A 115,343-nucleotide genomic window follows, 5' to 3' on the forward strand; every position below is an offset into this window, starting at 1 on the left:
CGTCGCGCAGCAGCACGCGCATCAGCGCGCCGGCCGGCAGCTCGCCTTCATCGGCGGGGATCAGCGCGTCCGCCGACACCGTGGTCAGTCGCGGGAAGCCTTGGGTCAGCAGGCAGAAGTACGGCAGACGGGAATGCCCGCCCAAGGCGCGCAGCACCGCGACCTTGGCGCCGAGTTCGCCCTCGCCCTGCGCCAGTCCGGCAAGACGCGAGAACGACACCAGCGGAAGCCGCCAGCCGCGCCAGCGCAGGCGGCCGAGCACCCAGTTCGGCGCCTCGGGCAAGGCTTCTGGCTCGGCGAACGTGATGATCTCCGCGATGTTGGCATTGGGCAGCAGCAGGCGCCCACCGGTGACCGAGATGGTGACGCCGCGGATGTCTTTGCGTTCGTTGCTCATGGACTGCCCTTGCGGAAACTGCGAGCGCGCCGCGCACGCTCATGGAGAGTATCGGGCCTCAGGCGTAGTGCTGTGCGCAGCGCCGGGCCAGTTCAGCGGGGCTGCCGATGTAGTCGACCACACCGCGGGCACGCGCGCCGTCGACCATCGAGCTGACCACGCAGCTCTCCGGATCTTGCGCCCAGACTGTGCCGCCGCGCTGGTTCAGATACATGGAGCCTTCGACCGCGTCGGCCGCCATGCCGCTGAATATGATGGCGTGGGCATGCGCGCCGAAGGTCTCGGCAACATCCTGCAGCACGTCATCGATGCACGGTCGATAGCGCGTGTCGGTGTTGGGCGCGCCCAGCTCTACGGAACCCTCCGGGGCCAGCCTGAAGCGCGAACCCGAGGCCACCACCAGCACTTCGCCATCGCGCGCCGGCAGGCCCGCCATGGGCACGCGCACCGGCAGCTTGCAGGCCTTCTGCAGCTGCTGCGCCAAGCGCTCGAAGTAGCCGTTCTCAAGGTGCTGAACGACCAGGAACAGCGCGGGAAAGCCCGAGGGAATCGCCGACAGAAAGCTGCGCAAAGCGTCCGGGCCGCCGATCGAGGCGCACAGCACGATCACGCGGCTGATGCTGCCGCCCAGGGGCTCGGCCGCGGCCGGCGGCCTTGCAGCCGCGGGAATCGGAGGCGGTACGACCGCGGCGGGAGTGAAATCGAAGGCGGCGTCCGGATCGTCCTGAGCAGGCACCGGGTCCAGCGAGGATGTCCCGTCGATCTCCGCCGGCGAGTCGGCCACGGCACGACCGTCGGTGTCGGCCACCGTGGGCTGGGGCATCTCGTGGAGGTCGCGGAGCCACGCACCGTCGCGCATGGTGCCGGCCGTTGACTCGAAGGAGACATGCGACGGCGCGGCAGGCGTCTCGGCCTCGATCGGCTCCAGGCTGAGGGTGAGGTGACTGAAGTCGAAGGTGGGGGCCGGCGCTTCCGGCGCCTTGACGCCCGGATCGATAAAGCCATCGTCCAGCGGCTGCAATGACAGCTCACCGAAACCCTTGCGGGCAGTGGTTGGCGCTGGAGGCGCTGCTTCGACACGCGCTGCAGGCGCGGCGGCTCGCGGCGGCGACGGTTCGACCTGCTCCTGGCTCACCGCGCGCGGCAGATCGAACTCCAGCGGCGGCAGGTCCACGGAGGACGGCAGCGTCGGCTGTTCGTCGAGCGCTGCGGCGAGGCGCGCAATCTCCTCGTCGTCGACCTCCGAATCGAGCGTCAGCGTTCCGCCCAGTGAGGCGTCCTCGGCATCGAAGCGGGCGAGCGGCACCGGCTTCGCCTCCTCGGCTGCGTCAACCGGATCGACGACGGCGTCGAATGCGCGAAAGTCGAAGGTGTCGAGCTCCAGCGGCGCGTCGAAGCTGTCGGCAACATCGGCTGCGTCCGCGTCAACCGCGAGTCTCGACGCGGGGCGTGAATCGTCCTCAAGCTCGGCTTCAAACGCGACGGGGTCGAAGCTGAAGTCCAGGCCGGTGCCTGCCGCAGCGACCGACGCCTGTTCCGAGTAGCCCGCGTCCGACCGCTGCGACTCGACGCGCGGAGTGCTGAGCTCCACGTCTTCGAAATCGCCGACCTCCAGCGTGGTCAGATCGGAACGGTCGAACTCGGTCAAGGTTTGGTCTTGCGGGACCGACGCACTCGCAGCCGTCTGCGCCAGCTGCGCTTCCACCGGGCCCGCATGTTCGTCCAGCTCTGGGTCTGCGACTGCAGACGCGTGTGGCGCGATCGACTCAAGAGCATTCGACGGGACCGCAGGCCGGTCGATGACGGGTGCGCTTGCCGCTGTGTCAGCGAGCGGCGCTGCCGGCGCGACTGCCGCAGGCGCAGGCATGGGATCCAGCCCCATCGCCTGCTGCAGCTTGAGCAGCATGTCGTCGGGCGTGACCTGGCTCAGGTCCTGTTCGAACAGCGCCGAGAGATCCATCGACTCCAGCGCATCGCTGTCCTGCGATGCGCGAGGGTCGGGCGCGGAAGCGGCGGCCGCAGGCTCCGCCGCTTGCACGGGGCTGAAATCGAAATCGAGACCGTTCAACTCCAGCACCGGCGCCTGCTGGGCGAGATCCAACCGTGGGCTTGAGGGCACTCCGTCGCTATGTCCCAGCGCTTCCTCGGCGAAGTCGTCGAATCGCAGGTGGTCCTGCTGCTGCGAGGGAGACAGCGGACGGCCCGGCTCCGGCAGCACGCTGAGCTCCGGCAAACGCTCGGCGCCGGTCGGCAGCGGTGGCAGGGTGTTTCGCACGCCAAGCACCTTGGCGGCAAGATGTCGCGCCCAGCGTGCGAGATCCCAGCCGGTCAGCTGGCTGGAAACCTCGCCCTCGTTGAACACCACGGAGGTCTCGGGCGAATCCAGCAGCTCCTGGAGGGCGTCGAGATCGTCCTCGACGCCAGGCTCCAGGTTCACGATCAAGACCTGCGGGGCGCGTCCGACCAGCGCTCTGCCCTGGCGGACCTCACCCTCGAACACCAGATCCGCGCCCAACACCACCAGCGCCTGACGCAGCTGTTCGCGGGCGGCGTCGGCCGGCCCGAGCAAGGCCACCGACACGGCCGTGCGGACTTCAGCGACTGCGTTCACGACGGACCTGCAGGATTTCCTGGACGTTGCGCATCAGGTCAGCCTCCTGGTAGGGCTTGCCGAGATAGCGGTCGACACCGATTTCAAACGCGCGCTGACGGTGCTTATCGCCCGTACGCGAGGTGATCATGATGATCGGCACCGACTTCAGACGTGCATCGTTGCGCATGTGCGTGGCCAGCTCGTAGCCGTCCATGCGCGGCATTTCGATGTCCAGCAGCATCACGTCAGGCACGCGCTCCGCCAGCTTCTCGATGGCATCCACGCCGTCCTTCGCGGTGATGACTTCGAAGTTGTGGCGCTCCAGCACGCGGCCGGTGACCTTGCGCATGGTGATCGAGTCGTCGACCACCATGACCAGCGGCACCGCGCGCTGATCCTCCAGCGCGATCGGCTCGATAGCGTGTTCGATCGCCGCCGCGCGACGCACCAGCGGCGCGACGTCAAGGATCACGACGACGCGGCCGTCACCCATGATGGTGGCGCCGAAGATGCCGGGAATCGAGCTGACCTGCGGCCCGGTCGGCTTGACCACGATCTCGCGGCTGCCCAGCACGTTGTCGACGCAGATGGCCGCGCGCTGGTCGCCCGAACGCGCCAGCAGCACCGGCACCTGGAGGCTGTCGGCCGCCTTCGCCGCAGGTTGGCCCAACAGCAGGCCAAGGTCGTGGATGGCGTAGTCCTCGCCGGCGTAGCTGAAGCTCGGGCTGCCGGAAGCGAGCTGCTTGTCGAGCTCGGCACGGTCGATGCGCGACACGCCCTGTACCGAAGCAATCGGGACGGCGAAGGAGGTCTCTCCCTGCTTGACGAACACCGCTTGGGTGACCGCGAGCGTGAACGGCAGTCGGATGACGAACTCGGTGCCGCGACCGCGCTCCGACTCGATGTGCAGCGATCCGCCGAGCTGGCGGATTTCGCTGTAGACCACGTCCATGCCTACGCCGCGGCCCGAGATCTTGCTGACCGTCTGCGCCGTCGAGAAGCCGCTCTCAAGAATGAACCCGTACAGGTCGCGATCGCCGAGCTGGGCGTCCGCCTTCATCAGGCCACGCTCGATCGCCTTGCGGCGGATGGCATCGCGGTCGAGGCCGCGGCCGTCGTCGCTGACACGGATCAGCACTTCGGAGGCTTCACGCGCCACCGCGATCCGGATCGTGCCCTCGGTCGTCTTGCCTGCCGCACTGCGCTCGTCCGGTGACTCCATCCCGTGCGCCACCGCGTTGCGGAGCATGTGCTCCAGCGGTGCGGTCATGCGGTCGAGGACGTTGCGGTCCATTTCGCCCTGAGCGCCCTCCACCTTGAGCTGGGCCTGCTTGCCAAGCTCGCCGGCGGTCTGACGCAGGATGCGGCGCAGGCGCGGCACCAGCGAGTCGAAGGGGACCATGCGCGTGCGCATGAGGCCTTCCTGCAGGTCCGAGCTGACGCGCGACTGCTGCAGCAGCAGGGTTTCGTACTGGCGGGTCAGATCTTCCAGCGTGTGCTGGAGGTTGACGATATCGGCCGCCGACTCGGACAGCGCGCGCGACAGCTGCTGCAGGGTCGAGAAGCGGTCCAGCTCCAGCGGGTCGAACTCGGCATCGCCTTCGTCCTGTTGGCGCTGGTAGCGCGAGAGGATCTGCGCTTCTGTTTCGATTTCCAGCTTGCGCAGCTGTTCGCGCAGACGCGTGGTGGTCTGGTCGAGTTCGCCCAGGTTGCCGCGGAAGGCGCCCAGCTGCTGCTCGAGTCGGGCGCGGTAGATCGCGACCTCACCGGCGTAGTTGACCAGGCGGTCAAGCAGATCGGCGCGGATGCGGATCTGCTCCTGCGGCGCGCGGCTGACGGTCTCCTCTTCGTCCAGCGCAGTCTCGGTGGGGATGAAGCGAATCGGCGGCGGCGCCTTGGCCGCCGCAGCCGGGGCCTCGGCCGCGCTCGACGCTGCCTCGGCCGCAGCCGGCTCGGCTGCCTCCGCCTCCGTCGACACCGTCGGCAGAGACTCGCCGCGCAGCAGCGTCTCGACGGCTCCCAACAGGTGTACCGGCATCGCGATGGCACGCCGCTCACCAACGCGCGACACCAGGTTGTGCAGCCGATCGAAGCCGCGCTCCAGGACCTCAACGCCCACGCTGCCGAGGTCGCGACCGCCGGCAGCCACGGCCTCCAGCAGCGATTCGGTGGCATGGGCGAGATCGCCGATCGGGTTCAAGCCGGCCATGCGCGCGCCACCCTTGAGGGTATGCAGGTCGCGCTGCAAGCCGACGACCAGCTCCCGCTCCTGCGGTGCTTCACGGAGTCGCGCCATCAGCCCATCGGCGTGGTCGAGAATGTCAACGCCTTCCTCAAGGAAGACGTCGAGCAGATCGGCATCGACATCGGTCAGATCGAGCGGACCGTCGGGGTCCTCATCGACCGGAATCGCCAGCTTGACCCGTGCGGCGGAGCTGGGGGTGCTGTGGGCGGCGGCGGTCGCAGCTTCGGCTTCCAACGCGGTGTCGGCTTCCGGCGTCTCGGCGGCGTCAGCGCCGATGCGCTGCAGATCCTGCAGAACCACAGACTCGATCGGCCCAAACGCGGCACTCTCGGTCTCGGCGTCCGCTTCGGACGCACCTGCCTCGATCGCGTCCTGCGCGAAGGCGATGGCTTCGGCGTCGGCCTCCGGGTAGCCCTCGGTTTCGAAGCCCTGCTCGCCCAGCTGGGCAGCGGCAAAGGTCGCCGATGCGTCCGCGCCCTGCGGGTCCAGTTCGAGCGCTTCCAGGCTGAGCGGCGCTTCCAGCCCGCCGCCCGTCTCGACAGCAGCCGCGGGATCGACGACCGCGAGCACCTCGGACAGCTCGACGTCTGGCGTGCTGACTGCGAGGGCCTCGATCTCTTCGATCAGCGGCGGCTCCGACGCGGCTTCGCTCTGCGGCTCCCAGTCGGCCAGTTCCAGCGCGTCAAGCGTGATCTCTTCGGGCACCAGGGCGGCTTCGGAAATCTCGGCAGACACAGGCTCGGCCGGCGCCTGCGGTTCGACCGGCTCCAGCGCGTCGAGCGTGATTTCTTCCACGTCCAGCTCGGCTTCGGAGATCTCGGCAGGCGCAAGCTCGGCGGGCGCCTGCAGTTCGACCCGCTCCAGCGCGTCGAGCGTGATCTCTTCAGCGGCCAGCGCGGCGTCGGAAGCCTCAACGGGGGCGATACCCGTCGCGGCGTCAAGCTCGATGACTTCCAGCGTATCGAGCTCCGCTTCCGCGGATGGCGTGGGTGCCTCGGCGAGGGTAGCGAACGGGGCCTCCGCAACAAGCTCGCTCTCTTCGAGCGCTGCCGCAGCGGATGCGAGGTCTTCAACAGGCTGGCTGCTCCCGCTCTCGCTGACGACTTCGTCGGGCGACGCGTCCAGGCTGACAGACTCGAACGCTGGCGCTGCGACCTCGCTCTCGGCCAGCAGACCGCTGATCAACAGCGCATCTTCGTGATCCGACAGCGACGTCTCAGCGGCCTCGTCGGCCTGCGAGGCCAGCGGTTCATCGGCCGGCGCTGCGAGCATGGGCGCGCTGGCCTCGCTGGGCAGCGCGGTCTGTGCGGGCTCACCCGCGACCTGACGTTCGAACTCGGCGAGCCAAGCGTCGGCGGATGCCGCTTCTCCCAGTTCATCCAGCGTGAGTCCGGAATCCACGCTCGGCTGCAAAGAGGTGGACTCGGTGTCCGACCAGTAGGGCGAAGGCGCACCGATTTCGGTTTCGATGATTTCGAGGTCGGCCGACTGCGCTTGCGCTTCAGGATCGAAGGGTTCGGACGACTCGAGTTCGAAGGCAAAGGAGAGCTCTCCGCTGCCTTCGAACGCCTCGAGATCGACAGCTTCGGGCACGGCTGCCTCATCCACGGGCGTCGAAGCCAAGACCGCGTCGCCAACGTCCATGGGCTGCGCAGCGGGCTCGGTGGCCGCCGCATCCTCGGCAAGCGCTGCGAGGCTGGGCTCGACGCTTGGCGCCGGGGCGATCGAGGCTGGAATGAGCTGGGTCTCGGCGATCAGCTCATCGTCGATGCCAACGTCGATCACCGGCCGCGTCGGCTCCGGCAGGGCATCGCGCAGGGCCGCGATGCGCTGGGCCAGCCGCGTGTGGCGCTGCGGGCGCGGCATCGGCTGATCCAGCTCGATCATCAGCGCGCGCAAGGCCTGCGCGGACTCTTCGATGCACGCGAATCCGACCAAGGACGGCGCAGCCGCCTGGGCCAGCAAGCGCTTGATGTATCCCTCCAGCGGCCAGGCCAGCTCGGTGCCGACTTCGACCTCGGTCATCGCGAACGCACCGCTGACGGTGTGCACCGCGCGCAGAAGCGACTCCTCGACCGGCTGCGGAGCGCCTGCGCTGCGCTGCAGGTAGGCGTCGACCGTATCGAGATGCCCGGCGACCTCGGCCTTCAGGATTTCCAGAAGGTCGGGATCGATGAGCACCAGATCGCCCGCGACTGCAGGCTCGGCGAAGTCGAAGCCCGCCGACCGCTCGCTCGGCACCGAAGAATCGACGAGCTGCAGATCCTCGGCAGCTTCCGCCAGAGCGCCTTCCATCTCGGCAAGCGCGGCGTCCACGTTCGACTCATGCGAAGCGAGTTCGGGCGCGGCGTCCAGAGCTGTCTCAACCGCAAGCGTGTCGAGCACTCCATCCGCCGCAGTCTCGTCAGCCTCGGCGCCGGGAGAGAGCTCGATCCCATCGACGGTCACAAGTGACTGCTCGGGCGTCGGCTCAGTCTCTGACGCTGCCAACGCGTCGCCAGCCGTCGCCTCGGGCGTCGGCTCGATCTCAATGTCCTGGACGATCGCGAGGGGTTCGATCTCGCTGCGTCCTGCAGATGCTCCGGCAAGCAGCGCTTGAACCGCCGCTGCGTCTTCGGGCGACAGATCGATCACTTCTTCGACGATCGCCGGTTCGTCGTGCGCGGCAGCGACGGATTCGGCGGGCACCGTCGGGACGGCAGCTTCGGCAGGCGCCTCAGCTGCGCGCTCCAGCGGCGTGGCTTGCTCGATCGCCTCGGCTGCGGACACCGACGCGTCGGGCGATGCCAACGCTTCGACCGGCTCGGCCGCCTGCGGCTGAGCGCTGTACTGAACGATCTGCCCTGCCGCCAGTGCATCCGCGGCCTGCTCGATGCCTTCGAGGTCCGCGTAGTGGCCCGCTTCTCCACGCAGGGCGGCCAGCAGATGCGGCAGCACATCGCGCGCTTCGGCAACGAGCGACAGCACCTCGGGGCGCGGCGGAATGGTCTTGTCGAGGACGCGATTCAGCATGCTCTCGATCTTCCACGCGAACTCGCCCAGCACCATGGCGCCAACCAGACGACCGCTGCCCTTCAGCGTATGGAACACGCGCCGAATCGGCTTGAGCGCCTCCACGTCTTCCGGGCTGGCCTGCCACGCCGGCAACAGCTGTCGCAGGTTGTCGATCTCTTCCTGGACTTCCTCGACGAAGACCTCGCGAATCTCCTCGTCGATGTCCTCGGCCCCCAGCTGGAAGCCTGAAAGCTCCTTGCCCACCGCGACTGGCGGACGGGTGCTTTCGGTTTGTGCCGGCTTGAAACCAGCGAGTTCATGCACTTCACGGGCTGGCTGAAGCGCTTCGGCAGCCGCTTCGCCCACCACCAGATCGCCAAGATCCTTGCCGGGCACAACATCCACAGCACTGAGGCTGGCCAGATCGGGGACAGGCGGATGCTCGGGCACGCCTGCGTCCAGCACCAGATCTGCCGCAGCGTGGCTGTCGTGCGCCACGGCTGGCGCAGACGCTGCGGTTTCGGCACGCGTCGCGGAGTCCGGGCGCGCAGCCGCCACCTGCTGGGCGACCGGGATCTCCGTCTCCGGAGCGCACAAAGCGTGGTCGGGCACCGGCCAATAGCCCAGCTGGGTGAGGCGCTCGCGTGCCAGGTCGAGAATCTTGCCGCGCTCGCCGCGCTGATCGCGCACCGACTCAAGGTAGTACTCAAGGCTGGCCAAGGCGTCGGCCAACGTGTCCATCTGCTGCCCATTGGGGACGCGCCGATGCTGGACCAGCTCGACGGCGGTGAAACGGCTCACCGCGTGCAACAGCTCGGCGGCGTCGCCGAGATCCAGCATGCGGCCGGCGCCGCCGACCTCTTCGAGGAGTCGCGGCACGTCGGCCAGCTGCGCATGATCCCAGTTGCTCTCGACGAAGGCCACGAAGCACTGCTTGGCCTGCGCAAAGTTGCTTTGCGCCTCCTTCAGCACAGCCTCGAGCACCTTGCGGGCCTCAGCGCGCGGCAGGGTATCCGCCGCGCCGGTCTGAACCTGCGGGCTGCCGAGCTGTTGCACCTGGTCTTCGAGGGTAGCCTCGACGTACAGCAGAGCGCCGGCGATATCCAGCAGCGTCGACTCATCGGCCGGTCGCTGGCCCTGGGACACCAGCGCGACCACATCGCGCTGCTCCATCACCACGCGTCGTGGCACGCCCAGGCCAAGCATGCCCAAGGTATCGCCCACGCGGTCGAGCACATCGACCTGGCCTGCAAGCTCGGAGGGCTGCGAGTCCGCCTTGCGGAGATACAGGTCCAGCGCGTCCTTGACGCGCAGCAGATCCTCCCGGATGGCGCCCGCGACGGTATCCAGCAGGGCACGGTTGTGGCCGCTGATGCTGCGTCGTGCGTCCTCGAACTCCTCGGCGGTGGGCACGAACATGTCGAGCCGGAAAGCTTGGCGCACCTCCGCCAAGCGGTCGCTGTTCGAGCGTCCGTGGGCAATGAAATAGAGCAGGTTGCGGGTGAGCTCGCGGGGCGGATCCACGCGGAAGCCGATCTCGCCGGCGTCAGCGAGATGCTTGATCTCGCGCTCGACGCGGCCCACGGTCTGCTTGAGCTGGGCGCTGGCCTCGATCTCGCCGCTGCGTACTCCATGGATCACCGAGCCGGCCACCCAGAACAGGCGACGGCCTTCCTCCTGGGTGATGGTGCTGACCAGGCGATCGCAGACTTCGGTCATGCGAGCGAGATTGGCGTCCTCGTCCTGGCCCTTGAACCAACGCAGCAAAGCGATCTGGAACTGGCTGCGCGCGACCGCGCCCAGCTGCCGCAGCTCCAGCTCGGGCAAGGGCACGGAGGGGCCTGCAGCCGACAGCGGCAGCGGCTGGGACAGATCCGGGGCAAACAGCGCGCTTTCCGGCAGGCCCTTCTCGCCGCGCGCAGCGCGCAGCTCGTTCAGCAGCGGCAGCAGGACGATCGGAATGTCCTTGTGACCGCTCTGCAGTCGCTCCAGGTAGTCGGGCAGCTGCACGATGCCGCGCATCAGCACGGCATAGGCCTCGTCCAGCGCGCTCACCTGGCGGTTCTGCAGGGCCGTGGCCAAGTGCTCCATTTCCTCGGTCACCATCGCGGCACCGTACAGCTCGACCATGCGCAAGGTGCCCTGCACCTGATGCAGGTAGGTCGCGCAGAAGCGCATCTGCGAGGCGTCGTCGGGATCTTCGACGAAGGCCTCGAGCGCGAGTCGCGCCTGCTTGAGGGTTTCGTCGAGCTCGCCCTTGACCCAGGTAAGCGTGGTGAAATCGATGTCGTCTTGCAGCCTCATGCCGGGCTCTCGTTACGAATTGCGCAGGAACGCCAGTGTCTGGCGTCCACTGGTGCGGGTGAGCTGCGGATGGTTCCAACCGAGGACTTCGCCGGCGCCAAGCACCAGCAAACCGTTTGGACGCAGCAGGCGTGCAAGGCCGTCCAGAAGCTCGCCGCGGCGTTCCCGGGCGAAGTAGATCAGGACGTTCTGGCAGTAAATGAGATCAAGTTGACGGAGTGGCGCGCGTGTCGCGTGCAGCAGATTGACGCAGGCGAAACCGATCCGGCGGCGCAGCTTTTCGACCATTCGGAACCCACCGGCCTCGGCCGGCTCAATCGCCGGCTGCTGATAGGGTTCCGGAATCTCGTCGAGCCGTCGGTTCGGGTACCACGCGGCACGCGCTACGGCCAAGGCGGCCTGGCTGACGTCTGTGGCGGTGATTCCGAAGCGTCGTGGCGGCGACAGATGGATCAGGGCTTCGTCCAACACCATGGCCAGCGTATAGGCCTCCTCGCCGGTGGAGCACCCCACGCTCAGGGCATGCAGGGACTGGTCGGCAGGAGCTTGCGCCAGCCAGGTCGGCAGCCACTGATCGCGAATCAGCGACAGCGAGGGCGGGTGCCGGAAGAAGCGAGTCTCGTGAACCGTCAAGTGGTCGACCAGCGACACCCATTCCATCTGGCCGCGCGGGCCGGCCATCAGCTCTTCGTAGTAGGCGGCGTAGTCGTTGAATCCGGCCGCCCGCATCCGTCGACGGAGTCCGGTTTCGAGAAACGGCTTGCGCTCAGGCGGCACGGTCACACCGGTACGACTTTCCAGCAGACGCACCCAACGCTGGAACTCGGCATCCTCCATTCGGCCGGGTTCCAGGTCAGGCAGCAGCGAGCTGGTGGCGAAAGCCATGGTGTGGGCGGCCCTGCTCGCCTCAGCCCGGCAGCTTGAAGTCGGCGACCGAGCGGCGCAGGTCGGCGGCGAGCTGCGCGAGGTTGCCGATCGACTCCGCCGTCTGGCTGGCGCCCATCGAGGTCTGCGTCGTGATCTCCTGAATGACGTTCATCGTCGCCGAGATGTTGGTCGCCGCAGCGGACTGCTGGCGGGCCGCCTCGGAGATGTTTTGAATCAAGTCCGCCAGGTCGTTCGAGACCTTCTCGATCTCGCCCAGCGCAAGGCCGGCGTCTTCGGCGAGGCGGGCACCGGCCACCACTTCCGCGGTGGTCTGCTCCATCGAGCTCACCGCTTCGTTGGTGTCGGCCTGAATCGTCTGCACCAGCGTTTCAATTCGCTTAGTCGCGTTGGCAGAGCGTTCCGCGAGGCGCTGCACTTCGTCGGCCACGACCGCGAAGCCGCGGCCGGCCTCACCGGCCGAGGCCGCCTGGATCGCCGCGTTCAGCGCCAGAATGTTGGTCTGCTCGGCGATGTCGTTGATCAGTTCGACGATCGAGCCGATTTCCTGCGAGCTCTCACCCAGGCGCTTAATTCGCTTCGAGGTTTCCTGGATCTGGTCACGGATCGAGTCCATGCCTTGAATCGTCTGGCGCACCACTTCCGCGCCTTTCGCCGCGATCTGCACCGAGCGCTGCGCAACGTCCGCGGATTCGGCGGAGTTCTTCGAGACCTCGTCGATCGAGACCGCGATCTCATTGATCGCAGCCGACGCGGAGGTGATCTGCTGCGCCTGATGCTCGGCGGCCTCGGCGAGATGCATCGCGGTCGCCTGCGTCTCCTGGGCGGCGGCGGCAACCTGCACTGCGGTCTCGTTGATCGTGGTGACCAGGGATCGCAGCGCTTCGACCGCGAAGTTGATCGAGTCCGCGATCGCGCCGGTGATGTCCTCGGTCACGGTCGCGCGGACGGTCAAGTCGCCTTCCGCGAGCGAACCCATCTCGTCCAGCAAGCGCAGAATCGCCTCCTGGTTACGCTGGTTCAGCTCCTGGGTGACCGAGAAGCGCCGGGCCTGGTCGCGGTAGATGGTGAGCAGCAGGCCGATCAGGCCGATCACGGCGAGCGCCGCGGCGATGACGCCGATGATCAGGCTGGGGAAGGTGCGCTCACCGGCCATGGCGCTGATACGCGCGCCGAGGGTACGGGCACGCTGCAGCAGATCTTCGGACTCGCGGAAGATCGTGTCGGACGCTTCCTTGACCTCGAACAGGTCGGTCGCGCCTCCGAGAATGGATTCGACGTCCAGGCGAACACCGGAGAACGCCTCGGCAACGCGCGTCAACGCCACTCTGCCGGCGGGAGCTTCAAGACGACGGATACCCTGCTCCGCACTGCCGGCGTCGAGGCCATTCAGCACGTTGCCGAACATGGCGTAGTCGCGGGAGAAGCGGTCAGCGGCGGAGGTCGCAGCCGCACCGCCCTGCAGAATCTGGGTGACGTAGCGAAGCATGCGGTCGGCCAGCACGATCTGCCGGTTGGCGATCGTGATCTGGGTCGGCGCAGCGCCTCCGTCGGTCATTGCGCGGACGACTTCGTCCATCTGCCCCTGCAGCTGGGGCACGCTGGCCGAGAAGGCCGACGCCGAGTCGGCGAGGTTCACGATCAGCTCGCGACGGTCGAGGATGCGCGCGGCGTTCTCGTCGATCCCACTCCAGGCCGCCTGCAGAGCCGCCAGCTCGGTGGCCGCGCTGACGCCGCCCAGCGACTCGGCGAACGAGGGTAGGCCCGTCTCCGGATCGCCTTCGACCAGCCGGTTGAGATTGCTCTGGATCGATGTGCGGGTGCCTTCGAGTTCACCGAAGGACTCGAGGCCACCGGCCGCCGCTTCCTGCGCGAACTTGGCGATCTGCTGCGACTGCACCTGGATCGTCGCAACGATATCGCGGGCATCCGCCTCCTGCTGCGCGTAGCGCGTGGAGAAGTAGAAGTTGATGCCCAAGAGCAGGATCGCGACCGTGAGGATCAGGATCCAGAAGTTCAGGATGCCGCGTCGTTCCTTGCCGCCGATCGCGCCGATGGTCGTACTCATATGGTCCTCGCCCCAGAAAACCCGGCTCGCGGTGCATCCCGCACCCCGCAGCCACCACCCCCGCTGCAGCACCCGCTGCCCCGGAGATCTGCGAGGCGGGCCCGAGCCCACCTCGCAACGACCGCGCAGTCCTTGCGCGGCCCCTGTTTTACCGCCGCGGCAGGCTCAGGCTCGAACCGCCGCTTCCAAAACTCACCTGCTTCTTGCGCCGACCGCACATGCCGCCTGATCGCGTGCCCAGCACCGCGTCTGCTCTCGCATACCGCTCAGGCGGTAGCGGCCTGGCGGAACTCGGTGGTCCGAACCAACCTTGCCATGTCGAATACTTTCCAGACCGTCTCGCCCAGGGCATACGCTTCAGTGACGAAGGCCGAATAGCGGCCGTCCGCATCCTCTCCCAGGGGGACGCGCTGCGCGTCGGAAAAATTGCGCTGGCCAAACAGCTCGTCGATCAGCACCGCGACGTTGCCGCCGGGTTGCTTGATGACCAGGGCGCGCGTCTTCTCGTGCACCACGGTGCGTTCGCCTTCGAGGAACTGCTTGAGGTCGGCGACCGGCAGCAGCGTGCCGCGGACGTTCGCGACCCCGAGCAGCCAGGACTGCGATCCCGGGACCGGCGTGGGCGTCGGCAACGTCAGCAGTTCGGCAATATCGGAAATCGCGGAGACCAGCATGTGGCTGCCCAGCCGGTAGCCCAGCCCGCGCCAGGCGCCCGCCGCGTCGACCTGCTCAGGCACACCGGCAACGTGCGACAGGCTGCGCGCTTCGAAGTCGGCGAGCACCGCGAACGGGTCACGCAGGCCGGCCGGCGCGCTCATGCGCGTGCCCCCGGGGCGGTGCCGATGAGGGCATGGATACGACCCAACAGGTCGGCTTCCGCTGGCGGCTTGACCACATAGTCCTTGGCGCCCTGGCGCAAACCCCAAACGCGGTCGGTTTCCATGCCTTTGGTGCTGACGATGATGATCGGAATGTGTTGCGTCTTCGGCGAGCGCGACAGCGAGCGAGTCGCCTGGAATCCGCTGATGCCGGGCAGGATCACATCCATGAGGATCAGATCAGGCTGCTCGGCCTCAGCCGCGCTGATGCCCTCTTCGGCACTGCCAACCGCGCGCACGGTGTGGCCGCCGCGCTCAAGCATCTGGCTGAACACGCGCGTGTCGGTGGGTGAGTCTTCGATGATGAGAATTCGTGCCATGTGCAAAGCGCCCCCTGAAGGCCTTGCGGGTGGGTCGTAATCAGCCGCGGCCGACGTGGCGCCGGATCGCCGACAGCAATTCGTCGCGGGTGAACGGCTTGGTCAGGTACTCCTCGGAGCCGACGATGCGTCCCTTCGCCTTGTCGAACAGGCCGTCCTTTGACGACAGCATGATCACCGGGGTGGCGCGGAACACCTGATTGTTCTTGATCAAGGCGCAGGTCTGATAGCCGTCAAGCCGCGGCATCATGATGTCGACAAAGATCACTTGCGGATGATGGTCCGCAATCTTGGCAAGGGCCTCAAATCCGTCCGTGGCGGTGACCACATCGCAGCCTTCCTTCTTCAGCAGGGTCTCTGCCGTCCGGCGGATCGTCTTCGAGTCGTCGATGACCATCACCTTCAGGCCTTCCAGGCCGGCCGAACCTTGGTTCTCTTCCATTCGCATTCCCCACAGGGCGCTGGCCCATCTGCGGCCGCGCGATCCGAAGCTATATCCCAGCCGTCGCCGGAACTGTCAAGCAAAGCCTGTTCCACGACACCGGCGCGCTCCCCTGCAGCGGCCTATGCGTTTGATTCGAGGCCGGCGTGAGCTTCGCTGAAGCCCGCCCCGACTCCGCCCGGCCGCGCAGGACGCGGTCGGGCGGCTGCTAGTATAGCCAGCGTTCATGCGGCCCCGACGGGTTCCGCGATGGTTCGCTGTTCGTGCCAGCAAAGCGTCGAACAGCACACGCTTTCTGGCCCGGCAACCTGACCCTCCGTGTCAGAGATGCCGTCAGAAGCCGCTGACATCGGGCCGCGCCCTGCGCCGTCGACGACCGGTTTGGGCCGGAGCCACCAGTTAAAGGAGATGATTGAGGCGATGGATATCGCGATGGTCATGGACCCCATCGAAGGGATCCGCATCAAGAAGGACTCGAGCTTCGCGATGCTGCTTGAGGCCCAGCGGCGCGGCCACCGGCTGCACTACGCCACCAGCGGCGACCTCGCGATTGAGCGCGGACAGGCCCAAGGCCGCCTCGCGCCTCTGCGGGTGTTCGACCAGCCGGACCGCTGGTTCGAGAAGGGCGAAGCGCACTGGCGGCCCTTGGCGGACATGCAGGCCATCCTGATGCGCCGCGACCCGCCGTTTGACAGCCAGTACCTGTATGACACCCAGGTGCTGAGCTTGGCCCAGGCCGAAGGTACGCTGGTCGTGAATGACCCGCAGGGCCTGCGCGACATGAACGAGAAGCTGTTCGCCCTGCACTTTCCCCACTGCATTCCCGCTTCGCGGGTCTCACGCGACCCGCGCCATCTGCGTGAGTTCATCGAATCCGAGCGCGACTGCGTGCTGAAGCCGCTGGACGGCATGGGCGGCCGCTCGATCTTCCGCGCACGCGCAGGCGACGACAACCTCAAGGTGATCCTTGAAACCCTGACCCAGGGCGGCAGCCAACTGGCCCTGGTCCAGCGCTACCTGCCGGAAATTCGCCAGGGCGACAAGCGCATTCTGCTGGTCGACGGCGAGGCCGTGCCCTATGCGCTGGCGCGGATTCCCGCGGACGACGACTTCCGCGGCAACCTCGCCGCCGGCGGCCGCGGTGAGGGGCGGCCCCTGACCGAGCGCGACCGCTGGATCGCCGCCCAGGTGGGCCCCGAACTCAAGCGCCGCGGAATGCTGTTTGTCGGCCTCGACGTGATCGGCGACTGGCTGACCGAAGTCAACGTCACCAGCCCGACCTGTATCCGCGAACTGGACGCTCAGTTCGGCATCAACATCGCCGGCCTGCTGTTCGACGCCATCGAGGCCCGCTTGCGGTGACACAGGCAGACAAGGACAACGTCGTCGCGGTCGGCGACGGCGATCGCTTGGGTGCAACCCTGGTGTTCTCGCTGATCGCTCATGCCGTGCTCGCGCTCGGTATCGGCTTCACTGTCGACAACCCCGCCCCGCTTCGCCCCACGCTCGATGTGATCCTCACCCAGACCCGCAGCGAGCAGCGACCCGAGGACCCGGACTTCCTGGCGCAGAGCAGCCAGCAGGGGGGCGGAGAGTCGGACAAGGTCGAGCGGCCAAGCGAGCCCGTGTCGTCGCCCGTACCCAAATCACGCCCGGGGCTGGCACCCGTTCCCGCCAGTCCTGCGGCGCCGCCGCCCCAGCCCGAGCGCACCCAGCAGGTGGTCAGCGCAGAGGCGCCGGCGGAGCAGCAGGCGCCTGATGCCGAGCGCGTCCCCACCCCAGACACGCCACTGCCCAGCGCGCGACACCTGCTGGAGCAAAGCATGGAGATGGCTCGCCTGGCCGCCGAGATCGAGCGCGACAGCCAGTCGTATGCCAAGCGTCCACGCCGCAAATTCATCTCCGCAAACACCGCCGAATACGAGTTCGCGGCGTACATGCGGTCCTGGGTGCAGCGGGTCGAGCGCATCGGCAACCTCAACTACCCGGATGAAGCGCGTCGACGCAACCTGTTCGGACAGCTGCTGATGACGGTGGCCGTGCGCCGCGACGGCAGCATCGAGCGCATCGACATCATCCGCTCCAGCGGCTATCCCGTGCTGGACGAGGCGGCATTGCGAATCGTCCGTCTGGGCGAACCCTATCCGCCCCTGCCCGAGACCAAGGAAGACATCGAGATCCTGCACATCACCCGCACCTGGGAGTTCCAGCCGGGCAACGTGCTGCGCAACCGCTGACCCGCTGGCGAATTCTGCGCGGGGCGGCAGAAGCGCCCTGCTAGAATCGCGGCATGTCTTCGCCCCCCAGCTCTCTGAGCAACCAGCTGCTGATCGCCCTGCCCCGGCTGGACGACCCGAACTTCGCGCGCACGGTCACCTTGATCTGTCGTCATGACGAGGAAGGCGCGATGGGCGTCACCCTGAATCGCGCCTCGGATTACCACATGGCCGAGGTGCTCTCCCAGCTGGGCCTGGACGATCGCACCGGACACCTCGGCGCACGTGAGGTGCTGAGCGGCGGCCCGGTGCATCCCGAGCGCGGCTTCGTCCTGCACTCCGAGGATGGCCGCGAGTGGGACTCCAGCTTCCGCGTCTCGGAGCACGTCAGGCTGACGACCTCGCGTGACGTGCTGGCCGCCATGGCCGCGGGCAAGGGCCCGGCCAAGGCCCTGCTCGCGCTGGGCTGCGCCGGCTGGGGGCCCGGGCAGCTGGAGGAAGAGCTGGCCGCCAACGCCTGGCTCACCGCGCCGGCCGACGCTTCCATCCTGTTCGATCTGCCGCTGGAGCAGCGCTGGAACCGCGCCGCTGCCCTGCTCGGCGTCGACCTGCGGCTCTTGACCGACTATTCGGGGCGGGCATGACGGCTGGCGATTCGCCAGCCCCGCTCTGCGTGCTCGGATTCGATGTCGGCGCTCGCCGTACCGGCGTCGCGGTCGGCAACACCCTGTCGATGACTGCGCGGGCGCTGGCGGTACTGGCTGTCCACGAAGGCGAGCCCGATTGGCCGCACTGCGACCGCCTGCTGCGCGAGTGGTCGCCGCAGCGGCTGATTGTGGGCGAACCGCTCACGCTCGACGGTGAGGTTCAACCCGCCACCCAGCGCGCGCGTCGCTTCGCGCGTGCACTCGAGCAGCGCTATCGCCTTCCCGTGGAACTGATCGACGAACGCTCCAGCTCGCGCGAAGCCGACCGTCGCTTCGCGCAGGCTCGCAGCGAAGGTCGCGCCAAACGCTCGCATGCCGAACTGCTGGACGCCCTGGCCGCGCAGATCATCCTCGAACGCTGGCTCGGCCAGCACCCCTGAACCTCCGCCCATCCGCCCGCGCCCATGACCGACCTCCAGCACCACTCCAACGGCCGCTTGCGCCACCTGCTCAGCCTGGAAGGCCTGAACCGGGTCGAGATCGAGGCCCTGCTCGATCGCGCCGAAGCGCTGCGACCGCAGGCTCTGGACGGTCGCGCCGCGCTCTCAGCCCTCGCCGGACAGACGGTCGTCAACCTGTTCTTCGAGCCTTCCACCCGCACCCGCAGCTCGTTCCAGCTCGCAGCGCGCAGATTGGGCGCCGAGGTGCTGAACTTCGACGTCGCGCATTCGTCCTCGCGCAAGGGCGAAACCCTTCTCGACACCTTCCGCAATCTCGAAGCGATGGGCGCAGATGCATTCGTGATCCGTGTCGCTGAGTCCGGCGCGCTGGCCGAGCTTGCCGAGGCGGCCCATCCGCATGTGCATCTGGTCAACGCCGGCGATGGTCGCGCCGCGCACCCTACCCAGGGCTTGCTGGACATGCTGACGATTCGCCAGCACAAGGGCCGTGATTTCAGCGGTCTCACCTTCCTGCTGGTGGGCGACATCCTGCACTCACGGGTCGCGCGCTCCGACCTGCACGCGCTGCGAGCGCTGGGCGCGGGCGAAATCCGCATCTGCGGCCCGCACTCCCTGCTGCCGCAGGACTCCACCCTGGACGGCTGTCAGATTTTTGGCGATCTCGACGCAGCCGTCGAAGGCGTCGATGTGGTGATGATGCTGCGACTCCAGCGCGAGCGCATGGAGGAAGGCCTCATCAGCTCCCTGACCGACTACCACCGCGAGTTCGGCCTCGACGCACGTCGCCTGCGGCGAGCGTCGCCCGCGGCGATCGTGACCCACCCGGGCCCGATGAACCGAGGCCTTGAGATTACCGATGAGGTTGCCGACGGCCCGCAGTCGCGGATTCTGGAGCAGGTCAGCAACGGTGTCGCCGTGCGCATGGCCGTGTTGGCGGCGCTGCTCGCACCGAACTGAGTCGAGGGTTACCGGCGAAGGCGGCGGCTCGCGGTGAGCGAGCCCATCTTCTGCGCAGGGCGCGCCTCTCAAGCGCAGTCGGCAGGGACGGTTACCGTCCGCTGCAGCTGCCAGAGGCGAATCGCTGGAACGCGGGAGGCCCGGCAAGACCGGGCCTCCCGTGCCGCCCTCAGGGCTCGAAGCCGTTGGCGAACACGCCCACCGGAATCGCTTCGAAGTTCACCGTCACCGTGCAGTTCGCGGTGACTGCCGCGGTGCTGAAGACGCTGCCGGTGAGCGTTCCGGCGCAACCTTCCACCGAACGCAGACGGAAGCCCGCGGCCGGCGTCAGGCTGTAGCGGGCAACGCCGCCGCTCAGCACGCCCTGCGAGGCATTCGGGCTTATGCTGCCTTCGCCGGCCACCTGCAGGGTCACCACGTGATCGGCGCAGTCGGTCGGCAGGTTGAAAGCCTCGACCTGATCGGAGCGATTGGTGTTGAGCCCGCTGCTGGCGGACTGACCGAGTCCACGCGCGGCGAACGCGCGCCAGACGGTGCAGCGGTTGGCGCCCTGATTGTTTGCTTCATCGGCGGTCAGGATGCCATTGCGGGCATCCACGAAACTCGGCCGGCAGGGCTGGGCCTTCATGCCGTCCACCACCAGCTGCATGGCGATGTTGTTGCCTCCCGTGCCTCGGACCAGATCGGGATCGAAGCCATGCTCGTCCATCAGGTCGCAGGTCATGTCCCACAGCATGGTGGCCCAGACCGAGCCGATGCCGTGCGGCTGGCTCTGGATCGGGTTGTTGGTATCGGCGAAGGTGAAGGGGTTCACGGCACGATTCGGGGTGTACGGGAATCGACGGATACCCGGCCCGTTCACAGCCTGGAAGCTGGGGTAGGTGCCGATGCTGCGCGGTGCCGCGCAGGCGTTGGGACGCAAGGTCAGCATCAAGCCGACATAGTCAGACCAACCTTCGCCCTTCTGCTCGGCATTGTTCAGACAGGTCGAGGCGCTGGGGCCGCCCGTCAGGCGGTTCGACAAGCCGTGTGCGTACTCGTGCGCGATGATGCCCGCGTCGAAATCGCTGTCGCGGTCGGGCGCGATCGCGACCGGCGGAGCCACGCTGCCCTGCGCGACTGTGTTGGCGAGCTGCAGTGCGAAGGCGTCGCCGCTGTTCTGGGAGATCGCGAACACCGGAATGGTGACCTGCCCTCCGGCGGTGCCGGCGCCCGGTGCGAACAGCGCAGTGCCGCCCTGGTTGTTCCACATCACCACGGCAACCGCGCCGGCGTTCTGGGCGTTCAGCGCCTTGACGCCGAACTCGCAGACGCCACGCTTGACCACCGCGATTCGCCCACTGATCGCTGCCCCGTTGGTCAGCGCCGTGCAGCCCAGCACGCCGCCTTCGGCGCCGCCGTCATTGACCAGGGCGAAGCTGCCGCTCAACACCGAGCTGAGACTGCCGCCGAAGGTGGCCGCTCCGGCCGGGTACTGCGCGGTGAAGGGCGCGGTCACATCCACTGAGGTCAGCACCGGCGCGGTCCAGCGGAACATCTGCATGCGCGGCGCGGCTCCGTCCGGCTGCGTACCGAAGTTCGCATTGTTGGTGTTCGGCGGGCTCGCGTCGGAGCCATCCAGCGCATCCGCATTGACCGCATCGTTGCCCGCACCGCCGCGGCCGTAGTTGTTGACCTGGAAGCTGCCGGCCGGCTCATCGAAGCTGTAGTGCCAGAGCACGTCGTGCAGCACGTTGTTCCAGTAGAACAGGTTGACCAGAGCCGGCGGCACATTGCCCGCGGCGGGCTGGTTCTGGCCGTTGGTTGGCGGCAGAGCGGGGTCGAAGGCGAAATCGAAGACCAGCGAGGTGCCGTTGACCGTGGCCGGGGCGCGGAAGTTGTCGGCGCTGTTGTTGGCGATCAGGTCGGCGCGCGCCACAACGTTGTTGCCGCGCGTCTCCGCGAACTCGAACCCCACCGCCGACAGGTCGCGGGTGTCGTGCCAGCCGCGCGGGGAGGCCTGCGGATCGTGCGGATCGGTGACCACCTGGAAGCTCGCGCCCGGATCCTGGGGCGTCTCGAAGGGCATCGGCAGCACGCGGTAGCTCGCGCTGTAGCCGATGGAAGCAGCGCCCTTGCGCAAGGCCGGTGCACGCGCATGGGCGACGTAGCTGGCCAGGTCGATCACTTCGCCGGTCTCGGCGTCGATGCGCACCTCGGCCCAGACCTTGTCCGACGCGAAGCGGTCCACCGTGAGGTTCCAGGCCAGACGCAGCTGATCGTCCTCGCGCACCTAGATCAGTTCGGCGGGCACTGGCTGGCTGGACAAGGCGTCGCCGGAGAACACCTGGTGTGTGATGAGGGTCGAGCGGCCACGCACAGCCCCGAAGAAGGGCGCTGTGCGCCCGCCCTCCCCCGAGAGCGACGCAGCCGCGCCGAACCCTCGTTTGAAGTCCGGGGCTTGTCCAGTGCCGACAGAGGCTTGACTTCGGCCGCTGTGCGGCAGCCTCGCGAAACCCGGGCGGAGAGCGCACGCCGAACGCCCGTGAACAGGTAACCTTGCGCCCCCGCGGATCCGCTTTCCGCCCTCTGTCTCGACGTTCCACATGAGCAGCCGCTACAACGCCGCCGATATCGAAGTCCTGTCCGGCCTTGACCCCGTCAAGCGCCGACCGGGCATGTACACCGACACCTCGCGCCCCAACCACCTGGCGCAGGAAGTGATCGACAACGCCGTCGACGAAGCCCTGGCGGGCCACGCCAGGAGCATCGAAGTGACCATGTATGCCGACGGCAGCTGCGAGGTCGCCGACGACGGCCGCGGCATGCCCGTCGACATCCATCCGGAGGAAGGCATTCCCGGCGTCGAGCTGATCCTCACGCGCCTGCACGCGGGCGGCAAGTTCAGTGGCAAGAACTACACCTTCTCGGGCGGCCTGCATGGCGTCGGCGTCAGCGTCGTCAACGCGCTGTCGAAGAAGGTCGAGGTCACCATCCGCCGCGATGGCAACGAGTACCGGATGAGCTTCGCCGACGGCGACCGCGCCAGCCCGCTGGAGATCATCGGCACCGTCGGCAAGCGCAACACCGGCACCAAGGTGCGCTTCTGGGCGGATCCCAAGTACTTCGACACGCCGAAGTTCTCGCTGCGCGCCCTGCGCCATCTGCTGCGGGCCAAGGCTGTGCTGTGCCCGGGCCTCAAGGTCACGCTGGTCGATGAGGCCAGCGGCGAAAAAGACGTCTGGCACTACGAGGACGGCCTCCGCGATTACCTCAAGAGTCAGCTGGCCGACCGCGAGTACCTGCCGCCGGAAGTGTTCGTCGGCGCTCTGAAGCGCGAGACCGAAGCGGTGGATTGGGCCTTGTGCTGGGCCGCTGAAGGCGAGCTGGTGCAGGAAAGCTACGTCAACCTCATTCCGACTGCGCAGGGCGGCACCCACGTCAACGGATTGCGTTCGGGCCTGACCGAAGCGCTGCGCGAGTTCTGCGACTTCCGCAATCTGCTGCCGCGCGGCGTCAAGCTCGCCCCCGAGGACGTCTGGGACCGCGTCTGCTGCGTGCTGAGCCTGAAGCTCACCGACCCGCAGTTCTCGGGCCAGACCAAGGAGCGCCTGTCCTCGCGCCAGGCCGCCGCCTTCGTCGAGAACGCCGTCCACGATGCCTTTTCGCTGTTCTTGAACCAGCACGTCGAGATGGGCGAGCGCATCGCCCAGCTGGCGATCGAGCGCGCGTCCGCACGCCTGAAAACCGAAAAGCAGATCGTCCGCAAGAAGATCACCCAGGGCCCTGCCCTGCCCGGCAAGCTGGCCGATTGCTCCAGCCAGGATCTCTCGCGCACCGAGCTGTTCCTGGTCGAGGGCGACTCTGCCGGCGGCAGCGCCAAGCAGGCCCGCGACAAGGACTTCCAGGCGATCCTGCCTCTGCGCGGCAAGATCCTCAACACCTGGGAAGTCGAAAGCGGCGCGGTGCTGGGCTCGCAGGAAGTGCACGACCTCGCGGTCGCCATCGGCTGCGATCCGGGTAGCCACGACATCAGCGGCCTGCGCTACGGCAAGATCATCGTGCTGGCCGACGCCGACTCCGACGGCCTGCACATCGCGACCCTGCTGTCGGCCCTGTTCCTGCAGCACTTCCCTGCGCTGGTCGCCGCCGGCCATGTGTTCGTGGCGATGCCGCCGCTGTTCCGCGTCGACGTCGGCAAGCAGGTGTTCTACGCGCTCGACGAAGAAGAAAAGCGCCTGCTGCTCGACAAGATCGAGCGCGAGAAGATCCGCGGCCAGGTCAACGTCACCCGCTTCAAGGGCCTCGGCGAAATGAACCCCTCGCAGCTGCGCGAATCGGCCGTGCATCCGGATACGCGTCGCCTGGTCCAGCTGACCGTCGAAGCGCCTGAAGAAACCCGCGCGCTGATGGACATGCTGCTGTCGAAGAAGCGCGCGTCCGACCGCAAGGCCTGGCTGGAGACCAAGGGCGATCTCGCGACCATCGAGATCTGACCGCGCTGGTTCACCGGCACGGTTGGCGGAATCCGCCCCGCACGCGTCCGCCATCGCGCTTCCTCGCCCTTCGCGCTTCCACCATGCTGCCGGGCCGCAGACTTGCGGCCCTTCCCACCCCGGCGCCGCTGCGGCGGCGCCCAGACACTGGAGTGCTCCATGATCGGCTACGTCACCCTCGGCACCAACGACCTCGACCGCGCTGCCGCCTACTACGACGCATTGTTCGGCAGCATCGGCGGCAAGCGCGGCATGCAGGGCCCGCGCTTCATCTCATGGACAGCGGGGCGCGGCCCATCGGTCGGCGTCATCAAGCCCTTCGACGGCCAGCCGGCCTCGCCGGGTAACGGCAACATGACCGCGCTGGCGGTGGACAGCCGCGAAACCGTGAACGCCCTCCACGCCAAGGCGCTGGAGCTGGGCGGCACCGATGAGGGCGCCGTTGGCGAGCGCTTCCCGGGCTTCTACGCGGGCTACTTCCGCGACCTCGATGGCAACAAGCTCTGCGTGTTCAAGATGGGCTGAACGCGGCATCACAGATCCGGCTTGACGCGACTCGCCAGCGGCATGCCGTTCTCCCCTTTCCCCTCGTGGGAGAGGGGTCGGGGGAGAGGGGGCAAACTCCGCGAAATCGAGTGCGCCCCACTCCCTTCCACCGTTCCCTCACGGTTGCTGGGCTTGCAAGCGCAGACTTCGAACGCTCAGCCAAGGCGCGGCGCTGATCTGCGCAGCCATTGGACGCAGCCCGCGCTGGGCGTCAACTCGATGCATTTCTCCCCTCTCCCCCCGTGGGAGAGGGGTCGGGGGAGAGGGGGCAAACTCCGCGAAATCGAGTGCGCCCCACTCCCTTCCACCCATTCCCTCACGGGTACTGGGCTTGCAAGCGCAGGCTTCGATCACACAGCCAAGGCGCAGTGCTGATCTGCGCAGCCATTGGACGCAGCCGGCGTCGGGCGAATGGCCCTGCCACGCGGTGTCGCGGAGAGCGAAACCGCGGCCTGAAGCTGCAGGCGGGGCGCCTCACCTCTGCAGCCGGAACACGCCCATCATCAACACCAGCACTGATGCGAGGGCCAAGCTCCACGTCGACATCGCAGGGATCGCGATGGCGGACTCGCCCAGCCTGAACACCACGGAACGCGTCTGCGTCACCGACTGCGCCCCCCGCGACGCCTGGAAGTTGAAGGTCTGAACAAACGGCCCAGCCGCCTGCGTCGACACGCGCAGCCCGGCCACGCAGCGGCGCGTTCCTCCGGGCTCGATGGGAGCGGGTGCGAACTCGATGGTCTTCTCCAAGAATGGGGGAACCGGCGACCACTTGGCCGCGCGTTTGGCTGCGCCCGCTGCCTCGGGAGGCCCAGGCAGCACCCGCAGTCGATAGACGCACGGCGGCGTGGCAGATGTCTGGAACGGCAGCGCGGTGCTCAGCGGGCCTGAGCTGCGGTAGGAAAACCCCACCGTCGCAAGATCGATCGGCTCGTCGCCGGTATTGGTAAGTGTGTAGGTAATCGTCGCCTGCTGGCCGCGCAGCAAGCTGGAAGAATGCGGCTCAACGACCACGCTGCCGCTGATCGACAGAGCTGCGTTCGCCGGAGCGGCCCAAGCAAGGAGAGCCAACACGGCGAGGGCTTGAATCCGGATCACTGCCTGCATCTGCGGCCACGAACGCAGCCCAAGGCCTTGTCTCGATCCTTGTCGGTGATACATCGGGACGACCTCGCAGTCGGGCTCCGGACGATCAAGGTCGAACCAGCGGGTGAGCATCGAAAAGCTCCTCACAGACATCCAAGGTGCCAAAGACAGGTGCTGCAGGCGATCCACTCGACTCCATGCGCGGCATGGCAGCGAGCCCAACGCGTCCGCAGCCTTTCACCGGCAAGGCTCCGATGCAACAGCCACATCACTCCTGCGACTTCGCCGCGCCTTCGTTGAACCAAGGCTGGCAAAAAAGCGTTCGATCAACGGGCGAGCTCGTCGGCATCGCCCTGCAGCGCAGCCAGGCGTTCTTCGGCACGCTGCACGCTGCGATGGCTGCCGTCGTACAGGGCTTGGTAGATGCGCAGCGCGTCGCTCTGCGCGGCGCGTGCCTCCTCGCGGCGCTGCAGCCCGGCCAAGGCCGCCGCTCGCGCTTCCAGCGCCTGGCCGCGTTCGTCCAATCCGCTGCCAAAGCGCTGGGCCAGCGTGCGCTCAACCGTATCGGCTTCCGCGAGTGCCGCCTCGAAGTTACCGAGCCGGGCGGCGAGGTGCGCTCGGTTGGCGCGAAGGGTCAGACACAACTGGTTCTCCAGCGTCGCAGCCGCGCGACAGCTGTCGATGGCGGCATCGAGGACCGCGGCGGCATCATCCAGGGCGTCGCGCCGGATCAGACTCAAGGCCAGCCGGCGGCGCGCGCTCTGCGCCGCCATCGCGTCATCGCCCTGGCGATCGAAAGCCGCAATCGCCTCGCGGATGCGCGCCTCCCCTTCTTCGGCGCGGCCCTCCAGCACCAGCTGCCAGCCGCTGTCGGCGAGCGCGGACGACTTCCACGGATGGTCGCCGGAAAAGTGCTGCCGGGCGATCGCCAGGCGTCGCTCCGTCAGGCGGGTCACACCGGCCGTATCGCCACGCTGTTCGAGCACGCTTTCGAGGGTGGTGAGCGCGATGGCGAGGGGGGCGGCATCCACCCCCTGCTGGCGCTCGAGCGCAGCGATCGCCTGCCGCGCAACGGGTTCGGCCTCGTCGATCAGATTGGCCTCCGCCAGCATGGTGGCCAGGTTGTACAGCGCCACGGGCACCAGCGGCTCCGCGCTCTGCGGGCCGCCGGCGAGCGCCAGGGCGCGCTGCGTGTGCAGGATCGCCGCGGACATGTCGCCCTCGTTGCGCAGCGAAACGGCCAGCGCATTGTGGGCGTTCGCCAGGGCAGCTGTGTCGGGGGGCTGGCCTCCCTGCAGGATGCGGATCGCGCGCTCGGCAAGCGGGCGGTTGGCTTCGTCGCGACCTTCCCCCGAATTGGCGGCGGCGATGTTGAGCAGGGCTTCGGCGACGGCAGGATCGTTCTCGCCGTGCGCGCGCTCGGCGATAGCGAGCGCGCGCTCGAACATGTCGCGGGCGCGCGCGAAATCGCCGCGTCCGCTGACGATTTCGCCGAAGTCATCGAGCAGCTCGCCCTGCATTGCCGGGTCGTCCGCGAACTCGCTGTCGATGCGCTTGAGCGCATCCTCGAATGCTTCCGCCATGGTGAGCGCGCCGCGCGCATCGCGACGCAGCGGATTCTCCTGCAGGAAGACCGAGATCAGGAACTCCTTGACGCGTTCGTTGCGGGTCGCCATCTCGCGTGCGACGGCCGCTTCGCGTTCGGCACGCTGCGCCTGCGACTGCGCGACCGTCGCCTGCCACAGCGCGGTACCGAAACCCGCGATCAGCGCCAGCAGTACCGCGCTCGCGCTTCCAACCGCAAGCCGATGGCGGGCGACGAACTTGCGCATGCGATAGCGCCGCGTATCCAGCTGTGCGGCGACCGGCCGACCCGCCAACCAGCGCCGCAGGTCGTCGGCGAAGGCGGCGGCCGTGGCGTAGCGGCGTTCGGGCTCGCGACGCAGGGCGGCCAGCACGATGGTGTCGAGCTCACCGGCAATCTCGCGCGCAAAGCGCGTCACTGTGCTGGCTGCTGCGCCGAGGGCGAGGCCGCTGCGCGCGGTGTCACGCAAGCGCAGGCTCGGGCGCTCCGCCGTTTCGTGGCGCACGCGCTCGGCGAGGCTGTGCAGCGTGGTGCTTTCGCGTTGATGCGGCAGGCTGCCCGTCAACAGTTCGTGCAGCACCACGCCGAGGGCATACACGTCGGTGGCGGTGCTGATCGGCTCGTCCAGGATCTGCTCGGGTGCCGCGTACGCCGGTGACATCACGCGCATGCCGGTGGCGGTTTCGTCGAGACCGGAATCCACCTGCATCAGCTTGGCGATGCCGAAGTCCAGCAGATGCACACGGCCCTGCGCGTCCACCAGAATGTTCGAGGGCTTGAGGTCACGGTGCACGACCAGCCGGTTCTGCGCGTAGGCCACCGCTTCAGCGACGTCTGCCAGCAGGGCCACCCGCGCGCGCACGTCGAGATTGTTGCGGCGCGCGTACTCGTTCAGCGGCAGGCCTTCCACCCGCTCCATCGCGTACCAGGGCGTGCCGTCGTCGGCGACACCGCCGTCAATGAAGCGGGCGATGGCGGGATGCGACAGCTCCGCGAGGATGCGCCGCTCCTGCACGAACCTTCGCAGGCGGTCTTCCCCATCGATGCCGCGCAGCAGCAGCTTGAGCGCGACCTCCTGCTGGAAGTCGCCTTCGTGCCGCTGTGCCAGCCAGACCTCACCCATGCCGCCACGCCCCAGCAGGCGGTCGAGCTGAAACGGCCCAATGCGCTTGCCCGCCGCACCTGCGATCGCGACTCGCGCATCCGAGACCCGGTCGACCAGGGTTGCCGCGACCTCTCGGAAGCCGCGATCGATCACGCTCTCGGGCGTCGCGTCAGCGCGCAGAAGGCGGGTCAGTTCCTCGGCCAGCGCCGGATCCTCGGCGCGTAGCGCACGCAGCCGCGCCGCCTGCGCCGACGGATCGAGGTCGACCAGCGCATCGAACTGGGCCAGCGCCCGCAGCGCAACATCAGGTATCGATGGCATCCAGCAGCTCTCCCTGTTCGCAACCGGACTCACCCAGGCGAGATTGCAGGAACGCGCGCGCGCGGCGGAAATCGCGCTTCAAGGTGGCTGGCGACAGATCCAGCACTTCGCCCGACTCCTCCAGCGTCAGGCCGGCGAAGAAGCGCAGCTCGACCAGCCGCGCAAGACGCGGGTCCAGAGTCTCCAACGCGTCCATGGCTTGGCTGAGCGCCACCATCTGCTCGTGCCTCAGGGCATCGCCAGAGAGGCCCTCCACCGCGCCCAGCGTGGTCTCCGCGGCGCCGGCACCGCGCTTGATGGCCAGGCGTTCGCGCGCGTGGTCGACAGCGATCTGCCGCATGGCCCGCGCCGCCACCGCGAAGAAATGGGCGCGGTCGTTGATCGCGAGCGCGGCAGGCTTGGCCAAGCGGAAATAGGCTTCGTGAACCAGGGACGTACTGCCAAGCCCACCGCCCTCGCCGCGGCGAACCTGGGCCTTGGCGAGTCCGTGCAGGTCGGCGTACACCGCGCGGAACAGCTGGTCTGCGGCTTCACGATCGCCGTCGCGCGCACGCGCGATCCACTGCGTGACTTCGGTCATGCCCCGCCCCCGTTCGGCCCGAGGCGGACGCTGACATAGCGCGGAGTAGCGCGCAATCACCGGGCGCTGCGGCGTCCGCGCCTGTCGTGACTCAGGCGCCGATGTGCTCTCACCGATACAGCGCGAGGGCGGAGCGAGGCGCCAACGTCTTGCCCGCCTCGGCATCGGGTTCTGACGCGCAGACATCACTCGAAGCCGTTGGCGAACAGTGCAGCCGGCTGTGCGCCGTCGAACTCGGCCAGCGCGAACGGCGAGAGTGAATCGACCACGCCGCAGACCTGCCGCGGCACGCCTGGCTGGTCGATGCGCAGCGTGGTGCGATCCACCCACTGGCCGTTCTCGCCGTGCAGCAGGCGCAGCTGCAGGAAAGTCGCCGCGGGCACGCCGGCCGGCACCGCGATACAAACGGTCAGTGGCGGCTCGATGCGTGCGGTGGTCGTGATCTCGAAGGCCGGACAGGTGCTGCACAGGGAGTAGCCGGCCGGCATCGCGCCGGGATCGGGCTGGATCCGCGTGAACGAGGTACTGCCCTCGCCGCTGACCCCGGCGAACTCGACAGAGACGTCCGGCGCCCGAACGGTCACCGGTGCACCGACCGCGGTCGCAGCATCGAAGGCAGGATCGCAGGCATCGCCGATTCCGTCGGCGTCGGCGTCGGCCTGCGGGGCCAGCGTTGGGCGGTCGTAGTTGGTGCCGCGGGTGATCTGGCGCAGGCCCGTGCCGTCGCGGTTCATCGCGTGCAGCTGGAGGCTGCCGTCGTAGTCGGCCATGAACACGATCTGCGCGCCATCGGGCGAGAAGATGGGCCTGGATTCGCGGAAGGTGGTGCGCGTGATGCGCTGCGGGTCGGTGCCGTCGGCGCGCATGGTGTAGATCTCGCCGTTGGTGGCCGCACCGTCGCGGTAGGAGATGAACACGATCCGGCTGCCGTCCGGGCTGTACGTCGCTTCCATGTCGATCCCGGCCGTGGTGGTAAGACGGACCTCGTCGGTGCCGTCGGTGCGGATCGAATAGATATCGCGATTATTGCCCGTGAGAATGTCGCGCACGGTGTCGAAGGCGATGCGCGTGCCGTCGCGGTTGAACACCGGGTTGTTGGCCTGTCCGTTGAAGCCCTGGCTGGTCGTGAGCCTGAGCGGATTGCTGCCGTCGGCATCCATGACCCAGACATTGCGACGGAACCCGTTCATCGACGGGCGTGTCCCCAGGAACGCGATCCGGATGCCGTCGGGGCTGAACGCGGGCTCTTCGTCGGCGCCGGCGACGCTGGTGAGGCGGACTACGCCGCTGCCGTCGGCGTTCATCCGGTAAATCTCGAAGTCGTTGGCGGCGCGACTCGAGGAGAAGATGATGTGCCGGCCGGTGGCGTCGAAGCGCGGTTGCACGTCGGCCGCGGAGCTGGTGGTGAGGCGGACCTGCTGCGAACCGTCGTAGTTCATCGTCCACACGTCGAGCGGCGCCAGTTCCACCGCGATGCGATAGCCGTTGGGCACCGCGGGGCAGGAATCGGCGCCGTCGATCACGCCGTCGCCGTCGACGTCGGGTCGGCCGAAGGCCCCGAAGGGCACGTTGTCCGTGGCGCTGCCGTAGGTCACTGCGTTGCCGCCGTCGAGATCCACCACCCGCGTGGCATTGGTGCAGTCGCCGCCGCTGGAGAAACACAACTGGAACGCGACGCGACTGCCGTCGGGACTGAACCGCGCATTGTTGACGAACACGCGGTCCGCCGCCGGGTCCTCGTAGAGCGCAACCACGCCGCTGCCGTCGGTGCGTGCGAGGTACAGCGCCGGGGGCACGGTGAGGCCCACCGGATCGGGCCGGTTGATGAACAGCACGCGGCTGCCGTCGGGACTCACCACCAGGCCGGACTTGCCACCGACGATGTTGGTCAGGCGAAGCCCGCCGCCGCCATTGCCATCCATGCGGTACAGGTCGTTGAACCGCGGCCCCTGCGTCGCGGCACGGCCGGAGGCGTAGACGATGCGGCCATCGGGCAGGTACACCGGCTCGTCGTTGAACCGGCTGTCGATATCGGGGTCGGTCAGGGGGACGACCGTGTTGCCATCCAGCGTGGACCGATACACCTGCCGCGACCCGCTCGTGCCGGCCAGCGAGGTGAACACCACGAATTGGCCATCAGGGCTGAACGCCGGCTTTTCCTGCTGGTTGGCGGTGGGATCGTTGCTGACCGGTGGCGCTGTCGTCAGCAGGCGCTGGTTGCCGCCGTCGTTGTCCATCAGCCAGATCTTGTCGTCGAGATCGGTCGGGCCGCAGTTGCGCTGGTAGGCGATTCGCGCGCCGTCGGGCGAGAGCGCGAACTCGTCCGTGAAGCAGCCATCCTCGGTCAGATTGTCCAGTCCCGTGCCATCGACCCGGATCCTGAACACATTGGTGTCGAAGTTGCTCGTCGCCGAGGCGATGAAATAGAGGTGGCGCGAGGTGGCATCAAAGCGCAAGCCCCGGACGAAGTTGCCGCTGGACGGTCCGAAATCCGCCAGCAGGGTGCGCCGCGCACCGTCGAATTCCTGCAGCCACAGCCGGTACGACTGCGCGCCGTCGCGCACGTATTCGCCCCAGGCCACGCGTCCGCATTCGAAGCCTGCGCTGCAGTCGACCTGGGCGTGGGCGAGCTGCGTGCTGATCCCGAGAAGCATCAGCGCGCGCAGTGCCCAGGCCTGCGGCGTGACAGAAGCAGCGTTGGATTCGATGCGCATCGGACGTTCCTGGCTTGAGTCGATCAAGGCGACACTGACTCGCCTTTCGATACCCACGGAGGAAGTCGCTGCGAGGGCTCATCCTGGTGACGCTTCACCCCATCGCCAGCCGGGCCTGCGGGTGCGAGACGCCCGCACGAGCCTCCAGCCCGGATCGGGTTCAGCGACCCGCCGACCCATGACTTCGACGGCCGTTCGCCTTGAGGCCTATTGCGCGCCCTGCCGCGCGTGCCCAGCCTATGCGGCTTCGCCGCGCCCGCGGCCTTCGACTGAATCCACGCCGTGGCCATGACGCCTGCGACCCGCGCCCAGCTGCAGATCCACTTCTGCGTGATGCTCTGGGGCTTCACCGCTATTCTCGGCAAGCTGATCACCCTGACCGCGCTGCCGCTGGTGTGGTGGCGGATGCTGCTGGTGACTGCCGCGCTGGCGCTGGTGCCGGCCGTCTGGCGCAGCCTGCGCAGGATGTGCGCGCGGCAGGTGTGGATCTATGCCGGCATCGGCGCCCTGGTGTCTCTGCACTGGCTGACCTTCTACGGCTCGATCAAGCTCTCCAACGCCTCGGTCGGCGCGACCTGCATGGCGCTGGGGCCGGTGTTCCTGGCCTTCATCGAACCCTGGATCGCGAAGCGTCCCTTTTCGCGCGGTGAGCTGGCGCTGGGCATCGCCGTGCTGCCGGGTGTGGCGCTGGTGGTCGGCGGCGTGCCGGTGGAGATGCGTGCCGGTATCGCGATGGGCGCATTGTCCGCCTTCATCGTGGCACTGTTCTCGGCGCTCAACAAACGCTACGTCGAGGACGGCGAGCCGCTGACGGTGACTGCGATCGAGCTCGGTGCGGGCACGCTCACCCTGACCCTGCTAGCGCCGCTGCTGCTGCTTGTGTTTCCGCTGCCGGCCGAAGGGGGCCTGATTCCCGACAGCAAGGATTTCGCCTTCCTGCTGGCGCTGTCGCTCGGCTGCACCCTGCTGCCCTTCACCCTGAGCCTGGTGGCACTGCGCCACATGAGCGCGTTCTCGGCGCAGATGGCGATCAACCTGGAGCCGGTGTACGCCATCCTGCTGGCGATGCTGCTGTTCAACGAGCAGCGCGAGCTGGATGCGAGCTTCTACGGCGGTGTGGCGATCCTGCTGCTGGCGGTGTTCGCGCAGCCACTTCTGCGCAGGCCACTCGCGCCAACGCATGCGGAGAATGCGGGCGTGGGTGAGGCCAAGGACATCGGCTGAGCGCAGTCCAAGCCCGCGCCACCGCGCGGATCAGACGAGTTTCAGCTCGAACGCCTTCAGCACCGCGCGCGTGCGGTCGCGCACGCCGAGCTTGCTGAGGATGTTGGAGACGTGGTTCTTGACCGTGCCTTCCGCCACGCCCAGCGAATTGGCGATTTCCTTGTTGCTATAGCCGCCCGCCATCAGACGCAGGATCTCGGTTTCGCGGTCGGTCAGCGGGTCCGGACGGTCCAGGCTGGTGAAGTCGTTCTGCATGCGCTCCAGGCCCGACAGCAGGCGCTGGGTCACCACCGGCTGCACCAGCGAACCGCCGGCGGCGACGGTCTGCACCGCGTCGACGAGCTGTTCCAGCGAGACGTCCTTCAGCAGGTAGCCGCGAGCGCCGAGCTTGATGCCCTGCAGAACCAGCTGGTCATCGTCGAAGGTGGTGAGGATGATCGTGGCCGGCACCGAGCCGCGCTCGCTCAGGTGCTGCAGGGTCTCGATGCCCGACATCACCGGCATGCGCATGTCGAGCAGCACCACATCGGGCTTGACCTCGTCGATCTTCTCCAGGCCCTGCTTGCCGTCACTGGCCTCGGCCACCACCCGGATGTTGTCGGACAGCTCAAGCAGCGAGCGGATGCCCTGGCGCACCAGGGTTTGGTCGTCGACCAGGCAGACGCGGATCATGCGGGGGTCTCCACGGGAAGGTGCAGGCGCAGGGCGAAGCCCTGGCCCGGTGCGGTTTCGATCTCAAGTGTGCCGGCGAACTCGGCGACGCGCTCGCGCATGCCGCGCAGGCCGTTACCGGCGCTGACCGCATCGGCGCCGCGGCCATCGTCGCGTGCTTCCAGGCGCACGCCCGTGGCGTCGCTGGCAATCCGCAGGTCGAGGCGCTGCGCGCCGGAATGGCGGGCGGCATTGGTGATGATCTCCTGGGTGGCGCGCAGCAGCACCTGGGCGCGCCCGGGGTCGCTGATCCGGAAGTCGGCCGGCACATCCAGACGCACGTCCAGCGAAGGCACGCCGTCGACCAGACTGAACAGGGCCTCGCGCAGATCGATGGCATCGTCCTGGCGCAGCTGGCTCACCGCTTCGCGCACATCGGACAACAGCAGCTTGGCCAGCGACTGCGCCTGCTTGACGTGCTCGCGCGCCTTGCCCTCGCAGAGATGGGTGGCGACTTCAAGGTTCAGGCTGAGCGCGGTGAGGTGATGGCCGAGCAGATCGTGCAGTTCGCGCGAGATGCGCGAGCGCTCATTCAGCCGCGAGCTCTCGGCCAGCAGCGCGCGGGTGGCGCGCAGCTCGGAGTTCAGGCGGCGCTGCTCCTCGCGGGCGTCCATCTGCCGGCGCGCGACCACGCTGGTGAGAAACACGAAGCTCGAATAGCCGAACAGCAGCACCGCCTGCAGCGGTGCGCTGATCCAGTCGAAGCCGTCGATCTGCAGGAACACCGGAATCAGCGCGCTGTGCTGGCCGACCAGCCAGACCAGGCCCCAGCCCAGCGACAGGAACCAGGGCAGCAGGCCCGCGATGACGATCAGGAAGGCCCCGGACAAGCCCGACTCGGTGAAGTGGCCGATGCCGATCGCCGACACCGTCAGCAAGGCAAGCAGGAGCAGGTGCAGCCAGCGGGCGCGCGGCCGCGCGCCCGGCGAGCGCGTCAGCAGCCAGTAGCAGATGCCGAAGGTGAGGTAGCAGATGCGCCACCACACCAGATCGCTGCCGGTGATGTCCTGTTGGAACAGGTCGATCAGCAGCGGCACGCCCATGCAGCCCCAGGTGAAGAGGCCTGCGAAGCGCAGCAGCTGCATCGGATTCAGGCGGGCGAGCATCCGCGCATCATAGGCGGGGCACCACGCGGGGCACCCTGCCTGTGGTCATGAGCGGGGATTGGGGATTGGGGATTGGGGATTCGTGTGATCGCCATCGCGAGCGTCAGTCGTCGTGGCCACAGTGGACCCAGCCAAGGCGGGCTCTATCCCCGGGGCAGCAAGGCCACGCGGCGTGTCAACCTTCGGTCGAATCCCGAATCCCCAATCCCCAATCCCCAATCCCCAATCCCCAATCCCCAATCCCCAATCCCAGCTTCAGAACGTCCGCGCCCGCGCCGGCTCCGGCAGGTGCATGGGCTGGCCGTCCTTGCAGCTGAACGCGGCCTGGAAGGAGGACAGGTGCGGCAGCGGTCCGTTGACACGGAAGCGTGCGGGCGCGCGGGTGTCGGCGGCCAGCAGCAGACGCAGGGTCTCGTCCTGGTAGTTGCGGCGCATCAGCCGCGCCCAGCCGTGGAAGAAGCGCTGCGCGGGCGTGAGCCCGTCGCGGCTCTCGCCGCGCTCGCCGCCGGCAGCCAGAAACGCCGTGTAGGCGAGCTGCAGCGCACCGAGATCGAGCACGTTCTCGTTCCAGGTGGCGGCGCCATCGACCTTGAGCGTGCCCAGCGCGCTGAACGCCGAGTACTGGCTGACCAGACCGCGTGAGCGCTCGGCGTAGGCCGTGCGATCCGCATCGCTCAGCAGACCGCGACGCGCGCCGGAGGCCGGGTCGAACACGCCCATCAGACCACGTGCGATCAGCGCGCCGGCAACGCCGTGATTCAGGGCGACATCGCCAGCGGGATCGAACAGCGGCGACTGCAGCACCGCGGCGGGCACGTACAGCGTGTGCGTGGACGCCTGATAGCTGACCTGCAGACTCGACGCCGACACCGGCCAGGCGGCGCGTGGCGCCTTGCCCAGCGCAGCCAAGTCGCGCTGATGGCGGGCGCGGCTCACGGCCAGCACGGCCTCAGGCCAGTTATTCGCCTCAAGCTCGAAGCCCTCCCACTCCGTTTCGGCGGGGCCACCCAGCGCAAAGCTCAGGCGGTCGATGTCGGCCAGCAGCGCTTGCCGGCCTTCCGGCTGCATCCAGGTCGAGCCCTCGATAAGCGCGCGCAGCTGGGCCCGCAGGCCTTCAGCGAGGCCCAGTGCGGCCTCACGGCGCGGTGCATCGAAATGCGCGCGGGCGTAGCGCTGCCCCAAGGCCTCGCCCAGGCTCGCCTGCAGGAAGCTCAGCACCCGCGCTTCGCGGCTCGGCGCCGCCCGTCCCGCCAGCGTCTCAACGAACAGGCGGTCGTGGGCTTCGACGAAAGGCTGACCGAGATAGGGCGCAGCCGCGTGCAGCACATGGAAGCGCAGGTAGGCCTGCCAGTCGCTCAGCGGCTGGGAGACGATGCGCGCGTTGACTGCGGAGAAGTAGCTCGCGTGCGCCAGCGAGATCTCGTCCAACTTGCGCTGCCCCTGCGCCTTCAGATAGTCGCGCCAGCGCAGCTCGGGCTGCGCGCGATCAAGCTCGCGAACCCGCATCAGGCGGTAGCTGTTGCGCGGATCACGCAGCTGCTCCAAGGACAGCGAAGCGCGCGCCAGCTCGGTTTCCATCGCCAGCACGCGCTGCGACTCCGCCGCCGCATCGGCGCGCCCGGCCAGGCTCAGCACACGCTCGACATAGGCGCGATAGGCCTCGCGCAGCTCGACCGCCGGGGCGTCCTCGCGCAGGTAGTAGTCGCGATCCGGCAGCCCCAGGCCGCCCTGGTTGGCGTAGGCGATCAGTCGATCGGGCTGGTCAAGATCCGGCGCCACAGAGAGCGCGAACAGAATGGGCGCGCCCCAGCTGTGCAGCTCACCGATCAGCGCAGGCAGCTCGCGCGGCTTTTTCAGCGCATCGATGCGCTGCAGGAAAGGCGCGGCCGGGCCAAGGCCGACGGCATCGATCGCGGCCTGATCCATGCCAAGCGCGTACAGGCGGGCGATGCTGGTCTCCAGCGCGTTGGCCGGTGCACTCGCGAAGCCCTGCAGCAGGGCGCGCTGCTGCTCGGCAAGCGTGGCGCGCAGCTCATCGGTGTAGCCGATGCTGGCCTGACCCGCGGGCACCGGCGTAGCGGCAAGCCAGCCGCCGTTCGCGTGCTGGTAGAAGTCCATGCAGGCCGCGGTGGCGGCGTCGCGATGGCGCGCATCGAGCGCAGTGTCGGCGTAGGCGACCGGCGCGGCGATAAGGACAAGGGCAGCGCAAGACAGCAGGCGAAAGCTCGAGCGGAACATCAAGGGCAACCTAGGGGAACCTCGGGGGGCGCACAGTTTAGCGGCCCGCACGCCGCCGGGCCGGCGCTATGATCAGGCCTCCGCCTCGGCCTGGAATCGACATGCGCATCACCATCCACGGCGCTGCCGGCGAGGTCACCGGCTCCTGTCACCTGCTCGAGTTCGGTCGCTACCGGGTGTTGCTCGACATCGGCATGATCCAGGGCGGACACGAGGAAACCCAGCGCAACCGCGACGAGTTCCCGTTCGATGTCAAGCGGCTCGACGCCGTGGTGGTCAGTCACGCCCACATCGATCACCTGGGTCGCCTGCCGCTGCTGGCGAAGCGCGGCTACTCGGGCCCGGTCTACACGCACCGCGCCACCGCCGATCTCGCCCGGATCATGCTGGAGGACTCGGCCAGCCTCGCCGCCGCCGACGCCGAGCGCGACAACCGCCGCAGGCTGCGCGCCGGCGAGGCGCCTGACGCTGAGCCGCTGTATTCGCTGGGCGATGTCGCTGACGCCCTGCAGCTGCTGCGACCGCTCGACTACGACCAGTCATTCGAGATCCTGCCGGGGCTCAGCCTGACCTTGCGCGACGCCGGCCATATCCTCGGTTCGGCCTCGGTCAGCCTGACCGGCGAGACGCCGCAGGGCCCGCGCACCCTGGTGTTCTCGGGCGACATCGGGCCCTGCGGCACTCCGATCATGCGCGATCCGGTGCCGGTGCCGAAGGCCGACCTGGTGCTGCTGGAGAGCACCTACGGCGACCGTCTGCACCGCTCGCGCGATTCCACCATCGACGAGCTGGGCGAAGTGTTTGACCTCGCCGCGCACGAGCGCGGCAACGTGCTGATTCCGGCCTTCGCCGTCGGCCGCAGCCAGGAGCTGCTCTACTGGATGGCCGAGAACTACGAACGCTGGCACCTCGACCGCTGGCAGGTGTATCTCGACTCACCGATGGCACTCAAGGTCACCGAGGCCTACGCACGCCACAAGGCGCTGCTCGACTCGCCGGCGCGCGCCGCGTGGAACGGCAGCGGCAACCCCTTCGGCCTGCCCAACCTGCGCCTCGTCAGCAGCGTGCAGGACTCGCAGGCGCTGAATCAGCGGGCCAGTGGCTGCGTGATCATCGCCGGCAGCGGCATGTGCAACGGCGGCCGCATCCGCCACCACTTGCGCCACAACCTGTGGCGCGAGAACGCGCACATCGTCTTCGTCGGCTACCAGGCCCGCGGCACGCTTGGCCGCCGTCTGGTCGACGGCGCCGACTACGTCGACATCTTCGGTGAGCGCATCCGCGTCAAGGCACGCCGCCACACCATCGGCGGCCTTTCGGCCCACGCCGACCAGAACGGGCTGGCCGAGTGGTACGGCGCGATTCCCATGCATCCGCGGGTGCTGCTGGTGCACGGTGAAGAGGAAGCCCGCGAGGGTCTGCGGGTTCGTCTGGGAACGCAGTACGGCTGCGACGTGCGGGTGCCAAAAGCGGGCGAGCAGTTCGAGGTTGGGGTTTGAGAGCTGCGCCAGCGAAGAAGTCGATGGGCGCTCTTGCAGTCAGCAGAGCCCGCGACACAGCCAGCGTGACGACGGGATGTGTGGGGAACATTGCTGCGCCGCCCCGCTCACGCCTGCAGGCTTCAGGCAACTGCCATGGGACCGGAGAAGGAGTGCCCCGTTCGCGTGCGTCGCGGAGCAGCGGGCACCTCTGAGAACACGCGTCGGTCGCGCTCAACCCAGCCCGCGACCTAACCGGAAGCCTGCGTCACTCGGCGCTTATCTGGCCCTCGATCTGCGCGAGGATGCTCGGGTCCTTGATCGTGCCGTCGGCGCTGAGCAGAAAGAGCTTCGAAAGCACCTCGCTGGTGCGCTGGTCTTCGTCGACGAAGGGCAAAGCAATCGCCTTTGAGCTGAGCTTTGCGGCGGGCACAATGCACAGATAGCCGGCGGGGATGACGTGGATAACCGCGGTGCCCAGATGCAGGCGATAGCTGGCGCGCGTGCCGTGGATGATGGCGTGATGTCCTTCCACGCTCACATTCTTCAGGCCAAGGCCCGGGATCAAGGCGCTGACCAGAGCCACGCGAGTCTGCTGGACCTCCTGCGAGTGCTCATCGCTGTCGGCCGCGCCCGCGGTGATCACAAGGTCGAGGTCGCGCATAGCCTCCGAGAAGTCGAGGGCCGGAGCCTGCTCCAGCGGGATGCGCTCTGCATGCCGGGTGAAGCTCACCTCGTCGAGTACGGTGGCCTCTTCCTGCGTGAGGTACTGGTAGACATCCGGCAAAGAAACTTCCACGAAAACGTCGGGCGCCACGCGTTTGCGCGCGACGAAATCGAAGTCGCTGCCCTCGACGCGCCAGCCACGCGCAGACAGGATCGCTCCAAGCACCGCGGTCTTGACCCGACGTCCCTGGAAGCGCCGGGAAACGTCGCCGGCTTCCCGCTCCGCCGGGGTCAGTACGTAGCATTCGCGGAAGGCTTGCTTGAACGGCTGTACCAGCCCGGAGCTCACCACGTGCTGCTGACAGGCGATCAGGCGGCCGGTCCGCAAAAGCTCGTACACGTGCGCGATCCGCAAGGGCGCGACCACCGGCTGCGACGTCCCGGCCAGCGCCCCTTCAGCATCCAGCAAACGCCACTGCGTCAGATCCGGTTCGAGCAGGCCCAGCGCACCGTCGCTGTCCTGCACGTAGAGCGCGGTGAGCATGCGCTGCGCCATCGGCAGCCCGGCCAGTTCCTGCAATTGCTGCGGGCGCAGGGCGCGGCCGCTGACCATGAGGCTCTCCATGGCCGCTCGGTAGCGCTTGGCTTGGTCCTTCAGCTGGTCGATCTGCGCGAGCAGCGGCGCGAACTCGGGGGCCTTTTTCAAAGCAGGCGGCAGGCTCTTCAGCGTCTTGCCGGCCTTCTGCACGGTCAGCACGGGCTGGAAGTCTTGAAGCGACAGTTCGACCGCATAGTCGCCCTGTTGCCAGGTCCAATCCTGCGGCGAGTGGGATCCGGCATCCAGTGACCACTCCATTTCGGTGACGTCCGCAAAGCCAGCGTTGTGGGCCAGCTGCACCAGGGCTGCGGCGGCAGCGTCGCGAACGTTCGCGCTACGCTCCGAGCCGAACTGCTTCGACGCGAGCTTGCCCGCCCCCCTAAAGAAATCGAAACGCTGCCGAAGATCAGCTGCGTCCCGCAGCGGGTACAGCGCCCACAGACGGATGTGCTCTTGGGAGAGCTTTTCCAGCTGACCCGCAAGCTTCTTGTCTTCAACACCCCGCACCGCCTCGATACGGCGCACAGTGAGCTTCAGGTGCTTGTATTTCTTGCACCAGGCCAGCAAGGATTCGCCGCTCTGTCCCGCACGCTCCAGCTGTGCCTGCAGCTCCGGCACGTCGAAGAACGTGTTCGGATACGCCTTCTCGCGCTCACGCATGAAGCGATACAAGGGCGCGGCCATGCCCCAGCCCAAGGCGCTCAGAACCTCGTCGGCGTGGTTGCGGCAGTGGCGCAGGAGCTGCTGCAGCACGTCCTGCGAGAACGCGCCCAGCTCTGCGACGAGCGCCTCACTCTCAGCGGCGGTCAGCGGCTGGAGGTTGCAGAGCAACTTCATGACGCGGGCAGCCGGACGTTGCACATCAGCGTCGACAAGGGCAAAGCTGGGTGGCGGCGAGGACGTCTGCGCGAGCAGGCGGGCTGCGGCGACCACAAAGCGGATGCCGCTCAGTAAGCAGCTATCGGCGCGTTCATACTCCACGTCCATCTCATGGGCGAGATTGTCCAGCGCCTTGATGGCCTCGTCGAGTGGCTTTTCACAGTGCGCGTAAATCCAGTCCAGCGCTTCAGGCTTGAAGCTCTTCAAGGTGTCCTCCTTTTGTCGTAGGCAGTCGCCGACCACGCGCGCACCGCGAGGCCATTGGATAGCGAAGAAGCGCAGCACCTGGGCGCTATCGAGTGGGCCAAGACGGGCGAAGGCTTGCGCCAGATCGCTGGCGCGATCCGTCACACCGAAATGCTCTGCCGTGCTCATCCGGCCGCTGCAGTCGCCGTCTTCGACCTCGGGCGGCGGCACGAAAGTGTGGTCGACGAAGGTGTCGCACGAACGCTCCATCAGATCCATCAGCTCTTCTAGCTGCGGACGCGAAGCGGGCCAGCCGCAGAGCGCACGGGCAACGCTGGCTGGATCGGGCTCCAGAAATGGGTTCCCACGGCGCTTCAGCGCAGGATCCAGCTGCCGGACCGGGTGGCCAGCGAACGGCTGCACGATCTGCGCTGGAATGCGTGCGCGCTCTGTATCCGTCCACAACGGGGCGGTGCATTCGCCGGAATCGTCCGGGTGGCTCAGCTGGAATCGCAGGCGCTGCAGCCCAAGGCTGCAGGCGTAGCTGCCTGCCAACTGCTTGAGGGCCTCGGTCAGCAGGTCGTCGAGCTCACGCGCGGGTGCGTAGAAGCCGTCGGCCCGGGCACGCAGGTTGGGCACCTGCCGATGCAGCGCGGGGAAAAGATAGAAGTCCGCCAGGTGCTGTTCGCTTTCATCGCCGAAGGCCGTCTGCAGTGCAACGCAGAAGGGCGCATCACGGCCGGCTTTGCGGATCGCGCGCACTTCGTCATTCAGGCGCTTGTCCGCCCTTGCGGAATCGATGTATCCCGTAAGCCAGTGTTCGAATTGCTCCACACGATGTTGCTGCGTCGCGCTCGCTCGCCAGTATTCGATCATGTCGGCCCTTCATCCGCCCACAAGCGGGCGCAGGCGCAGAAAAACCGCCTGCGAGGTTTCCTGCAGCTGCAGTTCGGCATGCGAGCGGTAGAGCACGCCGTCGACGACCAACTGGAACTCGCCTGCGGCGAAGGCTGCAAGCGCGCGGCGGATCTCGGCCTGCTCAAGGGCGGCGGCCTCGGGTGCACTTGCGGGTATGGGTGGACGCGGCAGGACCACACGCCCGGAGGCCAGCCCGCTGGCGATGAGCTCCGCCGTCATGACCTCGGTCGCCTGCGGGATCGATGTTTCGCTGCGGGTCTGCGCGATGCGCTGCAGGGCGAGGTGCGAGCGGACGCTCAGGGCGATCAGTTCGCGGGTGCTCATCGAGAGGACATCGATCTGGTAGGCCAACTGACCCTGATGCAGAACGTCGCGCTCGCTGTCGGCGAGTGCGCAGTCCAGGAGTAGGCTCGGCATGTGTGTGCTACGCGGTGAGTGGGGAGGTGGCGCGACTTGGCCGCGGGCGAATTCTGGAAAAAGGTCAACTGGAGGCCCGACGCAGCCGGCGAGCCGTCACGAGGCGCGAAGTCGATGGCCTTGATGCACGCCAGGTTCGTCGCAGCGGCGCCGATCCGAACGGCCTCGTCAGCCAGCGTCAACTCCCGCAACGCCGCGAACGTGCAGCGCGGATCCCAGTCGCACAACGCGGCCGAGGTGCAGCACACAGCGCGCTGTCTGGCAGGATGCTGTCTGGCAGGGTCACGCGAACAGCCAAACGGCTCGGAACCCCGGACCTTCGGCGGCGACGAGTCTGCCGAGTAGACGCAGGTCCGGCAAGCACGAACGGAGTTGTGAGATCCCTCCGCCTACCGCGGTCTGCACTGGACGTCCGTGGTGGATTCGCGCCATGGGTAGCACGCGTTGACAGGCTCCCCCACACGCTGTGCGGCGCTCAAAGCGCAGGAAAAGCACAGCTACTGCGTACTGTCGTCGCCCAGGCGCCTGAGCGGCACGGCTAGAATCGCCTCCCTCCCCACCTACAGAGATCGCTCCATGAAGGCCCTGCTTGAGCGCGCGCTGGCCGACCGTCGAACCGAACGCTTCGTGCTGGCGGTGATTCTGATCAACGCGGTGACGCTGGGGCTGGAGACCGACGCGCGGGTGATGGCGCGCTTTGGCGAGTGGCTGCTGTTGCTGGACAAGATCGCGCTGTCGATCTTCTGCATCGAGATTGCCGCCAAGCTCTACGTGCGCGGGCTGCGCTTCTTCCGCGACCCGTGGAACGTGTTCGATTTCGTGGTTGTGGCGATCGCCCTGCTGCCAGCCTCCGGGCCGCTGTCGGTGCTGCGCGCGCTGCGCATCCTGCGCGTGCTGCGACTGATCACCGTCGTGCCGTCGCTGAAGCGCGTGGTCGGCGCTTTGCTGGGCGCCATGCCGGGCATGGCCTCGATCGTGATGCTTCTGCTGCTGATCTTCTACGTCAGCGCGGTGATGTCGACCAAGCTGTTCGGCCAATCGTTTCCTGAGCTGTTCGGCAGCGTGGCCGACTCGCTGCACACGCTGTTCCAGGTGATGACGCTGGACAGCTGGTCGACCGGGGTGATGCGACCGGTGATGGAGGTCTATCCCCACGCCTGGCTGTTCTTCATGCCCTTTGTGCTGGTCACCAGCTTCACCGCGCTGAACCTGTTCATCGGCGTGGTCGTATCGGCCATGCAGGCGGAGATCGACGGCGACCGCGAGCGCGGTGTCGAGCAGGCGGTCAGCCGCGGCGAAGTTCCCCTGGTCGAGGAAGTGCGCGCGCTGCGCGCCGAGATCGCGCGCCTGTCGCAGCGGCTTGAAGCCTCGGACCGCGCAGGATGAGTGAGCGACGCACCGCACGCGTGGCCGTGGTCGGCGGCGGCCCCGCCGGGCTGATCGCCGCCGAGCGCCTGCGCGCCGCCGGTGCCGAGGTCGATCTGTACGAGCGCATGGGCTCGGTCGGCCGCAAGATCCTGATCGCCGGCAAGGGCGGCCTGAACCTCACCCACTCGGAAGATTTCGTGCCCTTTGTCGGGCGCTATCGCGAGGCCGCCGACTGGGTGCAGCCCTGGCTTGAGCGCTTCGATGCGAAGGCCCTGCGCGAGTGGGCGCGCGGTCTGGGCGTCGAGACCTTCGTCGGCAGCTCGGGCCGGGTGTTCCCGAGTGATCTGAAGGCCGCGCCGCTGCTGCGCGGCTGGGTGCGACGGCTGCGCGAGCAGGGCGTGCGCTTCCATGTGCAGCATCGACTGATCGCGATCGACGCCACGCGCCTGCACTTCGACACCGCCGCAGGCGCGGTCGAAGTGATGGCCGACGCCGTGGTGCTGGCGCTGGGCGGCGGCTCCTGGGCCAAGCTCGGCAGCGATGGCGCCTGGGTGGATCTGCTGCGCGCGCGCGGCGTCGAAGTGCGCGACCTCGCGCCCAGCAACTGCGGCTTCGCGTGCGACTGGTCGGCGGACTTCCGAGCCCGCTGCGCGGGTCTGCCGGTGAAGCCCGTGGCGGCCGAATGGATCGACGCCGCGGGCCAGCGCCAGCGCCGCCAGGGCGAGTTCGTGCTCACCGAGCACGGCATCGAGGGCAGCCTGATCTACGCGCTGTCGGCGGACTTGCGCGGCCAGATCGAGCGCGAGGGCCGCGCCGAGCTGTGGCTCGATCTGTTTCCCGAGCGCTCGATCGATCAGCTTCGCGAGGCCTGGCAGCGCGCCCGCAGCGGCGAAAGCACCGGCTCCAGGCTGCGCAAGCGCCTGGGCCTCGATGGTGCGCGGCTGGCGCTGATCTACGAATGCCTGCCCAAGGCTGCGATGGTCGATCCTGAAGTGCTGCTGCCCGCGCTGAAGGCCGTGCCCCTGCAGCTCGCCGCGACGCGCCCGCTGGATGAAGCGATCAGCAGCGCCGGCGGCGTGCGCTGCGAGGCGCTGGACGCGCGCCTGATGCTGCGCGGCCTGCCCGGCGTGTTCTGCGCCGGCGAGATGCTGGACTGGGAAGCGCCGACCGGCGGCTACCTGCTGACCGCCTGCTTCGCCAGCGGCGTGCGCGCCGCGGACGGCGCGCTGGACTGGCTGGCGACGCGTCCCTGACGGCGGGTTGCAACCGGGCCCGCACCGGTCGGCACATCAAGCCGCAGCGTGAGGCATTTGGCCGAGCCGCCGGACTTCTGGAATTCGTCCAGCTGCACCCGCACCACATCGAGACCGAGGTGCGCCAGTCGCGCCTCGGTGGCGTCACCGATGCCATCGCCGAACACGGTGTCGTCGAGGCAGACCACATTGCAGGCGAAGCGCGTGGCCTCGCTCTCGACCACGGCCACCCGACGCTCGGCCGGAAACGCCGCCGCGATGCGCAGACGCGACTCCTCGTCGAAGGCCGGCGGAAACCACAGCAGGCCGCCGCGCGGCAGCGGGCAGAAGCACGTATCGAGGTGATAGAAGCGCGGGTCGATCAGGCGCAGCGACTCGACGTGGACGCCGAGGGTGCCTGCCAGCCACGGCGCGATGCGGTCATCCGAGCGCATCGCGCCCAGCCAGAGCCGCGACGCACCGCACTCGAACACCGCATCGCCCGCGCCCTCGAAGCACAGCCCCGTGGGCGGTGGCTGCAGCTCGAAGCCGGCGCTGCGCAGCCAGCGCTCCAGCAGCGGCTGCTCGGGCTGGCGTTCGGGATGACGAAAGCGCGCCGGCACCGCGCGCCGGCCATGGATCAGGGCCGCGTTGGCCGTGAACACCTGGTCCGCGAGACCCGCTGTCGCCGGCAGCAGGCTCACCTCGGCGTGTCGGCTCAAGGCCCGATGCAGGGCCTGCCACTGCCGCCGCGCCCGCGCCGGATCGACCCGCCCCAGCCCGGCCTGCATCCACGGATTGATGCAGTAGCGCACTTCGAAGTGCTTGGGATCGCACATCAACAGCTGCGGCTGGGAACGCATGGCGGGCTCCACTGCGGGGATGCCGCCTACGCTGATCGCCGGTGATGACAGCCGCGCGTCAGGCGCGTGTCGGAGCGCTTGCAGCGCACGCGGGCTTCAGCCGACTTCGAACACCAGCAGATCCGAGCTGGCCGCGGCGATGCTCTGCCCCAGGCTGATGCAGCCGCTGCGGCGCAGCGGCAGATCGTTGCGGTGCACGCGCAGCTCGTCCTCGTCGCCGATCCGCACGAAGCTGCCGTTGGTGCTGCGGTCGGTCAGCACCCACAGGCCGCGCCGGCATTCGAGGCTGGCATGGTTGCGGCTGACCCACTCGGCTTCGATCGACAGCCCGCAGCCGGGGTCACGGCCCATGCTGAAAGGCGGCGCGTCCTCGCGCAGCTCGATCACCCGGCCGCGGTGGCGCAGGGTCAGGCGCGCGCCCGCCTGGGTGGTGTCGTCGACCTTGATCGCGCGCTGGATGGTGGTGAGGTTCGAGGTGTCGTCCTGCCAGATCAGGTCGACGATCTCGATCGGCAGGAGCTTGCCGGCCACCCGTGCGCGCCCCAGGGCCCGCGAGCGGATGCCACCGACGATGGTGAGGTCCTTGACGGTGCCGGCCGTGGTGACGATCTGCTCGCGCTTGGCCAGCGCCGCCATGCGCGCCGCCACGTTGACCGCATCGCCATAGACATCGCCGTTTTCGAGCAGGGCTTCCCCGTGATGGAAGCCAATGCGGATGCCCAGCTTCTCGGCGGTGAACTCAGGATCGGTGCTGACCCGGCGCTGCATGTCGCAGGCCGCCAGCGCCGCCTGCACCGCGGCCGGGAAGGTGCACATGATCTCGTCGCCGATGGTCTTGACCAGGCGCCCGCCGTGCGCGGCCGCAACCCGCGTCAGCGCTTCCAGCACGCTGGCAATGATCCGCCGGGCCTCGACATCGCCCAGGGTCTCGAACAGCCGGGTGCTGCCGCTGACATCGGCAAACAGGATCGAGAGGGGCTGGGTCGCGCTCATGGCCCCGCATGATAGGCAATGGCGACGACGCCGTCATGGCAGGCCTCGCCGCACCCCGCCGCGGCCTTACGCGGTCGGCTTTTCGTAGGCTCTGACGGCGGCAGGGGCGGCAAACGTGTCGGCGCGCGCGTGCGGCCAGAACAGTTCAAACACGGGATGCCGCGGCGTGCCCTCCAGCAGCTCGCCCGGCTTGACGAAGAAATGCAGCTTGGCGAGCGAGCGGATCTCATTGCCCGAAACGCGGCGGATGATGTGCTCGGGCCCCAGTTGATCCGGGTGCTGCAGGCCGGCCGCCGCCAGCAGATCGCGCAGGGCCTTCAGCGTGTTGCGGTGGAAGTGGTAGACCCGCTCGGCCTTGTCCGGCACCACCAGCGCACGCTGGCGCGACGGGTCCTGAGTGGCGACGCCGATCGGGCACTTGTCGGTGTGGCAGCTCTGGGACTGGATGCAACCCAGCGCGAACATGAAGCCGCGCGCCGAGTTGCACCAGTCGGCGCCGATCGCCAGCGTGCGCGCCATGTCGAAGGCGGTGATGATCTTGCCGGCCGCGCCGATCTTGATGCGCCCGCGCAGATTGAGGCCCACCAGGGTGTTGTGGACGAGGATCAGGGCCTCGGTCAGCGGCGCGCCGACGTGGTCGGTGAACTCCAGCGGCGCAGCGCCGGTACCGCCCTCGCCGCCGTCGACCACGATGAAGTCGGGCGTGATGCCGGTGGCCTGCATGGCGCGGGCGATGGCGAACCATTCCCAAGGGTGGCCAATCGCCAGCTTGAAGCCCGTCGGTTTGCCGCCTGACAGTTCGCGCAGGCGAGCGATGAACTTCAGCAGCCCGATCGGTGAATCGAAAGCGCTGTGGCGCGCCGGGGAGATGCAGTCGGTGCCGACCGGCACGCCGCGCGCTTCAGCAATCTCCGGCGTCACTTTCGCCCCGGGCAGGATGCCGCCCTGCCCCGGCTTCGCGCCCTGGCTCAGCTTCAGCTCGATCATCCGCACCTGCGGGTCGCTGGCGTTCTCGATAAAGCGCTCTTCGCTGAAGCTGCCGTCGTGGTTGCGGCAGCCGAAGTAGCCCGAACCGATCTCCCACACCAGGTCGCCACCGTGCTCGCGGTGGTAGCGCGAGATCGAGCCCTCGCCGGTGTCGTGATAGAAGCCGCCGCGCTTGGCCCCTGAGTTCAGCGCACGGATGGCCGCGGCCGACAGCGAGCCGAAGCTCATCGCGGAGATATTGAAGACGCTCGCCGAGTAGGGCTGGCTGCAGTCCGGCCCGCCGATGCGGATGCGGAAGTCGTGGTCGGGTAGATCGACCGGCTGCAGGCTGTGGTTGATCCACTCGTACTGGGTGCGATAGACGTCGAGCTGGGTGCCGAACGGGCGCTTGTCGAGCGTGTTCTTGGCGCGCTGGTAGACGATCGAGCGCTGCGCCCGCGAGAACGGGGTCTGCTCTTCGTCGCCTTCCAGCAGGTACTGGCGGATCTCCGGCCGGATCGCTTCCACGAGATAGCGCACATGCGCCAGCAGCGGGTAGTTGCGCAGCAGCGCCCGCGGCGCCTGCAGAAAATCACGCAGGCCCAGCAGGCCCAGCGCGCCGGCCGCGGCGCACGGCCACCACCAGCCGCTGCCAAGGCTGAGCGCAAGCGCGGCAAAGAGCGGGACGGCAGCGATGCAGGCCAGCCAGGCCAGATAGCGAAGGGGCATGGGCAGCGGGCTCGAAGAACGCGGGCGGCCATCATGCCCGCTCGGCGCTCAGCGGTGGCGGATCGCCAGCACCTGGCCGGGACGCAGATTGGCTGCCGCATGCTCGAGCTCGGCCAGGCTTTCCTCCTCGAACTCCATCGACGTCAGCCCGTGGAAGTGGGCGTAGACATCGCCCTCGAAGCCATCGCCCGCGCTCAAGGCAAAGCTGCCCTCGGGCACGGCGCCGAGCGAGGCCACGGGTTCGAACTCCAAGCGGACACAGTTCATGGGCACGGACGTTCACCTCGACAACGTGGGGTGGGTGTCGACCCACCTGGACCTGGTTCGAACATAGGATGGGTCTTGACCTTCCGCTACCTCCCTCTCGACGCGGGGCTGCGTATCCGCCCGCCGCCCACGACGCTCGACCCACCTGCGGGGCAACGCGACCGCAATCCTGCAGCAACGCGGGCGGACCGGGGCAAGGGGCGAGCTTCTGTGGGTCTAGACCCACCCTATGGGTCGCTTGCACGAATGGGCGCGAGCGATTGGCTTTTCGCGGCGCAGCCGACCTGTGTCGTGCTGTGTGCCCGGAGCGGGACTCGAACCCGCACACCCTTGCGGATAGCAGATTTTAAGTCTGCTGCGTCTACCGGTTTCGCCATCCGGGCGGCGGCGCGCAGTGTAGCGGTGCCGGGGTCGCTTGTGAGCTTTTGCGACTATGCCTGCCACCAATCGGGCTGCTTGGACGGCGCCTGGCTCGGCTAACCTGCAGACCGGATCTCCCAAACCTGCCCCCATGTCGCTGACCCATCTCGATCGGCTGGAAGCCGAAAGCCTGCACATCTTCCGCGAGGCCGCCGCGGCCGCGCGCAAGCCGGTGCTGCTCTACTCCATTGGCAAGGACAGCAGCGTGCTGCTGCATCTGGCGCGCAAGGCCTTCGCGCCGGGTCGCCTGCCTTTCCCACTGCTGCATATCGACACCGGCTGGAAGTTCCGCGAGATGATCGCCTTCCGCGATGCGCTGGCCGCGCGCCTCGGGCTCGACCTGATCGTCCACACCAACCCCGAGGGCAAGGCGGCCGGCGTCAACCCGATCAGCCACGGCAGCGCCGTGCACACCGACGTCATGAAGACCCAGGCCCTGCGCCAGGCGCTGGACGCCCACGGCTTCGACGTCGCCTTCGGCGGCGCGCGTCGCGACGAGGAAGCCTCGCGCGCCAAGGAGCGCATCGCCAGCCACCGCAGCCCGGGACACCGCTGGGAGCCCAAGCGTCAGCGGCCGGAGCTCTGGCAGCAGTTCAATCTGCGCCACGGGCCGGGCGAGACCTTTCGCGTGTTCCCCATGTCGAACTGGACCGAGGCCGACATCTGGCGCTACATCGAACGCGAGAACATCGAGGTGGTGCCGCTGTACTTCGCCAAGCCGCGTCCGGTGGTGCGGCGTTCGGGCACCTGGATCATGGTCGACGATGAACGCCTGCCGCTCGAAGCCGGCGAGCAACCGCAGCTCTTGAGCGTGCGCTTCCGCACCCTCGGCTGCTATCCGCTGACCGGCGCGATCGAAAGCGAAGCCGCCGATCTGCCGGCCGTGCTGGCCGAGATGGCTGCCTCACGCGCATCGGAACGCCAGGGCCGCCTGATCGACGGCGACGGCGCGGCATCGATGGAGCGCAAGAAGCAGGAGGGCTATTTCTGATGAACGCCCTGCCCCAGAACCAACACCGTCCACTGCACGAGACCGCCGTCATCGCCCTGCCCGCGCCCGAACACCGGCCGCATCTGCGCCTGCTGACCTGCGGCAGCGTCGATGACGGCAAGAGCACCCTGATCGGCCGCCTGCTGTTCGAGACCGACAGCGTGCCCGACGACCAGCTCGCCAACCTTGAGCTGCTCTCGCGCCGCCATGGCACCCGCGGCGAACAGGTCGACTACGCCCTGCTGCTGGATGGCCTCTCGGCCGAGCGCGAACAGGGCATCACCATCGATGTGGCCTGGCGCTACTTCGGCACGGCGCGCACGGCCTTCATCGTCGCCGATTCGCCCGGCCACGCCGAGTACACCCGCAATATGGTGACCGCCGCCAGCCACTGCGAGCTTGCCGTGCTGCTGGTGGATGCGCGCCAGGGCCTGCTGCCGCAAACCCTGCGGCACGCCTGCATCGCCGCCCTGCTGGGCATCCAGCGCGTGGTGCTGGCGGTAAACAAGATGGACCGCATCGGCTTCGACGCCGACGCTTTCGAGCGGATCGTCGAGCGCTTCGCCGACTTTGCCGCGCGCGTGGGCCTGGAGCACGTGCAGCCCATCCCGCTGTGCGCGATCGATGGCGACAATCTGGTGCAGCGCAGTTCGCGCATGCCCTGGTATGCCGGCCCGGCCCTGCTGGAGCACCTGGAGGCGATGGCTGCCGAATTGGCCTCCGCCCCGCCGCGCCCGCGTCATGCGGCGCGCCTGCCGGTGAGCTGGGTGGTGCGGCCGGATGCCGACTTCCGCGGCTTCGCCGGTCAGCTGCAGGGCGGAATGCTGCGGGTCGGCGACAGCCTGCGCAGCGTGCCCTCCGGCCAGACCTCGAAAGTGCGCGGGCTATGGCTCGGGGACCAGGCGCTGGACGTCGCGCATCCCGGCCAGTCGATCGTGCTGGCGCTGGAGGACGAGATCGACTCCAGCCGCGGCGATGTGTTCTCCGCAGCCAGCAGCCCGGTGGAAGCCAGCGACCAGTTCGAGGTCGATATCGTCTGGCTGGGCGAGCAGCCCATGCTGCCGGGGCGGCCGTATCGCCTGCAGCTCGGCACCGCCAGCGCGCTGGCGACGCCGGCCACGCCGAAGTATCGGCTCAACGTCGAAACGCTGGAGCATCTGGCCGCGCGCACCCTCTCGGTGAATGAGATCGGCCGGGTCAATCTGGCGCTGGATCGCGCCCTGCCCTTCGAGGCCTATGCCGACGATCCGGGCTTGGGCGGCGGCATCCTGATCGACACGCTCAGCCACCAGACCGTCGGGGCGGTGATGGTGCGCCACGCCCTGCGCCGGGCCTCGAACCTGCATTGGCAGGCGCTGGACATCAGCCGCGCCAAGCGTGCCGGCCAGAAGGGCCAGAAACCGGCGGTGCTGTGGTTCACGGGTCTCTCGGGCGCGGGCAAATCGACGATCGCCAATCTGGTCGAGAAGCAGCTGCATGCGCTGGGCAAGCACACCTATCTGCTCGATGGCGACAACGTGCGCCACGGCCTCAACAAGGACCTCGGCTTCACCGATGCCGACCGCGTCGAAAACATCCGCCGCGTCGCCGAGGTGGCCAAGCTGATGGCCGATGCGGGCTTGATCTGCCTCGTATCCTTCATCTCGCCCTTCCGCAGCGAGCGCGCCTTCGCCCGCGGACTGCTGCCCGAGGGTGAGTTCTTCGAAGTCTTCGTCGACACGCCGCTGGAGGTCGCCGAGTCGCGTGACGTCAAGGGCCTGTACGCCAAGGCCCGACGCGGCGAGCTGCGCAACTTCACCGGCATCGATTCAGCCTACGAACGACCGGAAGCACCGGAGCTGCATCTGCAGGCCGATCAACTGTCCCCGGAAGCCGCCGCCGACGCGGTGATCGAGAGCTTGCGTCGCGCGGGCGTGCTGGAAGGCGAGCTTTGAGACAGCTCGCCACAGGGAAGGTCTGACCCACTCCGTCCGGGCGTTGTGCGGAGCGGGCGCCCTGCACGCGGCACTGCGCTGAGTTCTTCGGCCTTGGCCCAGGCCTGCGCAGGGCCGCCAGGACATCCGGGATCGCCGCTGCACCGTCTCACGGCCCGGCCCGGCACGGCGCGGCGGCCTCGTCGCCACGCCCTGCGCTGTGGCGGCGGCTCAGCGCTTGCGCAGCGCGCCGGCCAGCAGCAGCACGGTGCCGACGCCGAGCAGCACAAAGCCCAGGGTCTTGCCCTGCTCGCCTCGATCGGCGACACGGATGCCACCGTTGCCGATCTCCAGCGCCTTGTCTCCGACGCGCAAGACTTCGTTCTTGCCTTCGATCTGGACGAGGCCGGAGACCAGCACGCCGCCCGCGATATCGAGCAGCAGGCCAAGGGTCAGCAGCAATGCGCGCATTCTGGACCTCTCGAAGCAAAGACTAGGGTGAGCCCGGACTGTGCCCGCAGCGCCAGACCGACACAAGCCCACCGCAGGCGATCCGGATCGCCTGCTGATCGGCAACCAGGACGATCCCTGCGGATCAAACGACATGGCATTCCGTAGCAAGCGGATGGATCGCAGCGGGCTTCACTTCTCAGCAGATAAGCTTGCGAGCATGCACGCACAGCACCTCCATCCGATCGACGAAATCCCACGCACCGCTGACATCCTCGCGGCCGCGGGCTTCTGCTTCCTGCCCCGCGCTCAGGCACTGAAGGCGCTGGGCGCGGGCATCGAAACCGAGTGGCAGGCCTTTGCCGAGAGTTGGCAGGCATTGGGCGTGGATGCACACATGGCTGACGGCGGGCGCTATCGCCGGCGACGTCATGCCGTGTTCGCCGCAAGCCGCAGCCGCGGCATCGAGCGACTGCCGGATGCCCCGCACTTTCAGGCCCTGCACTACAACCGCTTGAACGGCGGCATCGAGCGCTGGTTCCAGCCGATCCTGCCGGAGGTGGCGCAAAGCGCGCCCTTCCGCGCGCTCGCGGAGTTCGCGCACGGCCTCTTCGCACAGCTCGCACCGGCGGTCGAGCGCTGGCAGATCGAGGCGCACCAGTTCCGCATCGAGGCGCTGCCCGGCCAGCCCGGCCAGCCGACGCCAGAGGGCGTGCATCGCGATGGCGTGGACTTCGTGCTGGTGGCGCTGATCGACCGCCACAACATCCGCGAAGGCACCACCACCATCCATGCAAGTGACAGCGCGCAGCTCGGTGCCTTCACCCTGACCGAACCGCTGGACATCGCCCTGGTCGACGACCAGCGCGTCCTGCATGGCGTCACCGCCGTTGAGCCGCTGGATCCAAGCGCGCCGGCGTGGCGGGATGTGCTGGTGCTGACCTTCAAGCGCACCGAGAGCCTGCTGAGCGCTGCCCCAGCTTCCTAGGGTCTGCCGGGGCCCACCGCGCGCGCCACACGCTCGATCCGGCAGGCGGGCGCAGCAAGCCCCCAAGCTGCGCGGCTTCAGCCCAGGTCGCATGCGCGCACGCGACCGCTTCACCCCACCGGCTTCGGCGCCGTCGCATGGCGTTGGCGCAGCAGCTTCTCAAGCTCGCCCAGCGACAGCCCGCGCGCGCGCAGCAGCACCAGCAGGTGGTAGATCAGGTCCGCGCTTTCGCCGAGCAGGTCGGCGTCTTCCTGCGCCACCGCGGCCAGGGCGGTTTCCACGCCCTCCTCGCCGACCTTTTGCGCGATGCGGCGGATGCCGCCCTCGAACAGCTTGGTGGTGTAGCTGCCCACGGGACGCTCGCGCTCGCGCTGGGCGATCAGCGCATCGAGGTCGCCCAGGAAGCTGCCCGGGGCGTCGGGAAAGCAGCTGGTGCGCTGCAGGTGGCAGGTGGGGCCGTGCGGATGCGCCTGGATCAACAGCGTGTCGGCATCGCAGTCGGTCTCGATGCTGACCAGCTTGAGCACATGGCCGCTGCGCTCGCCCTTGGTCCATAGCCGACCCTTGCTGCGGCTGAAGAAGGTCACGTGGCGGCAGGCCAGGGTCATCTCCAGGGCTTCTCGATTCATGTAGCCCAGCATCAGCACGCGCAGGGTGTCGGCATCCTGCACCACCGCCGGCAGCAGACCGTCCTGCTTGCCCCAGGCCAGTCGATCCAGGGTCTCGGGGCTGACCACCACGTCTTCAGACATCACGCACCTCGATGCCGCGCTGCTTGAGCGTGGACTTGAGTTCTGGAATGGCGATCGCGCCGGAGTGGAAGACGCTGGCGGCGAGCGCCGCATCCACATCGGCCTGCTCGAACACCTCGGCGAAGTGCTCGGGCGCGCCGGCACCTCCGCTGGCCACCAGCGGCACGCGGCAGAGTGCGCGCACGGCGCGCAGCTGTTCGATGTCGTAGCCGGCGCGCACGCCGTCGGTGCCCATGCAGTTCAATACGATCTCGCCTGCGCCGCGCTGCTGCGCCTCGACCACCCAGTCGAGCGTACGGCGGCTCAGCGCGCGGGTCTTGCTGGGGTCGCCGGTGTACTGGCGCACGCGCCACTCGCCGTCTTCGTCGCGCAGGCTGTCGATACCGACCACCACACACTGCACACCAAAGGCTTCGGCCAGTTCGTCGATCAGCTCGGGGCGCTCCAGCGCCGGCGAGTTCACCGACACCTTGTCGGCGCCCGCGAAAAGAATGGCGCGCGCATCCTCGACCGAGCGGATGCCACCGGCCACGCAGAAGGGGATGTCGATCAAGCGCGCTACGCGCTCGACCCAGCCGCGGTCGACGCTGCGGCCTTCGGGGCTTGCGGTGATGTCGTAGAACACCAGCTCGTCGGCGCCGGCGTCGCGATAGCGCTCGGCGAGCTCCTCGATCGCACCCATCACCACGTGATCGCGGAAGCGCACGCCCTTGACCACCTGGCCGTCGCGCACGTCGAGACACGGAATCAATCGGCGGCTCAGCATGCCAGCGCCTCCTCGACGGTGAAGCGGCCATCCAGCAGTGCCTTGCCGAGCACCACACCGGCAGCGCCCGCATCGCGCGCGCCGCGAATATCGTCCAGCGAAGACACCCCGCCCGATGCGATCAGAGCGATTTCGGGCGCTCGCCGGACGACATCGCGGTAGAGCTCGAGATTGGGCCCGCTCAGCATGCCGTCACGGGCGATGTCCGTGCACAGCACGTGGCGCAGACCGGCGGCGCGGTAGCGCTCCAGCAGTACAAACAGCTCCTCGCCCGCGCTCTCGGTCCAGCCGTGCACCGGCAGCCGCCACACGCCCTCAGCGTCGCGGCGCGTGTCGAGCGCCACGCAGAGCTGGCTGGCGCCAAACTGATCCAGCCAGCGCAGCACCACATCCGGCGACTTCACCGCCACCGAGCCGATGACCACGCGATCGACGCCCGCCGCCAGCAGCGCGTTCACGTCCTCGATGCTGCGCACGCCGCCGCCGCTCTGGATGCGCAGGCCGCTCTGCGCGCGCAGCGCTTTCACCAGCGGCGCCAGCGTATAGCCGCCCGCCTTGGCGGCATCCAGATCCACCAGATGCAGCCACTCGGCGCCGGCGCTGGCGTAGTCCAGCGCCAGCTGCAGCGGATCACGTGCGTAGCGGGTTTCCTGGGCGTAGTCGCCCTGTTTGAGCCGCACCACGCGTCCGTCGCGGACGTCGATGGCGGGAATTGCGACAAAGCCGGTCATTGGCCGTCCCACTCCATGAAGTTCTTGAGCAGCTGCGCGCCCACCGCCGCCGAGCGCTCGGGATGGAACTGGGCGCCAGCGACGTTGCCGCGGCGGACGATGGCGCTGAAGCCCTCGCCGTGCGTGCTCGACGCCAGCGTGTAGTCACCCACCGGCGCGGCATAGCTGTGCACGAAGTAGGCTTGCGCGCCTTCGCTGATGTCCTTGAGCAGGGCGGAATCACGCTCACGATGCAGACGGTTCCAACCCATGTGCGGCACGCGCACGCCGGGGAACTCCTTCAGCTTCCGCACCTGCGCAGGAATGAGACCCAGGCCTTCCACATCGCCTTCGGCGCTGCGCTCGAACAGCAGCTGCATGCCGAGACAGATGCCGAACAGCGGGCGCGGAAAAGCGCGAATTGCGTCGATCAGGTGCAGCTCGCGCAGCCGCGCCATCGCGGCACCCGCGGCACCGACGCCGGGCAGCAGGGCGCGTTCGGCCTGAGCAAGTTCGTCGGCGCTGCGCACCAGGCTGGCCTGCACGCCGAGCCGCTCCAGCGCGTAGCAGACCGAGCCGATGTTGGCGACGCCGGAATCGATGACCGCCAGCCGCATCAGAGCGTCCCCTTGGTGCTGGGCAGGTCGAAACCCTCGCGCTTGATCGCCGCGCGCAGGGCGCGCGCCACCGCCTTGAAGCTGGCCTCGACCATGTGATGGGCGTTGTCGCCGCGCACCGACAGGTGCAGGTTCAGGCCGGCGGTCTCGCACAGCGAGCGGAAGAAATGCGGCACCAGTTCGGTGGGCAGCTCGCCCACGCGCTCGCGGGGGAAGCTCCCATCGAACACGAAATAGGGCCGGCCGCTGAGATCCAGCGAGGCGCGGACGAGCGTCTCGTCCATCGGGATCACCAGATCCAGCGCCGCGGGCTTCGCTTCAGCGGCGCCCTGCTCGCCTTCCGCCGCCCAGGCGTAGCGTCCGATGCCGCGCTTGTCGCCGAGCGCCTGCTTCAAGGCCTGACCCAACGCCAGCGCGCTGTCCTCGACCGTGTGGTGCTCGTCGATATGCAGGTCGCCCGCGCACTTCAGCTTGAGCGCAAAGCCGCCGTGCTTGCCGAGCTGCTCCAGCATGTGGTCGAAGTAGCCGAGGCCGGTGAGCGCGACCGGCTCGGCCGGGCGATCCAGATCGACGTGCACCTCGATTTTCGTTTCCTTGGTGACGCGCTCGACGCTGGCCTGACGCGGGGCGTCGGCCAGCAGATGGGCGATCTCGGACCAGGTGTACTCGGGGCCCTTGCCGGGCGTGGCCTTGGCACCAGCGGTCACCTTCAGGCGGAAGCCGCGCACACCGAGGTTGTCGGCGAACTCGATATCGGTGTCGCGGTCGCCGACCATGGCGCTGCCGGCGAGATCGATGCTGCGATCGCGCAGGTAGTGCATCACCAGACCCAGCCGCGGCTTGCGCGTGGGCGCGTTGTCCTGCGGGAAGCTGGTGTCGATCAACACCTCGCGGAAGGTGATCCCCTGCGATTCGAAGATCTGCATCATCAGGTCGTGCGGGGCCTGGAAACTCGCCTGCGGATAGGCCTCGGTGCCCAGGCCGTCCTGGTTCGACACGATCACGAACTCGAAGCCGGCAGCCTTCAGCTTCAGCATGGCCGGGATCACACCTTCGACCAGACGCAGCTTGGCGTAGCTGTCGATCTGATAGTCGGCGGGTTCTTCGATCATCGTGCCGTCGCGGTCGACGAAGAGGATGCGCGTCATGCCGCGGCCTCCTGAGTGGTGTTGGCGAACACGGCCAAGGCCGCGAGGTTTTCCTCGGGCGTTCCGATCGAGACGCGCAGGCAGTCGCCCAGCAGCGGATAGCGGCTGACCTCGCGCAGCACCACGCCCGCAGCCAGGGCGCGGCGATAGGTCGCGGCAGGATCCGCGCAGCGCACCACCAGAAAATTGGCATCGGACGGATACACGCCAAGCACGCCGGGCGTCGCCGCGAGCTGCGCACGCAGTGCCTCGCGGCCGGCGATCAGCTCGGCGACGTGGACCTGCGTCTTCGCCAGCGCCTCAGGCTGAAGCGCCGCCAGCGCCGCACGCGCGCAAGGGGCCGAGATCGGGTACGGCGCCATGATCGCGCGCAGCACGCGGATCAGCTCGGGCGCTGCGATCAGGCTGCCGATGCGCGCACCGGCCAGTGCATGCGCCTTCGACAGCGTGCGCAGCACCGCCAGCTGCGGAAAGCGCTCGCGCAAAGCCGTGGCGGAAGCCTGCTGCATGAACTCGCCGTAGGCCTCGTCGACGATCACCACGGCGCGGCCTTCGAGGGCTGATGCAATGCGCTCGATGGTCTCGACCGGCAGCGCCTGGCCGGTCGGGTTGTTGGGCGAGCACAGGAAGACCAGCTTGACCGGGTGATTGAGCGCCGCGGCGATCACCGCGTCGGCCTCCAGCGCGAACGGCCGAGCGGCATCGCCGGTGGCGGTGAGCGGCACCTCGACCAGCTGCGCGTTCTGCACGCGTGCCGCAACGGCATACATGCCGAAGGTCGGCGGACAGATCAGCACTGCGTCCTCGCCGGCGCGGCAGAGCGCGCGCACCAGGAGATCGATGGGCTCATCGCTGCCGCGGCCAACCAGCAGTTCTTCAGCCTTGACGCCGTAAAGACCTGCGAGCGCGTCGACGAGGGCCTCGGGCTGCGGCTCGGGATAGCGGTTCAAGCCCTCGCCGCCGGCAATCTCCGGCGCCCACGGCGACTCGTTGGCGTTGAGCAAGACGCGGCCGCCGCTGGCCTCCTTGCGTGCGGACGAATAGCCACCGAAGCCGCGCAGGTCCGGGCGAACCAGATCCAGCAGCGCGCTCATGCCCTGCCCTCCGCGATCGCGGCGAGCCGCCGCGTGACCGCGCGCTCGTGCGCGATCAGGCCTTCGGCGCGCGCCATCTCGGCGGCGTCAGGACCGGCGATGTTGAGACCTTCGGCACTGACCTCCTGCACCGTGATCAGCTTGACGAAGCTCGCCACCGACACACCGCTGTAAGCGCGCGCGGCGCCATAGGTCGGCAGCACGTGGTTGGTGCCGCTGCAGTAGTCGCCCAAGGCTTCGGGCGCCAGCGCGCCGAGGAAGATCGAGCCGGCGCTGCGCACGCGCTCCAACCACTGCCGCGGCTGCTCGACCTGCAGGATCAGGTGTTCAGGCGCATAGCGGTTGCTGATCTCGATGGCCTGGGCGATGTCCCGGCTCAGGATCAGGCGGGCGTGGGTCAGCGCCTTGGCGAGGATCTCGCGGCGCGGCAGCTCGGCGGTCTGCTTCTCGAGTTCGACAGCCACGGATTCGAGCAGCGCCTGCGAGTCGGAGATCAGCAACACCTGCGAGTCCGGACCGTGCTCGGCCTGGCTCAAAAGATCGGAGGCGATGAACTCCGGCGAGGCCGTGGCATCGGCGATGACCAGCACCTCGGAAGGGCCGGCCGGCATGTCGATGGCCGCACCGTCCGGATCGTTCGCCACCTGCAGTTTGGCCTCGGTGACGTAGGCATTGCCGGGGCCAAAGATCTTGTCGCACTTCGGCACCGACTCGGTGCCATAGGCCATGGCGGCCACCGCCTGCGCCCCACCCAGCTTGAACACGGTGCTGATGCCGCACAGGCGCGCGGCGACCAGCACGGTCGCATCGACGCTGCCGTCGGGCTTGGGCGGCGTGCACAGCACGACCTCGCTGCAGCCGGCGATGCGCGCAGGCACGCCCAGCATGATGGCGGTCGAGGGCAGCGGCGCACTGCCGGCCGGCACGTAGAGGCCGACGCGCTCGATCGGGCGAATCACGCGCTCGCAGTTCAGACCCGGCGCGGTCTCCAGCGCATAGCCGCGCGGCGCACCGGCCTCGTGGAATTTGACGAGGCGCTCGATGGCATTGGCGATGGCCTGTTTGAGCGTGGGTGACACCTGCGACTCGGCCGCTGCGAACTCGTCCTCGGTGACGCGGAAGCTGCCCAGCTCGCAGCCGTCGAAGCGGCGGGTGAGCGCGCGCAGGGTGCTGTCGCCATCGGCGCGCACCTGGCTGATGATCCGCTCGACGGTGTCGGCCAGCACGGCCCGCCCGCCTTGGGCGGGGCGACGCAGGCTCATGCGGCGCTGGGCGTCGTCGATGCGGTTCCAGTCCAGCACCCGCAGCTCGCGCGCGGCGAAGGGCACGGGACGCTCGCCGGTCGTACGTTCGGCGGCGGTCTTCTCGGTCGTGGTGTTCATGTCAGCATCTGCTCCACCGGCAGCACCAGCAGTCGGCGCGCACCGGCCTTCTTCAAGTCTTCAAGCTGCTGCCAGGACAGGCTGCCCTGGCAGATCGCCTGCACGCTCACGCCCTGAGGCTGCCCGTCCAGACTCATGATGGTGGGGCGCTCCTCGCTGGGCAGCAGGCGCAGCACCTCGTCGAGCATCGAGCGCTCGGTCTCCAGCATCAGCAGGCGCGCATCGCGGACCTGCAGCACGCCATCCAGGCGACGCAGCAGCTGGGTGGCGATGTCGCCACGCTCGTCCATCAGCGGCTCGGCCGGGCCGGCCAGCACCGCCTCGCTCTCGTGGATCACCACCGCCTCGCGCAGCTGGTTGGCGGCGAGCGTGCCGCCGGTCGAGACGAGATCGCAGATCGCCTCGGCCTTGCCAAGACGCGGCGCGATCTCGACCGAGCCGGACAGAATCACGATCTCGGCGCGCACGTTGTGGCGCTTCAGCCAGTCCTCGAGCAGAGCCGGATAGCTGGTGGCGATGCGCAGACCGGCAAGACTCTGCGGGCCGTTCCACGCCATGTCCTGCGGCAGCGCGATCGACAGCCGGCAGCGGCCGAAGCCGAGCGCGCGGACTTCCTTGAAAGCCGGCGGCAGGCCGCGGGCGGCGCGATCCAGCGCCTGCTCGTCGAGCACGTTGCGGCCGACGATGCCGTAGTCGCAGGTGCCTTCGGCGATCAGGCCGGGGATGTCGTCGTCGCGCACCAGCAGCAGATCGACCGGTTGCGATTCGCCGAAACAGAACAGGCGGTCGCGGCTTTCGCGAAAGCTGAGGCCGGAGCGCGCCATCAGCTCGCGGGCGGGGTCGGACAGGCGTCCATTCTTCTGCGCTGCGATACGCAGACGGTCACGGTTCTTCACGGCGGGATGCTCGAAACAGGGAGAGGGGGCGGAGGCGGAACGGGTTCAGCGTTTGGCGGCAGCGATGCCCGAGGGATCGTGCAGCTTCAGATGGCGTGCGGCAGCACGGTAGCCACCGGCGCCGTGGGTGAGGCAGCGCGCCACGCGACCGACCGTGGTGACGCTGACGCCGGTCAGATCGTGGATATCGCGATAGGTCCGCCCCGCCAGCAGCAGCGGCACCACGCGCCAGCGATCGGCCAGGGCCTCCAGCTCGGCAGGCGTGCAGAGATCATCGAGAAAGGCCGCGATCTCGGCCGGGTCGCGCAGCTTGGCCAGCGCCTCGCACAGCGCGAGCACCGGGTTCGCCGCAGGCAGCACCACGGGCGCAGGCTTGCGCTCACGGGCACTGCGAACGGGCTGGAGTTCGGGGCTGGCGATCCGGCGCTTCACGGCAGACTTTTGTAATAGCGTGTTGATACGTTAAACCGATATCGCACTGCCGACAAGCGGCGAGTGGTGAAGACAAGGCGACGAGGCGATCGGCGCATCCCGCTGATCGGGCCTCCGCAGCGCATGCGCACCGAGCCCACTGGTAAGGCGCTGCGCTCGCCGAGGCCCACGCGAGGATTCTTGATTCATCTCTGCGCCGGAGTTCTACCGCTCGCCACCGGAGTTCTCGCCGCAACTCAGGCGCCCTGGCGCGCTGCAGCCGCTACCATCGGGCGCTCGCCACCACCGGACTGCGCACGCCATGCCGCCTCGCTCCAGCCGCTCCCGACTGCTGCGCTACACGCTGCGAACCCTCGCTGCGCTGACGCTAACCCTGGCGCTTGCACTGTTCGCAGCTTGGGGATTGCTGCGCGGCAGCCTGCCCCAGCTGCAGGGCGAAAGCCGCATCGAGGGCCTGTCCGCTCCGGTGCAGGTCGAACGCGACGCGCTCGGCGTGGTGACCCTGCGCGCAGCGAATCGCAACGACGCGCTGCGCGCGCTCGGCTTTGTGCACGCCCAGGAGCGCTACTTCGAGATGGACCTCGCACGCCGCAGTGCGGCCGGTGAGCTTGCTGCACTGCTCGGTCCGATGGCGCTTCCGCGCGACCGGGCGAACCGGGTCCATCGACTGCGCGCCCGCGTCGTCGCCGAGATTGAGCGCGGGCCCGCGGAGCAACGCGAGCAGCTGCAGGCCTACGTCGCTGGCGTCAACGCCGGGCTCGAGGCACTCGACAGCCGTCCCTGGGCCTACTGGCTGCTGCGAACCCGGCCCGAGCCCTGGCGCGAAGAGGACAGCCTGCTCGCCGGCCTCGCGATGTTCTTCGACCTGCAGGACTCGCAGAACCGTCGCGAACTGGGCCTGCTGCAGCTGCGCGCGCATCGGTCAGACAGCCTCGTGAACCTGCTGTCGGCGCCGGGCAGCGAGCACGACGCCCCGCTGTTCGGCGAGGCCCTGCCGCCAATCGCGCCGGCCACTCTCGTCGCAGCGCTTCAGGGCGAGCCGGACTCGCCTCTGCATCGCAGTGAAGCGCAGGACGCAGCGCCCGCCAGCGCTGACGCATCGACGCGCACCGACCCCGAGCCGCCCAGCCCCGGCAGCAACAATTTCGCAGTCGGCGGCCAGCTGACGGATGACGGCCGCGCCCTGGTGGCCGATGACATGCATCTCGGCCTGCGCGCCCCGGGCGTATGGTTCCGCGCGCGCCTTGTCTATCCGGACGCGGAGGCGCCCGGCGGCCAGGTGGATGCCACCGGCGTCAGCCTGCCCGGCGTGCCGGCGCTGATCGTCGGCAGCAGCGGCCACGTCGCCTGGGGCTTCACCAACAGCTACGGCGACTGGCACGACTGGGTGCGGGTGGATTTCATCGACGCCAACCGAACCCGCTACCGCACCCCTGGCGGCGAAGAAGCGGTGAGCCTGCATTCCGAAGTGATCGCTGTGCGCGGCGGCAGCGCCGAGACCCTGGAGGTGCGCGAGACCCGCTGGGGGCCGGTGCTCGCCAAAGCGCCCGGAGGCGGCGATCTGGCGCTGCGCTGGACCGCGCATCGCCCCGGCGCCATCGACCTCGGCATGGCCGAGCTGCTGCGCGCCGCCGATATCGAACAGGCCCTGGCCCTCGCCCAGCGCAGCGGCACGCCGGTGCAGAACTTCGTGGCCGCCGATCGCAGCGGACGCATCGGCTGGACCCTGATGGGCCGCATTCCACAGCGACTTGGCGACTGCGACCCACTGCGGCCTCTGCGGCCGCTCGACGGCTGCGACTGGGCCGAAGACTGGCTGCCAACCGAGACCGTGCCACGGTTGGTGGATCCGCCGCAGCAGCGCCTTTGGACCGCCAACTCACGCGTGGTCGACCTCGACGCGCTGCGCAGGGTGGGCGATGGCGGCTATGACCTCGGCGCACGCCAGTCGCAGATCCGCGACCAGCTGCTGGCCAAGGATCGATTCAGCGAGGCTGACCTGCTGGCCATCCAGCTCGACGACCGCGCCCTGTTCCTGCAGCCCTGGTGGCAGCGGCTGCGGACTGAGCTGGAGCGCGCGGGCGATACCCCGGCGCTGGCCGCGCTGGAGGCGGCGACGCGCGAGCGCCCCGCGCGTGCCAGCGTCGATTCGGTGAGCTACCGGGCCGCGCGCGGCTTTCGCGGGCTGCTCATCGAAGCCTTCAGCGCACAGCTGTTCGCCCCCGCGCGGGAGGCCATGGGTGAGGACTTCATCGCCCCCAGACTGCCGCAACTCGAAGCCGTGCTGCAGACCTATCTCGCCCTTGCGCCCGAGTCCCTACCTGAGGGCTGGCCCTCGCCCGCTGCGCTGCAGCGCGACGCAGCGGCCGCACTTGCCGCGGAATGGGCCTCGCAGGGCGACAGCTTCAGCGACCGCCGCTGGGGCGAAATCAACGCCAGCGCGATCTGCCACCCCTTGGCAGCAGCGCTGGGGCCCGCCCGCGCACTGCTTTGCATGCCCGCCGAGCCCCTGCCGGGCGACACCCATATGCCGCGGGTTCAAGGCCCGGCCTTCGGCGCCAGCCAGCGCATGGTGGTGTCACCCGGACGGGAAGCGGACGGCCTGTTCCAGATGCCCGCCGGTCAGAGCGGCCACCCGCTGTCTCCGTTCTGGAGCGCGGGCCACGGCGACTGGGCGGCGGGCCGCCCAGCGGAGTTTCTGCCTGGACCCGCGCAACATTCATTGACATTGCGACCGTAAGAGATCACGGTCTCGGATCGCGGATCGAGCGCCCAAGGTCGCCCACCAGCCCGATTCGCGCCCCGTCGGTCATTTTGTGACGCAATCTGTCGGACTTCTCCCGACAGGCCGGTCATAATCGCCGCCGGTCCGAGCCTGGATCCGCCGTTCGCCCGTTGGAGTCGCCATGTCGTTTCTGATCCGCCTGCTGTCTACCGTCCGCTTTATGACCTTGCGCCGTCAGCTGCGCGAGATGCGGAAGATCGTGGAGTCACTGTCACCCAGCACGCGGTCGGCGGTTGCCACTCTCACCATGGGCGAGATCCAGAACGCGGCGCGTGCGCCGGTCCCGCATCTCTATGGCGCCCAGGACATCCATCGCTACCAGCCCTGGAGCGATGCGGCCTCTCAAGCCTTCGTCAAAGCCCGCAGCAGCGTGGCGCAGCTCAAGCTGCGCGGCATCGCGCTCTGGCTGGCCGTGGTCTACCACGAAACCCGCGAAATGCCGCACGCAGGGTTGGCCGACATTCACCGCGAGATCCTGGGCCTGCTTGGGCACTTGAAGGGCACCTACGCCGGCGGCGCCGCCGCCCGCGTCAGCCTCGAACGCGCCTGACTCGCAGATCTGCAGACACCAGAACGGGGCCCTCGGGCCCCGTTCTGCGTTCTGGAACTCGCGGGCAGGTGCGCAGGCTCACGCGGACAGACAGGCGCGCGCAATCCCCGCATAAATCGCCGGCAAGGCACGCAAATCGTCCAGCCGCACCGCCTCGTCGATCTTGTGAATGCTGGCATTGAGCGGCCCCAGCTCGACCACCTCGGCGCCCAGCGGCGCGATGAAGCGTCCGTCCGAAGTGCCGCCGCCGGTGTTCTCGTCGGGCTGAACACGCAGTTCCTCGGCAAGCACGTGTCGGACCGCAGCGCGCAGGCGGCCTTCACCGGTATGGAAGGGCTCACCCGAGCGATGCCAGCGGAAGCCCGCGCGCACCTGGTGCGCGGCGAAGGCCGCTTCGATCTCGGCGATGAGCGCATCGGCCGTCCAGCGCGGCGAGTAGCGCAGGTTGAACTGCACCTCCGCCGTGCCGGGAATGACGTTGCTGGCCCCGGTGCCGGCCCTGAAGTTCGCGATCTGCAAGCTGGTCGGCGGGAAGTCCGGCCACGGCTGACCGTCCCAATCTCGCGCGCACAGTTCGGCAAGCACCGGCAGAGCGCGGTGGATCGGGTTCACCGCTTTCTCGGGATAGGCCACATGCCCCTGCACGCCCAGCACGGTGGCGGTGCAGGTGAGCGAACCGCGGCGGCCGATGCGCACGACGTCGCCCAAGCGCTGCGAGGACGAGGGCTCGCCGACCAGGCAGTAGTCGATGCGCTCGCCGCGCACAGCGAACAGCTCGGCCACCCGGCGCACGCCGTCGATGGCGTCGCCTTCCTCGTCGGACGTCAGCAGCAGCCCGAGCCGGCCTCGCCAGTCGCGGCGGGCCGCGAGGTTTTCGAGTGCAAGCACGAAAGCGGCCACGCTGCCCTTCATGTCCGCCGCACCGCGGCCGCGTAGCAGGCCATCGGCGGTCAGCGTCGGTTCGAAGGGCGGACTGGTCCACTGCTCAGGAGGGCCCGGCGGGACCACGTCGGTATGTCCGAGAAAGGCCAGCGTCGGGCCTTCCTCCCCCAGCGTGGCCCACAGGTTGTCGACCTCACCGAAGCGCAGGTGCTCGATGTGAAAGCCTGCGGCAGCAAGCCTCTCCGCGATCAGCGCTTGGCAGCCGGCGTCGGCCGGGGTGACCGAGGCGCGGCGCATCAGTTCGCAGCTGAGCTCGACGACATCCATGCGCAGGCTTCAGCCGCCGAAACGCTGAGCAAACTGCTTCTCGGTGAAACCCACCGAGACGCCGTCCTCGCCGGCCACGACCGGGCGCTTGACCAGCGCCGGAAACTCCCTGATCAGCGCCAGCCACTCGGCATCACCGGCCGGCTGCTTGCGCTCGGCGGGCAGGTCACGCCAGGTGTAGCTGGCGCGGTTCACCAGCTTCTCCCAGGTCAATGTCTTCGCCCACGCTTTGAGCAGCTTGGGATCGATCGGGTTGTCGCGGTAGTCCACGAAGGTATGCGCGACGCCGTGGGCGTCCAACCAGGCGCGGGCCTTGTCGCAGGTGCTGCACTTGTCGAGACCGTAGAGGGTGGGCATTTGGGAGCCGGGATTGGGGATTGGGGATTGGGGATTGAACCAGACACCGTGTCGCGGGATTGCGTTGAGGCGGCTTCGATGTGGCGCGACGAAGCATGGATAAGAACAACTCGGATACGGGTCGACCATCGGCAAATCCCGAATCCCCAATCCCCAATCCCGCGCGCAGCGCTACTCCCCGGACCTCAGAAGCTCATTGATACTCGTCTTCGCCCGCGTCTTCTCGTCGACCTGCTTCACGATCACCGCACAGTACAGCGAATGGCTGCCGTCTTTGGCGGGTAGCGAGCCGGAGACGACCACGCTGCCGGCCGGCACACGGCCGTAGCTGATCTCGCCGGTGGCGCGGTTGTAGATGCGGGTGCTCTGGCCGATGAACACGCCCATGCCGATCACCGAACCGCGCTCGACGATGACGCCCTCGACCACTTCGGAGCGGGCGCCGATGAAGCAGTGGTCCTCGATGATCGTCGGCGAGGCCTGCAGAGGTTCGAGCACGCCGCCAATCCCGGCACCGCCGCTGATGTGCACGCCGCGGCCAATCTGCGCGCAGCTGCCAACCGTGGCCCAGGTGTCGACCATGCAGCCGTCGCCGACGTAGGCGCCGATGTTGACGAAGCTCGGCATCAGCACAACATCGCGCCCGAGATAGGCGCCACGGCGCACCACCGCGCCGGGCACGACGCGCACGCCCTGCTCCGCCGCCCAGTTGCTCTCACCGGTCTCGATGCTGCGCAGCGGCACCTTGTCCCAGGCCTGCAGCAGGCTGCCCGCAGGGTCGTGCGCGGGTTCCGGCATCAAGCGATTGGCGCTGCAGCGGAACGACAGCAGTACGGCTTTCTTGATCCACTCGTTGACCTGCCAGCCGCCATCGAGCGGCTCCGCGACGCGCAGGCGACCGGCTTCCAACTCGGCCAGCACGCGCTCCACCGCGGGCCGCGTGCTGCCGTCGATCTCCTCCACGGTGAGACTGGCGCGGCGCTCGAAGGCGCTCTCGATCACGGGCTTCAGTTCAAGCGCGGGCAGGCTGTCTTGCATTCGGCGACTCCTTGTCGGTGTTGTCCGTGAGCGCCTCGGCCAGGGCCGCGCGCAGGGCCTCCAGCCGGGCGTCGTCGACGATGGCCCGGTTGGCCTCGTCGCTGATCTGGAAAAAGTCCTCGGCGCGCTCGCCAAAGGTGGCGATACGCGCGTCGTGCAGTCGGATGCGGTGCGCACGGAGCACGGCGGCAGCGCGCGCCAGCAGCCCCGGCCGGTCGGTGCACACCAGCATCATGCGGGTGCGATCGTGCGCGGTGTCCTGGCTGAACTCGATCTGCACCGGGATGCGGAAGTGCCGCAGCTGGCGAGGAATCATCCGGCTCGGCGGGCTGATCTGTTCCGGCATGTGCGCTAGCGCTTCGCGCAGGGTACTGGCGACCGTGGCGGCTCGGCGCTCTGGCGACACGAAGTCCATGCCAGCGTCCAGCACCTGGAAGGTGTCGAGGCTGAAGCCGGTCGTGGAGGTCACGATGCGCGCTTCGGCCACCGACAGCCCGAGACGGTCGAGCGTGGCGGCCGCAACCGCAAACAGGCCATCGCGGTCGGGCGAGTAAACGAACACTTCCAGCGCGCCCGAGCGCGAATGCGGGCGCGCGAGCACCAGCGGCAGATCGTCCTCGCCGGCCTGGGCGATGCCACGGGTCTGCCAAGCGATCTGTTCTGGGCTGTAGCGCAAAAAGCTCTCGCGCGGAAAGCCGACCCAGACCCGATCAATCTCGGCCGCCGAGATTTCGGCGTCGATCAGTCGCTCGCGAGCCGCCGCACGGGTTTCCTCGATGCGCTCGTCGGCATACACGCGGTTCTCCAGCCCGCGCCGCAGGGCGAATCGGGTGGCGCCGTGCAGATCGGCAAGCAGGCGATCCTTCCATGCGTTCCACAGCTTGGGACTGGTGCCGGCGATATCGGCGACCGTCAACAGGTAGAGGTAGTCGAGCCGTTCGCGCTCGCCGACGATGCCGGCGAAGCGGGCGATGACTTCGGGATCGGAGATGTCCTGGCGCTGAGCCGTGACCGACATGGTCAGATGCTCGCGCACCAGCCACGCCACGAGGTCGGCGTCGGCGGTCGACACGCCATGCGCCAGGCAGAACTCGATAGCGTCGTCTGCGCCCAGCCGGGAATGATCACCGCCGCGGCCCTTGGCGATGTCGTGGAACAGCGCACCGAGCAGGAGCAATTCGGGCTTGCGCAAGCGCGGCCACAGCTCGTGCGCCAGGGCGAATCGCTGTTTCGAGTCCTCGGCGGCGAAGCTCTCGATGTTTCTCAGCACCGTCAGGGTGTGCTGATCGACCGTGTAGACATGGAACAGGTCGTACTGCATGCGCCCCGAGACGTTGCCGAAGGCAGGCAGATAGCGGGCCAACACGCCGAGCTGCCACATGCGCGTGAGCGTGACCACCGGCTGCGGACCGCGAAGCAGACGCATGAAGGCGACGCGCGACGCGCTGCGCTCACGAAAGGCCTGGTCGATCAGCGGCAGCGCCTCACCCAGCGCGCGCGCAGTGCTGGAATGCAATCCCTTGACCGACGGATTGCCTGCCCACACCCGGAACAGCTCCAGCACCTTCAGCGGCTCGCGCTGGAACGCCTGGGCGTCCAGCAGGCGCAGGTAGCCCGCGCCCACGGCGAAGTCTTCGTCGAGAGGCTCGATGCCGGGCTCGCCGGTCAAGGATTCTTCGAAGCGCTGCAGCAGGCGACCGTTCAATCGCAGCACGACGGCAGCGCTGCGGAAGTAGCCCTGCATCAGCTGCTCAACCGCAAGGTTGTCGGCCGCCTGGTCCTTGAAACCAAGCCGAGCCGCGAGCGGGCGTTGGAAGTCGAACAGCAGGCGCTCTTCGCGGCGGCCTGCCACCAGATGCAGGCCGAAGCGCAGATGCGAGAGCGCCCTGCGCTCGCGCTCGAAGGCGATGAGTTCATCGCCGCCAATCGCGCCCAAGGGCCTCAGCTCGGACACCTCGCGCACACCGTAGATGCGCTGCGCCATCCACGACAGGGTGTGCAGATCGCGCAAGCCGCCGGGGCCTTCCTTGAGGTTCGGCTCAAGGTTGTAGGCGGTGTCGTTGTAGCGCGCGTGGCGGGCACGCTGCTCGGCGCGCTTGGCCTCGAAGAACGCATCGGGCGTCCAGAAACCCTCGCTGCGCACGGTGCGCGCCAGCCGCTGGCCGGGCTTTGGATCGCCGCAAATCGGCCGCAGCTCCAGCAGCGCTGTAGCGATCGTGGCGTCCTTGCGCCCCTCTTCGATGCATTCGTCGACCGAGCGCACCGCGTGGCCGGGCGCCAGGCCCGCGTCCCAGAGGCGGGTCAGGAAGCGCTCGATGCGGGGCTGGCGATTTGCATCCATGGCGCCTTCGCAGAGCAGCAGGATGTCGACGTCCGAGTGCGGGAACAGCTCGGCGCGACCGAATCCCCCGGTGGCCAGCAGAGCCAGCCCTTCAGCCGCCCCGAAATCGCGCTGGAAGGCATCGCGCAGCACCGCATCCACCTGTTGACTGCGATCACTGAGCAGGCCGTCGATATCGGATCCGCTGTCGAAACTCGCGGCGCGACGGGCGTCACCGGCGGCGAGCTCCGCCTTGACCAGCGCCTGCCAGCCGCCATCCTCAGCCGCCGCAAGTCGAGCGTCGAGACCCGCCAAAGCGCCCACGGTGTTCACTTCGGCACGCGTCCCTTGTCGCCCAGCGTCAGCACGTCAAAGCCAGTGTCGGTGACCGCGATCATGTGCTCCCACTGCGCGGAGAGCGAGCGATCCTTGGTGACCACGGTCCAACCGTCTGGCATCAGGCGGGTGTGACGCGCGCCGGCATTGACCATGGGCTCGATGGTGAAGGTCATCCCTGGCTTCAACACCAGGCCGGTGCCTGGAATGCCGTAATGCAGCACCTGCGGATCCTCGTGGTAGACCTGTCCGATGCCGTGGCCGCAGTACTCGCGAACCACGGAAAAGCGCTCGGCCTCGACATAGCTCTGGATGGCGTGACCGATGTCGCCCAGCGTGACCCCGGGCCGAACGGTGCGGATGCCGCGCCACATGGCCTCGAAGGTGACATCGACCAGACGCTTGGCCAGCACCGAAGGCTCACCGACGAAGTACATCCGGCTGGTGTCGCCGTGCCAGCCGTCCTTGATGACGGTGACGTCGATGTTGATGATGTCACCGTCCTTCAGCACCTTGGCGGGGCTGGGGATGCCGTGACAAATGACGTTGTTGACCGAAGTGCAGATGGTCTTGGGAAAGCCGCGATAGCCGACGTTGGCAGGGATGGTCCCCTGCATCTGGACGATGTGCTCGTTGCAGATGCGGTCGAGCTCTTCGGTGCTGACGCCGGGCTTGACGTGCGGGGCAATGATGTCGAGCACCTCCGCGGCGAGGCGTCCGGCCTCGCGCATGGACTCGATCTGCTCAGGAGTTTTCAGGGTGATGGCCATGGGCCGGATTATCGGCCAGCGCGCGCCCGCGGGGAAACCGCCATTCGGACTGCGCGAACCGCAGCCGATGGTCGGCATGCGAGACCCGCATTTGCGCGATCAGCGCGGCCAAGCTATTCTTCCGCGGCTTTGTGGCTGCCTCGCGCATCCCCAAACACGCCCACGCCGGGCGTCACCGGCGAATTCACACACAGGTCGCACCCCGTCCAGCGGGGTCCTGCAAGGCTCGAAAGCCAAGTAGGCGCTGGATGTGAGCCCTGTGGAGGACCAACCCCAGAGCCTGCGCCTTGACCCGCGCCTGCGCTCATTTCTTTCAGGAGCATTCCATGCCCCAGGTCACCATGCGTCAGATGCTGGAAGCCGGCGTCCACTTCGGCCACCAGACCCGTTACTGGAACCCCAAGATGGGCCCGTACATCTTCGGCGCCCGCGGCAAGATCCACATCATCAACCTCGAGAAGACCGTTCCGCTGTTCACCGACGCGATGAACTTCCTCTCGGGCCTGGCGCAGAAGCGCGGCACCATCCTGTTCGTCGGCACCAAGCGCTCGGCGCGTGAGGCCATCAAGGAAGAAGCCAGCCGCTGCGGCCAGCCGTATGTCGCGCAGCGCTGGCTGGGCGGCATGCTGACCAACTTCCGCACCGTCAAGGGCTCGATTGCCCGCCTGAAGGAGCTGGAAGCCGCCGCCACCGACGGTACCTTCGAGAAGCTGGTCAAGCACGAAGTGCTGCAGCTGCAGCGCGAGGCCGAGAAGCTCGAAGCCTCGCTGGGCGGCATCAAGAACATGAACGGCCTGCCGGACGCCCTGTTCGTGATCGATATCGGCCACGAGAACATCGCCGTGCAGGAAGCCAAGAAGCTCGGCATCCCGGTCATCGCCGTGGTCGATACCAACTACGATCCGAGCCTCGTCGACTACCCGATCCCGGGCAACGACGACGCCATCCGCGCCGTGCAGCTGTACGCCCGCGCCGCCGCTGACGCCGTGCTGGAAGGCCGCGCCGCGGCCCCGCAGTCGGCCCGCATGGACGACGAGTTTGTCGAGCTGGACGCCGAGGGCAATCCGGTCGCCAAGGACGACGGCGAGCGCAAGGCTGCCCCGCGTCGCCCGGCGCCGGGCAACAAGCGCGGCCCCGGCGGCCGTCGCGGCGAGTAAGCCTTCGCCATGAACCCCGCGCCTCGCGCGGGGTTCATGCGCCTGCCATGCGGTGTGGTCACCCTGCCCGCTTCGGCATCTACCGAATTCCCGGGCGGCGCGCAGCGCGCACCGCCCTCTCTCCCACTTCAAGGAATGCCCATGGAAATCACTGCCAGCCTGGTGAAGGAACTGCGCGAGCGCTCCGGCGCCGGCATGATGGAGTGCAAGAAGGCTCTGGCCGAGAACGGTGGCGACATCGAAGCGGCTATGGAGCATCTGCGCAAGACCGGCCTTGCCAAGGCCGACAAGAAGGCTGACCGCGTCGCCGCCGAAGGCCGCATCGGCTTCGCCCAGGCCGGCGGCAAGGCCGTGCTGGTCGAGGTCAACTGCGAGACCGATTTCGTCGGCAAGGACGAGAACTTCCTGAACTTCGTCAATGCCGTCGCCCAGGCCGCGCTGGCCGCGGGTGCAGCGGACGCCGAAGCGCTGAAGGCCGCCAAGCTGGCCTCCGGCGAAACCGTCGAAGAAGCCCGCGCCGCGCTGATCGCCAAGGTAGGCGAGAACGTGCAGGTGCGTCGTCTGGTCCGCTTCGACACCGACAACAACGTGGCGGCCTACATCCACGGCGGCCGCATCGGCGTGCTGGTCGAGCTGAAGGGCGGCGACGCCGAGCTGGCACGCGGCATCGCCATGCACGTGGCGGCGATGAACCCGCCGCACAACAAGGCGGCGGACGTGCCGGCCGACTTCCTGGCCAAGGAAAAGGAAATCGAGCTGGCCAAGATGTCCGAAAAGGACCGCGCCAAGCCGGCCGAAATCCTCGAGAAGATCATCAGCGGCAAGGTTAACCGCATCATCAACGAAGTGACCCTGTACGGTCAGCCCTTCGTGATCAACACCGACCAGACCGTTGAGGCAGCGGTGAAGGCCGCCGGCGCTGACGTCGTGCGCTTCCAGCGCCTGGTCGTGGGCGAAGGCATCGAGAAGGTCGCCGAAGACTACGCCGCCGAAGTCGCCAAGATCGCTGGCGGCGGCTGATTCCGGACCGACACTGCTCTGTACGCACGGGGCGCGGCGCAAGCCGCGCCCCGCTGCGTTTCGGGCCCTGCCGCAGGCCGGCCGGGTCATCGCGTGGCATAATTCATGCGCCTTGGCCTGACCTGGGCGTCCGTCCGTTCCCCTGGAGTCCGCGATGTCGATCGCTATCCGCGACGTCGGCGAGCACGATCTCGATTCCGTGCTGGCGCTCAACAACAGTGCCGGTCAGGCAATCCTTCCGCTGGACGCCGATCGCGTCCGCTTCTTCATGCGCCTCGCCGAGTACTTCCGGGTCGCCGAAGTGGACGGACAAGTCGCCGGCTTTCTGATCGCACTGCGCCCCGGCACGCCCTACGGCAGCTCGAACTACCGCTGGTTCTGCGAGCGCTACTCGGATTTCCTGTACATCGACCGCATCGTGGTCGCCGGCTCGCGCCGGGGCTCGGGCCTGGGCAAGGTCTTCTATGCCGACGTCACCAGCTATGCCGAAGTGCGGGTGCCGATCCTGGCCTGCGAAGTGTTTCTTGAGCCTCGCAACGACGCCGCCCTGATCTTCCACGGCACCTACGGCTTCCGCGAAGTGGGCCAACACCGCATGGAGGAAGCCGGCCGCCAGGTCAGCCTGCTGGTCAAGGATCTGCCCAGCTTCGAATACGTGCAAACCACCTACCTGGCGCACGGCGGCCTACCCGACGTCGACTGGCTGCAGAGCCGCCTGCAGCCGCAGGACGCGCGCGCGCGCGCCACCGGCACCTGACCCCCGATGAGCCAAATCCCAAGTTTCGAACAGGCCGGCGAACTCAAGATCGGCCAGGTCGGCATCGCCAATCTGCGCGTCCGTGAGCTCGACGTGGCCAAGCTGGTCGCCGAGATGCGCGAGCGCGTCGAACGCGCGCCCAAGCTGTTCGGTCGCGCCGCGGTCATCGTCGACTTTGGCTCGCTCAGCCGATGCCCCGGCGAAGACGAAGCGCGCCGTCTGATCGATGGCCTGCACGAGGCCGGGGTGCTGCCCGTGGGGCTGGCCTTCGGCACGCGCGAAATCGACGCCCTGGCCGAGCGGCTCGGCCTGCCGCTGCTGGCCAAGTTCCGCGCGCAGTACGAGCCTGTCGGTTCCGGCGATTCCGTCGCCGAGCCAGAACCCGCGCCGCGCCGGCGCCGCAGCGAAGCTGCGCCCGAACCTGCTGCCGAGCCCGCGACCGCCGCCGCAGTTCCGGCTGCGTCCGCAACCGGCCAGATGCAGGTCCACCCGGTGCGTTCCGGCCAGCAGGTCTACGCCCAGGGCCGCGATCTCACCGTCTGCGCCATGGTGGGCAACGGTGCCGAGGTCATCGCCGACGGCAGCATCCACATCTACGGCAGCCTGCGCGGACGGGCCCTCGCGGGCGCGCGCGGTGATGTCAACGCACGCATCTTCTGCCGCGAATTCAACGCGGAACTGGTGGCGATCGCGGGCCAGTACCGTGTGCTCGAATCCATCCCCGCCGAGCTGCGCGGCAAACCCGTGCAGGTTTGGCTTGAAAACGACAAACTGCAGATCGCGGCCATGGCCTGAGCGCCATCGAGCCCCCTTCTGACGCAACAGCGCAGCGAACTACGGAGAACGTGTCTTGGCAGAGATCATCGTCGTCACCTCGGGCAAAGGTGGAGTGGGCAAGACCACCAGCAGCGCCAGCATCGCGGTCGGCCTCGCCAAGCAGGGCAAGAAGGTCGCGGTCATCGACTTCGACGTCGGCCTGCGCAACCTCGACCTGATCATGGGCTGCGAGCGCCGCGTGGTGTATGACTTCGTCAACGTCATCCACGGCGAGGCAACGCTCAAGCAGGCGCTGATCAAGGACAAGCGCTACGACAACCTGCACGTACTTGCGGCCTCGCAGACCCGCGACAAAGACGCCCTGAACAAAGAGGGCGTCGAGAAGGTGTTGAACGAGCTGGCCGGTGAAGGCTTCGACATCATCCTCTGCGACAGCCCGGCGGGCATCGAGAAAGGCGCTTTCCTGGCCATGTACTTCGCGGATCGAGCCGTCGTGGTGGTGAATCCGGAAGTCAGCTCGGTGCGCGACTCCGATCGCATTCTCGGTCTCCTAGCCAGCAAGACCCGCCGCGCCGAGCGCGGCGAGCGCGTCGCTGAACACCTGCTGCTGACCCGCTACAACCCGAAGCGCGTCGACGCGGGCGAGATGATGAGCATCGCCGACGTCGAGGAGGTGCTGGGCATCAAGGCGATTGGCGTGATCCCGGAAAGCCCTGACGTACTGTCCTCGTCGAACAAGGGCGAGCCCGTGATTCTTGACGAAGCCTCACCCGCGGGCCAAGCCTACAGCGATGCGGTGGCGCGCATCCTGGGCGAAAGCCGTCCGATGCGCTTCACCCAGGTCGAGAAAAAAGGCCTGCTGCAGAAACTGTTCGGGGGCTGAGCCACACCATGGGCATCTTCGACTTCCTGAAATCCAAGCCCAAGGCGACCGCCAACATCGCCAAGGAGCGCTTGCGCATCATTGTTGCGCAGGAGCGCAGCCATCGCGGCGGCCCGGATTACCTCCCGCTGCTGCGTCGCGAACTGCTGGAGGTGATCCGCAAGTACGTCAATGTCGATGCCGATGCGGTCAAGGTGGACCTGCAGAAGGACGGCGAACACGACGTGCTCGACATCTCGGTTGCCTTGCCTGAGGGCGAAGGCCGCCCGCGCGGCGAGTAAGTGCGTGAGCGAAGCTGAACCTGAGGTCCTGCGCCTTGGCGCACTGGGTTTCGACGCTCCCGCTCGACTGCTTGCCAGCTACGGCCTTGAACTCGTACGGGTCGACGACGGCGAGGCGATCCCCGGCAGCTACTGGGGCGAATGCGAAGCCGGCGTGATCGGCAGCCGTGTCTATGCGCGCAGCGACACGCCCGTGCATTCCCTGCTGCACGAGGCCTGCCATCTGATCGTGCTTCCGCCAGAGCGGCGCGCGCGGGTCCACACCGACGCCACCGACTCCATCGAAGAAGAAGACGCGACCTGCTATCTGCAGATTCTTCTTGCGGACGCCCTGCCCGGCCTTGGCCGCAAACGCCTGATGCGCGACATGGACGCCTGGGGCTACAGCTTCAGGCTCGGCTCCACGCAGGCCTGGTTCGAGCAGGACGCCGAGAACGCGCGGCTTTGGCTCGAAGCGCGCGGCCTGCTTCCCACGACACTGCCGCAATGCACGCACTGCGCGGCTTGAGCGCGCGATGTGGGGCCGCGCTGCGCTTGGCCCAAGCTACGTTCATGGCCTGCACCACACTCCCGTAGGTTGGGACAAGCCGCAGGCGCGTCCCAACGTCGCAAGGCCCCAAGTGGCCTTGTGCATCGAAAGGGCGATGTTGGGCCGCGCTTGGCTGGGTCCAACCTGCGGCTTGACCGACGCCGGACCTCGCGCCGTCTGTGCCCGGCGCGAAGACACGCCCTTCGCCGGCGTATCGAAAGTCGCGGTTGGCCTGCGCGCGTCAGCGGTTGATAATCCTCGGGCTATGCCGCGGCATCCGGTCGCGGCGCATCCCCCCAGGAGATCCCCATGTCGAATTCCGTCGTGATCGTCGGCGCCAAGCGCACGGCCATCGGTTCGTTCCAGGGCCAGTTCACCGGCGTGCCCACGCCGACGCTGGGTGCCGCTGCGATCTCCGCCGCGCTGGCACAGGCGGGCGTTGCCGGCGACGCCGTATCCGAAGTGATCATGGGCTGCGTGCTGCCGGCCAACCTGGGCCAGGCGCCGGCGCGCCAGGCGTCCATCGCTGCCGGCCTGCCGCTGTCGGCGGGCGCCACCACCATCAACAAGGTCTGCGGCTCGGGCATGAAGGCGATTATGTTCGGCCACGATCTGATCAAGGCCGGCTCGGCCTCGGTGGTGGTCGCAGGCGGCATGGAGTCGATGACCAACGCGCCGCACATGGTTGCCGCCCGCGCCGGCATCCGCTACGGCGACGGCAAGCTGGTCGACCACATGGCCTGGGACGGCTTGACCGACCCGTACAAGGGCCAGGCCATGGGCGTGTTCGGCGAGGCCTGCGCCGACAAGTACAGCTTCACCCGCGAAGCCCAGGATGCCTTCGCCATCGAATCGGTGAACCGCGCGATGGCCGCGCAGGGCTCGGGCGCCTTCAAGGCCGAGATCGCAGCGGTCACGGTGGCCGGGCGCAAGGGCGACGTGCAGATCGACAGCGACGAAGAACCCGCGCGCTGCGATGTGGCCAAGATCCCCGGCCTGCGCGCCGCCTTCCGCAAGGAGAACGGCACGATTACCGCCGCCAGCGCGTCGAAGATCAGCGACGGTGCGGCCGCGCTGGTGCTGATGGGTGAGGACGCCGCCAAGGCCGCGGGTGCCACCGCGATCGCGCGCATCGTCGGCCATGCCACCCATTCGCAGGCGCCGGAGTGGTTCACCACCGCGCCGGTCGGCGCGATGGAGAAGCTGATGAAGCAGCTCGGCTGGACCGTCGCCGATGTCGATCTGTTCGAGATCAACGAAGCCTTCGCGGTGGTGACCATGGCCGCCATGGCCGACCTGTCGATCCCGCACGAGAAGGTCAACATCAACGGCGGCGCCTGCGCGCTGGGCCATCCGATCGGCGCCTCCGGCGCGCGCGTCGTGGTCACCCTGATCCATGCACTGAAGGCGCGCGGACTGAAGCGCGGCGTCGCCAGCCTGTGCATCGGCGGTGGTGAGGCCACCGCGCTGGCCGTCGAACTGGTCTGAGACTGAGCGGACGCCCGGCCCACGCCGGGCGTCCCACGTTCTGCGGCCTACCGGGCCGCTGCCACCGCAAGGCGTTCGCACCATGCTGAACGCCCAGGACCTTCGCCCCCGATGCCTGTTCTGCACTCCCAGCTCGACCCGCGCTCGCCCGAGTTCGCGGACAACGCCGCCCACCTCAAGGCCCTGGTCACGGACCTGCGCGCCCAACTCGATCGCGTGGCCCTCGGCGGCGGCGACAAGGCCCGCGAGAAGCACGTGGCCCGCGGCAAGCTGCTGCCGCGCGAGCGCGTCGATGCACTGCTCGACCCGGGCTCGCCCTTTCTCGAGATCGCACCGCAGGCCGCGCACGGCATGTACGAGGATCAAGCGCCCGGCGCCGGTCTGGTTGCCGGCATCGGGCGCGTGCACGGCGCTGAGGTCATGGTGCTGGCCAACGACGCCACGGTGAAGGGCGGCACCTACTTCCCGATGACGGTCAAGAAGCACCTGCGCGCCCAGGAGATCGCTCGCGAGAACCGCTTGCCCTGCGTGTATCTGGTCGACTCCGGCGGCGCGTTTCTGCCGCTGCAGGACGAGGTCTTCCCCGACAAGGAGCACTTCGGCCGGATCTTCTACAACCAGGCGCGGCTCAGCGCCGAGAACATCCCGCAGATCGCGGTGGTGATGGGCAGCTGCACGGCCGGTGGCGCCTACGTGCCGGCGATGTGCGACGAATCGATCATCGTCAAGGAGCAGGGCACGATCTTCCTCGGCGGCCCGCCGCTGGTGAAGGCGGCCACGGGCGAAGTCGTCGATGCCGAATCGCTGGGCGGTGCCGAAGTGCACACCAGCGTGTCCGGTGTCGCCGACCACTTCGCCGAGAACGATCGCCACGCCCTGCAGATCGCCCGCGACATCCTGAAGCACTTGAATCGCAGCAAGCAGCCGCCGGTGGCGCTGCAGCCCGCGCGCGAACCCAGGTACGCCACCGAGGAACTCTATGGCGTGGTGCCGCGCGATACGCGGCGGCCCTTCGACATCCGCGAGGTAATCGCGCGTCTGGTCGATGGCTCGGAGTTCCAGGAGTTCAAGGCCCGCTACGGCAAGACCCTCGTCTGCGGCTTCGCTCACGTGTACGGCATGCCGGTCGGGATCGTCGCCAACAACGGCATCCTGTTTTCGGAGTCGGCGCTGAAGGGCGCGCACTTCATCGAACTGTGCAACCAGCGCGGCATCCCGCTGGTGTTCCTGCAGAACATCACCGGCTTCATGGTCGGCAAGAAGTACGAGAACGCCGGCATTGCGAAAGACGGCGCCAAGATGGTGACGGCCGTGGCGTGTTCGTCGGTGCCGAAATTCACCATCGTCATCGGCGGCAGCTTCGGCGCCGGCAACTACGCGATGTGCGGCCGCGCCTACGGCGCGCGCTTTCTCTGGACCTGGCCGAATGCGCGCATCTCGGTGATGGGCGGCGAGCAGGCGGCCAGCGTGCTGGCCACCGTGCGCCGCGACGGCATGGAAGCCGCCGGCAAGCCGTGGAGCGCAGAGGACGAAGAGGCCTTCAAGGCGCCGATCCGCGAACAGTACGAACGCCAGGGGCATCCCTATTACGCCACCGCACGCCTCTGGGACGACGGCGTGATCGACCCTGCCGACACCCGCCGCGTGCTGGGCTTGGGCCTTGCCGCCAGCCTCAACGCCCCGATCGAGCCGCCGCGCTACGGCGTCTTCCGAATGTAACCGGCACCGGGCAGGGTCACTTCCCTGCCCGCTCCAAGGAACTGAAATGGTCAGCGAATCTCCTCTCAACGTACGCACTGTCGCCGGGGTCGCCACCCTCACGCTCGACCGCCCGAAGATCCACAACGCCTTTGACGACCTGCTGATCGAGGCATTGATCGACGCTTTGCGCGCCATCGAAGAAGACGACGCCGTACGCGTGGTCGTGCTGACCGGCGCAGGCGCCTCGTTCTCGGCCGGCGCCGATCTGAACTGGATGAAGCGGATGGCGCAGGCCTCCGAGAAGGAAAACCGCAAGGACGCGCGCCAGCTGGCCAAATTGATGCGTGTGCTGAACCATCTGGACAAGCCGACCATCGCCCGCGTCAACGGCGCGGCGATGGGCGGCGGCGTGGGTCTGGTCGCCTGCTGCGATATCGCGATCGCCGCCAGCGAAGCCCGTTTCGGCCTGACGGAGACACGCCTCGGTCTGGTGCCGGCGGTGATCTCGCCCTACGTCATCGACGCCATCGGCGCACGCCAGGCGCGGCGTCTGTTCCTTTCTGCTCTGGTCTTCGATGCGGCCGAAGCCGCGCGCATCGGCCTGGTGCACGCGGTGGTGCCGGCCGCTGAACTCGATGCCGCGGTCGACGCCGAGGTCGAGCGACTCAAGACCGCCGGACCGATTGCCGTGCTGGAAGCCAAGCGGCTCGTGCAGCGCATCCAGAATCCCGACAGCAAGCAGCGCCGGGCTCTCGACGAGGCCAATGCCGATCTGATCGCCGCCCTGCGCGTCTCCGACGAGGGCCAGGAGGGCCTGAAGGCCTTCTTCGAGCGCCGGCCGGCGAAGTGGTTGGAGCACTGAATCGCGGGCACGGGTCCTGCAAAGCTGAACCCGCATTCCAAATCCGCCCCTCGGACGAAAGTCGCCGACTAAGCGGCGTTTAACCCGGTTTATACTTTCGAGTCCCTGAAAGCGCCCCGGCAGGCCTTTCCACTGCCCCGCGCCCAAGGTCCGCATCGCCTCCCCATTGCGCAAGCCCGGCCAGGTCATCGTGAGCAGTCTGATCAAGCAATTCAGCCAGTCGTCCCATATCGCCGGCGGCAACGCCGCCTTCGTCGAAGACCTCTATGAGACCTGGCTTGCGGATCCCGCCGCGGTCTCGCCCGAATGGCGCAAGTACTTCGACGAGCTGAAAGGCCGCGAGGCCGGCGACGTTCCGCATTCGCTGGTGATGGTCGACATCATGCGCGCCGCGCGCGAGGCCGGCCGTGGCGTGATCGTCGCCGCCGACACCGATTCGCAGAAGCAGGCGGCCGTGCTGAAGATGGTCACCGCCTACCGCTCGCGCGGGCACCTCGGCGCCAACCTCGACCCGCTGGGCATGGCGGCCAAGCAGGCCGCGCCCGACCTCGACCTGGCCTTCCACGGCCTGTCCAAGGACGACCTCGGCACCGAATTCAATACCGGTATGCCCTCGGGCCCGCAGCGGATGAAGCTGGCGGATCTGATGGCGCATCTCAAGGCCACCTACTGCGGCTCGATCGGTGCGGAGTTCATGCACATCGCCGAGGCCGAGCAGCGCCGCTGGATGTACGAGCGCCTCGAAGCCCTTGGCGACGATTTCCGCTTCTCGCCCGAGCGCCGCAAGCGCGTGCTCGGCAAGCTGACCCATGCCGAAGGGCTTGAGCGCTATCTGCATACCAAGTACGTCGGCCAGAAGCGCTTCTCGCTCGAAGGCGGCGAGAGCCTGATCCCGCTGATGGACGATCTGGTCCACCGCGCAGGCGGCGCCGACGTCAAGGAAATGGTCATCGGCATGGCCCATCGCGGCCGCCTCAACGTGCTCATCAACACGCTGGGCAAGCCGCCGCACCAGCTGTTCGCCGAGTTCGAGGGCAAGCATGAAGGCCCGGTCGATGCCACGCGCTCGGGCGACGTGAAGTACCACATGGGCTTCTCGTCCGATGTGCGCACCGAAAAGGGCTCGATCCACCTGACACTCGGCTTCAACCCCTCGCATCTGGAAATCATCGACCCGGTGATCGCCGGCAGCGTGCGTGCGCGCCAGACCCGCCGCGAGGACGCCGAGCGCAAGCAGGTCATTCCGGTGCTGATCCACGGTGATGCCGCGTTCGCCGGCCAGGGCGTGGTGATGGAGCTGCTGCAGATGTCGCAGGCCCGCGGCTTTGCGGTCGGCGGCACCGTGCATGTGGTGATCAACAACCAGGTCGGCTTCACCACGCATCGCGTGGATGACGCGCGCTCCACCCTGTACTGCACCGACGTCGCGAAAATGGTCGGCGCGCCGATCCTGCATGTGAACGGCGATGACCCTGAAGCCGTGGTGTTCTGCGCGCAGCTGGCCTTCGACTTCCGCCAGCGCTTCAACAAGGACGTGGTGATCGACCTGATCTGCTACCGCCGCCACGGCCACAACGAGGCCGACGAGCCGGCCGCGACGCAGCCGCTGATGTACCAGAACATCCGCAGCCGCAAGTCGACCCGCGAGCTGTACGCCGACGCCCTGATCTCCGACGGCGTGATCAGCGCCGACGAGGCCAAGGCCCTGGTCGACAGCTATCGCGATCTGCTCGACAAGAACGGCACCGCCGTTGAGCTGGCCGCCGGCGTGGTCGACAAATTCGCCACCGACTGGACGCCCTACATCAACGGCGAGCTGTCGGACCCGGCCGAGACGGGCGTGCTGCGCAAGTCGCTGGACAAGCTGGCGAAAAAGATCAACACCCTGCCCGACGGCCTCAAGCTGCATCCGCGCGTGGCCAAGATCTACGAAGACCGCCTGAAGATGGTCTCGGGCGAGCTGGCCATGGACTGGGGCTTCGCCGAGAACCTGGCCTACGCCACCCTGCTGGAGGAAGGCTACAAGCTGCGTCTGGTCGGCCAGGACGCCAACCGCGGCACCTTCTTCCATCGCCATGCCGCGCTGCACGACCAGAACACCGGCGAGACCTACCTGCCGCTGCGCGAGCTGGTCAAGAACCCGCAGCACGTGACCATCATCGACTCGCTGCTCAGCGAAGAAGCGGTCATGGCCTTCGAATACGGCTTCGCCACCGCCGACCCGACCACCCTGACGATCTGGGAAGGCCAGTTCGGCGACTTCGCCAACGGCGCACAGGTCGTCATCGACCAGTTCATCAGCTCGGGCGAAGCCAAGTGGGGCCGCCTCTGCGGCTTGGTCCTGTTCCTGCCGCACGGCTACGAAGGCCAGGGCCCGGAGCACAGCTCGGCGCGCTTGGAGCGCTTCCTGCAGCTGTGCGCGCTCAACAACATCCAGGTCTGCGCGCCGACCACGCCGGCACAGATGTTCCACATGATCCGCCGCCAGATGAAGCGCCGCGCGCGCAAGCCGCTGGTGGTGATGACGCCGAAGTCGATGCTGCGCCACAAGCTGTCGGTGTCGACGCTGGAGGACCTCGCCTCGGGCGGTTTCCAGAATCTGATCCCCGACAGCCTGGTCAAGGACGCCAAGACTGCCTCGCGCGTCGTGGTCTGCTCGGGCAAGGTGTACTACGACCTGCTGGAAGAGCACGAAAAGCGGGGCCTCACCGATGTGGCCATCGTCCGCGTCGAGCAGCTCTATCCCTTCCCGCGCGAACTGCTGATCCACGAGCTGAAGCGTTTCGCCAAGGCCAAGGACCTCATCTGGTGCCAGGAAGAGCCGCAGAACCAGGGCGCGTGGTACCAGATCCAGCACCACCTGCGCTTCTGCCTGCAGTCCGGCCAGCACTTGAGCTACGCCGGTCGCGCCCGCTCGGCTGCACCGGCATGCGGCCACTACGCCACGCACGCCAAGGAGCAGGCCAAGCTGGTCGAGGACGCACTCGTCGGCAAGCTGGGCGGCGACGAGCACCTGCCCGAGTAAGCTGCTGCAGCCCGCTTCGCACCCTCCGATACGCCACACCCAACGCATTCGCCTCAAGGATCCGCCATGAGCATCGAAGTCAAAGTTCCTGTGCTGCCCGAATCGGTCAGCGACGCCGTCATCGCCACCTGGCACAAGAAGGCCGGTGACGCGGTCAAGCGCGACGAGAACCTGGTGGACCTGGAAACCGACAAGGTCGTGCTGGAAGTGCCGGCCACCGCTGACGGCGTGCTCAAGGAGATCAAGTTCCAGGCCGGTGACACGGTCACCAGTCAGCAGGTCATCGCGATCATTGAAGCCGGCGCCGTGGCGGCGGCTCCTGCCAAGGCAGAGGCGCCCAAGGCTGAAGCTGCGAAAGCCGAAAAGGCCGCCAGCCCTGCCCCCGCCAAAGCAGCCGATGTCAGTGAGCTGTCGCCGGCGGGCCGTCGCGTAGCGACCCAGGAAGGCATCAACCCGGCCGAGGTCGAAGCCACCGGCCGCGGCGGCCGCGTCACCAAGGAAGATCTGCTGAACCATCTGAGCAAGGCGGGCGTCTCCGCCGCGAGCGGCGCCCGCCCCGAGCAGCGCGTGCCGATGACACGCATCCGCGCCCGCATCGCCGAGCGTCTGATGCAGTCGAAGAACTCGATCGCCATGCTGACCTCGTTCAACGAGGTCAACCTCGGCGAAGTCATGAAGATGCGCAAAGCCATGGGTGAGAGCTTCGAAAAAGCCCATGGCATCAAGCTCGGCTTCATGAGCTTCTTTGCGAAAGCCGCGGCCAATGCGCTGCAGCGCCACCCAATCATCAACGCCTCGGTCGACGGCAGCGACATCATTTATCACGGCTACGCCGACATCTCGGTGGCCGTGTCGACCGACAAGGGGCTGGTCACGCCGGTGCTGCGCAACGTCGAATCGATGGGCTACGGTGATGTCGAAGCCGCGATCGCCGGCTATGCCAAGAAGGCGCGCGACGGCAAGCTCGGCCTCGAAGATCTGCAGGGCGGCACCTTCACCATCACCAACGGCGGCACCTTCGGCTCGCTGATGAGCACGCCGATCGTCAACCCGCCGCAGTCGGCCATCCTCGGCATGCACGCCATCAAGGAGCGTCCGATCGCCGAGAACGGCCAGGTCGTCATCGCACCGATGATGTACATCGCCCTCTCCTACGACCACCGCATCATCGATGGCAAGGACGCGGTGCTGTTCCTGGTCGACATCAAGAACCAGCTCGAAAATCCGCATCGCATGCTGCTCGGGCTGTAAGCCCGAGCAGCCGGGATTCGAGATTCGGGATTCGGGATTCGCCAGAGCGCGCAAACCCGCCCGATCCGAAGGTTCATAGGGTGGGTCTTGACCCACCGGCTTTGCAGACAAGTTCAGTCTTGCCTGGCCCTGCTTCCAACGAATCCCGAATCCACGTTGCATCGAGCGTCAGCACGACGCTGTTCCCCCTCTCCCCTCGTGGGAGAGGGGTCGGGGGAGAGGGGGCAGGCTTGCCGCAAGCCCCATCCCCCTCTCCCCAACCCCTCTCCCTCCAGGGGAGAGGGGCTTGATTCGGCAGACTCGACGGCGCCACCAGGCACTGCCCCGACGACAGCCCGATTCCCTTATCCCGATTCCCGCAGGGAGCACATGAAATGAGCGAGCAGCAGCAATTCGATGTCGTCGTCATCGGCGGTGGCCCCGGTGGATATGTGGCCGCGATCCGCGCCGCGCAGCTGGGCATGAAGGTCGCCTGCGTCGATGCCTTCAAGGGCAAGGCCGACGGCAAGCTCGCGCTCGGCGGCACCTGCTTGAACGTGGGCTGCATCCCCTCGAAGGCGATGCTCGATTCCTCGCGCCAGTTCCACAACCTGACCCACATGTTCGCGGACCACGGCATCAGCGCCGACAACGCGAAGATCGACGTCAAGACGATGGTTGGCCGCAAGGACAAGATCGTCAAACAGTTCAACGGCGGCGTGGCCAGCCTGTTCAAGGCCAACAAGGTCACCGCCTTCCACGGCTTCGGCACGCTGCATGCCGGCAACGTGGTCAAGGTCAAGGCGCACGACGGCAACGACGTCGAACTCAAGGCCACCAACGTCATCCTTGCCGCGGGTTCGACCTCGATTGAACTGCCCTTTGCCAAGTTCGACGGCAAGCACATCGTCGACAACATCGGCGTGCTCGATTTCGAAGACACGCCGAAGCGCCTCGGCGTGATCGGCGCCGGCGTGATCGGCTTGGAGATGGGCAGCGTGTGGAAGCGTCTGGGCGCCGAGGTCACCATCCTCGAAGCCCTGCCCGACTTCCTGGCCGCCGTCGATGCCGATATCGCCAAGACCGCGCTGCGCGAGTTCAAGAAGCAGGGCCTCGACATCAAGACCGGCTGCAAGGTCTCGAAGGCCGAGGTCAAGAACGGCGAAGTGCACCTGACCTACAGCGACGGCAAGGCAGATCATTCGCTCGTCGTCGACAGGCTGCTGGTCGCAGTCGGCCGCCGTGCCGCCACCGCGGGCCTGCTGTCTGAAGACTGCGGCGTCACGCTGACCGAGCGCGGCATGGTGCAGGTGGACGACCACTGCCACACCGGCGTCGACGGCGTCTGGGCCATCGGCGACTGCGTGCGCGGCCCGATGCTCGCCCACAAGGCCAGCGAAGAAGGTATCGCCGTGGCCGAGATGATCGCCGGCCTGCCCGGCCACGTGGACTTCAACACCGTGCCCTGGGTCATCTACACCGAGCCGGAGATCGCCTGGGTCGGCAAGAACGAGAAGGAACTGAAGGACGCCGGCATCCCCTACAAGGTCGGCACCTTCCCCTTCGCCGCCATCGGTCGCGCCGTAGCGATGAACGAGACCGCCGGCATGGTCAAGGTCATCGCCCACGCCGAAACAGACCGCATCCTCGGCATGCACCTCTGCGGCGCCAACGTCAGCGAGTTGGTGCACGAAGGCGTGGTGGCGATGGAGTTCAAGGGCAGCGCCGAAGACCTCGCCCGCATCTGCCACGCCCACCCCACCCTGTCCGAAGCCGTGCACGAAGCCGCGCTGGCGGTGGACAAGCGGGCGATTCACAAGGCGAACTGAGCAAGAGCCGGGATTGGGGATTCGGGATTCGGGATTCGGGATTCGTTGTCCAGGCCACGCAAGCCTCGATTCTCGCCCCACGCGCCCGCGCCTGAGCCCCTCTCCCCACGGAGCGGCTCAGCCACCGCTTGTCGGCTGCCGGTGGCAGCCGACGGTGCTGGGAGACCGAGCGAAGCGAAGGTAGGGTTGGGGAGAGGGTCCGCGCAGCGCAAGACCCTCATGGAGAACGATCGCTCGCGGACCTTCGTCGGCGACAGCAGACCGCGCCACGAAGACCTTCGACGGCCCACCCGGTCTTGCGATCTCCATGCCCTCCGCCAAAGGGCTTGGGGCGCGCCGAACGAACCGAAGCTGCGGTTGCGGTGACGGTCAGTTCGAAGCGAGGCAAATCAAGCGCATAGCACTCCCGCTCTGAGCCCCTCTCCCCTGGAGGGAGAGGGGTTGGGGAGAGGGGGAGAAGTCTCGCCGCGAGCATTCCACCCCTCACACCCAGCCCACATTCGCTCCGCTCGTGCTCTTGGGAGCATCGAGCCCTGCCGTTGCTGCCCCGCCGCAGTGGCCGCCAAAGCACGAACCACCCCAATCCCTCGAACCAGCTTCGAATCGCCAATCCCCACTCCCCGCTTCCAAATGAAAACCCTCTGCGTCTACTGCGGCTCCAACGCCGGCAACGATCCCCGCTATGCAGCCGCAGCCGTGACCCTCGGCAAGCGCATCGCAGCTGAGGGCATGGGCCTCGTCTACGGCGGCGGCAACGTCGGCCTGATGGGCATCGTCGCCGACGCCGTGCTCGAGGCCGGCGGCGAAGTGACCGGAGTGATCCCCGAGCACCTGATGCAGTGGGAAGTCGCCCACAAGAGCCTCACGCGCCTCGAAGTGGTCGGCTCGATGCACGAGCGCAAGGCGCGCATGTTCGACCTCGCAGACGGCTTCATCGCCCTGCCCGGCGGTTTCGGCACCCTCGACGAAATGTTCGAGATGCTGACTTGGCGCCAGCTCGGCCTCGGCGACCGGCCCTGCGCCTTCCTCGACGTCGCGGGCTTCTACAGCCCGCTGATGCAAATGATCGACCGCATGGTCGAGACGCGCTTCCTGCACCCCGACCAGCGCCGCGACCTCTGGCACGGCGAAGACATCGACATCCTGTTCACTTGGCTGCGCGCCTACACGCCCGCCAAGGCCGACAAGTGGATGGACGAGAAGCGCCGCGGCGACCTGCGCTAGACGCCACAGCGCAGCATCAGTCGTCGCCGATTCCGCCATCGCTGCCGCGGTAATCCGACTCCAGCTCGCCAGTGCGGCGCGCGCCGCTGTCGCTCGCGCTTGGTCCACCTCTGCCGCTCTCAATCGGCAGGCCGCACGGCGGCTCGTCTCGACTCTTGGTCTGTCTGCGCGCCCAACGGACTAGCAAGACGAGACCAACGAGCACCACAAGCACCAACAACCACCGCATTGAAATCTCCTCTATCCGGACAAGTGAGGCTGGAACGTGCTCCGCTCAGACGTCCGCCAGAGTCGCGACCGCACCAGCACCACGATAGCGCACAAGCATCACGGCGGCCTCCGAACTTAAGGCCCCAAACGCTTCCAGCATGAGTTCGATCGCCTCCGACTCCTTGAAGCCTCCGGAGCCAGCGCCAATCACCGGAAACGCTACGGACTCGAAACCTTGGCGGTTGACGATGCGAATCGCCGAAGCCACCGAATCCTGAATCGACTGCTTCGATGCACGCCAGAGCATGTTGATACCGGCGACATGCACTATGCCCTTGAACGGCAGGCGGCCTGCCGAAGTGAGAACGCCTTCGCCCAGAGGAATCGGACCCGATCTGCTGACTTCAATGAACGGTCGAATTCCCCCGCGCTTCTTGATGGCCCCAGAAACCCCTTGGGGCAAAAGCAGCCACCAGGGAATCACATTGCGATTCCAGGCATTCACGATCACGTCGACCTTCTGATCCAACAGGTCACCCGCTACCCGCTGCGGCACAATAGACAAACAACACTCCCAGAAGAAATCTCGCTAGCCTGCGAATGCCTTCGCGGACAGCGCAGGCGCAGCGACGACCGATTGAACGAAGGGGTCGGCTTTTCGGGGCCTATCGTGGCCGGTTCGGGGTGGTAGAGGCGACAAGTTGGGCCGATTGCACAGCGGTGGAAGGCGCGCAGACGCAGGAGCCAAAGAAAAAACTGCATCATCAACTGACGGGAGATGAGGAGATGACTCAACCAGACCCGCCACAAGAACTCACCACTTCACGAGCTGCACCGCTTCCACTTGATGCCTGTGCGACGGTCGCCGAAGCAAATGCGCCGATAGTGCTGGCACAGCGATCGCGGCTTTGACGAATGGCCCTGCTTCGCGGATTCCATCATGCGTGAGACGGCGCGCTCTTCCAGCACTGCTCGCAGAGCCATCGAACGCCCGCACAGGGATATGCTGGTCCGACTGCGGAGCAGGGACAGTGCGGCTCTAACGAGAGCCGTCCGGCAAAGCCGAATGCACGAATGCCGCCGCTTGCTCGGGCGCGGGAAAAGCGGGCCAGCAGGAAACAAAGAACGGCCGACTCGTCAGCGAATGACGAGGGCCGTACACAAGATGTTAGGCCTCAATTCGCTTGTAGAAGTATGCCGTCGCGTGCAAGGTGCCATCTGGACTTTTGGCGTAGTCTGGAATCTGACCTGCAGCTGTCCATCCCAGATGGCGATAGACAGCTTCTGCTTTGGATCCAGCCTGTGTGTCAAGAATCAAGAGCGTTCTTCCGTGGCTGATTGCCTTCGCTTCTGCGGCAGCCATCAGTTTGCTCGAAATGCTCTTGCCTCTGTAGGAGTCGAGAACAAAGAGCTTTTGTATCTCACCGCGGTGCCTGCCGTTTTCCTTGGTAGATAGTTCGAGTTGAACCGAGCCAACGACCTTTCCCGCGTCCTCGACTACCCACAAGTGGAGTTCGTCGCCTATCGATTCGAAGACCCGCTTCCAGTAGCGTAGGGCCGTGTCGGCGCCGAGGGGTGACATAAACCCAACGGAGGCGCCACCATGCACTGCGTCCTGTAGCAACGTAGTGAGTCCAGGGATGATAGATGTGTCGGCAGAAGAGCAAAGGCGTGGCTGCATGTTTGGTGGTTCGATGGTGTTGGTTCTGAGGCCTAGCGCCTGAGCTAAGCGGCAGCATAAATCGCGGAGCGATTAATGCTGCCGCTTAAGCGAGTAGTTGAACGAAGCCGCTACGCGGCAGATTGATCCACCCTCGACTCGCGCACCCGGTCGGTGCGTCCGCCGTCTGGCGGTTCGTGCGCTGCGAGGGTATCGCTGTGAATGCATCCGAGCAATCCGAAGCCGCAATTCCGTCCACCTCCACCCACTTCCACACTGAAATGCAGCGTGCGCTGCGGCGGCAGGGCTTAAGCGAGGTCACGCGCGACAGCTATGCGCGGGCGGTGCGACGACTTGAGGGCTGGGTCGATGTGCCGCTGGATCAGGTCGCCGTGTCTCAGCTCAAGGACTACTTTTCGGCCCTGATCGAAAGCCACTCCTGGAGCACGGTCAAAGTCGATCGCTGCGGCCTGCAGTTCTTCTACACGTACGTGCTGGAGCGTGAGTGGGACTGGGTCAAGATCGTGCGGCCGCCGCGCGAGCAGCGCATCCCCGATGTGCTCAGCCAGGCCGAGCTGGTGCGGCTGCTGCGCTGCGTGCGCGAGCGGCGCTATCGCACCTATTTGTTCGTGACCTACAGCCTCGGCCTGCGGCTGTCGGAAGCACTGGCCCTGCAGGTTGGCGATATCGAAACCGACCACGGCCGCGTGCACGTGCGGCGCGGCAAGGGCTGCAAGGATCGGCTGGTGCCGCTGCCCGTCGCCACCCTGCAGGCGCTGCGTCGCTACGGGTCGGAACATCGGCATCCGCGGCTGCTGTTCCCCCATGGCAGGACGCCGGATGCTGTTGGTAGGTAGGTTGGCGCCAAGCGCAGCGCGGCCTAACACCGAGGGCCCCGATGGCGCGCACGCGATGTACCGTCGCGGCGCAAGGATTGGCTGAGCGTGCGGGGCGCGCCGTTGGGGTGCGCCGTTGGGGTGCGCCTTTGGCTTACCCCAACCTACAAGAGCACTCTGCGTTGCTGAACCTCGACGGCGGCCAGTGGAAAGCCAAGCGCCGCTACCTGTTCAACAGCCAGAACCTCGCCCGCGTGTTCCGAGGCAAGCTGCTGCAGCACCTGCGCACGCTGGGCTTGAGCGCACCGCCGGACACCCCGAAGGACTGGGTTGCCCACTGCGCCTGTGTGGGCGACGGCGACCACGCGCTCGCCTACCTCGCGCGCTACCTCTACCGCGGCGTACTCAGCGAAGCCGACATGCTCGGCATCGAAGGCGAGAACGTGCGCTTTCGCTACCGCGATGCCAAGACCGGCGAACTCCGCACCCGCAGCCTGCCCGACGCCGACTTCCTGTGGCTGCTGCTCACCCGCGTACTACCGCGGGGTTTTCGTCGCTGCCGCAGCTATGGCCTGCTGCATCACCGACGAAACGTTCTGCTGCAGCGCGTGCAGCTGATGCTGCGTGTCGTGTTGCCGCCGGCCGAGCCGAGAACCCGAAGGCCGCTGCTGTGCAAACACTGGGGACAGCCGATGCGGATTCGGCCTGCGCCACTGACTCGACCTCGCATTCAATGCGTCGGCCATTCAACGCCTGCTGCAGGACCCAGCGCGGTGTAGACCACCGGCCGACGCAGGCAGCGAAACCGCGCGGTGACGCGCGTCGAGACTCGTCGCGTCGAACGCGCGGGGTTGACGAGAACGTTGGCGAATTGCCGCTGAGAAACACCGCGGCACTCGCGAAAATCAGGCGTGAGGACGGTGAAGCCACCCCGTCCGCATCAGCATCGGCATCGCACCGGCCAGCGCCTGAAAAACTCTTTCCATAAGAAAGGTCGAAGACCGCCACCGGGCTTGTTCAACCACCGGATCAGATCGCGGCTACGCGCGATCTATCCTTTTACGTTAGGGCACGCACGACTGACGCTCAAGAAGAAGAGTTCCTTGCGAAGTGGTGCCCGTTTGGTTGAACCCAACAGAGCGCAAGATCGCGACCATGAAAGTGGACTTTGGGTAGCACCGCGCGAAGAAGCGAACCTGCTTTGGGTAGCCTGACACAAATGAAGTAATCAGCCTCGTGCCGATGCCCTGGCCACGGAATGGACGGGCTACAGAGCACTTGTAGAGCTCGACATCGGTATCTTCGGAGCCGGGCATCTTCTCAGCGGCGAGTAGGAACGCAATTCGGCCGAGGTTACCCGCCTCAGAAATCACCAGAACTGCCTTCACTATTTCAATGCCACGCTCAGACTGCCGAGCCATACCGCCGTGTTCAACAACCTGCGTTAATGCAGCCCTAAGCGCTTCTAGATGGGCGGGCTCCTGCATCCATGGCGCGTAGTGTCCGTCTCTTGCCCCAGCCCGGACGAGGCCAAGTACGAAATCTATGTCTTCAGGGCGACCATGGCGCATCTTCGCGCTTTCAATCATGCGGGAACCTTTCATGCGTGGCCTAACGCCTAAGTTAAGCCGCGCCGCGAAGCGGCGTCGGCTTGGACGAATTGTTAGCTGCCGCCCCGCAGCACCTCAAAAATTCCGGCCCGCCAGCATCCCTGCGGGGAGGTACTGGATAGGGTCTGTTAGCCGCGGATCAGACAAACGTAGCCAGGAGTCAAACCACGTGAACCACGTGAGTAAAGCGTTGTCTCCGGCGTCCACCACATCGATTGGCCCGGGCAGAAGAGTGCTTAGATCGGCACCATGTCGTGCGTGCAGCTGATTTCGATATGGACTCTCGGGCTGTCCAAGCCGGGCGATCTCGCGATAGTCGCCGGCCATAGCGACTGTTCCACTCAACACAACAACTAGATCAGGACGTTCTCCATCAGGCACGGGCGCAAGCTCCTCGGACAGATTGACCTTAAGTGTTTCAGCACTTGGACCCTCGAACGCCCAGATAACGAACAGAGACTTGTCTTGCTGGAGGGGTGTGCAAAAGCGCCTCCTCATCTGCTTATAGCGGCGGCACTTTGCTACCGAATCCTTAATCTCGGCAGGCGACAGCGATGTCTTGACCTCAACGAGTGCGTAAACCGCTTCGACCGGCCAAAGAGTATTTCTGGAAGTGGCGTGGAGCGGAGCGTTGTTCAGATGATCTACGACGATGACGTCCGCCTGATTAGAGAAAAGGCCCTCGCTCGAGAAAATCAGGCCACTACTTATGCCGAGCTTCTGCGGGAGATGTTCTCGGAGAAACTGACTGACCAGTCCCTCTCTGTTTTCGCCGGCGGAAAGCCTATGCGTAGCGAAGTCACGGCGGATTGCCGCAGACTTGGCAGCCATTTCGCGGGTCACATCCTTTAGATAGTCCGGCAAGACGGTCACGCTCTCTCCAAAGGCAGCAAACGCCGCGTTAAGCGGCCGCGGCGCGACAACGTATCAGGAAACATCGAAACCTCTCCCCGCGGTCCGCTTGAACGCATAGTTAGCCTTTCTTCTATGAACCAGCTGACTTTCTCGCCGCCGCCGAGCGCAAGGACTTTCGCTTCTGAAACTTCTCGAACTTCTGCGCCAAAAGGAACACATAGTCGATGATCGCGTATGTGAACGCCAAGACATCGTTGGCGTCTTGTGTTGATACAACCGCACTCGTTGCGTGCGCTGCATTGTTGCGCTGTTCCCGGAGTTCCTCGCCCCATTGATAGAGGCGCGCGTCAATGACACTGGTGTCTCGCAGCTCCTTCAGGCCACCACCGAGGTAGTTGTCCTTGGTCTTGTAGTGGCGGCAAATGGCCTCGAGGGCACGACCACACATTGCTGTTGATGCAAGGTATGCACCGCTTTGCATGCACTTCTCAGCTTCCTCAATCGAAGCCTTAACCACAGATGGAATATCGGAACCCAGCTTTCTGGTAGGGGCCGGAAACACTCTTACAGGCGCGCTCCAGCCCGGAGGATCTGTGTCCAGGTCTTCATAGGACTGCGCGATTAGTGCGGAATTGCAAGCCGGACACGAAAGCAGAAACGTGCGTGTCGCAAAGAATTCCTGGTCATCGTGCTGGCCAATCAGCACACCGTCAACCTTGGCCTTGCAGGAGCTACAGTCGACCAACATTCGAAAACGCCTCCTAGAAAGGCTAACGTGGAAGTAAGCGGACGCAGGAGCGCGAAGCGCGGAGGGAACCACAAGCGCAGCTTGTGGCGGTCCGCTTGACTGTAGGGTTAGAACTCGGAGCTCACTCCGCTCTGTTGCGTTGCCACCTCTAAAGCTGACACGTGCCCACTGAGGTAAGTAGAAAATCGAACTTTCTTTCCGCTCTTGAACCTCAACAGATACCAACTACACGCTCCATTGAACTCTATGGACAGCAGACCTTTCCAGTACTCGTTTTTTGTTCCAGTCCATGGGGTAGAAAACGTTAGGCGCTGGTCGTCAAATGCGCCGCGCACAAAGGCAGCTTCTCCAAAGCAATACACGGCGCCGAAACCAAAGCCCACAAACAATGCCGCTTTTGCCCAGAACTCTTTGTCGTGACCGGACAAAACCGTAATCCCGACGGGGAGCAATGCAAAGGCCAGACAGGCAAGACCAAGCGCCCACATGAACGAACCGTATCGGAGCTGACCAGGTGTGGCTGAGCGCCCAACCCTTTTGGCGATGTAGGCCCCAACGATTACTGAAACCACACCCCCAACAATTCCGCTGACTATTGCGCTCATTCTCTTGTGAGTTCTGACGCTGGAGCTAAGCGGCCACATCAATCGCGAAGCAATTGATTGGTCCGCTTGAGCGAGTTGTTAGGCGCAGCCACTCGAAGCGGATGCGCCGGGTTGTCGCGAATGAATGACTCTATCTCGGCAAGGCGCTCCGGGAGCGGCGGGCCGTCGGCACTCCTGTAGCTATAGAAGCGGAAGCCGGCGGAATAAAGGGCCTCGACCTTGGCCCACTGCTCAGAATCGCGCGAAGGAGGCGCCTTGAACGAACGACCCATCTCGAAGATCGTTCCGCCACAGTTTGGGCAAGACGCCGAAATTGCTGGACGCGGCGACACCTTGAAGCTCTTACGGCATTGAAAGCACGCGTGAGCGATCAGGTAACTTCGAGCGGGATTGCCGGGATTTTGCATCTGCGCCTAACGCTTGAGTTAAGTCGCGCCGAAGGCGTCGACTTGAATGATTAGTTAGGGGTTGCAGCCTACCAAAGAACAACGGCGACTACGAACCCGACGACTAAAACTACCGCCGTTGCCGCCACACCCATGAAGGTGATGCCGCCGCCACAGTCTTTGCAGTAGGCGTCACTCGACAGTGGCGGAAGGCCAACAAGAATCGGTAAGAATCCGCCCCATGCGACAGCGCCTGGGCTAGCTTCTCGCTCCTTGCAGCGCTTACAGATGCTCACGGTATGAGACCCCTAACTCAATGTAGACGTCAAAGTGACGTCTAATCTGTCGTATAACCTGGCGCCCCGAACTGCCGCAGACACCAGAACCCTAATTCAAACAACAACTTAAAGCCCCCCCCTCACGCACGCACCGTCGCATAACCCGCCCGCAAACACGACACACCGCGCCCACCGGCGCCGACCGTATCCCAGTTACCTCCCCGATTCAATCCCGCCTCACACGCGGGTCCGCCAAAGACGCAGGGCCCGCATGCGCGGGCCCTTTGTCTTTACTTCCAACTCAACAAGCGCGAGCCCTCAGCGCGGCGTGAATTCGATTCGCGCCACTTCGCCGGCCTGTGACGCCGCCGGGTCCAGCACCAGGGGTTTGTAGGCATTTACCAGCCAGCGCGGCAATTGGCTGACATAGCCGGGGCCGCCGATCTTGCCGTCCTGGCCGCCGGGCATGATCTGCAGCAGGGTCGGCGGGTCGGTCATTTCGCCAATGAATCGGCGCACGGGGCCACTGCCGAACATGAAGCCATTGACCGTGTTGGAACGCACGCCGTGGCCGGACGCGTCCACCACTTCGTAGCCGCCGGGCCGGGCCAGACCGGGCAGCTGTGGGCTCAGGTCGCGGAACGGGTATGGGTTGCTGCCCGGGATGTTGAAGGGGCCGCCCAGCGGGTGGTCGAGCACGATGCGGTGCAGCTTGCCCCAGCGATAGTCGAGCACGTTCCTTGACCCCGCGAAGGCGGGGGCGAAGGCTTCGCTGGACAGCGTGCCCAAGGCGCTCGCCAAGCTGCCGATCAAGATGCAGTCGCGACGGTCCGCGGCGGTAGCACTGGCAAAGGCCGCCGGCACGTTGCGGAAGAAGTCCAGGCCCGAGGCGCCGCGGCCCTGGCGCGTCTCGAAGGTATCGAGCAGGCGCTTCACCGCCACGTAGGCCTCGTTGTTGCCCGGCAGCTGGCCGCCCAAGCCCACCTGGGTCAGGGTGTGGTCGATGACATTGCGCACCAGCTGGCCGCGGAACACCGACCAGATGGTGGCCGCCGCCGAGGCGCGGATCTGCGCGTCGCTGGGCTCGGGCAGGCTCACCGGGTTGTCGCCGCGGTCGTAGCCCTCGCGGATGCCGGTCGGGGCGCTGTAGTCCCAGCTGCGCAGCAGGTCCAGCGACTGCCCGATGCGCGGGTCGGTCATGTCGAACGTGAGGCGACAGGTGGAGGGGCCGATGCGGTCGGCCGCCGCCAGCAGATGCGGCAGCACCAGTTCGGCGTCGAGGAACTGGGTGTTTGCCTGCAGGGCCTGCATGTCTTCGATGGTGATGCCGCCGCGGGCGATCAGCCGCTGCAGCTCGCGATCGATGCGGCCCTGGCGGTAGCTGGAGTAGCCAGGCGAGAGGTAGTAGATGCCGCCGCCGGGGCGCTGCTCGTTGACCACACTGTTGTCCAGCGTGTTGCCCACGGGGTCGTTGTTGGCATTGGCGATGTAGCCACGGGCCGGATTGACCGACTGGGGCATCTCGGCCGGTGACAGCACTTCGTAGGGCACCGCCTGGGCCGGGTAGGTGTTGGTGCGCGGCAGCCATTCGTTGCCGCCCTGGCCGTTGCGGATCAGATACGGCGGCACGCCGGTGACGGTATTGCGCTGCAGGTCTTCGCGGATCGGCGCCTCGGCGGTCGCGATGTAGGCGATGTTGCCCTGCTTGTCGGCGTAGGCGAAGTTCTGCGAACCGACATCGAAGAACTGCAGGGCGGCGCGGAACTGCTCCAGGTTGGTGGCGCGGTTCATGCGGCTGAAGGCTTCCAGCTCCTGCGTGGCGCCCCAGCCGGTGTAGGCCACCGAGATGCCGGTGTCGCCGGTGATGCTCAGCACCGGGCCGTGGTTGCGGCGGGGCACCAGGATGGTGATGCCGCCGTTGGTGTAACCGATCGAGTTGTTGCGGGTGACGTTGTCGCGCACGCCGTCGCCGAGGGTGTTGACGAAGAAGCTCTGGAACACCCACAGCACCGGCTCGGCGTTGCCCTGGTAGAGCGTGTGCGTGGGCAGGCCATAGCTGTTGAGGATGAAGCGCTCAGCGTAGGCGTCGGTCACGTCCAGCGGGTTGGTGGTCAGGCCCCAGCAGAAGTGGCTGTTGCAGCCGAGGATGGGCACCGGCGTGCCGGGCGCCACTGCGCCCACGGTGTTCATCGGCGTGGGGTAGCGCGGGTCGTTGCTGATGACATGGCCTTCGTGGAACAGCATCGGCGTGTCCAGCGCCAGGTGCGGGTCATTGGCGAGGATGGGTTTGCCCGATGCCGTGTGCTGGCCGCCGACGATCCACCAGTTCGAGCCGGCGCGGTTCTCGCGACGCGAGAGTTGCGGCGCGATCACCGGGTTGTCGCGGATCCGCTCGACGTAGTTCTGCGCGGCCTGCAGCACCTGGGCGTCGACCATCGGCACGGCTTCGGGGTCGAAGGCGGCCGCACCGGATTTCGGGTTCACCGCATCGCTGCCGCCACTGCCCTGCGTGCGAAGGCTGGCGAGAAAGCCCGGCACGGTGACGCGGTCATCGGCCGGCATGCTGCGGTGGGTGTCCTCGAAGAACAGGGCCGCGCCATTGAAGCCAGCGGCGGCGCCAGCCTGCTGGTAGGCGCCGAGCTTGACGGTGTAGTCGATATCGAGATCGAAGCTGAGCTGGAAAGCCAGCAGCTTGCCGATCACCAGCGAGTCGACCGGCGACCAGACATCGGCTGACGTGAGCTCCAGGGCCTGGTGCTCGGTCGGCACGGGATTGGTTCGCAGCCAGGCGTTGACGCCGTCGGCATAGGCCTTGAGCTGGCCGCGCAGTTCGGGCGAGCTCTTGGCCCAGCTGGCCCAGGCGGCGCGGCGCAGGCCGAGCGTGCGCAGCTCGACATCGCGCGCCAGCACGCTGGGGCCGACGAGTTCGGCGAGCGTGCCGCTGGCGGTGCGGCGCAGCAGGTCCATCTGGAAGAAGCGGTCGCGGGCGTGGGCATAGCCCATCAGCCACGCGGCGTCTTCATCGGTGGCGGCGGTGACGGTGGGCACGCCCTCGGCGTCGTAGGAGATGCTGCCGTTGGCCTTGAGGCCCGGCGCCGGGATGGCCTGAGCCGAGGCGAGCGAGGCGGTACCGGTAAGCGCAATGCCGATCGCCAGCGCGAGCGCCGGTGGGCCGGCGCGTGATGTGGTGTGCATGGATCCCTCCTGTAGCGTCGCCACGCGGTGTGATGGCGATCGCGCTTCGAGTATGCGTACCCGCTCGGAGGGGGGAAATCTGCGGGTGCAGCAAAACGTTCCGCGGTGAGGATTGCGGGGGTCGGGCGTCGTCAGGGACGGGGGCGCGATCGGGCTCGCCGGCGTGGATCGCTTCAGTGCGAGCGTCGCTGGGCTGTCGCTGGCGTTGCTGGGCTGTCGCGAGCGTCGCCCCCTCTCCCCTGCCCCTCTCCCACGAGGGGAGAGGGGAGGAGCGCGGCACGGGCATCGAGTTCTGTAGCTTGGGCCAAGCGCGGCGCGGCCCAACGGCGCTGCTGCGCTCTCGCGAGCGTCGCCCCCTCTCCCCTGCCCCTCTCCCACGAGGGGAGAGGGGAGAAGCGCAGCGCGGGCATCCAGTGCGTAGGTTGGGCCAAGCGCAGCGCGGCCCAACGGCGTGGCTGGGCTTTCGCAAGCGTCGCCCCCTCTCCCCTGCCCCTCTCCCACGAGGGGAGAGGGGAGCACCGCGCCGTGCGACGGGATCAGGAAGCTCCTGCGGGTTGGATCAAGCGCAATGCGGCGAGCGGTCTCGTAGATTGGGCCGAGCGCAGCGCGGCCCAACGGCGCGCGCGGGGCTGCCCTGCTCGGCAAGCCGGCATGCGAGTGTTTCGATCAGCGCATCGCTGAAAGCGCCTGCGCGATCGCTGCCGCCTCGTCGGCGTCGATGCTGTACATGCGCACGCCGCCGCCTACCGGCGGGTGATGCCGCTGCGCATCACCGAAACCGAGGATCTGGCGTTCGAGATACGCGGCCTGCTGGCCGGCGATGCGCGGAATCGCGCCACCGCCGCGGTACTCGGCGCCGTGGCAGCCGGCGCAGTCCAAGGCCTCCAGCCGCGCCCTGCCCGCCTCGGTGTCGACTTCTTCGGGAAGCTCGGCGCCTCGCCAGGTGCGGGCGCTGAGGTCCAGCACCAGGGCATCGATCTGCGCCTCATGCAGGCCTGCGCTCAAGGCGTTCATCGGAAAGCCTTCGCGATGGCGATGCTGGAAGCGCTGCAGCTGGGCTCGCAAATAGTCGGCATGCTGCCCTTCGATCGTAGGCACTGCGCCGCCAGCCTCGCCGGGTCGGTGGCAGTCGAGGCAGAGCCCGCCGACATCGTCCACCGCTGCGGCCGCGGGCGCGGTGAGCGCGCCCATCAGCAGCAGGACCGTCCGCAACCGACGCGTGGATCGATACATGGCACGCCTCTCCGAAGCCGAGCAAGCGCCGCCATCATGGGCGCCCTCGGCGCGCGCGCCAAGGGGCTCTGCACGCGCCGGATGACTGCGAGCCCGCCGAGACCCCACCGTCGGCGAAGACCCTCGCTGGACGTGCGCGTTTCGACGCTTGCGCGCGCCTGTGGCAAGCAAGGCGACGCCCGCACCCGACGCCAACCCGCGGACCGACGCAATGCAGAGAACCACCGGATCTCGCCGCAGGCACAACGCGGCGCCAGGTGGCGTTCGCCGCCGAGGATTGGCCTCGGCCCCAAAAGACGATCGGTCGCACCGCGGCGCCCCACAGGGATCGCCCTGCAGCACGCTGAGCGCGAGATGCGCTGTCGGGCGGCGAGATCGCCATACTCCTCGGCCCACATCGCCGCCACCGATCACGCCAGCATGAGCGCAGCGCAGCCGAGCGCACCGCAGCCACCCGCACCGCCGGTGCGATGGCGACGCCTGCGCCGGCTCGCCTGGGCGGCGCTTGCGCTGGTGCTGGTTGCCCTGCTGCTGGATCGAGTGTTTCCACCGCCGCTGCCCGATCTCGGCGCCGATCTCGCCACGGTGGTCACGGCCCGCGATGGCCGCCCCCTGCGCGCGTTTCCCGATCGCCGCGGCGTCTGGCGGCTGCCAGTCGAGGTCGATGCGGTGTCGCCGCTGTACCTCGAAGCCCTGCTCACCTACGAGGACCGCTGGTTCTGGCGGCACCCCGGCGTGAACCCGCTGGCCGCCGCGCGTGCGCTGGCGCAGGGCCTGCGCCATGGCCGCGTGGTGTCGGGTGCCTCCACGCTGAGCATGCAGGTCGCGCGACTGATCGAGCCGCAGCCACCGGGGCTGCTCGGCAAGCTCAGGCAGAGCCTGCGCGCTGTGCAGCTGGAGTGGCGTCTCGACAAGCGCGAGATTCTCGCGCTCTACCTCAACTATGCGCCCTTCGGTGGGCCCATCGAAGGCGTGCAGGCGGCCAGCTGGGCCTACCTCGGCAAGCCGGCTGACCAGCTTTCGCACGCGGAGGCCGCCTTGCTCGCGGTGTTGCCGCAGGCGCCCAGCCGGCTGCGGCCGGATCGTCATCCGCAGCGCGCGCGCGCAGCGCGCGACAAAGTGCTGCAGCGGCTGCTCGATTTCTCGGTGTGGAGCGAATCCAGCGTGGCCGACGCGCGCGCCGAAAACGTGGTGGCGCGCAGTCTGGTGATACCGCAGTCGGCGGCCCTGCTGGCCGAGCGCCTGCGCGGACAGCATCCCACCCTGCATCGTATCGACAGCAGCATCGACTTCGACCTGCAGCTGCGGCTTGAGGCCCAGCTCGGCGCCTGGATCGAACGCCTGCCGCCGCGCACCTCGGCGGCGGTGCTGGTGCTCGACAACCGCACCGCCGAAGTGCGCGCCTATCTCGGCAGCGCACGCTTCGCCGACGACGCGCGCTACGGCCACCTCGACATGGTGCAGGCCTGGCGTTCGCCCGGCAGCACGCTGAAGCCTTTCGTCTATGGCCTTGCGATCGATGCCGGCAGCGTGCACTCGGCCAGCCTGCTCATCGATGCCCCGCAGGACTTCGACGGCTATCGCCCCGACAACTTCGACCAGCGTTTCCGCGGGCCAGTGAGCCTCGGCGAGGCATTGCAGCAATCGCTCAACGTGCCAGCGGTGGCCGTGCTGCAGCAGCTCGGGCCGGCGCGCTTTGCCGCGCGCCTGGAACACGCGGGCCTGCCTCTGCGCCTGCCCAGCGGCGATCGCCCGAATCTCAGTCTGGTGCTGGGTGGCACTGAAGTGCGGCTGCAGGACCTGGTGACCGCCTACGCCGCCCTGCACCGCGAAGGCCGCGCGCCGGCGCTGCGCTTCCGGCCGGACGACCCGCTGGAAGACAGGCGACTGCTCTCGCCCGGTGCGGCCTGGATCATCGCCGAGCTGCTGCGCAGCGCCCCCGACGGTAGCGACGGCCGCTTCGCCCAGTTGAGCGGCGCGCGGCTCGCCCACAAGACCGGCACCAGCTACGGCTTTCGCGACAGCTGGGCGGTCGGCGGCAATGCCGGGGTCAGCATTGGCGTCTGGGTCGGCCGCCCGGACGGCACGCCCTCGCCGGGACAGTTCGGCGCCGTCACCGCCCTGCCCCTGCTGCAGGCGGTGCATGCCAGCCTGCCCGCGGAGTATCAGCAGCCCGCAGCGGCGCATCCCGCCAGCGTGACCGAGGCGGCGATCTGCTGGCCCTTGGGCGCGCGCGCCGAGGCCACCGACCGGGCGCACTGCCACCGACGCCTGTCCGCCTGGCTGCTGGAGGGAGCCGCGCCGCTGACGCTGGCGCCCGCCGGTGAAGCGCAGCCCCCGGCGGTGCAGCGCTATTGGATGGAGGGACGGATGCAGCGGGTCGGCGGCTGTCGTCGCGGCGCTGAGGTCGAGGAAGCGCGCGCCCTGTGGCCGCGCCTGGCCGCGCCTTGGCTGAGCGGAGACGAGCGACGGCGCGGGCTGCCTCCGCCGCTGGCCGCTGACTGCGAGGGCGCGCGCGCCGCGCTCGCCGACCTGCAGATCACCGGCGCGCGCGAGGGCAGCCGCATCCGCGCGCCGCGCGGCAGCGCCGCCGCGCCCACGCTGAGCCTGAAGGCCGCAGGCGCCAGCGGCGACGTGCGTTGGCTGGTGAACGGTCGGCTGCTTGCCACCGTGTCGGCCGAACAGAGCTTCAAGCAGGCCTTCGAGAAGCCCGGCACGCAGGACATCGTCGCCATCGACGGCAGCGCGCGCTATGCGCGTCTGCGCATCGAGGTGCTGCCCGCCGAGTAGGCCAGGCGACGAACGATCGCCGGCGTCATGTCGCCGTCATCCAGCACGCCTAGGCTGCGGCCGCGAGATCCCGAGCGCGAGCCTACGATGGCCCTGTCCCTGCCGCAGACCGAGAGCCCCGGCGCCCGCGCCGCGGACGCCACGCCGACACGCTTCAAGGATCGGCTGGACCAGCGCATCTTCAACGCGATCTACGCGCGCAGCCTGGTCTACAACGCCTGCTGGGAGGATCCCGCGGTGGATCGCCAGGCACTGCAGCTGCGGCCCGAGCATGAGCTGCTCGTGATCACCAGCGCCGGCTGCAATGCGCTGGACTACGCCCTGGCCGGCGCCGGCCGCGTCTATGCGATCGACGCCAACCCGCGCCAGAACGCCTTGCTGGAACTCAAGCTCGCCGCTGCCCGCGCGCTCGATTACCCCGACTACTTCGGCTTCTTCGGGCAGGGCTTCCACCCCCGCGCCGGCGAGCTCTACGTGGCGCGGCTGCGCCCGCAGCTGGGCGAGTTCGCGCGCGAGTGGTGGGACCGCCACTGGCGCTGGTTCGCCAGCCCGCGCGGCAGCTTCTTCTTCCACGGCCTCTCGGGATTGGCGGCGCGCGGCTTCCATACGTTTCTCAAGCTGCAGCCACGCCTGCGCGAGCACTTCGAGGCGCTGTTCGCCTGCCAGACGGTGGCGGAGCAGCGCGCACTCTACGACCGCGAAATCGCGCCGCGCCTGTGGAGCCGGCCCTTCAACTGGCTGCTTTCGCGGCAGTTCGTGATGAACCTGCTGGGCGTGCCCTACCCGCAGCGCAAGCTGGTCGAAGCCCAGCACCCTGACCGCATCGCTGGCTTCATCCGCGCCAGCCTGGAGTACGTGATCCGCGAGCTGCCGCTGCGCGAGAACTACTTCTGGCAGGTCTACTTCCACGGCCACTACACGCAGGACAGCTGCCCCGAGTACCTGAAGCCCAAAGGTCACGCCGCGCTGCGCAGCGGTCGCGCCGAGGCGATCGCGCTGCACACCTGCACGGTCACCGAGTTCCTGAAGCGCCACGACCGTCCGATCGACCGCTTCGTGCTGCTCGACCACATGGACTGGATGAGCAGCTACTACCCCGACGCCCTCGTTGAAGAATGGGACTGCATCCTCGAGCGCGCGGCGCCTGACGCCCGCATCCTGCTGCGCAGCGCGCAGGCGCGGCCCGACTACCTCGACCGCATCGTTGTGGGCCCGAAGCGCCAGCCGCTGCGCGAGGCCCTGCGCTTCCAGGAAGCGCTGGCGGATCAGCTGCAGCCGCAGGACCGCGTGCACACCTACGCCGGCTTCGTGATCGCCGACTGGCCAGCACAGCGGGCGGCGTCCGGCTCGAATCTGACTGCGGACGCCGACGATGTCCAAGCTTGAGGCCCTGCGCGGTGATTTCGCCGTGCTGCGGCGCTTTCTGCGCGGCATGCCGCGCGAGGGCGACCACGCGCAGCGGCTGGCCGGCTTCTACGGCGAGCAGGCCGAGCACTACGACCGCTTCCGCGAGCGCCTGCTGCCGGGGCGCGCCGAACTGATCGGCTCGCTGGATCTGCCGCCCGATGCGCGCATCCTCGAACTCGGCGGCGGCACCGGACGCAATCTCGAGTACTTCCCCGAAGCGCGCCGGGCGGATCTGCAGTTCGAGCTGGTCGACCTGTGCGAACCGCTGCTGGACATCGCGCGTCGTCGCACACTGGCCTGGCCGCGGGTGCGCATCACCTGCGCCGACGCCACCCGCTATCGGCCCGAGCAGGCCGTGGATATCGTCCTGCTCTCCTACGCGCTGACCATGATCCCCGACTGGCGCGCCGCGCTCGACAACGCGCTGGCCATGCTGCGCCCGGGCGGGCAGCTGGCCGTGGTCGACTTCCATGTGTCCTCGGCCGATCCCGGCCCCGGACGCGAACACCACGGCGCATTCACCCGCGTTTTCTGGCCGCGCTGGTTCCGCCATGACGGCGTGCATCTTAACGCCGAGCATCTGGATGCCCTGTGTGCGCGCCTGCCCTGGCATCGCCTGCACGAAGGCCGCGCGCGGCTGCCCTGGCTGCCGGGCCTGCGAGTGCCGTTCTACCGCTTCGTCGGGCGCACCTGAAGCCGACAACAGCCGCAGGCGTCGGGTCAAGTCCGCCATCGTCCGACTCGCCGGCGGCACGCGCCGGGTTTAGTCTTGGCGGTCTTGTCCGATTCCGGGTCTCCGTTCGCATGTCCGCCCGCGCTCCAGTTGCTGCACTTCGTTCTCTGCTGTTCGCCGCTGTGCTGGCCGCGCTGGCCGGCTGTGCCACGCGCGCCGTCGCACCTGCCGCTCCGCCTCAGTCCGAGCCGCGCGCAGGGCTCGATCTGCGCATCCTGCACATCAACGACCATCACTCGCGGCTCGCGCCGGACCCGGGCAATGCGCTGATCATCGAGGGCGAGTCGGTGCAGCTCAGCTTCGGCGGCTTCCCGGCGGTGGCCGAGGCCATCGACGCTCTCGCCGCAGGCCACCCGAACGTGCTCAAGCTGCATGCCGGCGACGCGATCACGGGCGATCTCTACTTCACCCTGTTCCAGGGCGAAGCCGATGCCGACCTGATGAACTCGGTCTGCTTCGACGCCTTCGTGGTCGGCAACCATGAGTTCGACACCGGCGACATCGGTCTCGCCCGTTTCATCGACTACCTGCGCAAGGACACGGCGCGCTGCGACACGCCGGTGCTGGGCGCCAACGTGCAGCCGACGGTGGGGCTGTCGCCGCTGGCGCCGAAGTCGCAGCACGACTACATCCGCCCGCACGTCGTGCTGGAGCGCGGCGGCGAACGGATCGGCATCATCGGCATCGACATCGCTTCCAAGACCAAAACCTCGTCCAGCCCGGACGAGGGCACGCAGTTCGCGGACGAACTCAGCACAGCGCAGGCGCAGATCGATCTGCTCGCCGCCCAGGGCATCCGCCACGTCGTGCTGCTGACCCACATCGGCTATCGCAACGACGTCGACCTCGCGAAGAAGCTGCGCGGGGTCGACGTGATCGTCGGCGCCGATTCGCACACCCTGCTGGGCGAGGGCTTCCGTGCGCTCGGCCTGTCGCCGGGCGGCGATTACCCGACCCGACTCGACAACGCCGAGGGCGATCCGGTCTGCGTCGTGCAGGCCTGGCAGTACACCTGGGTGGTCGGCCAGCTCGACGTGCGCTTCGATCCGCAGGGCCGCGTGCTGGACTGCGGCGGCAAGCCGCAGCTGCTCGCGGGCGAAGACCTGCGCCGTGCCGACACGCCAATTGAGGGCGTCGAGCGTGAGCGCCTGTTGGCCGCGCTGAGCGCGCATCCGCTGGTGCGCATCGCGCGTCCGCAGCCGGCCTCCGCCGCGGTGCTCAAGACCTATCAGGACCAGATCGAGACCTTCAGCACCGAAGTGGTGGGCCAGGTGCCGCAGCGCCTGTGTCTGCGGCGTGCGCCCGGGCCCTACGACCGCAGCCGCGACGGCGCCCCCGGCTGCGCCGAAGCCACCGACAGCCACGGCGGCCACGCGCAGCAGGTGGTGGCGCGCGCGTTTCTGTCGCAGGGCCAGCGCTTTGGTGGCGCCGACATCGCCCTGCAGAACGGCGGCGGCGTGCGCAACGGCCTCGCGGAAGGCGCGCTCACCATCGGCGATGCCTACCTCGCCCTGCCCTTCAAGAACATGCTCGATCGCCTGGTGATGACGGGCAGCGAAATCCACTCGGTGCTGGAGGACGCCTACGCGCACTTCCTCACCAACATCGGCAGCAACAGCGGCGCCTGGCCCTATGCCGCCGGCCTGCGCTGGCACGTGGACCTGACCCGCACGCGCGAACAGGGCCGGGTCAGCCGCATCGAGGTGCAGATCGACGGCGCGTGGCAGCCGCTTGCAGCCGAGCGCAGCTACCGCGTGATCACCAACGACTACATCGCCACCGGCCGCGACGGCTTCGAGACCTTCGGCCAGATCGGCGCGGAGCGCCGTGAGCCGACCTACCTGCACTACGCGCAGGCACTCGCGGATTACGCCAAGGGCGGCGGCGATCTGTCGCGGCCGAAGCCGGACGAGATGAGCACACAGTCGGTGGTGTACCTGCAGCGCTGAGGCCAGCTCAAGCCCGCGACGCGATGGCCTCGCGCAGTGCTTCAGCCCTGCCGTGGCGCAGCGCAGGCAGACAGCGGGCCCCAGCCCACCCCAGGCCTGCGCCGCGACGCCGTCGCCCTACGGCGTGCCGCGCTCGGCCACCGGCAGCTGCACCAGCGCGATGGCGCCGTCCTCCGGATCCGGCGCGATGCTGAAACCCAGCTGGCGGCACATGTCGAGCATGCTGGTGTTGTCGCGCAGCACCTGGCCGGTGATCTGCTTGAGGCCCATGCGCTTGGCGACCTCGATCAGGCGCTGCATCAGCGCCCAGCCCAGGCCCTGCCCCTTCAGATCGGAGCGCAGCAGGATCGCGTACTCGCCCTCGTGCAGCTCGGGGTCCGCGTGCACCTGCGCCACGCCCAGCACCTCATCACCGCCATCGACCGCGAGCAGCACGATGACGCGGGCGTAGTCGATCTGGGTGAGACGCGCGATGAAGGCCTGGCTGATCTGCTTGACCGGCGAGAAGTAGCGCTGGCGCAGATCGTCGGCGCTGACCCCGGCGAAGAAGCGACGCAGGCGCGCTTCGTCTTCGGGTCGCACCGGGCGCACATGGAAGACCCGGCCGCTGTGGGTGCGCAGCTCGCCCTCCATCTCCTTCGGATAGGGCGCGATCGCGAAACGCGGATTGCCGAAGGGCGCACGCGGGTACAAGGCCGGATCGAAGTCGTCGATCAGCACGCGCGCATCCAGCGCGATCGCGCCGTGCTCGTCGACCAGCAGCGGATTGATGTCCAGCTCGCGCACTTCCGGCAGATCCGCCGCCAGCTGCGAGAGCTTGACCAGGGTGAGCGCGGCTGCGCCGCGGTTGGCCGCCGGCAGGTTGCGGTAGGCGTTGAGCCTGCGCGACACCCGCGTGCGCTGGATCAGGTCGTGGGCCAGGTTGAGGTGCAGCGGCGGCAGGCCGAGGGCGGTGTCCTTCTCCACTTCCACCGCCACGCCGCCGGCGCCGAACAGAATCACCGGACCGAACAGGGCGTCGTCAGCGATGCCGGCGATGAGCTCGCGGGCATGCGCGCGCTCGACCATCGGCTGGACCAGCAGACCGTCGATGCGCGCCGAAGGCTCGAAGGCACGCACCCGATCCAGCATGGCGGCCGCCTCGCGCTGCACGGCCTCCACGGTCTCGAGGTTCAAGGCCACACCACCGACATCCGACTTGTGGGCGATGTCGGGCGAAACGATCTTCAGCACCGCGCGCTGGCCCGCCTCGATCCAGGGCCGGGCCGCCTGCGCGGCCGCCGCGGGGTCGGCGGCGATGACCATGGGCAGGCTGGCGATGCCGTACGCCGCCAGCAGGTCATGCACAGCCGCCGCTGGCAGCCAGCGCCGCCCCACGCCCTCGGCCTGGGCCAAAGCGCGCCGCGCACGCTCGGCATCGGGCTGGAAGTCGGCCGGCAGCGAAGGCGGTGTGGCCAGCAGCTGGGCTTGCGCCTCCGCGTACTCGGTGAGATGCACGAAGCCGCGCACGGCGCCGGTGAGGGTGCGGTAGGTGGGAATGCCGGCCGCCTGCAGATGGGTGCGCGCCTGCTGCTCCTGCGCGAGCCAGCAGGCCAGCACCGGCTTGCCGGGGGTGTAGCTGCCTTCGCGCTCGCGCCGCGCGCGCATGTGGCGGGCCACGCCCTCGGCCACTTCGACCGGGGCGGCCAGCGCGGTCGGCACGTGCACCACGAACACCGCATCGACCTCGGGCGCTTCCATCAGGATGTCCAGCGCATCGGTGTAGCGCTGCACGCCGGCATCGCCCACGATGTCGACCGGATTGCTGTGCGACCAGGTCGCCGGCAGCACGCCATCGAGCTGTTTCAGCGTCGCAGCGGACAGCTCGGCGGCGACGCCATCGAGATCGATCAGCCGGTCGATGGCGAGAATGCCGACGCCGCCGCCGTTGGTGAGGATGGCCAAGCGCTTGCCGCTGGTCGGCTTGAGAATCGACAGCGTGTTCGCCGCAGCGAACAGCTCCTCCATGTCGGCCACGCGCAGCACGCCAGCGCGGCGGAAGGCCGCATCGAACACCGCATCGCTGCCGGCCAGCGCGCCGGTGTGCGAGGCGGCAGCGCGCGCTCCGGCCTCGTGCCGGCCGGCCTTGACCACGATCACCGGCTTGGCGCGCGCGGCGGCGCGCGCCGCCGACATGAACCGCCGCACATCGCGCACCGATTCCATGTAGATCAGAATCGCGCGCGTGCCGGGGTCGGTGGCGAAGTAGTCCAGCAGCTCGCCGACATCGACATCGGCCATATCGCCGAGCGAGACGATGCCCGAGAAGCCGATGCCGCGCTGGTTGGCCCACTCGACCACCGTGGTCACCACGGCGCCCGACTGCGCCAGCAGCGCCAGGTCGCCGGGCAGGGCCGGGGCGGCCGCAAAGCTGGCGTTGACGTAGGCCGGTGGGCTGAGAATGCCGAGGCAGTTTGGCCCGACCAGGCGCAGGCCATGCCGACGCGCGATCTGCGCGGTCTTCTCGCGCAGCGAGCCCGGCCCCTGGCCGAGCCCGGCGGTGATGACCACCGCCGCCTTGACGCCGGCCTTGCCGGCCTCATCCAGCACGCCAGGCACCAGCTCGGGCGGCACCGTCACCACCACCAGTTCGGGCACCGGCTCCAGCTCTGAAACGCTGCGCGCGGTGCGAATGCCATCGATGCGCGGGTACTTGGGGCTGACCACATCCAGCGGCCCGCTGAAGCCGCCGGCGCGCAGATTGCGGGCAATGACGCGACCGAGGCTCTGCGGCTTGGTGCTGGCGCCGATCACAGCGATCGACGCGGGCTTGAACAGGGCATCCAGCGCTTCGCGACTCATCGACCGGTTCCTTGCATGGGCGAATTCGTGTCCTGCGGCGGGTGCGCGGCAGGCAGCAGGCGCATGCACGGGCGGCGCAGACGCGCTGCAGTGTGTCCTGTTCGCCATGACGGCTGATTGACGCAACGCAACAGCAGCGCGGCGGCGGCGCTTAGACCAGACCGGCCGGCTCCGGACGACGCCACAGCCAGATCGCGACCGCCGCCATGCAGACCGTGGCCAGCAGCCAACCGATCCAGGTCGCGACCCAAGCGAGCACCAGCGAACACAGCAGCATCATCAGCGTCGCCACGCGCTTGGCGCGGCGACTGACCGCCCCCTCGCGCTCCCAGTCACGAATGACCGGCCCAAACTGCGCATGCGCGAGCAGCCAGGTGCGCAGACGCGGCGATCCGCGCGCCGCGCAGAACGCCGCAAGCAGCATGAAGGGCACGGTGGGCAGCCCGGGCACGGCCACGCCGACCAAACCCAGCACGAACGCACACCAGGCAGCCAGCCACCACAGCCAGCGGCTGTAGGCCGGCGCGATGGTCGGCGGCAGCTGCGGCTCGCTCACGGGTGGGGTCGCCAGGGACATGGGCCTCGCCATGCAGGGCGCGTGCCGAGCGACACGCTGCCCGACCCCGCGCCGATGGCATCAGTGCCCATGATCGCTGCAGCCCGAGTGCCCGTGGCGATGGCCGTGGCTGTGGCGATCGCCGTGCTCGTGCGGCTCTGCGCCGCGCATCGGCGTGCAGTCCGCCTGCGCGCAGACCACGCCGTCCAGCTGCACGGTGACGTGATCGATAGCGAAGTCCTGGTGCAAGGCGGCGCGCACCGCCTGGATCGCGGCGTCCGGGTCCTGCCCCGGCGCCAGCACGGCGTGCAGGGTGGCGACGCGACTGCCGCCGGTGAGCTGCCAGACGTGCACGTGGTGCACATCGCGCACGGCCGGCACGCGCGTCTCGACCGCCTGCGGGATCTGCTGCAGATCGAGATCTTCGGGAACGCCCTCCAGCAGGATGTGGGCCGAGCGGCGCATCAGTTGAATCGAAGCGCGCAGCAGCAGCGCGCCGACCACAAGTGACACGACCGCGTCCGCCCACAGCCAACCGAAGCCCCAGACCAGCAGGGCGGCGGTGATGGCCGCCACCGAGCCGAGCAGGTCGCCCAACACATGCAGATAGGCGCCGGCGGCGTTGACGTCATCGTGGTCGTGGCCGCCGAGCACCTTCAGCACGATCAGGTTCACGACCAGCCCCACGCAGGCGATCACCAGCATGGTCATCGACTGGATGGGCTGCGGCGCGAACAGACGCTGCGCGGCTTCGAAGGTGATCCAGGCCACCAGCGCCAGCTGCAGCAGAGCGTTCGTGTACCCGACCAGCACTTCAAGGCGCGCATAGCCGAAGCTGCGACGATCGTCCGCAGGCCGGCGCGCGAAGCGGGCGCCCAGAAACGCGAACAGCAGGGCCATCGAGTCGACGGCCATATGCCCCGCATCGGCGATCAAGGCGAGCGAGCCGGAGATCACCCCGCCCACCGCCTCGGCCACCATCGTGACCAGGGTCAGCAGAAAAGCGAAACGAAGCCGCCCCACGCGCTTGGGGTCGTGCAGGAAGCGCGCGCCATGGTCGTGGTGATGCTCGTCTTCGAAGGGGCCAGGCAGAGCCGCATGGCGATGCGCAGCAGGGGATGCGTGCGAGGACTCGGGCATGGCGAAGGCGATCAGGGTACGAGCGGCCATTGTGCCGCGCCGCCGCCAGCCGCGCCTTGAGCGCTGTAACCCGCGGCCGAAGCCCCGCTGCTATCCTCGGCCGACCCTGGCTGATCCGAGCTGCGTGTGAGTGTCGAAATTGAACTGAAGCTCGCCGTAGACCCCGCAGGTCTGAAGCGCCTGCTGCGTGCACCCGACTTGCAACGCATCGCCCGCGGCCCCGCGCGGAGCGAATCTCTGGACAGCACCTACTTCGACACCGCCACGCTCGACTTGACTCGCGCCGGCCTTGCGCTGCGCCTGCGCAAGCGTGGCCGCAGCTGGGTGCAGACGCTGAAGACCCGCGGCAGCAGCCAAGCGGGCCTGCACGCCAGAGGCGAGTACGAGACGGCCGCACCCGGTGGCCGCATCGATCTGGAAGCGCTGTGCGCGCTGGAAGGTGTTGCAGAACTGCTGCTGCCGTTTCGCGACAGCGAGCTCAAGCCACTGTTCACGACGGCGTTCCGCCGCAGCCGCTTCGATGTCAACCTGGAGGACGGCGGCATCGCCGAGCTGGCCTTCGATCTCGGCGAGATCCGCGCCGAGGGCAGCATCGATCCGATCAGCGAGATCGAGATCGAGCTGAAGTCCGGCGCGCCCCGAGAACTCTATGCGCTGGCCCGCGAACTGCTGCGCCTGGAACCCCTGCAGCTGGACAACCGCAGCAAAGCCCAGCGCGGCTTCGCTTTGCTGGCACCGATCGAACCGATACCCGCCAAAGCCACGGCGCCCTCACTCGATGCGGGCACACCCGCACAGCACGCCTGCGCCACGCTGCTGGCCTCGGCGCTTGAGCAGCTCGAGGCCAACGAGTCCGGCGTCATCGCCGCGCACGATCCCGAGTATCTGCATCAGGCGCGCGTCGCACTGCGGCGCCTGCGCGCGCTGCTGCGCCTGTTCAGCCCGCTGCTGACCCTGGGCGAAATCGACGCACTGAAACCGCGCCTGCGCGCCGTCGGCCAAGCCCTGGGCGCCTGCCGGGACTGGGACGTGCTGTGCACTGAAACACTGCCCCGCTTGGGCGCCGGCATGACCCGGCCCGAGGCCCTGGAAGCGCTGGCCCAAGCCGTGCGCGCGCGGCGTCTTGCCGCTCAGGCCACCGTACGCGAGTGTCTGGCTGCACGCGACTACACCGACCTCAAACTCGCGCTGGGCGCGCTGATCGCTGAGCTGGCCCAGCCGACCGGCGAGTCGGCGCCCGCGCTCATCGACTTCGCCCGCGAGCGCCTGCGCAAGGCCGCGCGTCGCGTACGCCGCTGCCATGCGCAGCATGACCCGGCCTGCATCGACAGCCTGCACGGCCTGCGCATCGAGGTGAAGAAGCTGCGCTACGCCTGCGATGTGCTGGGCAGCGTGTTCGGCGAGCGTCCGCTGCGGCGCTACGTGCGCCACTTGAGCGCTCTGCAGCAATTGCTCGGCGACTTCAACGATGCCGCCGTCGCGCGCCAGCGTGTGGCCACACTTGAGGGCATCGAGCCCTTCGCCCGCGGCGTACTCGAAGGCTACGCCGCCGCCCGCACCGAAGCCGCGCGCGACGCGCTGCCGGCGGCCTGGACCGAGTTCGAGCAGGCACGGCGGTTCTGGTAAGCCTGCAGTTGCAGGCTGAGCCCTGCTGCGGGCTTTCCGAAGCGGCGGAGTACGACTACTCTCCTCCCGGGGCGCGAACGTGGACGCCCTGAAATCCAACGCCTGCCGATTCACTGAGGGAACAAAACATGCTCTTCTGGCGCGTCAAGCCGCTCGACCAGATCCTTGAAAACGCCGAGAAGAAGTCGCTGAAGCGACAGCTCGGCGCCCTGCAGCTCACCTTGCTCGGCATTGGCGCGATCATCGGCACCGGCATCTTCGTCCTGACCTCGGTCGCTGCCCAGTCCGCCGGGCCGGCGATGATGATCAGCTTCGTCATCGCGGCGGTGGTCTGCGCGCTGGCCGCGCTGTCCTACGCCGAGTTGGCCTCCATGGTCCCGGTCTCCGGCTCGGCCTACACCTACACCTATGCGGTGCTCGGTGAGCTGGCCGCGTGGGTCGTCGGCTGGGCACTCGTGCTCGAATACGCGGTGGCGGCGGGTGCCGTCTCGGTGGGTTGGTCGGGCTACATGCACGGGATCCTCTACCAGATCGGCATCCAGCTGCCCCCGGGCCTCATGGCTGGGCCGTTCGACACGATCACGGTCAATGGGGTCGAGCAGGCCGGCACCTTCAATGTGCTGGCCGCCGGATGCGCTCTGATGATCACCGGCCTGCTCATTCTCGGCACCTCGAAGAGCGCGGCATTCAACGCCTTCCTCGTGGTGATCAAGCTGGTGGCGCTCGGCATCTTCATTGCCATCGCGCTGCCGGCCTTCGACGGTGCCAACTTCGCGCCCTTCATGCCCAACGGCTTCTGGGCGAATGAGCGCGAGGTCGGCGGCAGCCTGCTGACGGTGGGCGTCACAGCCGCTGCGGCGACGATCTTCTTCGCCTATGTCGGCTTCGACGCGGTGTCGACCGCCGCCGAAGAAACCAAGAATCCGCAGCGCAACATGCCTATCGGCATCCTCGGCTCGCTGGGAGTCTGCACCCTGATCTACCTGCTGGTCGCCGCTGCCGCCACCGGCGCGATGGGCGCGCAGCCCGACGGCGCACTCGCCAACTCGAAGGAGCCCCTGGCCCTGGTGCTGCGCGAGCTCGGCTTCCCGTGGATCGGCACCGTGGTCGCGGTGGCTGCCGGCCTCGCCCTGCCCTCGGTCGTGCTGATGATGCTCTACGGCCAGACCCGCATCTTCTTCGTGATGTCCCGCGACGGCCTGCTGCCGGAGCGGCTCTCCAAGGTGCACCCGAAGTACCACACGCCGCACATCATCACGATGATCACCGGCACGGCCGTTGCGCTGTTCGCCGGCATGTTCCCGGTGCGCATGCTGGCCGACATCTCCAACTCGGGCACGCTGTTCGCCTTCGCGATGGTCGCCGCTGCGGTGTTGATCCTGCGCCGCACCGAGCCGAACCGCCCGCGCGCCTACAGGGTGCCGATGGCGTGGCTGATCTGCCCGCTGGCGATCTTCGGCTGCCTGTTCCTGTTCCTGAACCTGTCCGGGCACACCGAGCTGCTGTTCCTCGGCTGGACCGCCCTCGGGCTGGTGGTGTATTTCCTGTACGGCTACCGCAAGAGCCAGCTGGCTCGCAGCGCGTAACCCCCGCCGAAGGCGTCGTTTAGCAGGCTGTTGAAAAACAGCCTGCTAGTCCGGCCAGGGATGGCCGGAACGACCAAGCAAGCGCGTAAGCGATTGCTTGTTCGTGAGGCGGTACGGACCTGCGCCGGACCGCCGACTTGAAAGACTCCCCGGAAGGGAGTTTTTCAACAAGCTGCTAGAGCCGTGTTGCCCTGGACTTCGACGCCCCCGCGCGCATGTCGCTCAACGGACTCCGGGTCTACAGCAGACACCCGGGATCGTCCGAAGGCGGGGCGAGAGACCTCTGCGGCCCGCAGCCGCTGTCAGACGCGCGCCGCAGTGGCGCGCCCTGACGAGGCCGAGCGCGCTGGCTCGCGAGAGGCCCGGAGGCTCGCGCACTGATGGGGCAACTCGCGCCCAGCGAAGCCCGCGCTACGACTCGTTTGTCCTGTTCACTTGCTCTTTGGCCCCGTTGCCACGATGGCCGTCGGCCATCAACGGCAGACCTGCAGCCCGAGCCGCCGTGAGCGCGTTGAAATCCTGGCAGCGACGCTCAGTGGCTCAGCGCACGATCAACAGCGGCACCTTGGTGAGTGAGAGCACGGCGCTGACCGTACTGCCGAGCAGCAGGCCGGTCAGCGCGCCGTGGCCGTGCGAGCCCATCACCACCAGGTCGAATGCCCCGGCGTTGGCGTGCTCGGCGATCTGCCGGCCAGGCGCACCGACGCAGGTGACTTCGGTGGCCTGCAGCTGCGCGGCCGCAAGCATCTCTCGCGCTTTCGCCAGCGCTGCGTCGTGCTCCTGCTGGTAGTAGCTGTGCAGAATCTCGCCGCCCACCGCGCTCGCCGCGCGCGGCGGCGCCGACAGCGCAACGTGAATCAGGGTGATCGCGGCGGGCTTGCTGAGCCGCCCATTGAGTTCCAGCGCGTGTGCAAGCGCGGCCTCACCGAAGTGGCTGCCGTCGACGGCGACGAGAATTCGCATGGCTTTTGGTCTCCTTTGGACACAGGTTGTGAAGTCGCGAGCGTATCAGCCCGGCACGGCCCGAACTCGCACGCTCCGAAGCGCACATCGCCCCCGCGCAGCAGCACGCGGAAGCTCAGTTTCTGAACCCTCTCGGCCGGCAACGGCCAGCCACTGCAAGCCCCGAGGCCGCGCGGAAAAGCCCGAACCAGACCCACGAACGAGTGCGCCGCCACTGCGCCCTGTATCGCCGTCTTCCAGCCGATGCAGGATCACCGGATCGCGGCTCGCGTGCTTGCCCGGCCGGATCACCCGCCGGGCACGTAGTACAAAGGCGAGTCCGGGCCCAGGGGCGCACCGATCAGCACCCATGCCACCAGCATGGCGGTCCACACCAGACCGATCACGATCGAGTACGGGACCATCAGGGCGATCAGGGTTCCCAGCCCGGCGCTGGCGCGGTACTTCTGGAAGACCGCGAGGATGATCAGCAGGTAGGAGTTCAACGGAGTAACGATGTTGACCACGGAATCACCGATGCGGTAGGCCGCTGTGGTCAGCTCCGGGCTCATGCCCACGATCATGAACATCGGGATGAAGATCGGCGCCAGCACGCCGAACTTGCTGAGCATGCCGCTCATCGCGAAGTCGCCGAAGACCACCACCAGCACGAAGGCGATCACCAGGCCCCAGATCGGCAGGTCGGCCTCGAACAGAAAGCTGCCGCCGGCGTAGGCGAGCATGCGATCAAGGCCGCTGTAATTCAGATACGCGCTGAACTGGGCCAGGAAGAACAGCATCACCAGCACCGG

Annotated in this window: 90 protein-coding genes and 1 tRNA gene (2 of these 91 only partly in view); 38 read left to right on the top strand and 53 right to left on the bottom strand. The window is 67.7% G+C overall.

The features are described 5' to 3' along the window. From H4O13_06815 to H4O13_06850, 8 genes are all read right to left on the bottom strand, one after another. Nucleotides 1-397, bottom strand: the 5' portion of a protein-coding gene (locus H4O13_06815; GenBank protein ID MBE5315097.1) for a chemotaxis protein CheW. The gene continues 71 nt to the left of window position 1, outside the view; 397 of the gene's 468 nt are visible here — the first part of the coding sequence; the start codon lies at nt 395-397; its stop codon lies beyond the left edge, outside the window. Between the two features lie 58 nt (nt 398-455). Then, on the bottom strand, nt 456-3,008 hold the full coding sequence (locus H4O13_06820) for a chemotaxis protein CheB (GenBank protein MBE5315098.1): 2,553 nt from the start codon (nt 3,006-3,008) through the stop codon (nt 456-458). Beyond that, the gene (locus H4O13_06825) at nt 2,992-10,533 is read right to left on the bottom strand and encodes an Hpt domain-containing protein (protein ID MBE5315099.1); all 7,542 of its coding nucleotides are present in this window, start codon (nt 10,531-10,533) and stop codon (nt 2,992-2,994) included. The genes H4O13_06820 and H4O13_06825 overlap by 17 nt, the downstream gene beginning before the upstream one ends. A gap of 12 nt (nt 10,534-10,545) precedes the next feature. Then, nucleotides 10,546-11,418, bottom strand: a complete 873-nt coding sequence (locus tag H4O13_06830) for a protein-glutamate O-methyltransferase CheR (GenBank protein ID MBE5315100.1) — start codon at nt 11,416-11,418, stop codon at nt 10,546-10,548. 22 nt (nt 11,419-11,440) lie between these two features. Then, the gene (locus H4O13_06835; protein ID MBE5315101.1) at nt 11,441-13,486 is read right to left on the bottom strand and encodes a methyl-accepting chemotaxis protein; all 2,046 of its coding nucleotides are present in this window, start codon (nt 13,484-13,486) and stop codon (nt 11,441-11,443) included. Between the two features lie 266 nt (nt 13,487-13,752). After that, nucleotides 13,753-14,286: a purine-binding chemotaxis protein CheW gene (locus H4O13_06840; GenBank protein ID MBE5315102.1), complete on the bottom strand. Its 534-nt coding sequence runs from the start codon at nt 14,284-14,286 to the stop codon at nt 13,753-13,755. 14 nt (nt 14,287-14,300) lie between these two features. Next, on the bottom strand, nt 14,301-14,684 hold the full coding sequence (locus H4O13_06845) for a response regulator (protein MBE5315103.1): 384 nt from the start codon (nt 14,682-14,684) through the stop codon (nt 14,301-14,303). A 40-nt stretch (nt 14,685-14,724) separates the two neighbouring features. Next, nucleotides 14,725-15,126, bottom strand: a complete 402-nt coding sequence (locus H4O13_06850) for a response regulator (protein MBE5315104.1) — start codon at nt 15,124-15,126, stop codon at nt 14,725-14,727. 408 nt (nt 15,127-15,534) lie between these two features. Between H4O13_06850 and gshB the strand changes: the two genes are divergently transcribed. From gshB to H4O13_06875, 5 genes are read left to right on the top strand one after another with little or no spacing between them, the layout of a single operon-like run. Further along, nucleotides 15,535-16,488 (top strand): glutathione synthase, encoded by a 954-nt coding sequence (gene gshB / locus H4O13_06855; GenBank protein MBE5315105.1) that lies wholly within the window; start codon nt 15,535-15,537, stop codon nt 16,486-16,488. Continuing rightward, nucleotides 16,485-17,363: an energy transducer TonB gene (locus H4O13_06860; protein MBE5315106.1), complete on the top strand. Its 879-nt coding sequence runs from the start codon at nt 16,485-16,487 to the stop codon at nt 17,361-17,363. Before gshB ends, H4O13_06860 begins: the two co-directional genes overlap by 4 nt. Before the next feature lie 53 nt (nt 17,364-17,416). Then, on the top strand, nt 17,417-17,986 hold the full coding sequence (locus tag H4O13_06865) for a YqgE/AlgH family protein (protein MBE5315107.1): 570 nt from the start codon (nt 17,417-17,419) through the stop codon (nt 17,984-17,986). Beyond that, complete coding sequence (gene ruvX, locus H4O13_06870) at nt 17,983-18,429, top strand: Holliday junction resolvase RuvX (GenBank protein MBE5315108.1); 447 nt, start codon at nt 17,983-17,985, stop codon at nt 18,427-18,429. Before H4O13_06865 ends, ruvX begins: the two co-directional genes overlap by 4 nt. Nucleotides 18,430-18,453: 24 nt before the next feature. After that, complete coding sequence (locus tag H4O13_06875; protein ID MBE5315109.1) at nt 18,454-19,407, top strand: aspartate carbamoyltransferase catalytic subunit; 954 nt, start codon at nt 18,454-18,456, stop codon at nt 19,405-19,407. Nucleotides 19,408-19,576: 169 nt separating this feature from the next. On the opposite strand, the gene H4O13_06880 is transcribed toward H4O13_06875, so the two are convergent. Continuing rightward, nucleotides 19,577-21,679, bottom strand: coding sequence for a M36 family metallopeptidase (locus H4O13_06880; protein MBE5315110.1), 2,103 nt, complete (start codon nt 21,677-21,679; stop codon nt 19,577-19,579). A gap of 313 nt (nt 21,680-21,992) precedes the next feature. Here H4O13_06880 and parE point away from each other — a divergent pair, with 313 nt between their 5' ends. Together parE and H4O13_06890 are read left to right on the top strand one after the other, a co-directional pair. Next, nucleotides 21,993-23,882 (top strand): DNA topoisomerase IV subunit B, encoded by a 1,890-nt coding sequence (gene parE, locus H4O13_06885; protein MBE5315111.1) that lies wholly within the window; start codon nt 21,993-21,995, stop codon nt 23,880-23,882. Between the two features lie 159 nt (nt 23,883-24,041). After that, nucleotides 24,042-24,407: a VOC family protein gene (locus tag H4O13_06890; protein ID MBE5315112.1), complete on the top strand. Its 366-nt coding sequence runs from the start codon at nt 24,042-24,044 to the stop codon at nt 24,405-24,407. Nucleotides 24,408-24,902: 495 nt separating this feature from the next. On the opposite strand, the gene H4O13_06895 is transcribed toward H4O13_06890, so the two are convergent. The 4 genes from H4O13_06895 to H4O13_06910 all read right to left on the bottom strand — a co-directional run bounded on the left by H4O13_06895 (nt 24,903) and on the right by H4O13_06910 (nt 31,819). Then, complete coding sequence (locus H4O13_06895; protein ID MBE5315113.1) at nt 24,903-25,646, bottom strand: hypothetical protein; 744 nt, start codon at nt 25,644-25,646, stop codon at nt 24,903-24,905. A 194-nt stretch (nt 25,647-25,840) separates the two neighbouring features. After that, nucleotides 25,841-28,525 carry a serine/threonine protein kinase gene (locus tag H4O13_06900; GenBank protein ID MBE5315114.1) on the bottom strand — a complete coding sequence of 895 codons (2,685 nt, stop codon included), beginning with the start codon at nt 28,523-28,525 and terminating at the stop codon, nt 25,841-25,843. Beyond that, nucleotides 28,509-29,105 carry a sigma-70 family RNA polymerase sigma factor gene (locus H4O13_06905; protein ID MBE5315115.1) on the bottom strand — a complete coding sequence of 199 codons (597 nt, stop codon included), beginning with the start codon at nt 29,103-29,105 and terminating at the stop codon, nt 28,509-28,511. The genes H4O13_06900 and H4O13_06905 overlap by 17 nt, the downstream gene beginning before the upstream one ends. A gap of 185 nt (nt 29,106-29,290) precedes the next feature. Next, nucleotides 29,291-31,819, bottom strand: coding sequence for a PD40 domain-containing protein (locus H4O13_06910; protein MBE5315116.1), 2,529 nt, complete (start codon nt 31,817-31,819; stop codon nt 29,291-29,293). A 288-nt stretch (nt 31,820-32,107) separates the two neighbouring features. Between H4O13_06910 and H4O13_06915 the strand changes: the two genes are divergently transcribed. Continuing rightward, entirely contained in the window at nt 32,108-33,043 is a 936-nt protein-coding gene (locus H4O13_06915; GenBank protein MBE5315117.1) for an EamA family transporter, read from the top strand. Between the two features lie 30 nt (nt 33,044-33,073). Here H4O13_06915 and H4O13_06920 read toward each other — a convergent pair whose 3' ends face one another. The 3 genes from H4O13_06920 to H4O13_06930 form a co-directional block, all read right to left on the bottom strand. Further along, on the bottom strand, nt 33,074-33,715 hold the full coding sequence (locus H4O13_06920) for a response regulator transcription factor (GenBank protein MBE5315118.1): 642 nt from the start codon (nt 33,713-33,715) through the stop codon (nt 33,074-33,076). Further along, nucleotides 33,712-34,860, bottom strand: coding sequence for a sensor histidine kinase (locus H4O13_06925; protein MBE5315119.1), 1,149 nt, complete (start codon nt 34,858-34,860; stop codon nt 33,712-33,714). The genes H4O13_06920 and H4O13_06925 overlap by 4 nt, the downstream gene beginning before the upstream one ends. Nucleotides 34,861-35,115: 255 nt before the next feature. Then, nucleotides 35,116-37,098: a M13 family metallopeptidase gene (locus H4O13_06930; protein ID MBE5315120.1), complete on the bottom strand. Its 1,983-nt coding sequence runs from the start codon at nt 37,096-37,098 to the stop codon at nt 35,116-35,118. A gap of 101 nt (nt 37,099-37,199) precedes the next feature. Here H4O13_06930 and H4O13_06935 point away from each other — a divergent pair, with 101 nt between their 5' ends. Beyond that, the gene (locus tag H4O13_06935; GenBank protein MBE5315121.1) at nt 37,200-38,597 is read left to right on the top strand and encodes an MBL fold metallo-hydrolase; all 1,398 of its coding nucleotides are present in this window, start codon (nt 37,200-37,202) and stop codon (nt 38,595-38,597) included. A gap of 247 nt (nt 38,598-38,844) precedes the next feature. On the opposite strand, the gene H4O13_06940 is transcribed toward H4O13_06935, so the two are convergent. Next, nucleotides 38,845-41,781, bottom strand: a complete 2,937-nt coding sequence (locus H4O13_06940; GenBank protein ID MBE5315122.1) for a DUF4132 domain-containing protein — start codon at nt 41,779-41,781, stop codon at nt 38,845-38,847. A gap of 9 nt (nt 41,782-41,790) precedes the next feature. Continuing rightward, a complete protein-coding gene (locus H4O13_06945; GenBank protein MBE5315123.1) occupies nt 41,791-42,240 on the bottom strand; it encodes a hypothetical protein in 450 nt (149 codons plus the stop codon). A gap of 576 nt (nt 42,241-42,816) precedes the next feature. Between H4O13_06945 and H4O13_06950 the strand changes: the two genes are divergently transcribed. Both H4O13_06950 and H4O13_06955 read left to right on the top strand, forming a co-directional pair. Then, nucleotides 42,817-43,626, top strand: coding sequence for an ion transporter (locus H4O13_06950; GenBank protein ID MBE5315124.1), 810 nt, complete (start codon nt 42,817-42,819; stop codon nt 43,624-43,626). Next, complete coding sequence (locus H4O13_06955) at nt 43,623-44,861, top strand: TIGR03862 family flavoprotein (GenBank protein MBE5315125.1); 1,239 nt, start codon at nt 43,623-43,625, stop codon at nt 44,859-44,861. The genes H4O13_06950 and H4O13_06955 overlap by 4 nt, the downstream gene beginning before the upstream one ends. On the opposite strand, the gene H4O13_06960 is transcribed toward H4O13_06955, so the two are convergent. The 5 genes from H4O13_06960 to H4O13_06980 form a co-directional block, all read right to left on the bottom strand. Then, a complete protein-coding gene (locus H4O13_06960) occupies nt 44,783-45,703 on the bottom strand; it encodes a nitrate reductase (GenBank protein MBE5315126.1) in 921 nt (306 codons plus the stop codon). The genes H4O13_06955 and H4O13_06960 overlap by 79 nt on opposite strands. A 96-nt stretch (nt 45,704-45,799) precedes the next feature. Next, nucleotides 45,800-46,696, bottom strand: coding sequence for an adenylate/guanylate cyclase domain-containing protein (locus tag H4O13_06965; GenBank protein ID MBE5315127.1), 897 nt, complete (start codon nt 46,694-46,696; stop codon nt 45,800-45,802). A gap of 66 nt (nt 46,697-46,762) precedes the next feature. After that, nucleotides 46,763-48,391 (bottom strand): FMN-binding glutamate synthase family protein, encoded by a 1,629-nt coding sequence (locus H4O13_06970; GenBank protein ID MBE5315128.1) that lies wholly within the window; start codon nt 48,389-48,391, stop codon nt 46,763-46,765. A 48-nt stretch (nt 48,392-48,439) separates the two neighbouring features. Continuing rightward, nucleotides 48,440-48,664 carry a hypothetical protein gene (locus H4O13_06975; protein MBE5315129.1) on the bottom strand — a complete coding sequence of 75 codons (225 nt, stop codon included), beginning with the start codon at nt 48,662-48,664 and terminating at the stop codon, nt 48,440-48,442. Nucleotides 48,665-48,957: 293 nt separating this feature from the next. Further along, nucleotides 48,958-49,041, bottom strand: a tRNA-Leu gene (locus H4O13_06980). Nucleotides 49,042-49,091: 50 nt separating this feature from the next. Between H4O13_06980 and cysD the strand changes: the two genes are divergently transcribed. Continuing rightward, nucleotides 49,092-50,069 carry a sulfate adenylyltransferase subunit CysD gene (gene cysD / locus H4O13_06985; GenBank protein ID MBE5315130.1) on the top strand — a complete coding sequence of 326 codons (978 nt, stop codon included), beginning with the start codon at nt 49,092-49,094 and terminating at the stop codon, nt 50,067-50,069. Further along, nucleotides 50,069-52,003 carry an adenylyl-sulfate kinase gene (cysC, locus tag H4O13_06990; GenBank protein MBE5315131.1) on the top strand — a complete coding sequence of 645 codons (1,935 nt, stop codon included), beginning with the start codon at nt 50,069-50,071 and terminating at the stop codon, nt 52,001-52,003. Before cysD ends, cysC begins: the two co-directional genes overlap by 1 nt. 210 nt (nt 52,004-52,213) lie before the next feature. Here cysC and H4O13_06995 read toward each other — a convergent pair whose 3' ends face one another. After that, entirely contained in the window at nt 52,214-52,453 is a 240-nt protein-coding gene (locus H4O13_06995; GenBank protein MBE5315132.1) for a hypothetical protein, read from the bottom strand. A gap of 199 nt (nt 52,454-52,652) precedes the next feature. On the opposite strand from H4O13_06995, the gene H4O13_07000 reads away from it, so the two are divergent. Continuing rightward, nucleotides 52,653-53,420 carry a 2OG-Fe dioxygenase family protein gene (locus H4O13_07000; protein MBE5315133.1) on the top strand — a complete coding sequence of 256 codons (768 nt, stop codon included), beginning with the start codon at nt 52,653-52,655 and terminating at the stop codon, nt 53,418-53,420. Nucleotides 53,421-53,530: 110 nt separating this feature from the next. Here H4O13_07000 and H4O13_07005 read toward each other — a convergent pair whose 3' ends face one another. The 9 genes from H4O13_07005 to H4O13_07045 form a co-directional block, all read right to left on the bottom strand. Further along, nucleotides 53,531-54,172: a bifunctional phosphoribosyl-AMP cyclohydrolase/phosphoribosyl-ATP diphosphatase HisIE gene (locus tag H4O13_07005; protein MBE5315134.1), complete on the bottom strand. Its 642-nt coding sequence runs from the start codon at nt 54,170-54,172 to the stop codon at nt 53,531-53,533. Further along, nucleotides 54,165-54,938, bottom strand: a complete 774-nt coding sequence (gene hisF, locus H4O13_07010; protein ID MBE5315135.1) for an imidazole glycerol phosphate synthase subunit HisF — start codon at nt 54,936-54,938, stop codon at nt 54,165-54,167. The genes H4O13_07005 and hisF overlap by 8 nt, the downstream gene beginning before the upstream one ends. After that, entirely contained in the window at nt 54,932-55,669 is a 738-nt protein-coding gene (gene hisA / locus H4O13_07015; protein ID MBE5315136.1) for a 1-(5-phosphoribosyl)-5-[(5-phosphoribosylamino)methylideneamino]imidazole-4-carboxamide isomerase, read from the bottom strand. Before hisA ends, hisF begins: the two co-directional genes overlap by 7 nt. Further along, entirely contained in the window at nt 55,666-56,265 is a 600-nt protein-coding gene (gene hisH / locus H4O13_07020; GenBank protein MBE5315137.1) for an imidazole glycerol phosphate synthase subunit HisH, read from the bottom strand. The genes hisA and hisH overlap by 4 nt, the downstream gene beginning before the upstream one ends. Continuing rightward, nucleotides 56,265-57,413: a bifunctional histidinol-phosphatase/imidazoleglycerol-phosphate dehydratase HisB gene (hisB, locus tag H4O13_07025; GenBank protein ID MBE5315138.1), complete on the bottom strand. Its 1,149-nt coding sequence runs from the start codon at nt 57,411-57,413 to the stop codon at nt 56,265-56,267. The genes hisH and hisB overlap by 1 nt, the downstream gene beginning before the upstream one ends. Further along, nucleotides 57,410-58,507, bottom strand: a complete 1,098-nt coding sequence (gene hisC, locus H4O13_07030) for a histidinol-phosphate transaminase (GenBank protein MBE5315139.1) — start codon at nt 58,505-58,507, stop codon at nt 57,410-57,412. The genes hisB and hisC overlap by 4 nt, the downstream gene beginning before the upstream one ends. Then, nucleotides 58,504-59,814, bottom strand: a complete 1,311-nt coding sequence (gene hisD, locus H4O13_07035; GenBank protein ID MBE5315140.1) for a histidinol dehydrogenase — start codon at nt 59,812-59,814, stop codon at nt 58,504-58,506. The genes hisC and hisD overlap by 4 nt, the downstream gene beginning before the upstream one ends. 71 nt (nt 59,815-59,885) lie before the next feature. Next, nucleotides 59,886-60,785 carry an ATP phosphoribosyltransferase gene (locus H4O13_07040; protein ID MBE5315141.1) on the bottom strand — a complete coding sequence of 300 codons (900 nt, stop codon included), beginning with the start codon at nt 60,783-60,785 and terminating at the stop codon, nt 59,886-59,888. A gap of 45 nt (nt 60,786-60,830) precedes the next feature. Then, nucleotides 60,831-61,217, bottom strand: a complete 387-nt coding sequence (locus H4O13_07045; protein MBE5315142.1) for a helix-turn-helix domain-containing protein — start codon at nt 61,215-61,217, stop codon at nt 60,831-60,833. A gap of 301 nt (nt 61,218-61,518) precedes the next feature. Here H4O13_07045 and H4O13_07050 point away from each other — a divergent pair, with 301 nt between their 5' ends. Then, nucleotides 61,519-63,957, top strand: a complete 2,439-nt coding sequence (locus tag H4O13_07050) for a penicillin acylase family protein (GenBank protein MBE5315143.1) — start codon at nt 61,519-61,521, stop codon at nt 63,955-63,957. Between the two features lie 166 nt (nt 63,958-64,123). Then, the gene (locus H4O13_07055) at nt 64,124-64,552 is read left to right on the top strand and encodes a hypothetical protein (protein MBE5315144.1); all 429 of its coding nucleotides are present in this window, start codon (nt 64,124-64,126) and stop codon (nt 64,550-64,552) included. A 78-nt stretch (nt 64,553-64,630) separates the two neighbouring features. Here the strand turns inward: H4O13_07055 and dapE are convergent, their stop codons facing one another. The 6 genes from dapE to H4O13_07085 all read right to left on the bottom strand — a co-directional run bounded on the left by dapE (nt 64,631) and on the right by H4O13_07085 (nt 70,694). Further along, nucleotides 64,631-65,761 carry a succinyl-diaminopimelate desuccinylase gene (dapE, locus tag H4O13_07060; protein ID MBE5315145.1) on the bottom strand — a complete coding sequence of 377 codons (1,131 nt, stop codon included), beginning with the start codon at nt 65,759-65,761 and terminating at the stop codon, nt 64,631-64,633. Between the two features lie 9 nt (nt 65,762-65,770). Next, nucleotides 65,771-66,118, bottom strand: coding sequence for a Spx/MgsR family RNA polymerase-binding regulatory protein (locus H4O13_07065; protein ID MBE5315146.1), 348 nt, complete (start codon nt 66,116-66,118; stop codon nt 65,771-65,773). A 171-nt stretch (nt 66,119-66,289) separates the two neighbouring features. Continuing rightward, nucleotides 66,290-67,156 (bottom strand): 2,3,4,5-tetrahydropyridine-2,6-dicarboxylate N-succinyltransferase, encoded by an 867-nt coding sequence (dapD, locus tag H4O13_07070; protein ID MBE5315147.1) that lies wholly within the window; start codon nt 67,154-67,156, stop codon nt 66,290-66,292. Beyond that, the gene (gene glnD / locus H4O13_07075) at nt 67,131-69,800 is read right to left on the bottom strand and encodes a [protein-PII] uridylyltransferase (protein ID MBE5315148.1); all 2,670 of its coding nucleotides are present in this window, start codon (nt 69,798-69,800) and stop codon (nt 67,131-67,133) included. The genes dapD and glnD overlap by 26 nt, the downstream gene beginning before the upstream one ends. 5 nt (nt 69,801-69,805) lie before the next feature. Beyond that, nucleotides 69,806-70,582 (bottom strand): type I methionyl aminopeptidase, encoded by a 777-nt coding sequence (gene map, locus H4O13_07080; GenBank protein ID MBE5315149.1) that lies wholly within the window; start codon nt 70,580-70,582, stop codon nt 69,806-69,808. After that, nucleotides 70,557-70,694 (bottom strand): hypothetical protein, encoded by a 138-nt coding sequence (locus H4O13_07085; GenBank protein ID MBE5315150.1) that lies wholly within the window; start codon nt 70,692-70,694, stop codon nt 70,557-70,559. The genes map and H4O13_07085 overlap by 26 nt, the downstream gene beginning before the upstream one ends. 214 nt (nt 70,695-70,908) lie before the next feature. On the opposite strand from H4O13_07085, the gene rpsB reads away from it, so the two are divergent. The 14 genes from rpsB to H4O13_07155 all read left to right on the top strand — a co-directional run bounded on the left by rpsB (nt 70,909) and on the right by H4O13_07155 (nt 87,345). Beyond that, on the top strand, nt 70,909-71,739 hold the full coding sequence (gene rpsB / locus H4O13_07090; GenBank protein ID MBE5315151.1) for a 30S ribosomal protein S2: 831 nt from the start codon (nt 70,909-70,911) through the stop codon (nt 71,737-71,739). 141 nt (nt 71,740-71,880) lie between these two features. After that, nucleotides 71,881-72,759 (top strand): elongation factor Ts, encoded by an 879-nt coding sequence (locus tag H4O13_07095; protein ID MBE5315152.1) that lies wholly within the window; start codon nt 71,881-71,883, stop codon nt 72,757-72,759. A gap of 154 nt (nt 72,760-72,913) precedes the next feature. Next, a complete protein-coding gene (locus H4O13_07100; protein MBE5315153.1) occupies nt 72,914-73,516 on the top strand; it encodes a GNAT family N-acetyltransferase in 603 nt (200 codons plus the stop codon). 6 nt (nt 73,517-73,522) lie between these two features. After that, complete coding sequence (gene minC, locus H4O13_07105) at nt 73,523-74,311, top strand: septum site-determining protein MinC (protein ID MBE5315154.1); 789 nt, start codon at nt 73,523-73,525, stop codon at nt 74,309-74,311. A gap of 55 nt (nt 74,312-74,366) precedes the next feature. Then, a complete protein-coding gene (minD, locus tag H4O13_07110) occupies nt 74,367-75,176 on the top strand; it encodes a septum site-determining protein MinD (protein MBE5315155.1) in 810 nt (269 codons plus the stop codon). A gap of 8 nt (nt 75,177-75,184) precedes the next feature. Then, on the top strand, nt 75,185-75,457 hold the full coding sequence (gene minE / locus H4O13_07115) for a cell division topological specificity factor MinE (GenBank protein MBE5315156.1): 273 nt from the start codon (nt 75,185-75,187) through the stop codon (nt 75,455-75,457). A gap of 4 nt (nt 75,458-75,461) precedes the next feature. Next, complete coding sequence (locus H4O13_07120; protein MBE5315157.1) at nt 75,462-75,965, top strand: hypothetical protein; 504 nt, start codon at nt 75,462-75,464, stop codon at nt 75,963-75,965. A gap of 330 nt (nt 75,966-76,295) precedes the next feature. Then, nucleotides 76,296-77,474 (top strand): acetyl-CoA C-acyltransferase, encoded by a 1,179-nt coding sequence (locus H4O13_07125; protein ID MBE5315158.1) that lies wholly within the window; start codon nt 76,296-76,298, stop codon nt 77,472-77,474. 111 nt (nt 77,475-77,585) lie between these two features. Then, entirely contained in the window at nt 77,586-79,193 is a 1,608-nt protein-coding gene (locus tag H4O13_07130; protein ID MBE5315159.1) for a methylcrotonoyl-CoA carboxylase, read from the top strand. A 46-nt stretch (nt 79,194-79,239) separates the two neighbouring features. Next, nucleotides 79,240-80,037, top strand: coding sequence for an enoyl-CoA hydratase/isomerase family protein (locus tag H4O13_07135; GenBank protein MBE5315160.1), 798 nt, complete (start codon nt 79,240-79,242; stop codon nt 80,035-80,037). A gap of 190 nt (nt 80,038-80,227) precedes the next feature. After that, on the top strand, nt 80,228-83,062 hold the full coding sequence (locus H4O13_07140; GenBank protein ID MBE5315161.1) for a 2-oxoglutarate dehydrogenase E1 component: 2,835 nt from the start codon (nt 80,228-80,230) through the stop codon (nt 83,060-83,062). 66 nt (nt 83,063-83,128) lie between these two features. Beyond that, the gene (sucB, locus tag H4O13_07145) at nt 83,129-84,313 is read left to right on the top strand and encodes a dihydrolipoyllysine-residue succinyltransferase (protein MBE5315162.1); all 1,185 of its coding nucleotides are present in this window, start codon (nt 83,129-83,131) and stop codon (nt 84,311-84,313) included. Between the two features lie 374 nt (nt 84,314-84,687). Next, nucleotides 84,688-86,121 carry a dihydrolipoyl dehydrogenase gene (gene lpdA, locus H4O13_07150; protein MBE5315163.1) on the top strand — a complete coding sequence of 478 codons (1,434 nt, stop codon included), beginning with the start codon at nt 84,688-84,690 and terminating at the stop codon, nt 86,119-86,121. A 630-nt stretch (nt 86,122-86,751) separates the two neighbouring features. Then, entirely contained in the window at nt 86,752-87,345 is a 594-nt protein-coding gene (locus H4O13_07155; protein MBE5315164.1) for a TIGR00730 family Rossman fold protein, read from the top strand. A gap of 274 nt (nt 87,346-87,619) precedes the next feature. On the opposite strand, the gene H4O13_07160 is transcribed toward H4O13_07155, so the two are convergent. Then, nucleotides 87,620-88,114, bottom strand: a complete 495-nt coding sequence (locus H4O13_07160; GenBank protein ID MBE5315165.1) for a macro domain-containing protein — start codon at nt 88,112-88,114, stop codon at nt 87,620-87,622. Between the two features lie 609 nt (nt 88,115-88,723). Then, nucleotides 88,724-89,236, bottom strand: coding sequence for a GNAT family N-acetyltransferase (locus H4O13_07165; protein MBE5315166.1), 513 nt, complete (start codon nt 89,234-89,236; stop codon nt 88,724-88,726). Between the two features lie 197 nt (nt 89,237-89,433). Here H4O13_07165 and H4O13_07170 point away from each other — a divergent pair, with 197 nt between their 5' ends. Together H4O13_07170 and H4O13_07175 are read left to right on the top strand one after the other, a co-directional pair. Further along, on the top strand, nt 89,434-90,072 hold the full coding sequence (locus tag H4O13_07170; protein ID MBE5315167.1) for a site-specific integrase: 639 nt from the start codon (nt 89,434-89,436) through the stop codon (nt 90,070-90,072). Nucleotides 90,073-90,233: 161 nt separating this feature from the next. After that, nucleotides 90,234-90,830 carry a transposase gene (locus tag H4O13_07175; GenBank protein MBE5315168.1) on the top strand — a complete coding sequence of 199 codons (597 nt, stop codon included), beginning with the start codon at nt 90,234-90,236 and terminating at the stop codon, nt 90,828-90,830. Nucleotides 90,831-91,115: 285 nt separating this feature from the next. Here the strand turns inward: H4O13_07175 and H4O13_07180 are convergent, their stop codons facing one another. From H4O13_07180 to H4O13_07210, 7 genes are all read right to left on the bottom strand, one after another. Next, a complete protein-coding gene (locus tag H4O13_07180) occupies nt 91,116-91,655 on the bottom strand; it encodes a hypothetical protein (GenBank protein MBE5315169.1) in 540 nt (179 codons plus the stop codon). An 81-nt stretch (nt 91,656-91,736) separates the two neighbouring features. Further along, nucleotides 91,737-92,534, bottom strand: a complete 798-nt coding sequence (locus H4O13_07185) for a hypothetical protein (GenBank protein ID MBE5315170.1) — start codon at nt 92,532-92,534, stop codon at nt 91,737-91,739. A gap of 112 nt (nt 92,535-92,646) precedes the next feature. Continuing rightward, on the bottom strand, nt 92,647-93,264 hold the full coding sequence (locus tag H4O13_07190; GenBank protein ID MBE5315171.1) for a DUF4145 domain-containing protein: 618 nt from the start codon (nt 93,262-93,264) through the stop codon (nt 92,647-92,649). Nucleotides 93,265-93,371: 107 nt separating this feature from the next. Continuing rightward, nucleotides 93,372-93,869 carry a hypothetical protein gene (locus tag H4O13_07195; GenBank protein ID MBE5315172.1) on the bottom strand — a complete coding sequence of 166 codons (498 nt, stop codon included), beginning with the start codon at nt 93,867-93,869 and terminating at the stop codon, nt 93,372-93,374. Nucleotides 93,870-93,907: 38 nt separating this feature from the next. After that, nucleotides 93,908-94,141 carry a hypothetical protein gene (locus H4O13_07200; protein ID MBE5315173.1) on the bottom strand — a complete coding sequence of 78 codons (234 nt, stop codon included), beginning with the start codon at nt 94,139-94,141 and terminating at the stop codon, nt 93,908-93,910. Between the two features lie 710 nt (nt 94,142-94,851). Continuing rightward, nucleotides 94,852-97,728, bottom strand: a complete 2,877-nt coding sequence (locus H4O13_07205) for a penicillin acylase family protein (GenBank protein MBE5315174.1) — start codon at nt 97,726-97,728, stop codon at nt 94,852-94,854. A 666-nt stretch (nt 97,729-98,394) separates the two neighbouring features. Further along, nucleotides 98,395-98,961 (bottom strand): hypothetical protein, encoded by a 567-nt coding sequence (locus H4O13_07210; protein MBE5315175.1) that lies wholly within the window; start codon nt 98,959-98,961, stop codon nt 98,395-98,397. 420 nt (nt 98,962-99,381) lie between these two features. Between H4O13_07210 and pbpC the strand changes: the two genes are divergently transcribed. From pbpC to H4O13_07230, 4 genes are all read left to right on the top strand, one after another. Beyond that, complete coding sequence (gene pbpC / locus H4O13_07215; GenBank protein MBE5315176.1) at nt 99,382-101,751, top strand: penicillin-binding protein 1C; 2,370 nt, start codon at nt 99,382-99,384, stop codon at nt 101,749-101,751. An 87-nt stretch (nt 101,752-101,838) separates the two neighbouring features. Beyond that, nucleotides 101,839-103,137 (top strand): BtaA family protein, encoded by a 1,299-nt coding sequence (locus H4O13_07220; protein MBE5315177.1) that lies wholly within the window; start codon nt 101,839-101,841, stop codon nt 103,135-103,137. Then, nucleotides 103,124-103,852: a class I SAM-dependent methyltransferase gene (locus H4O13_07225; protein ID MBE5315178.1), complete on the top strand. Its 729-nt coding sequence runs from the start codon at nt 103,124-103,126 to the stop codon at nt 103,850-103,852. The genes H4O13_07220 and H4O13_07225 overlap by 14 nt, the downstream gene beginning before the upstream one ends. A gap of 110 nt (nt 103,853-103,962) precedes the next feature. Continuing rightward, nucleotides 103,963-105,840, top strand: a complete 1,878-nt coding sequence (locus tag H4O13_07230; GenBank protein MBE5315179.1) for a 5'-nucleotidase C-terminal domain-containing protein — start codon at nt 103,963-103,965, stop codon at nt 105,838-105,840. Between the two features lie 117 nt (nt 105,841-105,957). Here the strand turns inward: H4O13_07230 and H4O13_07235 are convergent, their stop codons facing one another. The 3 genes from H4O13_07235 to H4O13_07245 all read right to left on the bottom strand — a co-directional run bounded on the left by H4O13_07235 (nt 105,958) and on the right by H4O13_07245 (nt 110,377). Further along, nucleotides 105,958-108,681 carry a bifunctional acetate--CoA ligase family protein/GNAT family N-acetyltransferase gene (locus H4O13_07235; GenBank protein MBE5315180.1) on the bottom strand — a complete coding sequence of 908 codons (2,724 nt, stop codon included), beginning with the start codon at nt 108,679-108,681 and terminating at the stop codon, nt 105,958-105,960. Nucleotides 108,682-108,832: 151 nt separating this feature from the next. Next, nucleotides 108,833-109,258, bottom strand: coding sequence for a YbaN family protein (locus tag H4O13_07240; protein ID MBE5315181.1), 426 nt, complete (start codon nt 109,256-109,258; stop codon nt 108,833-108,835). A 60-nt stretch (nt 109,259-109,318) separates the two neighbouring features. Further along, a complete protein-coding gene (locus H4O13_07245) occupies nt 109,319-110,377 on the bottom strand; it encodes a cation transporter (protein MBE5315182.1) in 1,059 nt (352 codons plus the stop codon). Between the two features lie 126 nt (nt 110,378-110,503). Between H4O13_07245 and H4O13_07250 the strand changes: the two genes are divergently transcribed. Together H4O13_07250 and H4O13_07255 are read left to right on the top strand one after the other, a co-directional pair. Then, nucleotides 110,504-112,003, top strand: a complete 1,500-nt coding sequence (locus H4O13_07250; GenBank protein MBE5315183.1) for a CHAD domain-containing protein — start codon at nt 110,504-110,506, stop codon at nt 112,001-112,003. A gap of 128 nt (nt 112,004-112,131) precedes the next feature. Next, nucleotides 112,132-113,589: an amino acid permease gene (locus tag H4O13_07255; GenBank protein MBE5315184.1), complete on the top strand. Its 1,458-nt coding sequence runs from the start codon at nt 112,132-112,134 to the stop codon at nt 113,587-113,589. A gap of 540 nt (nt 113,590-114,129) precedes the next feature. Here H4O13_07255 and H4O13_07260 read toward each other — a convergent pair. Both H4O13_07260 and H4O13_07265 read right to left on the bottom strand, forming a co-directional pair. After that, nucleotides 114,130-114,552 (bottom strand): universal stress protein, encoded by a 423-nt coding sequence (locus H4O13_07260; GenBank protein MBE5315185.1) that lies wholly within the window; start codon nt 114,550-114,552, stop codon nt 114,130-114,132. Nucleotides 114,553-114,839: 287 nt separating this feature from the next. Then, on the bottom strand, nt 114,840-115,343 hold the end of the coding sequence (locus tag H4O13_07265; protein ID MBE5315186.1) for an AbgT family transporter. It continues 1,299 nt past the right edge of the window; the window shows 504 of its 1,803 coding nt (coding positions 1,300-1,803); the start codon falls outside the window, past its right edge — the gene reads right to left on this strand; its stop codon occupies nt 114,840-114,842.

The organism is Lysobacterales bacterium, from assembly GCA_014946745.1.
In the GTDB taxonomy this organism is placed as follows: Bacteria; Pseudomonadota; Gammaproteobacteria; order Xanthomonadales; family Xanthomonadaceae; genus Aquimonas.

What these genes read in the sequence shown, in the direction of transcription:
- lpdA (MBE5315163.1), top strand. Translation starts at nt 84,688, where the DNA reads ATGAGCGAGCAGCAGCAATTCGATGTCGTCGTCATCGGCGGTGGCCCC.
- H4O13_07050 (MBE5315143.1), top strand. Translation starts at nt 61,519, where the DNA reads ATGCCGCCTCGCTCCAGCCGCTCCCGACTGCTGCGCTACACGCTGCGA.
- H4O13_06970 (MBE5315128.1), bottom strand. Translation starts at nt 48,391, where the DNA reads ATGCCCCTTCGCTATCTGGCCTGGCTGGCCTGCATCGCTGCCGTCCCG.
- H4O13_06930 (MBE5315120.1), bottom strand. Translation starts at nt 37,098, where the DNA reads ATGTTCCGCTCGAGCTTTCGCCTGCTGTCTTGCGCTGCCCTTGTCCTT.
- hisB (MBE5315138.1), bottom strand. Translation starts at nt 57,413, where the DNA reads ATGACGCGCATCCTCTTCGTCGACCGCGACGGCACGATGATCGAAGAA.
- H4O13_06865 (MBE5315107.1), top strand. Translation starts at nt 17,417, where the DNA reads ATGTCTTCGCCCCCCAGCTCTCTGAGCAACCAGCTGCTGATCGCCCTG.
- H4O13_07155 (MBE5315164.1), top strand. Translation starts at nt 86,752, where the DNA reads ATGAAAACCCTCTGCGTCTACTGCGGCTCCAACGCCGGCAACGATCCC.
- rpsB (MBE5315151.1), top strand. Translation starts at nt 70,909, where the DNA reads ATGCCCCAGGTCACCATGCGTCAGATGCTGGAAGCCGGCGTCCACTTC.
- hisC (MBE5315139.1), bottom strand. Translation starts at nt 58,507, where the DNA reads ATGAGCGCGCTGCTGGATCTGGTTCGCCCGGACCTGCGCGGCTTCGGT.
- parE (MBE5315111.1), top strand. Translation starts at nt 21,993, where the DNA reads ATGAGCAGCCGCTACAACGCCGCCGATATCGAAGTCCTGTCCGGCCTT.
- H4O13_07130 (MBE5315159.1), top strand. Translation starts at nt 77,586, where the DNA reads ATGCCTGTTCTGCACTCCCAGCTCGACCCGCGCTCGCCCGAGTTCGCG.
- H4O13_06895 (MBE5315113.1), bottom strand. Translation starts at nt 25,646, where the DNA reads ATGCTCACCCGCTGGTTCGACCTTGATCGTCCGGAGCCCGACTGCGAG.
- H4O13_06945 (MBE5315123.1), bottom strand. Translation starts at nt 42,240, where the DNA reads ATGCCGAGCCTACTCCTGGACTGCGCACTCGCCGACAGCGAGCGCGAC.
- hisA (MBE5315136.1), bottom strand. Translation starts at nt 55,669, where the DNA reads ATGACCGGCTTTGTCGCAATTCCCGCCATCGACGTCCGCGACGGACGC.
- H4O13_06925 (MBE5315119.1), bottom strand. Translation starts at nt 34,860, where the DNA reads ATGCTCGCCCGCCTGAATCCGATGCAGCTGCTGCGCTTCGCAGGCCTC.
- H4O13_07165 (MBE5315166.1), bottom strand. Translation starts at nt 89,236, where the DNA reads ATGCAGCCACGCCTTTGCTCTTCTGCCGACACATCTATCATCCCTGGA.
- map (MBE5315149.1), bottom strand. Translation starts at nt 70,582, where the DNA reads ATGGCCATCACCCTGAAAACTCCTGAGCAGATCGAGTCCATGCGCGAG.
- H4O13_07180 (MBE5315169.1), bottom strand. Translation starts at nt 91,655, where the DNA reads ATGAAAGGTTCCCGCATGATTGAAAGCGCGAAGATGCGCCATGGTCGC.
- H4O13_07000 (MBE5315133.1), top strand. Translation starts at nt 52,653, where the DNA reads ATGCACGCACAGCACCTCCATCCGATCGACGAAATCCCACGCACCGCT.
- gshB (MBE5315105.1), top strand. Translation starts at nt 15,535, where the DNA reads ATGATTGAGGCGATGGATATCGCGATGGTCATGGACCCCATCGAAGGG.
- H4O13_06830 (MBE5315100.1), bottom strand. Translation starts at nt 11,418, where the DNA reads ATGGCTTTCGCCACCAGCTCGCTGCTGCCTGACCTGGAACCCGGCCGA.
- H4O13_06955 (MBE5315125.1), top strand. Translation starts at nt 43,623, where the DNA reads ATGAGTGAGCGACGCACCGCACGCGTGGCCGTGGTCGGCGGCGGCCCC.
- dapE (MBE5315145.1), bottom strand. Translation starts at nt 65,761, where the DNA reads ATGGATGTCGTCGAGCTCAGCTGCGAACTGATGCGCCGCGCCTCGGTC.
- cysC (MBE5315131.1), top strand. Translation starts at nt 50,069, where the DNA reads ATGAACGCCCTGCCCCAGAACCAACACCGTCCACTGCACGAGACCGCC.
- H4O13_07135 (MBE5315160.1), top strand. Translation starts at nt 79,240, where the DNA reads ATGGTCAGCGAATCTCCTCTCAACGTACGCACTGTCGCCGGGGTCGCC.
- H4O13_07220 (MBE5315177.1), top strand. Translation starts at nt 101,839, where the DNA reads ATGGCCCTGTCCCTGCCGCAGACCGAGAGCCCCGGCGCCCGCGCCGCG.
- H4O13_06940 (MBE5315122.1), bottom strand. Translation starts at nt 41,781, where the DNA reads ATGATCGAATACTGGCGAGCGAGCGCGACGCAGCAACATCGTGTGGAG.
- H4O13_06950 (MBE5315124.1), top strand. Translation starts at nt 42,817, where the DNA reads ATGAAGGCCCTGCTTGAGCGCGCGCTGGCCGACCGTCGAACCGAACGC.
- minC (MBE5315154.1), top strand. Translation starts at nt 73,523, where the DNA reads ATGAGCCAAATCCCAAGTTTCGAACAGGCCGGCGAACTCAAGATCGGC.
- H4O13_07245 (MBE5315182.1), bottom strand. Translation starts at nt 110,377, where the DNA reads ATGCCCGAGTCCTCGCACGCATCCCCTGCTGCGCATCGCCATGCGGCT.
- H4O13_07100 (MBE5315153.1), top strand. Translation starts at nt 72,914, where the DNA reads ATGTCGATCGCTATCCGCGACGTCGGCGAGCACGATCTCGATTCCGTG.
- H4O13_06825 (MBE5315099.1), bottom strand. Translation starts at nt 10,533, where the DNA reads ATGAGGCTGCAAGACGACATCGATTTCACCACGCTTACCTGGGTCAAG.
- H4O13_06900 (MBE5315114.1), bottom strand. Translation starts at nt 28,525, where the DNA reads ATGCCATCGATACCTGATGTTGCGCTGCGGGCGCTGGCCCAGTTCGAT.
- H4O13_06935 (MBE5315121.1), top strand. Translation starts at nt 37,200, where the DNA reads ATGCGCATCACCATCCACGGCGCTGCCGGCGAGGTCACCGGCTCCTGT.
- H4O13_06960 (MBE5315126.1), bottom strand. Translation starts at nt 45,703, where the DNA reads ATGCGTTCCCAGCCGCAGCTGTTGATGTGCGATCCCAAGCACTTCGAA.
- H4O13_06875 (MBE5315109.1), top strand. Translation starts at nt 18,454, where the DNA reads ATGACCGACCTCCAGCACCACTCCAACGGCCGCTTGCGCCACCTGCTC.
- H4O13_06920 (MBE5315118.1), bottom strand. Translation starts at nt 33,715, where the DNA reads ATGATCCGCGTCTGCCTGGTCGACGACCAAACCCTGGTGCGCCAGGGC.
- dapD (MBE5315147.1), bottom strand. Translation starts at nt 67,156, where the DNA reads ATGCAAGACAGCCTGCCCGCGCTTGAACTGAAGCCCGTGATCGAGAGC.
- H4O13_07235 (MBE5315180.1), bottom strand. Translation starts at nt 108,681, where the DNA reads ATGAGTCGCGAAGCGCTGGATGCCCTGTTCAAGCCCGCGTCGATCGCT.
- H4O13_07210 (MBE5315175.1), bottom strand. Translation starts at nt 98,961, where the DNA reads ATGTATCGATCCACGCGTCGGTTGCGGACGGTCCTGCTGCTGATGGGC.
- H4O13_06890 (MBE5315112.1), top strand. Translation starts at nt 24,042, where the DNA reads ATGATCGGCTACGTCACCCTCGGCACCAACGACCTCGACCGCGCTGCC.
- H4O13_06835 (MBE5315101.1), bottom strand. Translation starts at nt 13,486, where the DNA reads ATGAGTACGACCATCGGCGCGATCGGCGGCAAGGAACGACGCGGCATC.
- H4O13_07125 (MBE5315158.1), top strand. Translation starts at nt 76,296, where the DNA reads ATGTCGAATTCCGTCGTGATCGTCGGCGCCAAGCGCACGGCCATCGGT.
- H4O13_07240 (MBE5315181.1), bottom strand. Translation starts at nt 109,258, where the DNA reads ATGTCCCTGGCGACCCCACCCGTGAGCGAGCCGCAGCTGCCGCCGACC.
- H4O13_06915 (MBE5315117.1), top strand. Translation starts at nt 32,108, where the DNA reads ATGACGCCTGCGACCCGCGCCCAGCTGCAGATCCACTTCTGCGTGATG.
- H4O13_06850 (MBE5315104.1), bottom strand. Translation starts at nt 15,126, where the DNA reads ATGGAAGAGAACCAAGGTTCGGCCGGCCTGGAAGGCCTGAAGGTGATG.
- ruvX (MBE5315108.1), top strand. Translation starts at nt 17,983, where the DNA reads ATGACGGCTGGCGATTCGCCAGCCCCGCTCTGCGTGCTCGGATTCGAT.
- H4O13_07200 (MBE5315173.1), bottom strand. Translation starts at nt 94,141, where the DNA reads ATGGGTCGTTCGTTCAAGGCGCCTCCTTCGCGCGATTCTGAGCAGTGG.
- H4O13_07055 (MBE5315144.1), top strand. Translation starts at nt 64,124, where the DNA reads ATGTCGTTTCTGATCCGCCTGCTGTCTACCGTCCGCTTTATGACCTTG.
- H4O13_07205 (MBE5315174.1), bottom strand. Translation starts at nt 97,728, where the DNA reads ATGCACACCACATCACGCGCCGGCCCACCGGCGCTCGCGCTGGCGATC.
- H4O13_07005 (MBE5315134.1), bottom strand. Translation starts at nt 54,172, where the DNA reads ATGTCTGAAGACGTGGTGGTCAGCCCCGAGACCCTGGATCGACTGGCC.
- H4O13_06845 (MBE5315103.1), bottom strand. Translation starts at nt 14,684, where the DNA reads ATGGCACGAATTCTCATCATCGAAGACTCACCCACCGACACGCGCGTG.
- H4O13_07255 (MBE5315184.1), top strand. Translation starts at nt 112,132, where the DNA reads ATGCTCTTCTGGCGCGTCAAGCCGCTCGACCAGATCCTTGAAAACGCC.
- cysD (MBE5315130.1), top strand. Translation starts at nt 49,092, where the DNA reads ATGCCTGCCACCAATCGGGCTGCTTGGACGGCGCCTGGCTCGGCTAAC.
- hisH (MBE5315137.1), bottom strand. Translation starts at nt 56,265, where the DNA reads ATGCGGCTGGCGGTCATCGATTCCGGCGTCGCCAACATCGGCTCGGTC.
- H4O13_06905 (MBE5315115.1), bottom strand. Translation starts at nt 29,105, where the DNA reads ATGACCGAAGTCACGCAGTGGATCGCGCGTGCGCGCGACGGCGATCGT.
- H4O13_07260 (MBE5315185.1), bottom strand. Translation starts at nt 114,552, where the DNA reads ATGCGAATTCTCGTCGCCGTCGACGGCAGCCACTTCGGTGAGGCCGCG.
- H4O13_06995 (MBE5315132.1), bottom strand. Translation starts at nt 52,453, where the DNA reads ATGCGCGCATTGCTGCTGACCCTTGGCCTGCTGCTCGATATCGCGGGC.
- H4O13_07230 (MBE5315179.1), top strand. Translation starts at nt 103,963, where the DNA reads ATGTCCGCCCGCGCTCCAGTTGCTGCACTTCGTTCTCTGCTGTTCGCC.
- H4O13_06910 (MBE5315116.1), bottom strand. Translation starts at nt 31,819, where the DNA reads ATGCGCATCGAATCCAACGCTGCTTCTGTCACGCCGCAGGCCTGGGCA.
- H4O13_07190 (MBE5315171.1), bottom strand. Translation starts at nt 93,264, where the DNA reads ATGTTGGTCGACTGTAGCTCCTGCAAGGCCAAGGTTGACGGTGTGCTG.
- H4O13_06965 (MBE5315127.1), bottom strand. Translation starts at nt 46,696, where the DNA reads ATGAGCGCGACCCAGCCCCTCTCGATCCTGTTTGCCGATGTCAGCGGC.
- minE (MBE5315156.1), top strand. Translation starts at nt 75,185, where the DNA reads ATGGGCATCTTCGACTTCCTGAAATCCAAGCCCAAGGCGACCGCCAAC.
- H4O13_07225 (MBE5315178.1), top strand. Translation starts at nt 103,124, where the DNA reads ATGTCCAAGCTTGAGGCCCTGCGCGGTGATTTCGCCGTGCTGCGGCGC.
- H4O13_07065 (MBE5315146.1), bottom strand. Translation starts at nt 66,118, where the DNA reads ATGCCCACCCTCTACGGTCTCGACAAGTGCAGCACCTGCGACAAGGCC.
- sucB (MBE5315162.1), top strand. Translation starts at nt 83,129, where the DNA reads ATGAGCATCGAAGTCAAAGTTCCTGTGCTGCCCGAATCGGTCAGCGAC.
- H4O13_07195 (MBE5315172.1), bottom strand. Translation starts at nt 93,869, where the DNA reads ATGAGCGCAATAGTCAGCGGAATTGTTGGGGGTGTGGTTTCAGTAATC.
- hisF (MBE5315135.1), bottom strand. Translation starts at nt 54,938, where the DNA reads ATGCTGAGCCGCCGATTGATTCCGTGTCTCGACGTGCGCGACGGCCAG.
- pbpC (MBE5315176.1), top strand. Translation starts at nt 99,382, where the DNA reads ATGAGCGCAGCGCAGCCGAGCGCACCGCAGCCACCCGCACCGCCGGTG.
- H4O13_07095 (MBE5315152.1), top strand. Translation starts at nt 71,881, where the DNA reads ATGGAAATCACTGCCAGCCTGGTGAAGGAACTGCGCGAGCGCTCCGGC.